The organism is Sporosarcina sp. Y838 (assembly GCF_056786515.1).
Window position 1 is genome coordinate 115,343 of the sequence record NZ_JBXCJD010000003.1, and the last position, 115,343, is coordinate 230,685.

Genomic DNA, 115,343 nt, shown 5'->3' on the forward strand with positions numbered 1-115,343 from the left:
TCAGTGCGGGAATAAGTGGTGTAATTTCCCTCGGAAACATACTTGCATACCCGATGATAATAATCGCGATTGGCAGTGCAAACAAGCCGAGTGATGGCGTTCTATAAATGTAATACAGAAGAATAAATGCCCCTACGAGCATCATTCCAAATGCTGTTGTAAATTCGAACATATTACTTACTGGGGCATGTCCTGATGCTATCCAGCGAGCAATGAAATAGCCTACATGGGTAATGAATCCGATAATCGTAATCGTAATCGCAATTTTGCCCCATCTGTTGTTTTTATAAGAAGTTTCCGATTTAGCACCTTTTACCGCACCGCCGAAAAAGAGCGTTGCGACAAGATAGGCGATAAATGAAACTAAAAGTAGATTAGCACTTAACTCTGCAAGTCCCATTATATTTTGTCCACTTCCTTATCTTCCAAGGTAGATTCTTTGTCTTGTCTGTCTTCATAATATGGTAATCCTGCAACGTCTTTCACTTGATCTAGGTCTTTCTTCAATGAAAACCAGTTTTTATTTGTATGACCGGCAACTAACAGCCCGCCGTCAGTCCCTTTTTGAATCCAAATTCTTCTATGATGCCAATAAGATCCTTGCGAGACACCAATCATGAAGATAATCCCCCCTACAAGAAGGAGATATAACGTTTTATCCTTGCGTACTGTAAGTCCAGATATATCTCGGGTTTCTGCACTAACGAAATTCACTTTATAATCATTGACTTCCGTTTCGAGTGTTTGTTTGATCGCAACAAAGCTCATTTCACCATCAGGCTTATCCGGAGTCACCATTTTAAAGATGAATGCAGGATTGTTCGGTATCGGAGATTTCGATATTGGTTCCCCGTTCTCAACCCCATCATAGTCAGGATAATAATCACTCAGTACAACGCTTGCGCCATTCTCAAGTTCGTAATCACGTTTCGGATTGTTAAGGTCGACCGTGAATTCCCCGAATGATGAACCCGTCGCTTTTTCAGTTAAATTGAACGTCATTGATTTTAATTCATCTAGACGAAAATCCATTTGAAACACGTTATAGCCATCAAATTTTAATGGTTTATTGACAATAATTGAGTAGTCCTTCACGAACTCTGTCTCATTGGAACCAGGAAGACTACCTTCCTCTTTTTGATACAAAGCGACATCGGTCTGATAGTTTTTCGCAATCATGCCGACACGTTCGAGCGCATCACCGAACACTTCGTCAGCTTCCTCTTTTGTATAGTTTTCTATGATGAATTCTTTACTTTCCAAAAAGTAACCTTCTGCACCTGGAATAGAACGTGTTTCCCCTTCGCGGATCCACATCGTTTCATCTACATAAAACCCAGGTATACCACGCAGTAGAATACCGAATAAGAAAATGATAAGTCCCAAGTGATTGACGTACGGACCCCATCTTGAAAAACGGTTTTTCTCTGCAAGTATTGCTCCGTCTTCCGTCTTCACGTTGTAACGAAGTTCCTTCAGTTTCTCCTCCGCTTTTAGTAGTGCGGCTTCTGGATCTTCCGAAGGTCCTTCGCCATAGAGACGTTGTTTTTTCATGAAGGAAGGATGGCGTTTCGTACGTTGCTTTTTCAATGATTTATAAAGCGGAATAACCCGATCGACACTAGCGATGATAATGGATGCTCCAAGCATCCCAACTAGCGTGATGAACCACCAGCTATTGTACATATCATGAAATCCTAGTTTGTAATAAATGGTTCCAGCAAATCCGTAAAGCCTTTCATAGTAAGCAGCTAATTCCACTTCTGTGGATGCAGGCACATATAATTTCTGCGGGAATATCGTCCCGATTGCAGCTGTCGCGAGAACGGCAACAATAATACTGATGCCAATTTTCACACTTGAAAAGAAATTCCATACTTTATCAACTATTGACCGTTTATATGTCTGCGATCTTCTTGCCGAACCTTCGTAGCGCATGTCAACAAGTTTACTTTCTTTCGCTTCTTCTGTTTGCGGTCTACCACATCGCTCACAAAGCACTGTGCCGAATGGATTGTCATGACCGCACTGGCATTTGATTTTGCTCATTCTGGATTTACTCCTTAAGAGGGTTGAATGCTTTCCATGAGTGTAATGATCTCATCTTCAGACATTTCCCTTGTTATGATTTGTTCAATTTCGCCGTCTTTATTGATAAGAAAGGTCGTAGGAAGCGGCACTATATTATAGGCTTCCTTAACACTCTTATCCTTATCGATTGTGATTGGAAATGTCAGGCCATACTGGTCTCTAAACGTTTCAACCTTCAAATCAGATTCGGCGATATTGACTGCTAGAATATTGACGCCTTTTTCTTCAAATGCTAGATGTTGATTTTCCATATATGGCATTTCCTTTTTACAAGGACCACACCAAGTTCCCCAGAAGTTCAGGAAAACGCCCTCGCCTTTATAATCAGATAACTTATGCTTGTTGCCATCCAAATCGACAAGCTCGAAATCGGGGGCTTTATCTCCAACCGCTAATACTTTCACTTTATCTTTTGAAGCGATGGTATAGACAACTGCTGATACGAGAAGCAACAGCACAAACGTCCTAATAATTAGACGAGATTTCTTTTTACCCGCCTTAGCCATATGCACTACCTCCTAACAATAATTAAGCTCTGCCTTAAATTATAACAAATAGACCTTTGCAGTAACTTGCTATAATTGAAGGGTTTGTGAACAATTGCCTCACGGGGAGGAAAGTACTACAATTCCTTCCCCATTTGCCCAGGGCAAGGCGTCAATCACATTTTTTAGATAAGTTTTGGTAAGCAATCCAATTTCGCATAGGCGCAAATGATTCGAAATCAGCCTATTTTACCTGTCTCCGCGAGGACACGAAGCTGTTTCACTTCATGTTTGGTCAGTTCACGTGCTTCGCCTGCATTCAACCCGTGGGTTGTTATGTTCCCAAATGATTCCCTACGAAGTTTTTGAACCGGACATCCGATTGCATCGAACATTCGACGTACTTGGCGGTTTCTGCCCTCGTGAATCGTGATTTCAATGAGTGCAGTACCGGCTTTCTTATCTACCGTCTGCATTTTCACATGCGCTGGAGCAGTTTTACCATCTTCCAAATCGATACCTTTTTCTAGTTTACGAAGCGCTTCACGATCAGGAATTCCTTTTACTTTTGCAATATACTTTTTCTTAATACCAAATTTCGGGTGTGTCATTAGATAAGAGAAGTCTCCATCATTCGTCATAATGATTACACCAGATGTATCATAGTCAAGTCGTCCAACCGGGAAAATCCGTTGTTCAATTTGCGGAAACAGGTCTAAAACGGTTTTCCTACCTTTCTCATCGTCGACAGTGGAAATAACCCCTCTTGGTTTATATAGCAAATAGTATACGTAACTTTCTTTAACGAGCTCTACACCTTCAACTTCCACCCGGTCGGAATTGGATACTTTTGTCCCTAATTCCGTAACAACTACACCGTTCACTTTCACTTTACCAGCTACTATTAGTGTTTCGGATTTTCTCCGTGACGCAACTCCTGCTTGTGCTAGTACTTTCTGTAATCTTTCCATTAAGTCACCCCATCTTCATTCTGTAAAAAATTATGTCACACTTTGTCGTAAATGAAAAGAAGACTGACCTATATAGCATCAGTCTTCTCAAAAACGTCACAATTGAATTATTATTGGTGACGGGGTTTGTTTTCCACGATTCTCAGTAGCTTTCACTTAGATTCATTGTTTTAGTAGGACATTGCTCGCTACTAGCGGTTCTCCATTGAGTGAGACGGTCCATACGCCACTACTATTACCACTTTCCCCACGAGGGATTTGAATGACATTGGACAACTCTTCAGTTTCACCTTTTTTAAGCAGCAAACGAATGGATTTTTCCAATTCTGCTTCTACACCCGGTAGAATATCGTAAACTCCTTTTTTTGCGACGGTTACAATTTTATAGTTAGAAAAAACTTGATTTGCCAAGTTTTTATGTGTGTTCCAGTCATTACCGTCATTGAGTGTGACTACAATGATGTTTTTTCCATCCTTCTCAAAGTAGGTTGCAAGCGTTCGGCCAGCAGCTTTTGTAAAACCTGTCTTCCCTGCAATTACAGTCGGTTCAGAATGGATAAGTCGGTGTTTATTTCTCCAGCTATAGACTCGATCCTTGCCCTCATAACTATAGTTTTTAGTGGATGCAATTTCACGGAACTGGTCATTTTCCATCGCGTAGTGCAGCATAAGCGCTGTTTCAAATGCCGTAGACAAGTGAAGCTCATCGTGCAGGCCAGAAGGATTAGTAAAAACAGTTTCATTCAAGCCGTAGAGTAGTGCGTTTTCATTCATTAAATTCACGAATCCATCCATTGAACCACCAGCTGCTTCTGATAAAGCAAACGCTGCATCATTCCCTGATCGCAACATCAAGCCGTAGAGCAACGCATACGAGTCCATACTTGTACCTGTCTGCAAATACAAGGAAGACCCTTCCGCTGATGCTGCTCGTGGAGATATAATTACATCTCCGGGAGGTGTACCACTTTCAAGGAACGTTAACGCCGTCCAGATTTTTGTCAGACTGGCAATTGGCAACCTGACATTTTCATTATGGCCTTCCAGTAACCTGCCCGTATCTGCATCTATTACTGCCCATGCCTGACCGGACGCGGCCACTTCGTTTACCCCTGTGCCAAATAATATCGAGAAAAATAGGACAACAATCATTACCCGTTTCAAGAAATGTCTCCTCCTCAGTCATTTTCCATTGCAAATGCTTCCTGGAACTTTGTCATGAACAAGTCTGTTTCAATCTCCTCTCCCTCTTCGTCCTGAGAAAGCGGTGGCAAGCCGACAAGTGACTCCAAGCCGAAGCGGTCAAGAAATAAATCGGTCGTTCCATAAAGGATTGCTCGTCCACTTCCTTCAAAACGACCTTTTTCCATAATGAGCCCTTTAGCAATCAATGTGTTAATCGGGCCTTCGGATTTTACACCTCTTAGATCATCGATTTCAACGCGTGTTACAGGTTGTCTGTAGGCGATAATCGCCAATACTTCGAGAGAAGCCTGTGTCATGGTCTTTGGTGATGGATTTTCTAACAATCGTTTTAGATCCTCTGCAAATTCAGCTTTCGTCACTAAACGGTATGCACCACCAAAGATTTTCAGTTCAATACCACTTTCTCTACGTTCTTCATAGTTTGTCCGAAGCCAGTCGATTACCTCTGTAACTTCAGATTCATCATGCTCCGTCAAAGCCGTTAACTGTTGAATGGTTAACCCTTCATCACCTACGATGAATAAAAAACTTTCAATCATTCCCGGCAAGCTACTTTCAATTGCCATAACACTCATCCTCCCGTCGGAACGTCACAGTCATTTCGTCAAAATTACCATTCTGATCGACAGTGACGTCTCGCCGTTTCATTAATTCAAGCAATGATAGAAAGGTTACAACGAGATCGGTTGTCTCCCCGTCTTCAAATAGAGAGTAGAAATCACACTTTCCGCCTCCCCTTTCTAATATAGCCATAATTTCGTCCATTTTTTCATTTAGCGATACTTCTGTTTTTGTTATACTAGCCGTTAAGGGTGCTTTTAAACGCTTTCTATTTAACATCTTTTGGAATGCGCCGATTAGATCAAAAACATTTAAACTCACTTCCGATTCATTCGCGACGATTTCACCAAACTGCGTAAGATCTTCAGGTGTTTTTGTAAAATGGACAGCTCGATCATCCGCCGATTCTTTCAGACTGATAGCAGCTTCCTTATACTTCCTATATTCAATAAGTCGAGCAACGAGTTCATCTCGCGGATCGTCTTCCGCATCCAGATCAAAGTCATCATCGAACGCTTCACTTTCGTGGACGGGAAGAAGCATTTTGCTCTTTATTTCTAGCAAAGTGGCAGCTAAAACTAGATATTCACTCAGCTCATCCAGTTGCAATACCCGCATCGCTTGAAGGTGTTCTATGTATTGTCCAGTCAATTGCGACATAGGGATATCGTATATATCAATTTCAAGTCTATTGATTAAATGTAATAATAGATCTAGTGGACCTTCAAAAGCTTCCAATTTCACAAAATACGTCATACTTTCACACCTACCTATTTATCAAACTATGGAGAGGACTGTTAACATGCATCCGTACCATCATCCGTTATTCGTAAATTTCATTGTTTATTTTAACGTTAATCAAGACTATTTTGAATGTCATGAAGTACTGGAGGAATATTGGAAGTCTATTCCTAACAGAGATAAAAGCCACCCTTTAACCGCTTATATTCTCCTATCCACTGGAATGTATCATTGGCGTCGTGGTAATTTGAACGGCGCAATTCGAACGCTTGATAAAGCGATGGCAAAATTACCGACATCTGAGATAGACACTCCCGCCTTCACAGACGAAATTGATTTCCATCTACTTATCCATAATTTAAAAAATGCAATCAGTCGATTGAAACAGCAACTCCCATTTGAATCGTTCCCGATTGTCATCAAATCGCCTACACTAACTAAACTCGTGCATAAAGCGGAACAATCTATGGAACTACTTCCCTTCGGTGATGATGCTGTCATTCATAAACATATGCTAAGAGACCGTAGTGATATTCTTAGAGAACGCGAAGAAAAGAAGAAGGGCAGATATTAATTATCTGCTCCTTCTTCTTTCTGCGTACATTTTTGTATAAATTGTACAGTTTCTTCCGTACCAACGCATTTCTGTTCAGGAAATAATGCCTGTACCTTTTTCACCATTTCCTTGCCGATCCCTTCACCACGAAAAGAGGGGTTGACGGAAATATGTTGCAAAGTGTACATTCCATCACCTAATTCAAGCCCAATAACACCGATAAAGTCGTCATCTTTTTTATAAAGATACAACTGCCATTTATCATCTGTTTCGTATTGGTGAATCGTATCCTGCAGTTTTTTCACTGTTTTATCGCCGGGCATATAAGAAAGTAAGCCCATTGCAATTTTTTCATTTATTTTCTTATAGCGTAGTAGTATCACTTGAATCCCTTCTTTTCTGAAAGTCCTTTCTGTTTCTAAAGGACTGACTGCGTTTTCCAATGATAAGCCTTGTCTATTATCGAGGATCGAGGACTGGTGCGACGAACCTCCAGTATACCGCCCCCCACATAATAGCTGCAACTACAATAAAGGCAAGCAGGAGGATATTGCGTTTGTTCAAATCTTCTCCCCCTGTCTAATTTGCTGCAACGGAATGTCGAGTCTGACAATATCTTCATAGGTCTCTCTACGAACAACCAGCTGGTCGACTCCTTTTTCGCAGAATACAATGGCAGGTTTAGGAAGTCGGTTGTAATTACTAGCCATAGAATAGCCGTAAGCTCCTGTACAGAAAACAGCGATAATATCGCCTTCGACAGGTTGTGCCAAATAAGCTTCTTCAATCAGCTTGTCCCCCGACTCACAACATTTCCCTGCTATCGTTACTTTATCATCGTGAGGCTCATTCATACGGTTTGCTGAGACCGCAGTATATTTTGCACCGTAAAGTGCAGGTCGTATATTATCTGACATTCCCCCGTCAACCGCTATATAAGTACGGATCCCTGGTACTTCTTTGGCGCTTCCAGCAGTATAAAGAGTCGTACCTGCATCTCCAACTAGCGATCTGCCTGGCTCTATCCAAACTTCAGGCATAGGGTAATTATAGCTGCGTGTCATAGACAAAACCACTTTTGCCATTTCTTCGATATATACTGACGGTTCAAGCGGTTTGTCTACCTCTGTATACCGAATACCAAAACCGCCGCCCAAGTTCAGAACGGTACATATGAATTGATGATTTTCTTGCCAGTCAACCATTTTCAACATAAGAGCTTCTGCAGCTAATCGAAATGCATCCGTCTCGAAAATCTGAGAGCCAATATGACAATGCATGCCCAGTAAGTTGATATAAGGATGATTGTACAGTTCAAGAAAAGCCTTATCTGTCTGACCATTTTTTAAATCGAAACCAAACTTGGAATCTTCTTGCCCAGTTGTAATATAATCATGCGTCGAAGCTTCTACTCCCGGTGTTACCCTAATAAGCACGTTCATCTTTTCTTCACGCGATTCCGCGATTTCTTTTACTAATCCGATTTCAGAAAAGTTATCGATAACAATACAACCTATTTTTTCGTCGAACGCATACTGTAGCTCCGTAAAACTCTTATTGTTACCATGGAAGTGAATTCGATTGCTTGGGAAACCTGCAGCTACTGCTGTATACAGTTCTCCTCCAGAAACGACATCAAGAGAAAGACCTTGTTGTGCTGCTATTTCATATATAGCAATCGACGAAAATGCTTTACTCGCATAAGCGACTTGTGCACGGATGCCAACCTTTTCGAAAGTCTCTTTAAAAGCTTTTGCCCGTTCACGGAACAAGTCGATATCATAAACGATAAGTGGTGTTCCATAAGTATGTGCAAGATTAACCGTATCAACGTCACCTATTGTTAGGTGGCCTTGTTCGTTGATCGATTGAGTTCCGTATAAATGCATATTGCCTTCCCCCTCGACTTAGATAATTAAAACTTTATCATATATTGAAGGGTTGAAGCAACGTCTAGGACACACGGTTTCGATTAGGTGAGTTCGTTATGAATGGTCTAGGAGCATCTGCAGTCATCGGAAACCTTACTAGAACACGCAACATAGCTCTCGGGAAAAATGGGACAGCGGGCCATAAATATGGGATACCCATCGGCTTTAAAGAACATAAATAGTAAAATAGTACTGCAACAGCTATGAAAAATCCAGGTGCTCCAAGAAGTGCTGTCGATAACAAAATGCATAATCGGAAAATCTTTGTTGTCAAACTTAATTCGTAAGAGGGGATAGAGAAAGTGAAGATTGCGCTAACCGCTACATACAGTACGACTTCCGGAGTGAAAAGTCCAACATCGATTGCCACTTGTCCAATGACAATTGCGGCGACAAGTCCCATTGCGGTCGACATCGGCGTCGGCGTATGAATAGCTGCCATTCGGAGTATTTCGATACCTCCATCAGCAATGAGGAGCTGAACAAGAAGTGGGATGTCCCCAAGGTCTTTTGGCCCGATGTAACTGAGGAAATCTGGTAAGTATTGTTGTTTCGTCGCGAGCAAATACCAAAATGGCAAGAGAATGAGACTCATTACTGCTGCAAAGAAACGCATTAACCTGACCATTGTTCCGATAAGCGGTGCCTGGCGATATTCTTCGGCATGTTGAAGATGATGAAATAAAGGCGCAGGTACAAGTATGGCTGAAGGTGACGTATCAACAATAATTGCGACATGCCCTTCTAGCAAATGAGCCGCACATATATCTGGGCGCTCTGTAAAACGTACAAAAGGCATAGGGTGAAAACGCTGTTTCATGAGAAATTCTTCAAGTGATTTATCTGTCATCGTTAGACCATCATGACGAATTGCATCCAATCTTTCACGTACATACGTTAAATGCTCTTCACTAGCCGCTCCTTGCATATATGTAATGGCGACGTCTGTTTTTCCATTCATCGACACTTTATGCATTTCAAACCGTAAATCTTCTGTTCGAATTCGCCTTCTGACGAGCGCTGTATTTTGGATGATATTCTCCGTAAATCCGTCTCTAGATCCTCTGACAACTTTTTCGTTATCCGGTTCGTCAGGCTGCCTGCCCGGATAAGATCGTATATCAATCGTAAATGCATAACCATCAGGTGTTACAAAGCCTGCCATACCACTTAGAATCGAAGTGAGTAACTCGTCAGTATCTTTTACATTTGAAACAGCATGATATGGAAAAAAAGAGAGGAAGCGTTCCCCTCCATCTTCCACATCGTCGTTTCTCTCGTTATTCCTCTCGTTACTTCTTTCGTTATTCCTTTGCATCTCCGTCAATAACATTGTTATCGTGAGACCGTCAATAAGTCCATTAATATAAAACAGCATTGTTGGCATTTCCCAAAGGTGCAACGACCTGGCGGTGGCATCGAACGACTTGTCTTTGCCAAAACATCTATAAAACCATTCTTCGGCTTCATTCATTGACTGAAATAATTTTTCCATTAGTTCAATCCGTCCTCACTTTTATAATACTTTCTTCCGGGTCTGCACCCATCCATTGTTTTAATTGTGCCAGGATTTTCTTTTCAAGCCGTGACACTTGTACTTGTGATATTCCAATTCTTTCCGCAATATCACTTTGTGTACAATCCAAATAATAGCGCATATAGATAATCGTCTGATCTCGTTTATTCAACTTGGATATGACATCTCGAAGCGGGATGTGATCGAATACTCTCTCGGATCTGTCATCGCGAAGCTGATCCATAAGCGTTAGGCTATCTCCTTCACTTTCATAGAGCTGCTCATGAAGTGAGGCAGGATCGCGCAAGGCGTCAGATGCTAGAACGATTTCGTCGACTGTTACTTCAAGTACTGCCGCAACTTCTGAAATAGATGGTGATTTACCATGTAATTTGATGTAATCATCGGTTGCATGACGAATTTTAAAACTAAGCTCCCGGATTGACCGACTCACTTTAACCATTCCGTCATCCCTAAGAAAACGCTGAATTTCTCCAACAATCATCGGGACGGCATATGTCGAAAATTTAACTTCATACGACAAATCGAACTTATCAATGGATTTCATAAGACCGATACAACCAATCTGGAACAAATCTTCAGGATCCGCGCCGCGGGAAGAAAATCGCTGGACGATGGACCAGACGAGCCGCGTATTCCCTTCTACCATCATTCTTCTTGCTTCTTTATCACCTTCCTGTGAAACTTTGATGAGTTCCCTCATCTTTTCCTGGGTCAACAAAGCGGGTTTCACTTCAACAGATGCGTCCATGGGTCACCTCATTCTGCTTGCTTCCGGGACCGGAGAAAACATTTTTTCGAACTTGACGGATGTTCCATTCCCTAGTACAGATTCGACAGATACACTGTCGGCGAAACTTTCCATTATCGTAAATCCCATTCCCGATCGCTCCATGAACGGTCTTGTCGTAAACATCGGTTCCATTGCCTGCTCTACGTCAAAAATACCCATTCCTTCATCTCGGACCGTCATTGTCACTTTATTTCCTTCAATCAATGCATGCAGGGTGACTAGACTCTTCCCATCACATTCGTAACCATGAATAATCGCATTCGTTACAGCTTCTGAAACAATTGTCTTAAATTCAGAGATTTCTTCGATTGTCGGGTCCAACGGCGTGATAAAACACGTCATTGCCATCCTTGCAAGCGCTTCATTTTCTTCAATAGCGACGAATGATAACGTCATTTCATTGTTCATGTAATACCCCTCCAATTTCCCCGATCGCGATATCGACCGTGCAATGCCTTATATTCGGTCCAAGACCAGAAAATGTAAATATCTTCTCCATTGTTACGGATGGATTTAATATGAGTGTTTCCCCTTCAATAGGTGCTAAATCACGCATCCTGCCGAGAATAAGTCCTATTCCTGCACTATCCATGAAACCGAGATTTGCCAAATTCCAAATGACCGCCTTGACTTGTCCGCTAAAAATAGATGACGAAATGTGGGAACGGATTCGATTTGCCTCATGATTGTCCAATTCCCCTCGCAGTGTTGCAATTAAAATTCCATTGTCAATAATTTCGATGTCAGCCATGCTGAACCCCCTCCTTCCTGCAAATTATTCCACAACTGGAGGGTAAAAACCTTACACTTGACAGAACTAGTCAAAGTCATTGAAAGGTTCTTATATTTCGACATTGCCAACTACTAGTGAAAGTATGTACGTCTTCCAATCGATTTACACATGAGAGAAAAAAGAATTAGTTGACGCGGATTCTTGGGTGGGCGGCGGATATTCTCGAGCGGTTGGCGGGGGCTATTGGGCGGTCCACTACATAGCAAAAAAGCTCCCCCCACCAATAAGTATTTGGTGGGGGGAGCTATGATTTCAATTACTATCAGCCCGTTATCATTTCTCCGATGAGACGCGGACCTTCTACTGCTACTTTTCCTACAGTAATATGTTTTTGTATAAGTTTCATGGATTGTTCTACATTTTCTGTATTTGAATGAATGATGGCGAGCGCTTCACCTTCTTGCACAGCGTCACCAATTTTCTTAGTTAACACAATTCCTACTGCCAGATCAATTTCAGCATCTTTGGTGGCTCTTCCTGCACCGAGGAGCATTGCGGCAACACCGATGTCATCTGCTTCCATCTTCGTAACATAACCTGATGATAGCGCCGGTACGACTATTTGGTATTGTGCGGTTGGCAATAATGAAATATCATGTATGACCTTACCGTTACCACCTTGTGCTTCAATCAATTTACCGAATAATTCAAGCGCTGAACCATCAGCAATGACGGCTTTTAACATACTCCGAGCTTCATCGATTGAATCTGCTTTTGCTCCAGCTACAATCATTTTGCTACCAAGAACAAGACAAAGTTCTGTCAAATCTTCTGGACCATTCCCTTTGAGGGTTTCAATTGCCTCAATCACTTCAAGAGAGTTTCCGATTGCAAACCCTAATGGCTGACTCATATCAGAAATGACTGCCATCGTATTTCTACCGACCTGCTTTCCAATGGCAACCATTGAATGCGCCAGCACTTTTGCGTCTGCTTCCGTTTTCATGAATGCGCCGTCTCCCGTTTTCACATCCAAAACAATTGCATCTGCTCCTGCAGCAATTTTCTTACTCATAATGGAACTTGCAATTAGTGGAATACTATTAACCGTAGCCGTCACATCACGCAAGGAATACAGTTTTTTGTCGGCAGGCGTCAAGTTGCCACTTTGACCAATGACCGCCAATTTTATATCATTCACTTGCTTTACGAACTGTTCTTCAGTTAGTTCAATGTGAAACCCTTCTATCGACTCTAGCTTGTCGAGTGTCCCACCAGTATGACCAAGCCCCCTACCGCTCATCTTCGCGACGGGAACGCCGCATGCTGCAACCAGTGGGGCAAGTATTAGCGTTGTTGTGTCGCCAACTCCACCGGTAGAATGTTTATCGACTTTTATTCCTTCGATTGCAGACAAGTCGATTTGGTCACCAGATTCTACCATCGCCATAGTTAAGTATCCTTGTTCTTCCGAAGTCATCCCTTTGAAATAGACCGCCATAAGGAATGCACTCGCTTGATAGTCAGGAATCGATCCATCTGTATATCCATTCACGAAGAATGTAATCTCTTCTTTCGTCAGGGCGTAGCCATCTCGTTTTTTCTCAATTACATCAACCATTCTGAACAAAATCATCACACCTCTTCTAATAAATCTAAGAAACTCTTGCCGAATTCAGGCATTTTCACATTAAAGTTTTCTGCAATCGTCGCGCCAATGTCTGAGAAAGTTTCATTCTGCGGCATAGCTCCACCCTTGTTAAATGATGGTGAGTAAATAATAAGGGGAACATATTCCCTTGTATGATCTGTACCTTCATGGACGGGATCATTGCCGTGATCTGCAGTTAGGATTAGCAAATCATTCGGACGCATTGCACTCATGATTTCTGCGAGTCTCACGTCGAACTCTTGCAGAGCATTTCCGTAACCAAGCGGATCCCTGCGATGCCCAAATAATGCATCAAAATCAACCAGATTCGTGAAACTGAGCCCCGTGAAGTCTTTTTTCATAACATCCAACAACTTATCAACACCGTCCATATTGCTGACAGTACGTACAGAATCCGTTATTCCTTCTCCATTATAAATATCAGAGATTTTTCCAATTGCAATCACTTCATAACCCGCATCTACCATTTCATTCATGACAGTACGACCGAATGGCTTCAATGCATAATCATGGCGGTTCGTAGTACGTTCGAAATTACCCGGTTCGCCGATGAACGGACGTGCAATAACACGACCGACTAAAAACTCGGGCTTCATTGTTAATTCTCGTGCTATTTCACAGATCCGATATTGTTCCTCAATCGGGATAATCCCCTCGTGCGCAGCGATTTGCAATACTGGATCCGCCGAAGTATAGACAATTATTGCGCCGGTCTCCATATGTTCTTGACCTAACTCATCAATAATTCCAGTACCACTTGCCGGTTTATTGCCAATTACTTTCCGACCAATGCGTTGCTCTAATTCTGAAATCAGTTCTTGTGGGAAACCATTTGGATATACTTTAAATGGTTTGTCTATATTGAGGCCCATTATTTCCCAATGACCCGTCATAGTATCTTTCCCAACAGAAGATTCCTGCATTTTACCAAAATAGCCTCTGGGTTCATTCACAGGAGGGATGCCTTGTATTTCACTAATATTGGAAAGCCCAAGACTGCCCATAATTGGCATATTTAATCCCCCCATAGCTTCACCGATATGACCCAGTGTGTCTGCACCTACATCACCGAAAAGATGTGCGTCTGGCGATTCCCCTATCCCCACAGAATCGAGTACGATTAGATGGATGCGTTCAAATTGTTGTTTTTTCATTATATTTCCTCCATAAATTACGATTTCTTTAGACTTTTAAGCTCTAGGATGAAACTTCACATAGACGTCTTTCAACCTGGATCGGCTGACATGAGTATATATTTGTGTAGTTGAGATATCGGCGTGACCGAGCATTTCTTGAACTGCCCTTAAATCTGCGCCATTTTCGATAAGATGTGTAGCAAAAGTATGCCGCAGTATATGTGGTGTCAACTCTTTCTGTATACCCGCTTTTAAGGCATGTCCATTCAACAGTTTCCAACAACCCTGTCTAGTTAGTCTAGTTCCCCTCATATTAACGAATAATGCTTCAGTTCCTCTTTGTTTCTCGATAAAAATCGGTCGAGCCTCTTCTATATAGCGCTTACATGCCTCGATAGACTTGCCTCCAAGCGGGATAATTCTTTCCTTACCACCTTTACCAAATACACGGACGAATCCCATAGATAAGTGAATATCATCCATATTAAGTCCAATCAGTTCACTTACCCGCATTCCCGTCCCATATAAAATTTCAAGTAAGGCCGTATCTCTTACACCCTGAGGCTTAGAACGATCTGGTGACTCAATCAACTTGTCTACTTCTTCCATCGACAAAATACGCGGTAACTTTTGTTCAAGTTTCGGTAATTCCAAATGGACGGTTGGGTCTTGCGTTGTTACTTTTTCCCGAAGTAAAAATTGGTGAAACGAACGAATGGATGAAATATGCCTGGATATGGTTCGTGGTGATTTCCCGCCTTCTTTCATCTTTCGCAGATGACTTAGTATTGCTGGACGGTCAACGTCATCGATTGATTTATAACCTGCTAGTTCCATATTCCCCATATATTCATCAAGGTCCCTTTTATATGAAACAATTGTATTTACGGATAATTGGCGCTCCACTTTCAGGAAGTGCATATAATCCTCCAGTGCAAAACCGCTATCTTTCATAAACGGCGGGAAACATAAATAAAAATTCCTTCTGCTTTCAATTTAAGCAAACCCCTTCCCCCTTTTACCAGTTTCAGGAATACAGTACATAATGATGTGCGCCACTCAGCTCATAATATCGAGACATAAAGTTGGCGACCGTAACCTAGACGCAAAACCCTCATTCTTTTCAACCTTTAAGTAATACATGAACCATTTTTCACAATTTCAAATTCAATGAAAAAAGGACAGCTTTATGCTATCCTCTGTTTCAGTCTCCACTTTCATCAGTGTTTGATTTACATCTTTTACAAATGCCATGAAACGTTAACCAGTGGTCTTTAATTGCAAATTCAAAACGGTTTTCAACAATCTTTTCGACATCTCCGAGAAGATCCTCCTGAATTTCATCCACTGCTCCACATTCGATACATATAAGATGGTGATGAAAATGCGCAGCGCCTTCCTGCCGCAGATCATATCGCGATACACCGTCACCAAAATTGATTTTATCGACTACCTTTAGATCTGTTAGCAATTCTAGCGTTCGGTACACAGTAGCAAGCCCGATTTCCGGTGCTTTCTCTTTAACTAGCAAAAATACATCTTCAGCACTCAGATGATCTTCCTCATGCTCAAGGAGGACCAAAACCGTCGCTTCACGCTGAGGCGTCAGCTTGTAGCTGGCCCCGTGCAATTGTTGTTTTATCCGATCGATTCGGCTCTCCATACGACGCCCCCCTCAAACTGACTCCATTATAACAAACGGTCTTTCCTTATGACAACAGAAAGGGAGCGAGGAGTAAAATGGAGAAACTGATTTTCTATCTTAAAATGAATTGAAAAACGATAATTTCGATGGCTATTACAGCAGTTGAAACACCAATAATTGTCGGTAACGCACGCGTATTGGGTCTTTTCCCAATTGTTGAACGCATAAAGTAAGGCGGGCTGAGGACAGCACAATACACTAGAAACATGAAACAAATAAGAAACTGAAAAGGGAACCACCAAATCGAATACTCCATTATTTTCATTCCTGAAGCAAGCAAATACGCGGATGATAACCCAAACAGAACACATTTTACAGCACCGAGAAATAAGACTGTGAACCGTGTTTTTCTAAACGACGACAACCCGAATGCAACGACAAAGAATAATGCTGCCGTTCCTACAGGTCTAATATAGCCTGCATCATGACCTAGAACAACGCGAGCGTCATAGAAGGTAACCACTCTTTCCACTGCGGTCATAGACATCTCACGAAATAAAAGCGCCCCTCCAATATAACCAATCGCGAGAATAACGAATAAATGGATGAACGATAAAGAACGGACCATAGCTGCACCTCCGCATAGTTTGTACAACATATGCTTGTCCGTCCAAAATTAGTTCACTTTGTTAAAAGGTTTTTAGCGTAAAGAATAGCAAAGGCCGTTTTGGCATCAAAAATATCCCCGGCTGTAACCATTTCTTCCGCTTCCTCTAGGGTCACTTCCAGCAGTCCAATGAATTCATCTTCATCGCCAGAAGCAGGATTGTCGATTTTATATAAGTTCCTTGCCAAGTAGATGTGAATGATTTCATTCGCAAAACCGGGTGAAGTCGCAAATGATTGAATATATGTAAAATCTTTAGCGCCATACCCTGTTTCTTCTTCAAGTTCACGGACCGCTGTGATCTCAGGTTTTTCTCCAGGATCGATTTTGCCGGCAGGTATCTCAATTAATATACGATCCAATGCTTTTCGATATTGTTCAACGAGAACGATTTTCTTCTCTTCAGTAATCGCTAGGATTGCGACCGCACCCGGGTGTTTGATGAGCTCACGCATAGCGCTATTCCCGTCCGGCAGCTCTACCTTTTCAACGCGCAAAGTGATCACTTTTCCTTCATACAACGTTTCACCTGAAATTGTTTTTTCTTCGTAATTTTTCAATACAATCAATCCCTTCAAATGGTATTTCTAATGGAGTCATTGTACCATGGGAAAAACAGGGGGTGTTCTTATGAAGAAAAGAGAGTTGGGTAATAGCGGGCTTTTCGTCTCTGAAATTGGATTCGGCTGCATGTCGCTTCCTAATGATTTTGATGAATCAAAAAGGATTGTTGATGCTGCCCTACATGCGGGCATAAATTATTTTGATACTGCGGATTTATATGATGCCGGTAAAAATGAAGAACTTATTGGAAAAGCTTTGAAAGGTAAGCGTCAAGAAATTATCCTGGCTACAAAAGCGGGAAACAAAATGAACGCGAATGGTAATGGATGGACATGGGACTCTTCTAAAGAACATATTATGGCTGCCGTAAAAAAGAGCTTGTTGCGTCTAGGAACAGACTATATCGATGTCTACCAGCTTCACGGGGGAACGATGGAGGACAATGTTGAGGAAACGATTGATGCATTCCAGAGCTTGAAAAAAGAAGGTCTGATTCGTCAATATGGCATTTCTTCCATTCGTCCAAACGTCATTAAACGATTTTTGGAGAGTGGTTCCGCAGTCACAGTCATGATGCAATATAATTTACTTGACCGCAGACCTGAAGAATGGTTTCCAATGATACACAGCGCTGGTGCATCTGTCATTACTCGAGGAACGATAGCCAAAGGTTATTTAACTTCGGAAGGATTATCAAGAGCCAGTAAAACGGACGGATTTGTCGAATATGATACAAATGCGTTAAAACAGGTACTCGTATCGCTCGATAGCAAATCAGAAGATTTACATGCAGCTGCAATTGCATTCGTAATTGAAGATAAAACGGTTGGTTCTGCACTTATTGGTGCTCGTACAACTGAACAATTGCTCGATTCCATAATTGCTTACGAGAAAAAGGTTAGTGAATTTGAAATGGCTCAATTAAGAAACATCGCAAAAAAACATAAATATAAAGAACATCGCATTAAGTTGTAGATTGTTGGCATTTAAAAGCAGTTCACCTTGCTACAAGATCTTGGGTGTGTTATGTTGTCTAGACGTCAGAATGTAACGAGTGATATAAATGATAAAAATGAGTTCACCAAACACTATATTTTTAAAACAAAATCCCTTGACTGGAATCAGTCAAGGGATTTTGTTTCCTTAAGACAACTTGGTAATTATATGCTATTTACAGTGAGAAAGCACCTAGTTTAAGTTATGCAAGGAGGAGACTTTTTTGGATGAACAAAAATACAAAGATCTTAAATTAGGCGAACGTGGTGCAATAATAAGTATAATTGCATATATATTTCTTTCTGTATTGAAGATAACTATAGGAAATATTACTGATTCAGAAGCTTTAAAAGCAGATGGTTTAAATAACACCTCCGACATCATTGCTTCCATTGCCGTACTTGTTGGGTTAAAACTCTCTCAAAGACCACCAGACAAAAACCATAAATATGGACATTGGAAAAGCGAAACAATCGCTTCTTTGCTTGCCTCTTTCATCATGATGGCAGTAGGTATACAGGTATTAATCAGTGCAGCCATCACTTTTTTTCAAGGGGGTAATGAATCTCCAGATATACTCGCTGGATATGTCGGTATTTTTTCTTTCGGAGTAATGTATGTAGTATACCGATACAATAAAAAGCTGTCAGAAAGAATAAATAGCCAAGCTATCATGGCCGCTGCAAAGGATAATATATCAGATGCTTGGGTAAGTATTGGTGCAGCAATTGGGATATTTGGCTCCCAATTAGGCATGCCATGGCTTGATCCGCTTACTGCCTTAGTTGTAGGATATCTAATTTGTAAAACTGCATGGGATATTTTTAGTCAAGCCTCTCATGATTTAAGTGATGGATTTGATGAAATTGAAATGATTGTCTATAAGAACACAATTCAAGCGGTACCCGGCGTTCAGAAAGTAAAAGAAGTAAAAGCTAGAAAGTATGGTAACAACGCAGTTGTCGATGTGGTCATTCTTGTAGAATCATCCCTAAATATTAATGAAGCGCACAGTATTTCGACATCAGTTGAAAAAGTATTAGTAAATAAACATGATGTATACGACGTACACGTTCATGTGGAACCTAATTCGAATTCGGAGCAGGATTAGTTTATTGAGGAGTGTTAATTATGTGGAAGTACCTAATAATACTCGTATGTTGTACTATTATTCCGGGCTGTCAAGGAGACAATTGTGAGGCAATAAACCAGATAGAAATGCTTCATTATTGCTGATAGCATACTATTTTAACACTTGGTGATAATTGTTAAATATGTTTAAATTTAAGGATTCGCATATGCTATTGGACTATGCACAGTCGATTTTATTAGTTCTTTATATCACCCATGATACTATTCTTCTCTTTTATATCCTTAGAAACAAAAAGCTTCATCCCCGGAAATTGGAATGAAGCTTTTTGTCGTGGTTACGTATTTATTATCGAGCACCAATTAGTTCTTCATAAGTAATCTCGATCATTCCTGGAATCTCAGTCGGAGATACCCCCAATAAGTCGCAAGGACGTCCAACCTTTTCTATTTTTCCATCTTTAACTTTAACGATGCGGTCCGCAAGTGCGTGGGCATCATTTTGATTATGCGTTACAAAAATTGCAGTTATTTTTGCTGCCTTGAGAATCCTTCGAAGATCTTCACGAATTTTCACTTGCAAATCTGTATCCAGGTTACTGAATGGCTCATCAAGAAGAATCAGTTCAGGTTCCGGAGCTAGTGCCCGTGCAAGTGCAACCCGCTGCTGCTGGCCCCCACTCAACTGGTGAGGATACCGTTTTTCAAATCCTGTTAGTTCAACGAGTTCAAGCACTTCTTGTGCACGCTTTTTTTTGTCTTTCCTAGTCATTTTCGGGAGCCCAAATAGAATATTTTCCTCAACACTCATATGCGGGAAAAGTGCATAGTCCTGAAAAACCATACCGATTCCACGTTTTTCCGGTTGCTGGAACGTCTGGTCGCAAAACATCTTCTTACCATTCAGAATAAATGAGCCTCCTGCCGGCATTTCTAGCCCTGCAATTAAACGAAGAAGTGTACTTTTTCCACTTCCACTGCGGCCAAGTATTGAAATAATTTCTCCTTTTTCCACCGTGAAGGAGAAATTATCAATCGTTTTCAAGGGGGATTTGGGATAAGAGAACTGCAAACTTTTAATATCTATAAACATATTATTCTGGCTCCTCTCTTAGTAACTTATGGAAAACAAAGATCGCAATCGTGCTAACACCTACAATTAATAATGATGCTTGTGATGCTTCCATAATCTTTTCATCACTTGCATATTGGAACGCCTTTGTCGCTAATGTATCGTAATTAAATGGCCGTAAGATTAACGTTAACGGAATTTCTTTTAGTATATCTACAAACACAAGAATAAATCCACTAATAATAGCGCCCTTCATCATAGGTACATCTATCTTGAAAAATGTTCGAAGACTGTTTGCTCCTAGCATACGAGACGCATCACGGAAATCTGTTCCAATTTTATCAAAACCCGATTCAATTGAATTATAGCCGATTGCAAAAAAACGGATGACATACGCACTAATTAGCATAAACAAACTGACGCTCAATACAAGTTCTGAATCTGTACCAAAGAATCGATAGATAGGAGCGAGAAATCGGTCAAGCGCAATGAATGTTGTAATAACAGCCACAGCTACAACCACACCGGGTATCGAATAACCGAGGACCGTTAATTTCGGCAGTACTTTGGCAAACTTGTGATTGACAATTCGACTAAAGTTACCTACTACTAATGAAAATATAATTATTAAGAATGCACCCATTCCTGCAACAATAACAGAGTTTTTCGTATAGAGTAATACATCCTGCATTGTTACTTTACCAAACGTCAGTATAACCCAATCAATCAACTGAAGGATTGGTATAAAAAATGCCACACTAAAAATAATAACTGTGTACAACGTCGCAAATACCGCTTTCTTCCCCTTTAGTTTAACAAGTGGAAGTGGTCTTACTTTTGTCGTGGAGTAGCTAAATTGTTTGCCCCCTCGTAGTAAACGTTCAATAATCAGAATAACAATAACAATTCCCATAAGAGAGGCAGCTAGTTTGATGGATGACTCCAAATCACCAAGCCCGAACCATGTTTGAAAAATAGCCGTACTAAAGGTCTGAATTCCAAAATATTTCACTACCCCGTAATCGTTTAAAACTTCCAAAACTACTAGACTCACACCACCAATTATGGATACACGGGAAATTGGGATCACAACTTTAAAGAAGATTTCCAAAGGACCTTTCCCTAAAGTCCGCGCACTTTCAATTAGAGAAGCAGATTGATGAGAAAGAAAAATTCTCGTAATCATATATACATACGGATAAAGAAACAGTGTATAAATGAAAATCGCACCTGGGACATGCATAATGTCAAAATAGGCAGGATTCGGTGTGATATCGAAATGGTTACGTAGTGTCTTTTGAATGACGCCCGTGTAATTGATGATGCCGTGATACGTATAGGCACCAATGAAAGGCGGAATCGATAATGGAAGAATAAGCGCCCATTTCATAAAGTTCCTGAGCGGAAAATTATATTGGGCAATGAGCCAAGCGAGACTGAGCCCGATTGCAATCGTGAACAGCGCCGTAAAGAAAACGAGTGTGAGCGACGACTTTATATAGTTAAGAAGCATGAATTCCTTTATATGTGCCCAATTTTCACTTGCTGGTGAAAAAATGCCTACTACAATCGATATATTAGGTAAAAATAGCATGATGATAATGAGTATTGCACCAATCGTCCATCCGTTTACATTAGCTAAATGCTTGTTCATGTCAAAACCCATCCTTTACCTTTTCAGCAATAACCCCCTTGCCGGAAATACGGAAGGGGGCTCGACTTTTATTTCCAGCCGACTTCGTTAAAAATCATAATCGCTTTCGCGTTATTCTCTCCGAGAGTCGATAATGGTATATCTTGTTCTTTAAAATCTCCCCAAGATTTAAGGAGTTCTGAAGGTTCTACATTAGCATTCACAGGGTATTCATAATTCGCTGAGGCAAACTCGCCTTGCGCTTCTTCCCCAGTAAGATATTCAAGTAATTTAAGTGCGTTCTCCGCATTTTTCGAACCTTTGATAACTCCAGCTCCACTAATATTTACATGTGTTCCCGTCGTTTCTTGATTTGGATAGAAAACACCAAGGTTTTCTGCTACTTTCACTTCTTCCGGTTCTTCTGAATGAAGCATTTGACCGAAATAGTATGAGTTCATAATTGCGACGTCACCGATACCCGCAGCGATTGCTTTCGCCTGATCTCGATCTCCGCCTTCAGGATTTTGGGCAAAGTTATTGACGAGACCTTGTGCCCATTCTTTTGCTTCCTCTTCACCATTTATCTCTATGAATGAAGCGAGAAGTGACTGGTTATAAACACTTTCAGAAGATCGGACGAGAACACGCCCTTTCCACTTGTCTTCAGTAAGCGCTTCATACGTGGAAAGCTCTTCAGGTTTGATTTTATCTTTATTATACACGAGAATTCTCGCACGTTTCGTCAAACCCACCCACATATCGTCAACATCACGCAAGTTCTCAGGTATTTGTTTCGATAAGATGTCACTTGACACGGTTTGAAGTAGTCCTTCTTCTTTCGCACGATACAGTCTACCAACGTCAGCTGTTAGTAATACATCGGCTTTCGTTGCAGATCCTTCACGCTTGATGCGCTCGATTAGTACATCAGCTTCGTCTTTGATGACGTTAACTTTAATGCCGGTTTCTTGTTCAAACTTCTTATATAATTCATTATCAACGTCATAATGACGGCTTGTATACAAATTCACTTCCGACTTCTCGGATTTCTTTGCATTTGTATCAGCACCACTATCCTTTTTAGTTGTACTTCCACAAGCGGCAAGTACGAGCATCACGGCAATAACGACTAAGAATAAACTTCTTTTCATGACATTCCAACTCCCAACATTTATTTTGTAATTGAAAATGATTCTCAATCTCACTAATAATATATAATGAGATACATTGGAAGTCAATCTATATTTTATATTCAGTCAATTATAAGGCCAGTCTTCTATGATTTGCATGTCCCAACTAAAAATCCGCAGCCTCTCTATGTTAATAGAACAAGCAGGCGACATGAAAACATATTAAGCTTTTTGTTCAGATAACTGTATTGATTTCTTCTTTTTCGAAGGGACAATATATTTAATGCAATTGCTGTTAAACTACCCGAAACAATACCATTAGGCATATGTGCAAAAAGTTCATTTCAACAGCTGTTAAAGATTCATGATACTCAATGTACATACCGTGTACCACCAATGTGATATTGTTGAGAAAGCAACTAGATTTGGGAGGAAGAATTTTGACGAATCCACATTCCAACTATACAAGTAAGAAATTGAATTTTACTAAGAAAACGTGGATCCTCCTTATTGGTATTATTTTCATGGCATCCACGCTCCGTTCACCATTAACGACTGTTGGTCCATTAATTTCCTCTATAAAAGACAGCTTGACGATTTCCAATACACTAGCAGGGTTTTTAACAACCATTCCACTGCTTGCATTTGCACTAATTTCACCCTTCGCTCCGAAGATTGCACGACGCTTCGGGTTGGAATTGACATTATTCTTTTCTCTTCTATTATTGACTGCAGGCATTGTCATTCGTTCTCAGGGTTCAACGTCAAATTTACTTATCGGCACTTTCCTACTTGGACTTGCCATTGCGTTCGGCAATGTTTTATTGCCCAGTTTGATAAAACTCAATTTCCCGCTCCATATTGGCCTTATGACAGGCATTTATTCTGTAGCTATGAATATATCGGCGTCAATTGCAGTCGGTGTCAGTGTTCCGCTTGCGAGCGGAATGAATTTCGGATGGGAAGGTGCGCTTGGTGTATGGGGTGTTTTATCTTTCATTGCTGTGTTATTTTGGTTCCCTCAACTTAAAAATAAGAAAACATCAAAAGTGGATACACTCGCATCACTTAAAACAAAATCCGCTTCTCTATTGCGCTCCCCTATGGCTTGGAGCGTAACCTTTTTCATGGGTTTCCAATCTTTATTGTTTTATACAACTTCGGCATGGTTACCAGAAGTATTAAAATCTCAAGGATTGGATGCTGGCAGTGCTGGATGGATGGTTTCCCTCATGCAATTTTCACAATTACCCATGACATTCATCATTCCAATTCTAGCCGGGAAAGTGAAAGATCAGCGCTGGATTGTCGCAAGTACTGCGGTTTTATATCTATCGGGTTATATAGGTATTATGGTTGGTGAAACCACGCTTGTTCCGTTATTTATGATTTTAATAGGTATTGCAGGCGGCGTAGCTTTCGGACTGTCGATGATGTTCTTCAGCTTACGCACTCGAACACCACATGAAGCAGCAAATCTGTCAGGAATGGCACAGTCTTTCGGTTACGCACTAGCTGCAGCCGGTCCTGTTTTGTTTGGTATTTTGCACGACTTCACATCCAGTTGGACAATACCAATGCTGCTAATTATCATTTCAAGTATAGGTATTCTTATATCAGGTATGAAAGCAGGTAAAAATGGTTTCGTTGCTCCTGAATAACGAAGGTAAAGCCGAAACTAAAATAGTTTCGGCTTTTTTTATTTAAAAATCTATATGGGATTGCCATTTACACTAAAATATTGATCCTCCACAGCCTAAAATTAAATGAGAGCCATCATCCTTAAAAGTCGTAATTTGATTCTTTTGCTTCTCTAATCTTTGTATAGGTTTCGGTTAACACAACGGTATCCTCTACTAAACGGTCAATCCGGAAGTGCACATCATCATTTACAATTTCTTTGCGAAGAAAGTCCTTCTCCTCAATAAATACGTAGGTTTGAACAATCTGTGCTTTCATATAGGCTAAAATGGGTTTTAACTGCTGTTCTGCAATCAAGTAATGCTTTGGTGAACCGGCAGTTACAAGCATGCTCACTACTTTATCCCGAAATGCATTGACCGGTAGCAAGTCAAAAACGTTCTTTAATGTCGCTGGAATAGAGGCCTGAAAAATGGGTGTCCCAAGGATAATTGCATCAGCTTCCATAATCGTTTTTGATACAAACCCTGTATCTCCTTCATAGTCCAAATAATTGCGTCCATCACTAAATTGGACGGTATAATCAGCTAAGTCTATTAATGTCACTTCTGCATTTGGATATTTTTCAGCAAATGATTCTACTACGTAGTTCATGGCAGTGCGTGTTTTTGAGCCCACAATTGAACCCGATATTCCAACGATTTTCATGGTAGGAACCTCCTATTTTTTAGCTGTATACTTTTTAATTGCCGGTAAAATTTCTGTTCCAATCAGCTCAATGTTTTTCATTAATTTTTCATATGGCACTCCACCAAAATCTATTTGTGCGATATATCGTTGATGACCAAATACCTCATGCTGATAGAGAATTTTTTCAATGATTTGTTGTGGACTACCGATATTCATGACATCACGCGTATCTGCACCCTGAGCAAAGTGTTGTTTTGGATAACCTCGTCCGTTGATTAACTGCATCCCTTGATTAACATGAGGATACGAATCTCTCTGTGCCTGTTGAGTTGTTTCGGCAGCATAGAAAAATCCAGCTGTTGAAATCGGAAGCTCAGATGCTTCAAAACCGCTTCGCTCAGCAGCCTCACGGTAAGCATCGATAGAGCGTTTAAAACTTGTAGCAGGTCCACCTAAAGTCGCTAGAAACATCGGAACCCCCGCGTGTCCAGCCTTGATTGCGCTAGCAGGTGGTCCACCTACAGCACGCCAAATCGGCATGGAGCCATTTTGCGGACGTGGAATTACTAAAGCATTTTTTAATGGAGCACGGAATTGCCCACTCCAATTAACAACTTCCTCTTCATTTATCTTCAATAACAGTTCAAGTTTCTCTTCGTACAACTCTTCATAATCACGAAGATCATAACCTAGTAAATCAAATAGCCCTACACGTGAAGCACGGCCAGCAATAATCTCCGTGCGCCCATTTGAGATCAAATCAATCGTAGCGAAATCTTCGTACACTCGAACAGGGTCCGATGTACTGATAATTGTAGAAGAACTTGCAATTTTAATTTTACTAGTTGCTTGAGCAATTGCTGCTAATACAACTGAATGTGCCTGTGTTGCAAAATACTCCTGATGACTCTCCCCCACACTAAAAAAATCAATACCCGCTTGCTCAGCTAGCTTCGCTAAATCAATGATTTCATGAATACGTTGTTGTGCAGAAATACGTTCTCCAGTATGTGGATTCGGTATATGATCTCCTAGTGTATAAATTCCAAACTCCATTCCTTTACTTTGATCAATACGATATTTCTTCATTTTCCTGACCCCTCTCTAATTTTATTATTAACGTTAGTATAATCTTATAACGTACATAGTGTAAGTACACACTAAAAGGTGCCATAGTATCAAAAAGGATACTAATGAGTGTGTTAAGATGGAAACACAACGATACGGTAAATCAAAAAAAATAAAAAAAGGCGATATTTCGTTCAAATCCGAACGGAATATCGCCCTCTATTTATCATGACTTCAGTTCAGTTCACTTTCCAGAACCCGTTACGGGGGCGTTACATTTTATCAATTAGACCAATTCCTTAATAGCTATTTCATATTTACTATGTGCCTTTTCCCAATCTTTTTCTCTGGAGTCTATTGGCTCACCATCAAGCAATAACTTTATGACGTCCAGACAAACATGCCATCCTGCAAGGTCTTTTGTTGTTTGCGGGGTTATCGTTTTGAACTTTTCCGTAAATATCATTAAACACCCTTTTTGTTGCGGATGTAGTTCAAAGCGGACAACATCGCCGAACCAATCAAATTCAAGTACAGAATGTATTGCGTGCTCAAAAATTTCAAGTTCCTCAAACTTCCCGTCCTGCATGTCGAACGTCATGAATCCACCTTTTCGAGGTTCTCCAACACGTAGCTCCTTAAACCACTTTTCCAGTTCCCGGTTATCCATCAACATTAACCATACGTTTTCCACGGAATGTTCAAGAAGACGTTCATAGCGGGCGATGTATCCATTTTCAACTCGCTTAATGTCAGCTATTATCATAATTTCACTCCTTCATCTAGATCGATTTGTTGTTTGATAACTAATTTCCACACGGTTTTCCGCCTTATATATTATTTAAAATCAATTTCTAATCCGATTGGGCAATGGTCACTACCGAGAATATGCGAATGGATAGTTGCATCTATCAGTAAACTTTCAAGCTGTTTTGACACAATGAAATAATCGATTCGCCATCCGATATTGCGTTCCCTCACTTTACTCATATAGGACCACCACGTGTAAGATCCTTCTAAATCCGGATTGAAATACCGATATGTATCAATAAAACCTGCTGCTAACAATGCCGTCATTTTGCCGCGTTCTTCAGTAGTAAATCCTGAATTACCTACGTTCGATTTTACATTTCGCACATCAATTTCCTCATGCGCAACATTCAAATCGCCGCACAAAATCACTGGTTTTATACCATTCAGCTCTACCAAGTATACCCGCATTTTATCTTCCCACTCTAAACGGTAAGGCAGTCGAGTCAAATCTCGTTTGGAGTTTGGCGTGTATACATTCACCAAGTAAAAGTCAGGGAATTCCAACGTAAGAATCCGTCCTTCTTCTTCCGAATCCATTTCCCCCACACCATACTTCACTGTTATCGGTTTTTCTTTCGTGAACACCGCTGTTCCAGAATACCCTTTTTTCAGCGCATAATTCCAGTATTGAAAATAACCATCCAACTGCATGTCGATTTGGCCTTCTTGTAATTTGATTTCCTGTACGCAGAAAATATCAGCATCTACCGATTCAAAGAATGCCAAGAAACCTTTTCCTACGCATGCCCTTAATCCATTGACGTTCCATGATACTAATCTCATTCTAATAATCTCCTTAAGATACATACTTCTAAGCCGTTTCACAGTTATTAAATTACCATTTTATGTGTATAGTCAATTCAAGTAGAAAACAGTCACTCGATAGCCATTGCCGAAGCTACTTGATATAAGTCCAAGTCAATATCGAGCTGTTTTCCCATTGCCAAATAGGCTAGTTGCTTCCCTAGAAACGGTCCTACTGTTAATCCGGAAGCACCTAAACCATTCGCTAGCAATAGCCCTTGCACACCAGGAACTGCTCCAATAATTGGAAGGAATCCAGGTGTGAAAGGCCGGTATCCGATTCGCGCTTCCGTAAAGGTACTATCCGATAATCCTGGTGCGACTTGTAGCGCTTTTCCTAAAACCTCGTTTAAACCGCCTGCAGTCACACGCATATCGAATTGCATTTCATCTTCGTGCGTTGCCCCGATAACCACTTTCCCATCGTCAAATGCTAATATATATTGATCGGTAGGTGGTATTACAACTGGCCACTCATTCGTTTGTGTATCTTCAAGCTGTAAATGAACGATTTGGGCTTTTTGAGAAGTCACTTGTAAATGTATGCCCATTGGCTCCATCAATTCAGCTGCCCAAGCACCTGCAGTAACAATCACAGTATCGGCAGTAAATTGAGTCCCATTAACCTGAACACCCGTTACCAATTTGTTGGTAAACGTCAGTTTTGCTGAGCCATTCACAAAAACCGCACCATGTTTTTTTGCAGCATTGACCAAAGCAGTTCGCAAAGCTCGCCCATTTACACGTGCCGCCCCGCTTACATAGACCGATCCATATTCCTCTGAGAGAGGCAGGAATAATGCATTTGTTTCACTTTTAGTCATTTGACGAATTTCACCCATTTCTGGTGCATCATCCAGTCTTTTCTTCGCTCGTTCTTCCATCTTTTGAAGTTTAAGCGGATCTGTATGCAAGCTGACTGCCCCAACCCTTTGGTACCCTGTTTCAGTTTCCCCGTCCTCTTCTAATTGCTGAATTAGTGACACATAATAAGCTGCGCCACCTTTTGCAAGTGCATACCAAGCTTTATTTCTTCTCTGAGAAAGCCATGGACAAATAATTCCTGCGGCGGCGTCTGTGGCCTGCCCTGCATCCTGCCGATCCACAACCGTCACATGTGCGCCCGCTTTCGCCAGGTGATAAGCTGTCGAAGCGCCTAAGATTCCACCACCGATAATGATAAATGATTTCAATATATACACCTTTTTTCTCTATAATCTGTTTTAATCATACCAGTTTAGATAATCAATGTATCCAAGTTACATTGTCCAAACTAAAAAGACATAACTTGTTGGATAGCCAACAAGTTATGCCTTCTTTCATCACACGGATAGTAGCGCCGCATCACTATTCAATTTTTCTCCCCGAATTCGTTGGAATTCTGCCATTAGCTTTTCAATCGTCAACTGCTTCTTTTCTTCAGCTTCGACTTCCAAGATGATTTGTCCCTTATCCATCATTATCAATCTGTTACCAAGATCCATCGCTTGCTGCATATTATGCGTAACCATAAGCGTTGTCAATTGATCCTTTTCAACAAGTTCTTTTGTTATATTTGTAATTAATGCTGCTCTTGACGGATCCAGTGCTGCCGTATGCTCATCAAGAAGCAATATGGCCGGTTGTGTAAAAGTAGCCATTAACAGAGAAAGCGCTTGACGCTCTCCTCCAGAAAGCATGCCTACTTTTGCATTTAGCCTGTCTTCGAGATTTAAATGAAGCGTTTCGAGTGATTCCCTGAACAACTCACGACGTTTCTTATGAACACCTTTCCGTAAACCGCGTTTTTTGTCTCTGGAAAAAGCCATTGCAAGGTTTTCCTCGATTGTCATGGAAGGAGCGGTACCAGACATAGGATCCTGGAATACCCTACCAATCATAGCAGATCGTTTATATTCAGGCAGTTTCACCACGTTTTTACCTTCAATTTCAATCGTGCCAAAATCAGGTGTTAGTGCTCCTGAAATCATATTCATCATGGTTGATTTCCCTGCACCATTACTACCGATAACAGTAACAAAATCGCCTTTTTTTAAATGCAAATTGATTTGATCAAGTGCAATTTTTTCATCGGGAGTTGCTTCATTGAATACTTTATTAATCTGTTGGAGTTTCAACAATTGCTTTTCCCTCCTTTTTCTGCGCTTGATCATTACCTGATAATCGTTCTGCATAACGTTTTGCTTTTCTAGTATTCTCCCGCCTTTTTTCAAGAAACTGCGGTAAAATGAGTGCGGCTATTACGATAACAGCAGTGATTAATTTCATATCTCCCGTATCAAGAAACTCTACGCGCAGGGCCAGGCCTAATACTATTCTATAAATAATAGCCCCTGCAATAACCGCGAGTGTTGTTCGTATAATTGTTTTTGTACCAAAGATTGCTTCACCGATAATTACTGAAGCCAACCCGATAACAATCATACCGATACCCATACCGATATCTGAGAACTTTGAGTACTGCGCAATTAAGGCACCCGAGAATGCTACAAGCCCATTTGATAAGCCTAATCCTAAGATAACGAGTGTATCTGTATTAGCTGAAAAACTACGAATCATTTTTTTATTATCGCCGGTTGCCCGAATGGCAAGTCCAATTTCTGTTTGAAGAAACCAATCCACTACGAATTTAATTATTAGTGTAATAATAATAACTAAAAACAGCGTTCCCCATGTAGATGGCAAGTAATTAACACCTAGCATGGAGAAAAACTGATTTATCGCATTATCGATTGGAAGCGTACTCCAAAATGTGTAAAAACCACTAAACAACGTCTCAGCATTTAATAAAGGAATATTAGGACGTCCAATTGATGTTTCTGACGTCATTCCCATAATCCTTAAATTGATTGAGTATAGTGCGATCATCATTAAAATTCCTGCTAGCAATGGGTTTATTTTTCCTTTTGTATGTAAGAGCCCCGTAATACAACCAGCTATAAATCCAAATACAATAGCTACTCCAGTTGCCAATAGTGGATGATAGCCAAAGAAAATCATTGTTGCTGCAACTGCCGCTCCTGTTACAAAACTTCCATCTACCGTAAGATCGGGGAAATCAAGCACCCGAAATGTGATATACACTCCGAGTGCCATGATTGCATAGATGATTCCTTGCTCAACAGAGCCGAAAATAGCACTAAACATACAGAATCATCTCCTAATTTATTCGCTGAATTCAGCTTTCCATTCATCTTTAATAGTAAGCCCAATTGAATCAGCCGTATCTTTGTTCATAATAAGTTTCAAGTTTTGTGGAATTTGAACCGGTAAAGTAGCTGGTTCACTTTCACCTTTTAATACCTTCACTGCCATTTGACCTGCTTCATAACCGATATCATAATATTCGAATCCATATGCCGCTAAGCCACCACGTTTTACTGAATCGAATTCACCAACCATTACCGGAAGTTTATTGTCATTTGCTACGGATACTACAGATTCAAGTGCAGAAACAACAGTATTATCTGTAATGATATAGAATGCATCCACTTTTCCAATCAAGGATTCTGTAGCCTGTTTAACATCAGCTGAAGTGGCAACCGATGCTTCTTTTACGCTCATATCCATATCTTTTAGCAATTCTTTTACTGCATCTACTTGCGCACGGGAGTTCTGTTCGCCGGAGTTAAATACCATCCCAACATTTTTTACCCCAGCTTCTTTAAGGAATTTCATTGTATTCGGAATAGCTTCAGGGTGATTATCGATCGTACCCGTGACATTTCCACCTGGACTCTCATTTGAAGCAACAAGTTCAGCACTTACTGCATCTGTAACTGAAGTGAAAATAATCGGAATTTCTTGCGTAACACTAGCTGCTGCTTGTGCACTTGGTGTAGAGTTTGCAAAAATCAAGTCAACGCCTGAACTAGCTAGATTATTTGCAATTGTTGTATTTGCACTGTTGTCGTTCTGTGCATTTTGAATATCATATTCTACTTCAAGACCTGCATCTTCGATAGCCTTTTGAAAACCATCGAACGCTGCGTTTAATGATGGGTGTTCTACAATTTGCGTCACACCAATTTTATATTTTTCAGTTTCTTCATTAGCTTCTGTCGCTTTATCGTCGTTTGACGTTGTAGAGGTTTTTTCAGCTCCACCACATGCTGCGAGAACGAACATAACACTCAAAAGTCCCACTGTATACGCTATCCAATTCTTCTTCATTCAATCTCCCCCTTTTACATTTATCGCTTTCTTTTAGTCTTTTTTTATAGCGATAATTATTCGTAATAGTACACTGTTCACTAGTGTTAGTCAATAGGATTTAAATTCCCCAGTGCAGGAGAACGCTTTATATTTTACTTGAAATCTATTTCTTCAGTAAAAATTAAAAATGCATTTCTTCGTATAAAAATAAATAAGTTTTACTTAATCTCATTATCATGAATTGTACAAAAAAGAGATCAGTTCTCCATTTGGAGTGCTGATCTCTTTATATTTCAACTATCGGAAAAAGTGACTTAAGAAAAAATAGTACTTCATGCAACCTTTTCATGGTATTTATTTATCAACACGTCCAATTCTTGACTGCATTCAACAACCAAAGGATGAGTAAACCCGAACGTTTTTGCTTTCCTATACATGATCTTTCTTTTAATCCCAATTTGAACCAACAATGCTTTTTCATTAAATAGACTTTTCACAATTTTTCCTCCATATGATATATTGGGCTTCATATCTTGAAGTTATTTTCTTGTAGGTTAAGAAGCAACGAGTTCATCGTACAACACTCTTCATGAAAAGAATGTCGTATTGTAGTGTTTTTTTAAATGTTCACCAAACCATCACAATTAAGACGCATATTTTAGAATAGCAATTGATTTCTTTGACTTCCTTACAGCATTTAACAACATTTTCACTGTCACCTATTCGAAATTCTGCATAAAATTTTACAGTACTTAATTTTGACCAATTGTACCTTACTATAGAACTCAACTCATTTTACACATTAACGATTATAAGTTTTAAAAACGGATTGAATTCGTTTACTGAGCCATATTAATAAAGAACAATACTTGGAGAGGAGGTTTGACCATGAAACGAAATAATACTGAAGATACCACTAAAAATTCTACTGGTGCGCAACTTCAAAAAATGAAAAAAGGTAAAACAGGCGTTATGAAAGAAGAAATTTCTCTTGAGTTAGCTGAACTGGGAAATTTAAATCCTACTCATGAGCCAATGACTCCAAATCAACGCGAAAAAAGCGAATCTGAAAAAACGTATAAATAACTGAGAGAAGTAACTACTTAGGTAGTTACTTCTCTTTTACATACTTTGGAATAAGTACAATAATATTGATGAAAGTCATGGTTACCTATACCTGACGTCAAGATTGATAGGCAATATCCCTTTCCCAGGTGTCCATTCTCAGAAGCATTCTTACACCTTGCCTATACCTATATTATTCAATGAGTACTGAGTGTGTTAACAAACGTAACAAAACCAACCGTCTTTAAAATAAAAAACGGTTGGTCTTTGACTTAAATCGTTACTTTTCAAATACTTGATGAAGCACATCATTGGGTTTACTATTATTCAGGTTTTTGTAGATACAACTTGCGGGTTTTTCCCGTAGCGTTTCAGAGAATGCATTTGCCAGGTCTGCTTCACCTGACACATGAATTTCTTTCCAACCTTTTTCTTTCTTTAATTTCTCAACGATTTCCACCATTCCTTTATAAAATCTCTGCAAGTTTTCTCTTAGACGAGGTTCAAGCGCGTCGACTTTCGAACTTCCCAAACCCTGATTATGCGCAGCGGATGCTTTATTCCGCTCTCCCCATCCTTCCAAGTTCGGATCAAATTCGAAAGTAAGTTCATTCTTAATAGCTCCCATTGCCGTGTCTAAAATACGTACTTCCCCAAAACTAGGCAAGATAATTCCTGCCTCCGGATAGGCTTTGTACATATATTCCATTTCTTCAGTCACAGCATGATTTTCCCAGTGAAAACTCGTTTTCACGGGAACCTGAACATAGTAAACTGACCATAACTCCGGATCTAATGAGGCAAAGATTACAACACCTTTGCTCAAATCATTTTTATTATCCTCAACTTCTTTTTCGATTTTTTTCTTCAATGCATTAAATGCTTTTATTTCATTTTCATCTTTAGAGGCTGTTAAATATTCATCAATGCGCTTTAAACCACTCTTCAAATGAATTCTCCAAGCACCGTTTAATTGCTCCGGATCACCCGGATTGGTGTTTAAATACACACTCAAGACACAACGATTTTCACAGTTAAATTCTTTCAAGGTTTGGAGTTCTTTGCTAATAGACATCATTTAACCTCCTTAAATTTCGTTCCACTCTAAGGATACCCTTGCTCGACCAGTCTAAACGATTTCTGTGGGGTATCTTCTTAAAATGACAGCCAACCATGCCTTTTCAAAGTAACCGATGCTTGAATTACTTTTCCACCAAAGAATAAACACCTACAAAAAGGCAATTTTTGCAGGTGTTTAAAAATTATACTAATTAGGTCAAGATCTTTGGTTTCCTTTGTTTCAATAACGGTTCTCGGTATTCTATCTCTTTACCCGTTTCAATATCAATGAACGTACTTGTTTCATTAAACCATCGATCGGGTGCTTGATGTCCCCAAAATGTTTGACGAAGTGGGTCATTTAAATCCCAGCGTTTAGGCTTTAAGTCAGGATCGGTGGTTAAATAATCTCCCGTGTATAGTTCTATACGATGCCCATCCGGATCTCTCAAATAGAGAAAAAAAGCATTTGACAAGCCATGGCGACCAGGACCGCGCTCTATTGAATCCGCATACCCCATACTAGCCAAAGTATCACAGCAATCGAGCACGCTAAGGCGATCTGTTAATGAGTATGCAAAATGATGCAATTTTGGACCAGGACCACTCATAAATGCTTGGTCATGTACAGTTGGTTTGCGATAAAGCCATGCTGCCCACAAGTCTCCCTCTTCAGTATCTGTATACTCTGAACACGAGAATCCTAAGTGATTGACGTAGAAATCATAAGCTTTCTGAACATCTGGAACAGCACAGTTTACGTGGTCAATTCGCTGAATCTTGGCTCCGCGATAGAGGTCATATCGCTGAAGCATCCGGTCAACAGTGGTCATTTCCGCAAAAAACTCTAAAGGAATACCTGAGACATCATGCACTCGAAGTGTTCTTCCAATTGCATGTTGTTCCCCTTTATCCATCCATTTTGTTTGTAAACCTAGCGATAGGAATAATTTTTCGATTTCCTCAAGATCCTGTTCTTTTTCGACCTTATAGCTTAGTACTTCAACAACGGCTTTATCTGCTTTTTTCAAAAGTAAACTATGATGCGAATGTTCCTCTAAACCTCTTAAGTAAATATGGTTTTCATCACTTTCTGTTTCAATCATGCCTAACCCATCAACATAGAACTGACGAGACACTTGCAAATCCACTACATGAAGAACGGTTCTCGCAATTCGAATGATTGAAAAGTCCAACTTACTCACCATGCCTTCCTTTATTTTTTTCCGAACTGCTGTATACGATGTTCGTCAATGGATACATGAATTATTTTTTGTTCAGTATAAAAATCAAAGCCATAGTGTCCACCTTCACGACCGATTCCAGAAGATTTCATCCCTCCAAAAGGTGTTCTTAGATCGCGGACGTTTTGAGCGTTCACCCAAAGCATTCCCGCTTCAATCTTGTGTGCAACTCGATGGCCACGTTTAATATCGTTAGTCCACACATAACCCGCAAGTCCGTAATCAGTATGATTCGCTAATGTAATGACTTCTTCTTCGTCTTTGAATGTCATCACAGTTAATACGGGCCCAAAGATTTCTTCTTGTGCAACGCGCATGTTATTTTCAGCATTTAGGATCAATGTTGGTGCAACGAAATTGCCACTGTCGAATTTCTCAGGAATATCGCCGGTAACTACGTCGGTGCCTTCCGCTTTTGCAATCTCCAAATAGTTTTTCACTTTATTAAAATGACCTTTATCAATCAATGGCCCCACTTCCGTATCTTTGTCTAGTGGGTCACCAATTATAATATTCGACACACGCAACTTTAAAGCATCTATAAATTGATCTTTAATCCCTTCTTGTAGAAACAAGCGGGAGTTCGCAGTGCATCGTTCACCGTTAAATGAATAAATTCCCCAGACGCAAGCATCTAAAGCTCGTTCAAAGTCTGCGTCCTCAAAGACGATAATAGGAGATTTTCCACCGAGTTCCATAGAGCACTTTTTCAATGTATCTGCACTATTTTTTATAATCATAGTGCCCGTCGTTGTTTCACCTGTGAAAGATATTAGTTGGACGTCTGGATGCCTAACGAGCGCATCTCCTGCTGTTTCACCGTAACCGTGAACAACGTTGAAAACACCTTTAGGAAGATCTGCCCTATGAATTATTTCGGCTAATAGGTTAGCTGATAGCGGAGAGAGTTCAGCCGGTTTTAATACAACTGTATTTCCAGTCGCAAGTGCTGGCGCGACTTTCCATGTCTCTAACATAAAGGGAGCATTCCATGGTGTGATTAATCCTGCAACTCCTACAGGTGAATTAATCGTGTAGTTGATAAATTCTTCATCCACTTGATAGGATTCACCAACAAGACGATTTTCTACCATACGGGCATAAAATCTGAAATTTTCAGAGGCACGACTTACCATATTTCTAGTTTGACTAATGGGAAGTCCTGTATCAAGTGATTCTAGGTACGCTATTTTTTCTACTTCTTCGTCTATCAAATCTGCAATACGGTAAATGTATGCCAATCTCTTTTTAAGTTTCATTGTTTTCCAAGGTCCGTGATCAAAAGCATATCGAGCCGCTGCCACTGCTTTTTGAATATCATCAGATTGTCCTTCAGCAACTTCATTAATTTGTTCATTTGTAAACGGATTTATGTTTTTAATCGTCATCCCATTTATAGCCGGTGTAAATTCCCCATTTATATAGAGTAATATATTCTTTTGCGTTTCATGTTTATATGAAACTGACTTATGAATTGATACCATACTCTTCACCTAGTTTCTTATCATTATTTTATGGAAGCCCCTTGTGGTAATATTGCAAGGTCAATAAGTGATTGGCGAACCTCTGCTTGTATTTCAACTGAAGGTAATCCTAAAGGCAAGCGAAGTTTAGGTGTGATTTTCCCCATCATACCTAGTGCTACTTTAACCGGTGATGGATTTGTATCTTTGAAGAGTACATCATTTAGTGGCATTAATTCGAAGTGAAGATTTTGCGATTTTACAATGTCTCCTGCAACCCATGCGTTGTAAAGTTCGGCTACTTTCGTTGGTTCAACATTTGCTGTGGCACTTATAAATCCAGCACCGCCAATTGCGAGCATTGGATAGCAAAGCAATTCAATTCCCGAAAACAATAGAAAATCCCTTCCGCAGGTTAACAGCACGCGATTCACGTGTTCGAAGTCTTTATTTGCTTCTTTTACACCGATAATGTTCGGACAATCATCAACTAAGCGTTTCATCGTACTTACTTCCATATTAACGGCGGACCGACCCGGAATATTGTAAATTATAATTGGTGTTTTAACTGAATCTGCTACTGTTTTAAAGTGCTGATAAAGTGCTTCTTGGTTCGGCTTATTATAGTAAGGTACGATAACCATTGCAGCATCCGCACCTATTTCTTCGGCATATTTCGTTAATTCCATTGTTTCATCATGATTTGTAGAACCTGTACCAGGTGCAAAAAACACGCGTCTATCAATTGTCTTTGTTGCCAGATCCATAACCCTTTTCCTTTCGGAGATAGTTAATGAACTCGGTTCACCACTCGTACCTGTTACAGAAATCCCATGACTTCCACTTTCAATTTGCCAATTGATCAACTCAATGAATGCTTTTTCGTCGATTTCACCACTATCAGTAAACGGAGTAATGACAGGGCAAATTGAACCTCTTAATTTCTTTTTAGCTTCATCGTATCCCATAGTACCCACTCCTTCCAAATAGATATCTACCTGTCAATAATGTGAAGCTTCAATTGACTATGCCGGCTTCTCTCTTAGTTTTGTTCAAAAAACTTGCAACCATGTCTTTATAAGGTTGCTTATCAAAACCATCATAATAGGCATTCGACATTCTCACAGGATCTCCAAAGAAATAATATTCATAGAGTGCTTGTCGGTTACCAAATGCACTAATGGTAATATCCCAAGCTAAGCGGAATAGCTGTACTTTTTCCTCACCGTTAATGGTTGCCCCCTGTGTATAACGGTGAACCAATGGGCCAACGTCCGTACTGGAGAAGTCTGCTTCAGTTGGAAGTGCCATTAATCCTGAAGCGCCTAGTATTTTAATAATTTCATTCATCCGCTGGTACATTTTAGGGTACCAGTTGCGTGCAGCATTTAACGGTTCAAAGTCGGGTGTCATATTGCCGTATTGATCGATTTTTGCATTGTGTTCAGACTTGAACAAATGAGAACGCATGACTTCTAAAATAACCATGATTTCACTTGCTTTTTCTTTAACATGCATGAATTTATCAATTCCAATTGCTTCCATCATACTAATGACAACACCTAGAATAAATTCGGTTTTTACGATGTTTTTTGAAATAACTTGATGCGTCATATGGATAACCGCGTTTGTCTCAGTGTAGGTACGATTGCATATATCTGTACTTTCACTTACGAAAACCCTTTCCCAAGGAACCAAAACATTTTCAAATGAAATGATTGCGTCCCCCTCATCAAACCTAGCGCCTAATGGGTGATCCCATTTACTTTTCCCATAGTCGAATGATTCGCGAGATAGAAATTTTAAACCTGCCGTATTATTTGGTATTGCAAATGCAAATGCGAATGGATCATCCGTCGTTCCCGGTGTCCTGTTGATAGTCGACGGGAAAACGACTAGCTCATCAGTAATGCCGCCTAGCGTTGCCAAGAGCCGGCAACCATTTACAACAATCCCATCAGGCGTTTTTTTCGTAATACGTGCAGAGAGAAATGGATCTTTTTGTTCTGCTTGCGTAAGCATTGACCTATTCACTTGTGGGTGAATTAATGTATGAGTTAAACTGATATCATTTTCCCGTGCATATTCATAGTAGTTTGCTGCATTTTTTGCGAATTGATCACTTCCCCCGCCTTCTTGCGCAAAAAATTGACTAGCGGTACCGAAAGCCATAATGCTCGTGTTCAAATAATCCGGAGTTCGTCCCATCATACCGCCAGAGAATGTGGCCCACTCCATATGCATTTCACGTCTTTTAAACAAATCATCTTTCGTTTTAGGAGCAATAAAAGAAAGCCCCACCTTGTTCCCTGATGACGGTGATGTATATAACATTTTTTCCGGTTTCTCATGTTGTAAATCATATAGACCTGCAACACTTTCCACTACATTTTTAAATGCTGGATGTATGGTTACATCTTCTACTTTTTCGCCATGAATCCATACTTCTGCATTTCGTTCTTTAATACCGTCCACATATTCTTTACCCGTTCGTGCACCCATTCGATTCCCTCCTCATTTCGGATAACAGTTTGGTCGTCTACTTGGCATTAGATGTCTACTTTTTATTAAACCTTGAGTGAATATTATTTTGTTTGTACGTACCAGCATCACTAAATTCAACCAATTCCATAGATAACGCTAAATAACGTGTCGACATTAAAAGCGCGAAATGTTCTTTCATCACTTCAAATAGAGCTTCACAAATTTCTTTCTTTAATTCCTCCGAACGTCCAGCACCAATTTTCAACACTGCATGGATGAATGCGTCATCTTCTAAACCATCTGCAACTCGATAGTCATTAAGTTCAATCGCTCTTGAACGAAGACCACCTATCGGGAAAATAGAGTCCCGTGCAATTAGTACATTGTGAATATCTTCAAATAACTTTGCCAAATTCGATTCTTCTTTGATATTATCTGTGTACTCAACAATAAAATGTGGCATTCAAGTCCCCCTGTTCCACACTATCGATTTGTAAAGAATTCATCTCCGATAATGGTATTTATCAAACGTCCAATCCCTTCCACTTCTGTGACCACAATATCTCCAACGGCCGTATCAACTGAACCTTTTGGAGTACCTGTAAGGATTATGTCATTTTCACTCAATGTCATAAAGCTACTTAAATACTCAATCAGTGTTGGAATATCAAAAATCATATTCGATGTACTTCCTTCCTGAACGAGCACATCATTAACATGTGTTGTTAGCTTTAAATTCATTGGATCTGCAACATCGACTGCATCGACAATCCACGGTCCAAATGGGGTACATCCATCACGGTTTTTCACTCGTAAGTTAGGACGATAATAGTTTTCCAAGTAATCTCTGATTGCATAATCGTTCACGACGCTATACCCTTTAATATAGCTATATGCATCTTCTTTTTTCACATTTCGTGCCGTTTCACCGATGATTACAGCCAATTCGCATTCATAATGCATATACGCGACATCTGCGGGACGATGAGTAAATGCTTGGTGCCCAATCAACGTATTCGGACCCTTTAAAAAGACTAGCGGTTCGGATGGTGCAACAAATGAAAGTTCTGCTGCATGATCAGCATAGTTAAGCCCCAAAGCAAATACCGTACGAGGTTCTATGGGTGTTAGCCAAGTTACTAAACTCTCATCTACTATTCGGCCATCCTCTAATTTGAGTTGCCCTTCCCATTCAACCGCATCAAAAATGGCACCTCCATATGCTAATCGAGCTCTTTTCATATCGGCTCCCTCCAGGTGGATTTACTTTCTTCTACAATTACGTTCTCTAAACTTCCTATACCTGCTATTTCGATTCGAACTATATCGCCAACTTCGGCTAGTGGCGCATCTTCAGGGACACCTACCAGTAATACATCTCCCGGACTTAATGTCATAAACTCAGTAACATCTGCAATTAAACGGGAAACTGAACGGATCAAATTCGATGTTGAATTTTCTTGTTGAAGCTGATTATTGATGAAAACACGGATATCTAAATCATCGGGATTATCCATTTCACGCCTATCGATAATCCATGGTCCGATGGGACAAAATCCATCACGTCCATTATATTGAACCGCCGGGCGGTATACGCTTTCATGCGGCACACTGATATCGTTTACAATCGTATAGCCTGCAACATAGGTCAATGCATTTTCTTCATCAACAGCGACGGCTTTCGTTCCTATTACTATTCCAAGTGCCGCACCCATTTCTAATTTTGATATCCCAATTGGCATCGGGATATCTGCACCATGTCGACTTAATGTATTCATCGGTTTTATATAAAGAACAGGTGAAATTGGAGGCGAATTATATGGTTCTTCATGAACTGCATCGCCGAGTTTTTCAAGCACCCCCTTGTAGTTCAGCAACGTACCAAAAACCGTACCTGTAACGGGGGTGTCGAATTGTATTTCATTTGCACTTTTTACAATCCCCCCTTTCACAACGGAATTTGTTCCAGTAATCACATTCACTGATATTAGTTCACGTGCTCCTAACACTTTAACTCTTGCTCTTCGCAACCATTTCACCCCATAAGTTTGTAGACTTTTTTTCATAGTGCAAAAACGGCAATTCAAAATTGACCCTAAAATTGATGCACAAAAGGGCACCCTTTTTGTAGATTGGAGTATTCAAACCACAAACTAGCTAAAGAAGCGCCCACACATTTCTGAACTCGTATTTTCAATGTCTTCATCGTTAATATTCTGTCGCTATTTACAATTGGAAATAAATCATACTGATAATAAAGCTTTATCACTGGTTAATTTTTCACCACGTATGCGTTGGAATTCATCCATCAGTTTTTGAATCGTTAAATCCTTCTTTTCTTCGGCATCTATTTCTAAGATAATTTGTCCTTTATCCATCATTATAAGTCTGTTACCTAGGTCTAATGCTTGTTGCATATTATGTGTGATCATCAGCGTCGTTAGTTGATCCTTTTCTACAAGTTGTTTGGTTAAATTCGTAATTAACTCTGCCCGCGATGGGTCTAGCGCCGCAGTATGTTCATCAAGAAGCAATATTGATGGTTGAGTAAATGTTGCCATCAATAAAGAAAGAGCTTGCCTCTCTCCACCAGAAAGCATTCCTACTTTTGCATTCAATCGGTTTTCAAGGTTTAAATGAAGCGTTGCAAGTGATTCACGAAACAGTTCACGACGTTTCTTATCAACAGCTCGTTTTAACACTCGTTTTTTATTTCTTGAAAAGGCCATAGCAAGATTTTCTTCAATTGTCATCGTTGGAGCTGTTCCCGCCATTGGATCTTGAAAAACCCTTCCGATCATTTGTGAACGCTTATATTCCGGTAATTTTGTTACATCTTTATCGGCAATTTCAATTGTTCCAAAGTCAGGAGATAGTGCACCAGAAATCATATTCAGCATCGTCGATTTTCCTGCGCCATTGCTCCCGATTACAGTCATGAAATCACCGATTTGTAACTTAAGATTAATTTGGTCCAATGCGATTTTTTCATCAGGTGTTGCTTCATTAAATAGTTTGTTAATCTGACTGAGTTTTAGCATCGGCATTTCCTTCTTTCATCAGCAAATGTGTATGCTCTACTAAGCGTTCAGCATGGCGTTTTGCTTTTCTGCTCTTTTCTCGTTTCTTTTCAAAGTATTGTGGCAAGATCAATGCGCCAATTACAATGACGGCGGTAATTAGTTTCATATCACCCGTATCGAGAAAGTCGACTCTAAGCGCAAGACCGAGCACTATTCTATAAATAATTGCACCTGCAATTACGGCAAATGTGGTTCGCATAATCGTTTTTGTTCCAAATATTGCTTCACCTATAATTACGGAAGCCAGTCCGATAATAATCATTCCAATTCCCATTCCAATGTCAGCAAACTTCGAGTATTGAGCGATTAGCGCCCCAGAAAAAGCTACGAGTGCATTGGAAAAGCCTAAACCTATAATAACGAGTGTGTCTGTATTAGCAGATAAACTTCTAATCATTTTTTTATTATCACCGGTAGCTCTTATTGCAAGACCGACTTCCGTTTTCAGAAACCAATCGACGACAAATTTAATTAACAAAACAATGATTATCATGATGAACAATGTTCCCCAGGTGGAAGGCAAGAATTGAATCCCAAGCTTGCTGAAGAAATTATTAATAGCGTTGTCAATACCTAAAGAACCCCAAAATGTCTGGAATTGAATAAATAGTGTTTCGGCATTTAATAATGGTATGTTTGGACGACCAATTGAATTCTCAGATGTTAAACCCATTATGCGTAAATTTATGGAATACAAAGCAATCATCATTAATATTCCAGCCAGGAGTGCATTAATCTTGCCTTTTGTATGTAGGAGGCCTGTTACACATCCAGCAAGAAAACCAATAACAATGGCTACTGCAGTAGCCGCCACTGGATGATATCCAAAGATAATCATAGTGGCAGCTACTCCAGCTCCTGTTACAAAACTTCCGTCAACTGTTAAATCTGGAAAGTCCAAAACTCGGAATGAAATATAAACACCAAGTGCCATAATCGCATAAATAATTCCTTGCTCTACTGATCCAAACACAGCTGAAAACATATTGATTTACCTCCAATCTATTCACTAAACTCAACTTTCCATTCGTCTTTAATCTCGAGACCGAGAGTAGAAGCAGTATCTTTATTCATGATTAACTTTAAGTTTTGTGGGATTTGAACAGGTAAGTCAGCCGGTTTCTTTTCGCCATTCAAGATTTTGACTGCCATTTGCCCTGCTTCATAGCCAATGTCAAAGTACTCGAAGCCATATGCTGCTAAGCCACCTCTTTTCACAGAGTCAAATTCACCTACCATCATTGGAATTTCATTGGCATTGGCAACTGAAATGACAGATTCAAGTGCAGAGACAACTGTATTGTCTGTAATAATGTACATAGAGTCTACTTTACCTAGCAATGACTCAGTTGCTTGTTTCACATCAGCAGATGTAGCGACCGATGCCTCCACTACAGTCATGTCCATCTCTTTCAGCATTTCTTTTACTGCATCTACCTGGGCACGAGAGTTTTGTTCTCCAGAGTTAAACACCATTCCCACGTTTTTTGCACTTAATTCTTCTTTTAGAAACTTCATTGTGTTTGAAATGGCGTCAGGATGAGCGTCAATTGTACCCGTTACATTTCCTCCTGGGCTCTCCATTGAGTCAACAAGCTCTGCTCCAACTGCATCTGTTACTGAAGTGAAAATGATAGGTATTTCTGATGTCGCGCTGGCTGCCGCCTGCGCACTAGGTGTTGAGTTTGCGAATATTAGATCTACATCTGCACTGACCAGATTCGTCGCAATGGTCGTGTTGGCGCTGTTATCACCTTGAGCAATTTGAACATCATATTCCGCATCGATTCCTGCGTCTTCTAACGCTTTCTTAAAGCCGTCATAAGCTGCATTTAGTGACGGGTGCTCTACAATTTGGCTGACACCTATTTTATATGTCTTCGAGGATGATTCACTTTCCTTCACTTCTTCATCGCCACATGCCGAAAGTATTAATGCAGTGCCAAGAATAATAGCCACCACTTTTTTCCACCCATTATTCATTCCATTTCCCCCTTATTAAACTACTTTAGGTAGTATTTCTTGAAGATTCCGTCTATTTAAATGTTTATTTTATACTAGATGCAATTTCAAAATTATTAATATTAATTAAAAACCCTGACATTAACTATATTTTATTATTGATTTTTCGTTTGCATGGATGAGTTCCGTCGATTGTAACGGAAGTCGGAGACTCCACGTTTAGGGTCATAAGATTTTTAATAGGTTCTTCTTTTAGCAGACGAAGCGTGAATTGCTTGTCCGATTAACCCCTCAACCGCTTCAAGGAGTCCTTCATTGAAACCTGGATGTGCATAGTGTGGGAACTTTATATCTTCTTCTTTTGCCGCCATTTCAAGCAACTGCACGAAGGAGCCTGCCATTTCAACAGCTCCTTCTCCAATCATATGAATGCCTTGAATGATTTCTGTTGTTGAATCAGCTATAACCTTGATAAACCCATCTTTTTTACCGGTAATCGTTGCATAACCATTGCCGCCAAGTGCAAATTGACTGACTCGAATCTGAAGACCCAAATCCTGTGCATTTTGTTCTGTTATCCCTACAGAAACAACGGGTGGAATTGTATGGGCAACTATTGGCATAAAAGTAAGATCTACTTCCGTTTTTTCTCCTACAATTGATGCAACAGCAGCTTTTCCTTGTTTAATGGCTTTCACAGCAAGCATTGGACCTTCCGTTACATCACCAATTGCATATATAGAAGGTATCGATGACTGCATATTCTTATCTACTTTTATAAAGCCCTCAGCTGTTTGTTCAATTCCAAAACGACATATTCCTAAAGTCTTCAAATTGGGTTGCCTAGTTCCGGACATGAATAGATGTGAACCTTGAACTGTCTCTTCTATATTTTTATCAGTTAAAAACCTTATTGTAATTCCGTCTTCCGTCTCATTTGATGAAATGAATTCATGTTCTTTATACACTTTAATTTTACGCTTTTTAAATAGACGAGTTAACTCTTTATTGATGGACTCATCGAAAGGAAAGCCAACTTTGTCATCAATGATTATACTGACTTGTGCCCCTAGTGCTGCAAAACTAGAGGCAACTTCCAGTGCAATGTAATCTTGACCTCTTACTACAAGATGCTTTGGTATTTTTTCCAGATTAAACAGCTCATGTGGCAATAGAATTCTTTCCCCTTTCTTAGTCAAAATAGCTGGCCACGTTGGGGAACTTCCTGTCGCAATAATTAGTTGTTCAAATTCAAAAATATCGAATTGATGTCCATTTTCCACACCGATTTTGTCTATTGAGAGAAATGTAACTTTTCCACGGATTATTTCAATTTTATTTTCATTACATAGACTTTCAATACCAGACCTTAGCTGATTAATAATTTGAGCTTTATAACCAAGTAGCTTTTTTAAATCGAAAAAGTTATCCGAGCTAACAATCCCAAGTTGTTGCAAATGAGCTGTTTCAGATCGTTTCATTGCTGCGTGTGTAAAAACTTTAGATGGGATACATCCTTCAGTCAAACAAACACCACCCATATCAGCCTGTTCGATTAAAGTGACCGAAAGTCCAAGCTGCGCGCCTCGTATGGCAGCCGAATAGCCACCAGGTCCGCCTCCAATAATAATTAGACTTCTTTCCTGAGTGATTTCGCCAACAACCATTTCATATCATCTCCATCAGCAGTTTGTGAGGTTGTTCAATTAGACTAGCAAAGCGATTCGTAAAAGCAACGGCTGTCGCTCCATCAGCAACCCGATGGTCAAAAGCCATGGAGAGTGTCATGATATGCCCAATAACGATTTCATTATGCTCATTGACGATTGGCAGTTTTTTTGTTTTATGGAATGCAATTAATGCCGTTTCTGGATAGTTGATAATTGGTGTTGCACCCGTACTTCCGAGTGGTCCAACATTACTCACCGTAAATGTACTATTTTGCATTTCAAACGATTGTAATTTACCTGCGATTGCTCTTTCTGTTAATCCTTTAATGCATTTGTTAATCTCCTTGATAGATTTCTTATCGGCATCATGGATTACGGGAACAATTAGTCCACTTTCAGTATTTGTTGCAATTCCAATATGATAGTTTTTCTTAAGGAGTATTCGATTATTTGCTTCATCTAGTTCGGCATTGAATATTGGGAAGTCCTTTAATGATATGACTAATGCTTTAATAAGAAATGCTGCTACACTAACCGATTCTCCAGCTGCTTTCATTTGTTCCCTTATCATAAATAAATTCGTCATACGGACTTCATCAAAATGTGTGACATGCGGAATGGTGAAAAGTGATTTTGATACTTTTTCTGCAATCTTTTTTCGAATCCCATTGAAAGGGATTTCATCTGGAATCAAATGATTAACTGCTTCTTGCCTAACGTCTTCCACTGTTTCTACTTTAGATTGCGCCCCTTTCAAAAACCGAACAACATCTTCTTCAGTGACTCTTCCAGAGGGATCAGTAGCATGGACATCTTCAAGATAAATATTATTGTCGCGGGCCAATTTACGTGTGTACGGGGTTGCAAGTACTCGTTTAAATGGAAACGGTGAAGACTTTTCATCGTTTTTAGTAGAACGTATCACTTTTTCCTCGGTAACTCTTTCCGTTTCCACTTGTGAACTTTGTACTGTCCCCTTGGCTCCATCAGCTTCAATATAGAGTAAACTCGTTCCCACTTGAACAGTTTCGCCTACTTCAATTCTAATCTCTTTCACAATACCTAAGCAGGGTGAAGTTAATTCAGCTATCATTTTATCAGTTTGAACTACAACCAGCGGCTGATCTGTAATAACCTGCTCTCCAACTCTGACTAAGTATTGGAGCACTTCCCCTTCTGTCATGCCTTCCCCGATATCATGCAACTTTACTTCGTGCATTTCATTTCCTCCTTAAAAATGAACCACTTTTTCAATTCCTTCAACGACTCGAGCGGGTGTTGGCAGATAGTGTTCTTCCAATGTGAAGAATGGAACGGGTACGTCAAATCCTGTTACACGTTCAATTGGGGCACGTAGATAAAGGAATGCTGTATCATTTATAATCGACACAATATCATTTCCGAGTCCACCCGTATTATGCGCTTCATGAATAATGACCGCTCGCGTTGTCTTTTGTACGGACTCAGCAATCATGTCACGATCAATTGGATACAATGTTCTTAAATCGATAATTTCACAACTGATCCCTTTCTTCTCGGCCAGTTCAGCTGCTTTCTCAGCAATTGTAATCATAGCTCCCCAGGCAATAAGTGTGACATCCGTGCCATCACGTACGATTTTCCCCTTTCCGATTTCAACACTATATTTCCCAATCGGTACTTCTTCTCTTTTTGAACGATAGATTTTCATCGGTTCGAGAACAAGGACCGGGTCAGGACCTTCCATTGCCGCTATCAACAATCCTTTTGCATCATATGGATTAGAAGGACACACTACCTTGATGCCTGGCATGTGAGTAAATAAGATCTCTGTACTATCAGAATGTATTTCAGGCGCACGAACACCTGCTCCGTATGGGGCTCTAATGACCATAGGCACAGTAAAACGAGACATCGATCGCATTCGAATTCGGGAGACATGTGTCATTATTTGTTCATAAGCAGGATAAATAAAACCGAGAAACTGGATTTCCGCAACTGGTTTAAAACCATTCACAGCAAGACCAATTGAAGTTCCAATAATCCCTGCTTCTGATAACGGTGTATCGATTACCCGATCATCACCAAACAAATCCTGGAGTCCTTCTGTCGCACGGAATACGCCTCCATTTTTACCGATATCTTCTCCGAGTAATATAGTTCGTTCATCCTCTTCTAACATTAAACGCATGCCATCATTAATCGCTTGAATTAGCGTCATTTTTTTTGTCGTTTCATTTTTGTATTCAGACCCTTTCAATGTTGTATTCATTTACAGCCTCCCTAAATGTGCCAGGTATGCTTCTTTTTGTTCAACTAGGTGTGCAGGCATTTCAGCATATACATGATCAAAAACGTCTTCTACGTTCGGCGGTGGAAACTGCTCCATCTCTTCCACAGCTAATTCGATTTCACGAGTCGTTTCTTCTATAGTCGTTTGAATCCATTCATCTTTCCAATAGCCATAATTTTTCATAAACAATTCCAACCGGGTAAGAGGGTCAACAAAGTTCTCTCCTCGTTTTTCAGAACGGTATTTAGAGGGATCATCTGCAGTTGTATGGGCTCCTTTTCGCCATGTAACTGCCTCTATCAAAGTCGGGCCATTTCCACCCCTAGCATGGTCAAAAGCCTTTTTAGTTTCAAAATACACTGCGAAACAATCATTACCATCAATCCGAATCCCCGGCATTCCATAGGCAACTGATTTTTGTGCGATTGTTGCAGAATTCATCTGTTTTTCAATTGGAACTGAGATTGCATACCCATTATTTTGGTTAAAAAAAACGACTGGTACTTTGAACACGCTTGCAAAATTCAATCCTTCATGAAAATCGCCTTCCGAAGTAGCACCATCCCCGAAATATGCAATTGCTGCATTTTGTGTACCTTTCCTTTTTTCAGCCCATGCAGCCCCCACAGCATGAGGTATCTGAGTCGCAATGGGGACAGCTGGTGGAAAGATATTTCTATCCGCGGGAGCTACACAACCTTCTGCTCTACCATTCCAGTACAAAAACGTTGTTGTCATATTTTTTCCGAACGTTAACGTTGCGCCATGATCACGGTACGTAGGGAAAACCCAGTCGTCAGGGTTTAATGCAAGTGCACTACCAACTTGAGCCGCTTCCTGCCCTTCAAAAGGTGCATAAGTTCCTAGACGCCCTTGTCTCTGCAAATTAACAGCTTTTCTATCAAATGTACGAATTCGTAGCATATGATAGTACAAATCTTTAACTAATTGCTCATCTATTTGTTTTTCAATACTCGAGTCTACAAGAAAGCCCAAATCATCTATTATTCTTTTTATAGGGTAATTTTCCACTTAACTTGCTCCCGTCATGATAGATTTCGAATCGACCACTTTGGTTTTGCTGGTGCAGTGTAAAAGCTATTTCGTTTTCCTCTATATGCTATTCTTTTCTCACACATTGCATTTGCCGATTCCTCTGTTGTTTCCCCAGTGTTAGCAGCTTCCTTGTATACTTCCAAAATCGCATCGTAGATCTGTCTTGTTTTGGCAAGCACCCGTTCATGATTAATACCATACAATTCATCTGCCACCTGGATGAGTCCACCCGAATTGACGATATAATCCGGTGCATATAAAATGCCTTTATCTCGCAACATTTTTCCATGACTATTATCTAGCAACTGATTATTAGCCGATCCGACGATTGCTTTCACTTTGAACTGAGGAATTGTAGCGTCGTTAATAATTCCTCCAAATGCACACGGAACAAATATATCAGCTTCCTGTGAATAAATATCTTCGTTAGCAACGAATTGTACTTTACCTGTTGTTTGTACGGCCACTTTTTCAATTGCCCTTACATTCTCTTTATTAATATCGGTTACATAAATGTGAGCACCTGCTTCGAGTAATCCACTTGCAACCTTGAAACCAACCTTTCCTAGACCTTGAACTGCATATATATGTTGACCTAATTCATCATGACCATTGAGCATCTGATTGGTAGCTTTTATTCCGTACAAAACACCCTCCGCCGTGGGTATAGATGAATCGCCACCGCCTCCATATTCCTTAGGGAGACCGTTAACGAAATTCGTTTCTTTCTTGGCATGAATGAAATCATCCATCGTCGTTCCCATATCCGTTCCCGTATAAAAACGTCCACCTAGAGAATTCACAAACTGGCCGAATGCGCGGAATAATTCCGGTGATTTGTCCGTTGTGGGATCGCCAATAATAACGGCTTTCCCACCCCCGAAATCGACATCTGCAGCTGCGCATTTATACGTCATACCTTTAGATAGGCGAAGAACATCCTCCAAAGCTTCTTCCATGCTGCTATAAGGTTGCATGCGACATCCACCAAGTGCGGGTCCTAGAGTTGTATCATGGATCGCAATAATTGCACGTAAACCTGTTGAAGGATCATTGCAAAAAACGACTTGTTCATGCTCACTCATTCGATCGAAAAGTTCAAATTCCTTAGTAATTGAAGTTCTATCAGCTAGCATCACTCAAATTTCCCCCTTAGGATTGGACATACAGTATCTCTATTAGGATGACGCCTCTTTCAGTTTCTCAGCAATCTTTTCCTTAGGCAAAATGACTTGCATTACTTCACCTTTTCCAATTACACCTAAATTGTTTTCTACTGTTACGCTGGTTACAACCCTATTGGCATGAAGATTGACTAAAACTGCAGTTATTGTAATGACAGATCCAAGCGGAGATGCAGCAAGATGTTTTAACTGAATAGATGCACCCATTCCCTCTTCATTGTCTTCCAAAAATGGAAGAATTATTTTCCGCGAAACCCACTCCATATGATATGTCATCGCTACCGTTGAATAGACAGGATGTACAACTTGACCTTCAAATGAAGCAAACATATCTTCCGTTACAATAATCTCAATCGATTCTTCTCTACCTACTTCCAAACCTTGCTTCATCTTCTATCCCCTACTAACGTTATAGTCTGAACAACTCAAATTAATACCGAAAACCAGTAAAAAGTAGATACATTCTTTATCCTATCCGAAACCAAGTTGAAAGCGCTTACAAAAGATAAATTTGAAATAATGTAGTCAGTTATATGGAGTCTACGGAAATAGAAAATACAATACCCGAATTTCCTTATTCATAATTCAAGATTTTAGTAGAGCTACTTCTATTGGTTAGCGATTCATAAGATTTTTAGTTAGAAAAGTTACAGAGACAAAACTGGAAACCGCTCGGGTCATAAGCATTCAAGCTATGTGGCAAAGTGCGCCACGCCGTGCCTGCAAGGAGGCAGGTATGCAGTCGTTGCGACAGGACGTCGCGATCTTAGGCTGCCTTCCTTTTGACTTATGCCCGTCGTGGCTAAACTGCGCCTTACGCTTTTCAATTATAGTCCGAATGGATTTACTGGACGGCTGCCGAAGTACGACATGATGCTTTTTGTTTCAGTGTAAAGATCAAGCGATCCGACTGATAGTTCACGGCCAAATCCGGATTGTTTATAGCCACCGAATGGTGTACCTGGGAATGCAGAGAATGGTGTATTAATCATAACGATTCCTGCTTGAATTTGGTTCGCGACACGTGTTGTTGTTGCATTATTTGTTGACCAGATTGAAGAAGCTAGACCAAATTCCGAGTCATTCGCTAATGCAATTGCCTCTTTTTCGGTTTTAAACTTCGATACTACAACAACTGGTCCGAAGATTTCTTCACGCACAACCTTCATTTCTTGTGTTACGTTTCCAATAATTGTCGGCGCATACCAATACCCGTTTTCAAAGCCTTCTGGTTTCAATTCTTTCCCACCAGTAAGGATTTCCGCACCTTCATCAATCGCAGATTGAACATACATTTTCACTGTGTCCAACTGTCCTTGATCGATAACCGCGCCCATATGTGTTCCTTTATCAAATGGATCTCCAATTGCTAGTTTTTCTGTTTTAGCAATAAACTTCTCAACGAACTCATCGTACACATTTTCATGAATATAGATACGCGTACGTGCATCACAAGATTGGCCTGTGTTATTGAACGCACCGTAGAGTGAACCATCAACAGCCGCCTCAATGTCTGCATCTTCAAAAACAAGGCTTGGAGATTTCCCACCAAGTTCTAGTGTTACGCGTTTTACAGTTCCTGCTGCTCTTGCCATAATGTCTTTTCCGATTGGTGTAGAACCCGTGAACGCAACTTTATTCACTAAATCATGTTCTACCAAGTAGTTACCAATTTCAGAACCAGATCCTGGTAAAATGTTAACAACGCCGGCTGGAACGCCTGCTTCGAAACAAATTTCCCCAAGAATAATAGCTGTAAGCGGCGTTAGTGACGCCGGTTTAATAACAACCGAGCAACCTGCTGCAATCGCCGGAGCAATTTTCCAAGCGGCCATCATAAGTGGGTAGTTCCACGGAATTATCTGCGCACATACACCAAGTGGTTCTTTTTCTGTGTAGTTATGGAATTGACCAGGTACGTTGTTTACAGATCCACCGAGGCCAACAATTGCGCCCGCGTAAAATTCAAAGTCTTCAATTGCTTGTGAAATCTGGCCTTTAGCAGCTGCAAGTGATTTACCTGTATTTAAAATTTCAAGTTCTACCAGCTCATTAAAGCGTGAGCCCATAATTGCTGCAATTTTGTTGAGTACACGTGCACGACGTCCTGAAGGCGTTATTTTCCATTTTCCATTATCAAATGAATCTCTGGCAGCTTGAACAGCTCTTTCAGCATCTTCTTGTGTTGCTTTTGCTACTTCCGCAAGAAGTTCACCCGTCGCAGGATTGTAAATTTTTGTGCGTTCGCCATTGCTACTTTCGACTTGTTCACCGTTAATGAAAAGTTTGTAAAAGTCACGTTTCATTGATTGTTGGTCTAATGTTCCTTCTGAAATTGTCGTCAATGGTTTTTCCTCCTATAGCCCTGTGAAAACAGGTTTATGTTTTCCCATAAATGCCGCAACACCTTCACGGTGATTGTTCGTTAATCCACCTAACCGCTGCCCTTGTGCTTCATGCATTAGTTCCAGACTGATTGGATTGTCATTAGTCATTTCATCAATGTAAGCTCCTGCCGAAAATGCGCGTCCTTTTCCAGTCAACACGATGACGCGGACATTATCATTTCGGTCAAACTTTCCCATAGCAATGACTAGCTCATTAACCATTTTTCGATTCATTGAATTTAACTGGCGCGGGCGATTTAATTCAACCTCCACAATACTTCCCCTTAATGTAGATTCAATGAATTCAAAACTGTTCATTACTCACCTTCACCAATCATTAATGTTACTAGATCTCCCGCAAATTCCATAAAGTCTTTTCCAGATGCTTTCCTTTCTGGAGAGCGTAATCCTTGTTGTAATGCTTCAAAATCGTCATACATTATTTCACAAGTGAGGTAGTATTTATATTCTCCTCCCATTGGTAATCCCGTTATTTTTGTAACTTTCATTTCACGTAGTCCAGGAATTTTTCCGTTAGCGGTGAGTGCATTGAAATAATGTTCATCAAAAGCCTCTTTGTTTTCAGGGTGATTGTATAATGGGAATAGCTTAGTCATTTTTCTTCTCATCATTTTACATTAATGTCGATACCGGTTTCATTGCCTCAAATACGTTTTTACAGCTTTTGCAGTACAATATACTTCTGCAAGCTGTCGGTCCAAAAATGTTTTCCATCGTTACATATTCAGAACCACAATATGCGCAATTCACATGCCATGAACCATCTTCCTCGAAATAGAGGGGCGGAGGGGCGATTCCAAACTTCCGCAAATTCACATGTCCTTGTTCCGTTATGCGGTCTGAAGTCCACGGTGGATGAAAAACGAATTCGACTTCAACACTCTCCGCTCCCGGCAGTTTCTTTACAGCATTTACCGTATTTGTCTTAATAAATTCTAACGCTGGACATCCTAAAAAAGTCGGTAATAGAGAGATTCTAACGTTTCCCCCTTCGATAGTAACTTCACTTACCATACCAAGATCAATAATACTCACTGAATCAATTTCCGGGTCTTTAACATTCATTAGTACCTCAAAAATTTGTTTGGTTGAAAGATTAATAGAAGCAGTCATGCTATACACCTCTCTCTATTTGGAGCCAGTAAACTAAATGGATACTGAAATGCTGAGTTCGGTTTCTCTAGTTATTAACTTCATATTCTTGATAAAACGTTTTTTCATCATTCATTTTACTGACTCCTTCCATTATTCAACGACTGCACTTAATGCATCACGCACCCATGCATTATTTTCATAAGAAGTACGGCGTAAATTCAGACGTTCCTTTGACCGAGGGCCTTCATTTCGAATGATTTTCTTGAATTCATTCCAGTCCGGTTGTTTATACTTCCATATTTTAGTATTTGCATCGTAGTGTATTGACTCATCCGGAATTATCAAACCGAGGGATAAAATTCGAGGGATATATTTATCAAAAAAGTTTTGCCTAAACTCCTCATTTGTTTTCGTCCGAATTTTGTATTTTATAGTCAAATCTTGTTTAGATGAACCCGTTGTTTCTTTGCTCGCGGGTCCAAAGAACATTAACAGCGATTCCCACCAATAATTGAGTGAATCCTGAATTATAGCTTTCTGATAATCTGTACCTTCCGCAAGTGCCATAATAATCGATTCACCATGCTGTGCGTGAAACACTTCCTCTGCGCAAATACGCTGTAATGCTCTGCCATAAGGTCCATAAGAAGCCCTAAGCATATTTGTTTGAGTAATGATTGCTGCTCCGTCAACAAGCCAACCGATAATTCCGGCATCTGCCCAGGTAGTTGTTTTCATGTGAAATACATTATGGAATTTCAAATCTCCATTGAATAAATCCTGCATTAAATCTCCACGATTCTTGTCATATGGCTTGAGTAAGTCTTCCGTAACTCGGAGAAGCAACTGACCGTGTCCCATTTCGTCCTGCACCTTTGCCATAATGCCTAATTTTCGTGATAGGGACGGAGCTTTTGGTACCCATTCTTTTTCAGGGAGAGCCCCCATAATTTCGCTCATTCCATGCATTGATATCAATTTAATCAATGTTTTACGATATTCTTCGGGCATCCAATCATCCGCTTCGATTTTATCCCCTGCTTCAATTCTTCGCATGAAATGGGCATGTTTTTCTTCCAAACTATACATTTCCATCATCTCTAACCCCCTCCTGTAAGGTATGTGTTTTAGTAACTTTATATAACAATACAGTAACGTATATATCCGTGCCCGTTATGTCTAATCACATAAAGGCCCTTTATATCCGCATACATTTCCTACATTGAATTTCCACAAAATCACTATCTACCGCTTAAATTTTTATCAATTCTATAATGAAACTGATTTCAAACGACACTCTGCCTAAGAGTAATAAATATAGATTAATAGCCTTCAGTTCATAAGTCAATATTAATTACTGAACGTTGTAAACATTCAGATATCGATTTAGTCACAGTGGCTATGTATACATTTAGTCAGGACAATAAAAAGAGCTGTCTTTAAGTCTTCTTTCGACTAAAGACAACTCTTCTTATTGTGAATTTAAGATATCGTGCATATAATCCTAAAAATAGAATCTAGTTATTTTCTGCGTAGTGCAGATTGCCAAAGGATGAAATTACAGCTACCATTAACTAGACTTGAGGTGCTCCTGTTCATACAGACAATTTAACAGGTCACTCACAGCTACTTCGCCTGCATGAATCCATCTGTTTTTATTTATGATTTTTCCGTCTTTATCAATCGGTTCCTGAAATTGACTAAACCCAGTAGCATCTAGTAATGAACTTCCATCACTATCTAGACCGACATGGACGACATGTTTGATTACGTAAGGTGTTTCGAACTTGATAGAAGCATCGAATTGATCAAGTTCTCCTTGCGTGACAACAAATGGAATTCGGATATAGATGGTTTCACCGCCTTCGCTACATAAAATGTAGTCAAAACTGCCTTTATGGTAATCCCAGTTCCCGCCCAAATGGTAACCAAGCTCCCGTACACATTCGTTTACAAGCCCAAAAGAGGCACTTTTCCCCTCAAGCTCAGTTTGTAATTTCAACATATTTTTTCCTCCTTCTACTTCGTTCTTGTAATAGCATTCACATGATATGAAGGAAAAATACGTTAATGGCTACAATGTAAACATTTGGATGCCTTTCATTTCTTTCTTCTGTTTATTTCGATCTATGACCAAACAAGTACATAATACCCCAGTAAATAAATAGTGATTATAATCAGTGATTTCATTTAAAAAGCAATGTCCCTCCCCTTTTCTGAATGGGGAAAGACATTGCTCGCGTAGGAAAAATGAATACAATTTCTATGTTAAATGTTCTACATGCACTCTACTCTAATTATTTCTTATCGGTCCTGTGATACTCAGCTAGCTGAGTAACTCTAACACCTTTCGTATTTAGCTCATGATATATTCCTCTGCTATCCCGGAATGTAATATATTGATCCCGTTCACTTTGAATTAACTTTTCTGCTTCCTCTTGGGATTCCATATGGATAAACCTTCTAATGTAATGCTCTTCACAAAAAAAGTAAGTCACTTTAAATTCTTTCATGTTAGTCATCTCCTGTAACCCCATCTCCTTGAACATGTACTGGAACCTTTCATTCATATTTGATATTCATTCTCCCACTTTCAATACCCACATATACCTATTCGAATGTATAGGAAAAAATATTATTATACTTTCAAAGGATTTTTTCAAAAATCGACTGTAAAGATATTTGCCAATCGTTCAAACGTGCACGCATTTTCTATATTAAACACTATTCTTCGAATTCCCGTACCAGTATGCGGCTCCTATGAACAAAGCTCCACCGATTATATTTCCTATTGACACGGGTACTAAGTTTGCTGCCAACCCTGCTAATGAAACAGTTTCAGGATGAGGTATCATCAACGAAATAGATAGCAAGGTCATGTTTGCTACACTATGTTCGAAACCTGAAGTGATAAAAGCGAATAAGCACCAAAAAATGACTATCAATTTTGCGGTTTCTTCTTTTAATTTAAATGCGCACCACACGGCTAAACAGACAAGTATATTACAAAGAATGCCGCGAACGAGTAACTCCATGAAAGGTAGACTCATTTTGTCACTTGCTGCCATATTAATAAAGTCGGCTGTACTACCGGTGGCCAAGCCCGAAAAGAAAAAAAGTGCTGCAATGAGAATCGATCCTGCGAAGTTGCCTACATAACTAAATGTCCAAACTTGTATTGTTTCAGTCCAAGTCGTTTTTTTGGTCAAAGTGCCAATTGTCATAATCATGTTATTACTTGTAAACAGGTCGGCTCCCGCCATTAAAACCAAGCTTAATGCGATTCCAAATGAAACTCCCATAATAATTTTCGTTCCTGGAAAATCTACTGGCGCTAGTAACCCACCGATTGTAAAAATCAAAATGATTCCAAATCCAACAAATACTCCAGCCAACATTGTCATAGTTAAATATCTACTTTTGCTCGTATGTAATTGACTTACTTTTGAAACGGCTGTATCACCTAAAACAGCGATTGTTGATTTCATTTCTATTCCCTCCCGTATATCCTAACCCCAAACGATGGATATCTAACAATCCCCTAGGACTTGATTTTGTAACTCACATTGCCTGTCGTGAATAAATTGCTATCTACTAGTCCCCTAATCAACTACGATTGTATTCACATTCCTCAATTTCCCACCTCTCGAATACTTAATATCACTCGCTACAACTGTGAAAGCCTTTTCTTTCATCATTGACTCTTCCACAAGGAATTGTGCTCCCTGTACGCTCCTTTATTGTTCAATGAAATGAATTGATTTGCCTAAGCTGACTGACAAGCCGTTGGAATTATGACTAGCTGGATTCCTTTATGATTAAGCCAAGAACACCCGTGACTTCAGTCGTGGGATGAATTGGCTTTCTTTTTATTGTTCTAAAGTAACATCACTATGCAAACCTATGTTCTATTTGGTAGAATATTCTTAAATAAGGTAGGTGACAGACTATGGAGCCGAATAAAGAATATCGTACTTTTCAAATCAATATTAAAAATGGCCATAAAATGTATTCTTATTTTGATGAACTTTGTCTAAATAGTAATAACCTATACAACACGACAAACTTCTTTATCAGGCAAGTATATACTGCTTTAAACAATGAAGGTGTGTTACAACCTTTACAAATAGAAGTAATGGACACAATTCGTGACAATATTGATAAAATGAATGCAAATCAACAAAGAAAATATAGCAAAAAATTAGAAAAAGAACAAATGAAACCAAGAGACGAACAAAAAGAAATAAAGGTAAATCTATTTGAGCTGCCTTCAAAAGAAAAGTCCTTCTTAGCTTACAATTTTCTGGATTGTTTATTTAAAACAATTAAACAAAAAGACTATTATTCATTACCAGGTCAGATAAATCAACAGGTTGTTAGAAATGTCGTGCAAAATTGGACTAGTTTTTTCGCAAGTTTGAAAGACTTCAAAAAGAATCCAGGAAAATATACAGGAAGACCTTCTATTCCTGGTTACCTACCAAAAGGAAGCAGGAAAGAATCAACTCTTTCAAATCAAATTTGCAAAATTAAAGACGGTAAATTCCTGAGCTTTCCAAAAACCAAAAGAAAAATAAATATCGGTAAGTTAGCAAATTTCAACGGTAAGTTTCAACAAGTGAGAATCGTACCCAATCACAATTGTTTTACTGTTGAATTAGTGTTTTTAATCGAGTTGAAAAAACAAATATCCGACAAAACGGAACAATGCATGAGTATCGATTTAGGTCTTGATAACATTGCAGCGCTAGTTTTTAATACAGAGCACGTTCCAGTCCTTTTTAAAGGCGGTAAAGTTAAATCGATCAATCAGTGGTACAACAAAATGCGTGCTTATTACTACGCGGCTCTTCGTAACGGTCAAAAACCAAAAGAAGGTCATTTCTATTCAAAAAAAATAGTGAAATTAGATTCCGCAAGACATAGACAAATCAAAGACTTTTTCCATAAAGTTAGTTTCAATATCGTGCGAATAGCGGTGGGAAATAACATTGATACGATTGTCATCGGTAAAAATGCGGGTTGGAAACAAAAAATAGAATTAGGGAAAAGAAACAATCAAAACTTTGTCCAAGTACCACACTCATTGCTAATAGAATTAATCTCTTACAAAGCGAATGCCGAGGGTATTTCAGTAATTGTAACTGAAGAAAGCTACACATCTCAGGCAAGTTTTGTAGATGAAGACATTATTCCGACCTACAAATCGGGGAATAATACAAATCATATTTTCAGTGGAAAACGATTAAAACGCGGACTTTACCGTACAAAAAGTAAAATATTAATAAATGCAGATGTGAATGGTGCAGCAAACATCCTAAGAAAAGTAGTGCCGAAAGCATTCGCTAACGGTATAGCGGCTGTGTGTTCCCAGCCTCAAGTGGTCAATGTGCAATAGCACCAACCCTGAAACCCGTGACTTCAGTCGTGGGAGGTTCATTAATAACATAATGAATACAGTTCCCACTCTTATTGTATACCAGTGTCTTTCATTCGTATAATAAGGACAAATGGATTATGTCTATCTTTTAAGGAGTATTTCATGCCATGTGTTAGGATAAATGTCAAATACAACTCTTTTGTAATCCCATTAAATTGTTGGCTCAATAGTTACGATTAGATTCGTAATAAAACCCATAAATATCACCTGCATGGGGTAGACTTTTATTGTATTTAAGAAATACATATATAGACTGACTGAGACAGGAGGAATGACCATGAATATTTTAATCGAATGGATTTACAGAACACCTAAAGGCGTGGAAAAAATTTTTCGTTCTGAAGAAATGCCGGCAGCACAAGCAATGCTATTTGCAGAAGACATTGAGCGAATTGGGCGAGCCAAAAGCGTAGTATTCATTGACCGGTTTGACAGCATGTGGACGGTGAAAGAGATGAAGGGCTATTTGAAAGGAATCGAAACTGAACCCCATAACGTTAAGGTCTATTTCGATGGAGGCTTCGATCGGACAACGAGCAGTTCAGGTATGGGCTGTGTCATTTATTATGAACAAAGTGGAAAATCATACAGGCTCCGTCGTAATGCTCCTTCCGCCGAACTTATGTCGAATAACGAAGCAGAATATGCCGCACTCCACTTATGCCTGCAAGAGCTTGAACTGTTAAATGTCCATCATCTACCGGTTCGGTTCATCGGAGATTCACAAGTAGTCATCAACCAACTGACTGGAGAATGGCCGGCACTCGAAAAAGTTCTGTCAGGCTGGGCGGACCGAATTGAACAGAAGATGAAAGACCTCGGTATCCAGCCAGAGTACGAACTGGTGCAACGAAAACTGAATTCAGAAGCCGATCGACTGGCGACACAGGCGCTAAATGGAGTCTCTATTACAGCGACAAGTGAGGTTACAGGATAGGTCTATTTTCGGTAATTGACTTAACAAAAATCTTAGATTAGCAATCGGTTTTTCATAAATTCAGTACACTAATCCCTAACACAGATTCATTCATTTGAAGTCAAAAAAACACTCTATTTCCACATTTCCTGGAAATAGAGTGTTTAGTTAATGTTCATGCTTGCCGATGCATCGCTCACATTCATAAAGTACCGATTCATGCTTCTCAACGATTTCATTTCCACATTCTGTACACTGCTTTTCAGTATTATTTTTGATTTTCTCCATAATAGATCTCCTCCATTTTTTATTGTTGTACTAACCTTGTTGTGAAACAGTTAGTATTCTTAATAACTACTATATAACAGAGGTTTATTTTTGTCTTCACTTTCCGACAAAACGTCATATTAGTGGATGAAGAGCAATATACGGCGACGAACAGAGATTGTTTTTAGGACTTAATAAATAACTCTTCCGTTAACTATCTAGTTTGTTTCTCCTTTCAATCGTTTTACTTCTATTCGCCATGAAAAAAATCACCTCTCCTCCCTTTCACACACATTTTCAAAATAAAGAGACAACTAAATTCTACAAATAGTTTTTGTCGATTTGGGAACGCTATCTTATGAAGGTTTCTATAAAGAAGGAGGAAGTCGATTGTCCAAAGTCAATCCCAAACCGAACGATTCAGCCGACAATGAAGACAGGTTAAAGAAAACAATCAGTAACCTAGAAGCTGCAGAAGCTGCTATGGAATTCGCCGAGGGGAAAGAACTCGCTACAATCCAGGAAAAAAATGCACGACGCAAAGAAAGCATTGTAGATTTACAAAATGAAGTAATTGAAGAAGACAAATCACGAATTAACGGTTATCTATAACAGCACAGGTGATTGCTTTTCAAATGAGATTAGAGGTATTGAAAATCAGAAAAAAACGAGTCCATTCAATTATTTCATTATTGAATGGACTCGTTTTTTCAATATATACCCGACGTCATTTCGATTTTCAATCAGTCATCTGTAATTCATTTGTTTAAACGCTTTTGTCTTCAAACAAGTACAAGAAAGTAGAAGCAATAGTGCAGAACAATACCCAAGACGTTGCTGCTTCAGCTACAAATATGATCATTTTATGTACTGTTATTTATTAAGTTCTTTCTTAAAACTCTTCCTTCGTATTCCGTAAACGATAGGCAACAATAGAGGAAATATAATTCCAACGACCAACGGCAGAGTTTTCCCCGTCGTGTTATCCCATTTTTGTTTTAACAGGGTGAGTTTTATTTGAAGTAGTCCATTCACATTCTAGTAAGCTTAAAATACCAGCTTGTGACTATTCTTTCAGTCAATATTCGCCCCATTTCCAAAAAATACACCACTTTCAGAATGGAAATCTGAAAGTGGTGTATTTTTATTTCTGATTAATTAACTACAAAATATCTAGCATCTGGATGAGCGAATACCATTGCTGAAACCGAAGCTTCCGGTTCCATCATGAATTCTTCTGTTAGTTCTACGCCAATATCTTCGGGTTTTATCAAACCAAATAACTTAGCTTGATCATCTAGATTTGGACAGGCTGGATAACCGAAGGAGAATCGTTGCCCTTGGTATTTGGCAGCGAAACGATCTCTCATTGTAAAGTCCGTTGGATCTGAGAAACCCCACTGATCTCTAATTTCTTGGTGAATCCGTTCAGCATACCCTTCAGCTAGTTCAAGGGCAGTCGCCTGGAATGCATGGCTTTCTAAGAACTTTCCTTGTTCTTTTAATCTAGTTGCTTCCGCACGCACGCCATGACCTGCGGTAACTTGCATGAACGCAACATAGTCCATTTCTCCACTTTCCACTGTTCTTAAGTAATCAGCTAGACATAGAAAAGGTTCTACAGATTGGCGCGGGAAAGTAAAACGTTCGATCTCTGTTTTAGCGTCTGCAGGATCATAAATAATTACATCATCTCCATCTGATTGCGCAGGGAAGAATTGATATATGCCCCGGGGTTTTAATAGATCCGATCGTAAGTAACCAGTTACTAGTTCATGGAGCCCACTTGCACGCTCATCTCCCCGTTCGATTAATTTATCATTATATCCTTTTAGACCCAAATGATGGCCAATCAATGTGCGCATATTTACATAAGGATGAAGGTGAGCAACTGAATAATCTTTCATCACATGACGACGAAGATCTTTCGGTATGTAAACTTGTACATCTTCTCGAACCGTTTTCACAGGCCTCTCCAAAACAGCAACTGCCTGTTTAGATGCACGAGTTGCCTCTGATATAATACGCTTCTCTGCTGAAATAACAAGTTCCTCTAACAAAAGCTCTTTATCTTCCTTATTTTGTAATCGATTGGCTAGGTCAAGTCCTTGCATCGCATCTTTTGCATATAACACTGGCCCATCATATTCAGCTGAAATCTTCGTTTCCGTGAAACGACGAGACAGCGCTGCTCCACCTACTAGTATCGGTACATCGATACCCGCCTCTTTGAAATCTTGCGCTGTAATAACCATTTGATGAGCGGATTTAACGAGTAGCCCAGACAAACCTATCATATCGGGCTTTTCTTTACGAATGACTTCAATCAGTGTAGCGGGTGTCACCTTAATACCGACATCGATCACTTTGTAGCCGTTGTTACTCAGTATGATTTCAACCAAGTTTTTCCCAATATCATGAACGTCGCCTTTAACAGTGGCAAGAACGATTTTCCCCTTACCAGAATCATCTTCTTTTTTCTCCATGAAACCTTCTAAGTAGCCTACTGATGCTTTCATAACGCCTGCACTTTGGAGTACTTCAGCAACAATGAGCTTATTTTCATTGAACAACCGACCTACCTCGGCCATCCCTTTCATCAGTGGTCCGTTGATAATATCAAGCGGGGTATCATACATTTGAAGCGCTGCTTCCAAGTCAGGAATAAGCCCTTCTTTTGTTCCTTCAATAATATAATAAGCAAGACGATCAGGAACCGTTTTAGGAATATCATCTTCTGTTTTTTCTTTTTTCTTACCACGGTAAAAATCTGTGAAATCAGCGAGAGTTTGATCCGTTGTTGTGAATAAAAGCTCGTTCGCCATAGCAATTTCCTGTTCAGGAATAGAAGCAAAACGTTCTAGTTTCTCAGTATTCACAATGGCATAATCAAGACCTGCTTGTGTACAGTGGTATAAATAAACGGCATTCAATACTTCACGTCCAACCGGCGGAAGTCCAAATGATACATTACTTACACCTAGTGTCGTTAAACATCTCGGCATTTTTTCTTTTATCAAACGAATACCTTCTATTGACTCTACTGCAGCACCAATATATTGTTGATCGCCTGTTCCTACTGGGAATACGAGCGGATCAAAAATAATATCTTCCGGCGCTAACCCCCATTTATTCACAAGTAAATCATATGAACGCTCTGCGATTGCAAGCTTTCGTTCGCGTGTAACACCCATACCAATTTCATCGATCGTCCCTACTACTACAGCTGCACCATACTTTTTCACAAGAGGCATCACGGCATCAAATCGTTCTTCCCCATCTTCTAGGTTGATAGAATTAATAATTGTTTTACCTTGTGAATACTTTAACGCTTCTTCAATCACCTTTTCGTCAGTTGAGTCAATAACGAGAGGGACTTTCACTTTTTTCACAACTTCCTTCATGAATTGTGCCATGTCCTCCAACTCATCGCGATCCGGGTTCGCAAGACAAATGTCAATGACATGTGCCCCACTTTTCACTTGAGCGCGTGCAATTTCAGATGCTTCTTCAAACTTTCCTTCTATAATAAGCCGTTTAAATTTCCGGGAACCAATGACATTTGTACGTTCTCCGATTAATAAAGGACGCATCGATTCATCATATTGTAGCGGCTCAATTCCAGCTATAACGTGACCATGACTTTCAACCACCGGTTTACGTGGAGCCAAATCTTTTACAGCTTCTCGCAAAGCTTTAATGTGAGCTGGAGTCGTTCCACAACATCCGCCTACCAAGTTTAACCAACCCTTTTCTGCAAAGCCTCTTAGCTTTTGAGAAAGTGATTCTGGTGACTCATGGTAATGTCCTTCTTCATCGGGTAATCCTGCATTGGGATAACAACTGACATAGCCGTCAGATATCTCTGATAGTGAACGGATATGATCTCGCATGAATTCAGGACCCGTTGCACAGTTTAAGCCTACAGAAAGTGGTTTCACATGCTCAATGGAAATATAGAAAGCTTCTATGCTTTGTCCGGCTAGCGTCGTACCCATTGGTTCAATTGTCCCTGAAATCATGATGGGAAGTTCTATTCCAGTCACTTCAAACGCCTCTTTAATACCAAGTGTAGCAGCCTTTACGTTCAGCATATCTTGACTTGTTTCTAGCAATATCAAGTCACTTCCACCGTCAATCAATGCCTTCGCTTGGATATAAAAGTCATGTTTCAGCTCATCAAATGTAATGCCACCTGTTACAGAAAGTGTTTTTGTCGTCGGCCCAATTGCTCCTGCTACAAATCGAGGCCATTCATTTGTCGAGAATTCTGCAGTACATTTTTTTGCAAATTGGGCTGCACGATAGTTAATCTCATGCGCTTGGTCTCCTAAATTATAATCATTCAATACAACTGGCGTGCCACCAAACGTATTCGTAGAAATAATATCAGCACCTGCTTCTAAATATCCACGGTGTATGTTTTCAATAACTTCTGGATTTACGATATTTAAATATTCATTACATCCATCATATTCTTCCCCGCCGAATTCTTCCGGAGAAAGGTCCGCATTTTGAATCATCGTTCCCATTGCACCATCAATAATTAATATCCTTTTTTGAAGTTCTTTCTCAAGTAAACTCTTAGACATAACTGTGATCTCTCTCTTTCTGTGCATCTATTTCTTTAATATAATGAATCAATTCAAGTGACGTATCATATCTGAGGAAAGGCGTGATAATGTAAATTCCATTAAATAATTCTGCCGCTGTATCTATGAGTTCCTTCGCTATTTGAATACCTTCTGCAGTCGCTCTGTTTTTGTCATCTCCACACGCACGCATTCTTTCAAGTGCATCTTCTGAGAGCTTAATTCCAGGTACCTCGTTATGCAGAAATTCCGAACTTCTGATGCTAGTGAGTGGCATAATACCGATGAAAATGGGTGTAGGTAAATGCTTTGTCTGCTCGTAAATTTCTATGATTTTTTCTTTTGTAAATACAGGTTGTGAGATAAAATAATCTGCGCCTGATTCAATCTTCTTCTCCAAGCGTTTTACTGCGCGATCCAGTACACGGACATTCGGATTAAACGCTGCAGCAACAGAGAAATTCGCTTTCTTGCGAAGAGGTTTACCTGAGAATGAAATGCCCTCATTCAACTGTTTAATCAATTGAATGAATTCCATACTAGACACATCATATACACTTGAAGCTCCTGGGAAATCGCCTATTTTCGTAGGATCACCGGTAATCGCCAATACTTCATGCAATCCAAGTGCGTCTAGTCCCATTAAGTGAGATTGGAGCCCGATTAGATTGCGGTCCCGACATGTAATATGAACAAGTGGGCTAATTTGATGCTCCAGTTTCAACATCGATCCCATCGCCAAATTGCTAATGCGCGGGGAGGCTAATGAATTATCTGCCATTGTGAGAGAGTCTATGCCTGCCGCGTTTAACGCCTTAGCACCTTCAATGAATCCAGTAATATCTAAATGACGTGGTGTATCCAACTCTACAATTATTGTTCTTTCTGTCTTCACTTTTACATGAAGCGGCTTTGTTTTTTGCGGTTCTGCCTCTCGAATTACAATCGGCTTTCTTGGAGTCACTATTTTTTCCGAGATGGGTGCTAGATTTCCAATGTATTTTTTCGCAGCCTCAATGTGCTTTGTCGTCGTTCCACAGCATCCACCAATTAAGCGCACGCCCTCTTCCCGGAGACGCAATGCAGCTCTCCCGAAATAATCAGCTTCTGATTCGTAGACAATCCGTCCATCCTCAACATCCATTAAACTTGCGTTTGGAGAAGCGGAAAGAAATGCTTTTTCAGGAAGTGTTACTTGTTCGAAAGCTTGAATCGTATGATGTGGTCCCAGTCGGCAATTGACTCCTACTATGTCCGCACCCAGTGCTTCAAGCTGATCAAACGCTTCGTTAAGCAGCATTCCATTTTGCAAAATGCCTGGATCATGCATTGATACTTGGGCAATAATTGGCGTATTTGTTAGTTTGCGTAAATGCTTTACAGTAGCAACAAGTTCTTCAAAATCATAATAGGTTTCTAGGAGTAACCCGTCCGGATCCCCTGCCAATAAGTGATTGGCTTGCTGATCAATCATTTTTATTATTTCTTCAACCGTCGCATCACTTTTACGAATCCCACGGATACCACCTATCGTACCAAGTACAAACTGTCCGCCTGGTGCAGCAGCTCTTTTTGCAATTTGAATTGCTGCTTCATTAATTTCTTTTACTTGATTTTCTAAACCATAACGCTCCAGCTTAAGAAGATTGGCTCCGTATGTGTTGGTCTGAATAATATCTGACCCAGCCGTAATATAATCTAAGTGAATTTTCTCCACAATCTCCGGTTTCTGTAGATTCAGCTCTTCGTTACAGTACTCAATCCCATATGAATAGAGCAGCGTCCCCATAGCCCCATCCGCAATTAATATCTTTGTCTGTAGTTCTTCCAGTAAGCCCATTCCACCCAATCCCCCTTTAATACAAAAAAAGCCTTCCATGAAAAGAAGACTTAACGATTTAAAATTCGTTCTTCTTCATCTCTCAGGACATTTCTCTCCTGCTGGAATTAGCACCTGACCATATTATGGCTGGTTGCTGAAGCGTCATTGGGCCAGTCCCTCGACTTCTCTCGATAAGAATTTAATATTCAGTTTTACTAACTATGATTATCCTATCGTTATAACTCGTATCAGTCAAGGACTTTTTCGTAAAATGCGAATATTCTTTTCCTTATTATTTTTATTTTTCTGATTTCAAAAAAATAAAAGCTGCTAACACAATTATATAATCATGTTAGCAGCTTTCACTCGTATTATATTATTGTATAGAGTGTTTTGTTAACCATTCTTCAATCAACGGAAACGTATTGTTAATGGCTCTTCTACCAGCAACAACTGAGACATGACCTGTATCCGTCAGATGGAAAGTCTTATCTCTACTTGAGATTTTAGCGTTTAATGGTTCTACTTGGTTAGGAGAAGCGATGACATCATGCTTTCCGGCAATATTTAATACATTTGCCGTAATCTTGCTTAACTCCACTTTCTGTCCTCTAATATAGAGTTCATCATTAATTAATTTATTCTCTTGATAAAACTCACCAATCCATTGCCTATAGGCTTCACCTGGAAACGGAATTCCGTCATTCAGCCATTTCTGCATCAACTTCCAATTGTTAACGAATTCCTCATTATCCGCGCGATCCGCCAGACTGATATAAGGACCATAAAAATTGGCTATCGGATTTAACAGCTTGTTGCCAAAATCAATCATATCATGAGGAATCAAACCAAGTGTGTCAACTAGTTTATTCAAGTTAAAATGACGTTTGTCTAACCAGCTCGTATATAAACCTGCATCCGAAAAATCAAAAGGGCTCGTCATGAAGATTAAATTACGAATTGGCAGTGTAGGATGGAGTGCCGTAAAAATAGAAGTCATCGTCCCACCCATACAATAACCGAGCAAACTGATTTCCTTGGCATCCGACGTTTTCAATACTTTCTTAACAGCGCGCGGAATATAATCTAAGATATAATCATCTAATTTCATATATCGATCTTCATAACCCGCAGTACCCCAATCCAGTAAATAAACATCGTGGCCTTTGTTTGTAAGATGTTCGATTAGACTATTGCCAGGCGTTAAATCCAATATATAAGGTTTATTGATCAATGCATAAACCATTAAAATAGGAACGCTATTTGTTTTCTTGACTGTTGATTGATAGCGATATAGTTTCGCTTTATTCTTTGTCCAGATAACTTCTTTAGGTGTTTGACCGACTTTTGGTTCCGGCTCATTTGTCAATACCGACGTCATCCGTTGAATTCGTTCAAAACCTACCTTCAAATCATCAGGCATTGTATCCATCCATTTGTCAGCATCTTTTATACTAGAATAACCCATTTTTTTCCTCCTATCAAAATTCAATCATTTATAAGGGCTTCCTTGCAGAAGACCCTTTCCATAAGTAAAAAATGGTAGGTTATTACATGTATAATCCGCCATTCACATTGATTGTTTGCCCCGTAATATACTTAGCTTGTGTAAGGAACAATACAGCTTCTGCAATCTCTTCCGTTTGGCCCAAACGTTGCATTGGAATTTTTGCAATAATACCCTCTTTTACATTTTCAGGCATTTCTCCAACCATTTCCGTTTCGATAAATCCAGGACAAACAGCATTGACAGTAATTCCACTTCTAGCTGTTTCTAATGCCAGTGATTTCGTTAAACCAATCAATCCCGCTTTTGATGCCGCATAGTTTGATTGACCGAATCCGCCAGCCTGTCCGATGATTGAGCTTATGTTAATGATTCGTCCAGACTTTTGCTCCAGCATATGATTAATTACTTCCGATGTTGTATAGAAAACACTGTTTAGATTGACATTGATTACCTCATTCCATTCCTCATTAGAAAGTTTACGGAATGTACGGTCTCTTGTAATACCTGCATTATTCACGAGAATGTCAATCTTCCCAAAACGATTGATAACTTCAGCCATGAAATTCTTTACATCGTCCGCTTTAGACACGTCAGACTGAATTGCACAAGAAATTCCACCTTGTTCTTCAATTTCCTTTACAACTGCTTCTGCACTATCAATTCTAGATTGGTAATTAATCGCAACAGATGCACCATTTTCAGCTAATACTTTAGCGATTGTAGCACCAATTCCGCGTGAACCCCCAGTTACTACTACCACTTTCCCCGCAAGTGGTTTGCCAATCGTACTTTTTTCAGTTACTTCGTTTATTTGTATAGTCATATTCCCACACACTTCCCATCACTCTATTTTTTACCCCTTAAATTGAACAAATCTACTATTACTTTTTCAACTCTTTCGGTGCGACCACCGTTTTTTCTTTCTCTATACCTTCAAGCACCTCAAGAACTTTATCCAGTTTTCTCTCCAAGTTTAGGACAGACCTTCTTAACTGACTAATTTCTTTTGTCGCATCTAATTTACCTAATTCTTCTTCGAATTTATCTTCAAGATTGTCAACTTTGCCTTCTAAATTAATGACGAGAGATGCAACATCCGCAAGTTCTGCTCGCGTAGGCATATTCATTTGTTTCAAATAAGACTCAGTCGCCTCATTTGAATACTCCTGAAATTGCAGGTAGTAGTTTAGGGTCTCTCCCATTCCTTCAGAGAAAGATTCCTTCTTCAACGATTCTTGGATTGCTTCGTTCCAGTTCGCCTCTGTTTGTTCGTAAATGTTTTTCCACATTTTAAACGGATCTAGTGGCAATGTTTGTGACAATAAACTTCATCTCCTTTTAAGTAATAAGCTCAGCAAGTACCAACTGACCCCCTGTACATAATTATACTGATTGACGATTTTTAAATGAATAATCAGAAAGGGCTATCTATTCTCACTTCTACTCGGTTATTCAACACAATTCGACATATAACGCGATAAGATAGGGTTTTATCACGTTCTTACAAAATGAAAGTTAAGCTCCGTTTCACTTCTTGACGACTTTACCAATGTATGAGTGTTGGCTCATACATATGCGTAAGACAATAATTTAGTTGAGATTTTTTTACTTCTATACAATAAACCAGAAATAACCAGTGAATATCTTAATCATACACTGGGCACTACGTGTATAAGCTTTTTTGGATCACTTTGGACTTAACGACTTCTAAATTATTTTCGAGCACTTCCGCTCTGTATAGAAGCTAATCTACTTGTTTCTTTCAGAGCAACTGTATTTTCACTAGAATATTGGAGGAATGCGACAGACGATTAATTACAACAGACTTACCCCTCCGTTAAAGTGTCATGATTAATTCGCCGAAAGCGGGCCGGAATTAGTACAGTGGAAATTGCATTCTTCAATCCCTACTTACCAAAGTTTTATATTAGTAAATTGTTAATTCAACTTTGTAATAACATTCTTTACGTACCCGATTTTATATTTTTCCAATATTCATGTTTGACAAAATAAACATATAGGTGTAAATTACATCTATAGACATTTACTGTGATTGGAGGTGATAAACGGTGGATTCAAATCAGGGGACATCCAAGAATGACAAAACTACCAATTTAGGAACTCCAAAAAACTTCCTAATTCCAATCATGCTATTACATCTACGCGATTGGAATTCACATGGCTATGAATTGATGCAAAAGATTACGCAATTCGGGTTCGATTCAGTTGATCAAGGGAACCTTTATCGGATTCTACGACAACTTGAAAAAGATGAGATGGTCACATCAGTTTGGGATACGACATCCGGTGGACCAGCAAAACGTATTTATTCGATTACAGCAGCCGGTGAGCAATATTTAGAGGTTTGGGCAGGTTCGCTTGGGCATTACCAAAAAATGCTAGATCAGTTTTTCACTTTATACAATCCATTTTTCACTCCTTTCATGTCGCCTTCGAAAGACACAGATAAGGAGAATTAAAAGAGGGTCCAATGCACATTCGTTGCATGCAACCATATAGGGTTCTATGTTTCACGTTTATACTAAAAAGGGGGAATTATTTATGACGAAGAAATTAACAGAAGCTCAAAATTCACTTGTTGCGGTAAATTCACTTAACGAGGTACAATCACCTAATGCTATCGATTCTATCTGGAATGGCTGGTTGAATAGTTTTAAAACACTTCAAGGATTCCAAACTGAAATTGATGAAAAGTCATTACAGGCAATCGATAGTCAAAAAGAAGTGTTAAATTCTACACGCGGAACACTGAGCAAGCTAGAAGAAGAGGCTAATAAGATAACTGCAGAAGTAAAAGAAAGTTTGCAAAATACTTTAAAAACGATTGAGATAAATCAAGTCGGATCACCTGTTTCCACTTGGATAAACCAAATTGAGGAGATTAACAATTCGGTTCAAGCTCTTTCTTGGAACCCTAGCAAGATCATGTTGGACTTTGTTTCGAAATCTCAAGACCAGTTGGAATCTAATGTGAAAGAAGCATTGAAGCAACAACAACAAGTGCGTTCTGAAGCATTGAAAACAGTTGAGAAATTAACTGAGCAAATAAAAGAATCGCAAAAAGGACTCCTACCATCTATTTAATATCCAAAAATTTGAACTACCTGCAACTGAAATTCAGGTTTACTAGGAGGAGTTAGGTAATGCCAACCTATGATGAATTAAAAATCGGTGATAAGGCAAACTTCTCCAAAACCATTTCTGAATCTGATATTTACCAATTTGCCGGAATTACAGGAGACTTCAATCCTTTGCATATTGACGATGAATATGCGAAAAAGACAGTCTTCAAAGAACGCATCGCACACGGCATTTTAACGGCTGGATTTATTTCATCAGTGCTAGCGATGAAATTACCGGGTCCAGACACCATTTACTTATCACAAAATCTTCAATTCAAAGCTCCCGTTAAAATTGGTGATACTGTCAATGCGGAAGTTGAAGTGTTAGAGAAGAGAGATTCAAAAAATATTATCAGACTTCGTACAATTGTAAAAAACCAACATGATGAAATTGTCATTGATGGTGAAGCCATCGTTATGAAGTGATATGCTATTTTGTCGAACAAAAGGACGCCATTCAAGGAACATGGCGTCCTGGCAGTTCAATCTCCCTCACTTTTTCGACTTGAAGCTATTGGTTCGAAGCAATACTAAGAGATAGTAGAACGTAAAACATACTGCCTAAGTATGTTTTACGTTCTATTTTTATTAGGTAAGCGCGTTTTGCTGCATGTATTTGGAAGATTGTTAAGTGTCCACTAGTTAACTACATTTTGATTAGCCCTATAATTTCCATACTTTTCCCCATGACCTTCAAGTATTCTTCGCCTTACTCACTTTAAGCTTCTTCCCTTTGATAGTTAACTCTTCCATTGCCAACAAGACAATTGAGCCTTTTCCATTATGAATATCGACATACGTCAAACTATCCTGAATGCTGATAATACCAATATCATCCGCTGTTACTCCAGGTATTTTCGCAATCGTTCCTACGAAATCCACAGCGCGAAGTTTCTTCTTTTTTCCACCGCTAAAATGAAGTTTCGTGATGCTTTTGTTTTTTGGTACTGTTTTTTGATTTGCGTGATTTGACGATAAAGCATTTTTTCTTGGTGCTACTTCACGTTGTTTCGGAACTATCATTCGTGGTATCTCAAAGCCAATATATTGTTCAATTACTGTTAGGAGTTTACCTTCATTAGGAGTTGCAAAGGTAATCGCTTTACCTTTCTTACCCGCACGACCGGTTCTGCCTGTTCGGTGAACATAGCTCTCTTTTTCCAAAGGGACATCGTAGTTGATCACAAGTGTTATATTATCTACATCGATTCCCCTTGCAGCTACGTCAGTCGCCACAAGATAACGGAAATTCCCCATTTTGAAGCCTTCCATCACCGAAAATCGATTTTCTTGTACGACTCCACCATGTATTTTTTCACAAGAATAGTTGGATTTCTCTAGTTCTGCAAACACCGTATCGACATGTTTTTTAGTTTTGCAAAAGATTATACAGCTAGCAGGATTTTCAACAAGTGTAACGTTTTTAAGCAATGCTATTTTCCCCGCTTCTTTCACTTCTATAACATGATGTTCAATCGTGCTAGTTGTAGTTCCTGCAGAAGCAATTTGAATGGTTTTAGGATTTTCCATATATTTATGGCAAAGATTTTCAACACCCTTAGGCAATGTAGCGGAAAATACCATCGTTACTCTATTTGAGGGGAGCCTATTCAATATTGTTTCTACCAAGTTGATAAAACCCATGGAAAGCATCTCATCGGCTTCGTCTATAATGAGATAGTTTATATCATTTAAGATTAATGTTTCTCTATTAATATGATCCAACACACGCCCAGGTGTACCGACGACGATATGTGTTTTTTGTTCTAGCTCTTCAGCCTGTATTGTAAATGATTCTTTGCCGTAAACTGCCAAAGATTTAATTCTTTTAAATCGTCCGATATCTGCTAAATCCTCGCGAACTTGAACAGCAAGTTCGCGAGTAGGTGTCAGAACTAATGCCTGCGGGTTTTCTCCTTCCCATTCAATCATTTCACAAAGTGGAATTCCAAAAGAAGCTGTCTTGCCACTACCCGTTTGAGACTTCACAACGAGATCCTGACTTTTCAATGCTTTTGGTATCACTTCACTTTGAACCTCTGTGGGGGCTTCGTATTTTAATAGAATCAGTGCTCTTTTTATTTCATCACTTAAGTTAAAATCTTCAAAACTAATTTCATTCATGTTAATAACCTCTTTTTATGATTTGACTTAACCTAATTATTCGTTTGTCCTTATCCATTGATTTCCACGGACCACTTCACGAAATGATGTAGCTAAATTCGAATTCCCTAGATAAAGGATTCGATTTCCTCTTCAATGGGTATTTTACAAGATGTGGTTTGTTTAATAGGAGGGAAATAGAAATATGTTTGGACTTGCAGATTTAGTCTCCTTAATTATATCAGGATTTATAATCTTACCGGTTGTTATATTTTTAAGGGAACTCGGTTACCTTATCGTTAGCGCTATTTTCAGGGTTAAGAACCCAAGACTGACGATTGGATCTGGCCCTCGGATTTTCAAGATAGGCGTTTTCGACGTACGCAAATATTATCATGTGTATAGTTGGTTTTCCTACGACTCGTTAAAAAAGAATAGTAAATTTGCATATATATGTATTTACGCAAGTCCGATTATATTCAATCTCGTACTTGCTGTCACTATCAATGCTCTTCTAGCTAACGGAATGCTTCAAGAATACAAAACTTTTTGGGATCGGTTTGTTTTCTATGCCTTCTATTATTTACTTTTTGACATTATTCCTATGATAACCGTAAATGGGAAGCCCAATAACGGAATGATCATTTATGAAATGCTGCGATATGGTAAACGTACCGACTACAATGATGAACCTTTTATTCCCGCGACAAGTGATGTAGAAGAGCAATATCAAATAGAAATGAAAAATAGACAGGAAACCGTTGAAAGAGGAAATTCAAGATTTAAAGAAGAAGGAAATGGATGAATGAATATAGCTGCTATTTATTATTAAGTTAAGGTACCATTCAACTTCAAACATAGGTTAGACAAACGAAACCTTCTCCATTCACTATTATTCTTGTCTATCTTTAAACCGTTTCCAAACAATAAGTGGGATTAACAACAATGCGAGATACATACCAAGCAAGCCTAAAACGGCATAGCTTGAGTTGGCTACAATAATACCTGACACTATACTTCCTGCTGTTCCAGCTAAAGCAACCCATACATCAACAGAACCTTGTGTTTTTGCACGTGTGTTCATATCCGTAGAATCGATGATGATCGCTGTTCCACTGATTAAGCCAAAATTCCAACCAAGGCCAAGCACTATCAATGCAATCGTCAACCAGACGAGGGAATCGCCAGGAGCAAAGGCTGCTATTAAGCCTGCAATTGATAACGTGACACCCGAAGCAATGACCATAACCGTACGGCCAACTTTATCGACTAATAGACCTGTACCAAGCGACGGCAAATACATCGCGGCAATATGTAGACTAATCACCATTCCAACGACTGTCAGTCCAGACCCATGATTTTGCATATGAATGGGTGTCATTGTCATAATCGCAACCATAACGAGATGAGACAAGACGAGAACCATTGTGCCGACAAAAATACCGATTCTGTTTATTTCACTTTGTCGTGTTTTATTTACTTCTGCGCTGTTTGATTTAATTTGTATTTCCTGCATTACAGCAATTGCTCTTGCAACCAAAAATGGATCAGGACGCAAATAGAGAAACAATGTTATTCCAGCTACCCAGTACGCAGCCGCTGCTAATATAAACGGCCCTGCTAAAGCTGGTATACCTAGCGTCATTGCAAAGTTCCCCATCGGTGTCACTAAATTCGGACCTGCCACTGCACCAATAGTCGTTGAAACCATTGCGATACTAATGGCGGTCCCACGTTGCTTATCACTTGCCAAGTCTGTTCCTGCATAACGCGCCTGTAAATTCGTTGATGTTCCTGCTCCATAGATGAACAACGAAATGAACAATAATAACACATTGTCATTTGTTGTAGCGAGTATGACACCCATTGCCCCGATCCCACCTGTGATGAACCCAAGTGACAATCCATATCGACGACCGAATCGCTGTGAAATTCTGCCCACTAAGAATGCAGCAAGCGCTGAACCTAGCGTAAACAAGGCAGCCGGCAATCCCGCAAAGCTTGCGGTGCCTAACATATCCCTGGCAATGAGTGCGCCCACAGTAATACCAGCTGCAAGTCCCGCCCCACCAAATATTTTTGAGACATCACGACAACGATTAATGACCGCTTATAGAGCTTTTGTTGTGCTTCAATTGATTTTACATAGTTTGCTAGCTTTAACGAGTCTTTTTTTCTCATTTGGAAATGCCTCCTCTTCCAACTCAAAGAAATCATTACGACCAAACTTAAGGCTTGTCAACTAACATACTATCCGTGCCTATATTTTAACACTCCCAACACCCGTTAGGAACTTGTCTAACAAATTACCTATTTACAGTTCAGGCATATATTCTTCAAAACTGAATCTAACACTTGATTTCCCCTACAAATAAACCTCTGCACTTCTTGCAAAATTGATACTTTTAAATAGTTCAAACCCTTGCTAATAAAGATAAAAGTACAACATTAAAACTCTATTCTAATTTGTAATAGAATAGAGTTTTCACCACTTCTTATTAAACTGATAAATCTTCTTACAACAACGTTTGTTCTTGCAGCTTTGAGGAAAGATATTTACGCGCTTCGGCGGTAAGAATCTGCAAACAGACTTCTTCTTCCTGTCTTTCAAACTCGACAAACATCCCGCTTAAATTTTCATACACATAATGGACTTTAAAGCCCCTGTCTAAATAGTCATCTACTTGTTTCATTTCATCCATGCTTAGTAAATGATCCGACATACACATACCTCGCTTTTCTATTTAGCACTTTTTTCTTCGATTTTTTGCACGGCGATATCGTCCCAATCGTGACCAACTGTAATACCTAAATACTTGGCGTCACTAGGATCGTCTAGTTCGGCTTGCGGGTACTTTTTGAACCACCAATATTTCGCCAAGACATAATACACAAGTGCCCCCACGATAAAGCCCACTAAAGAAGAATACGTTAGGAACATATTCGCTACGACACCACCAATCACCCAAGCGATTAACCCCGCTAAGTTAAAGCCATTCATATATTTATATTGACCGTCTAACTCGTACAGATCTTTTACGTTCACACGACGTTTACGGATTAAATAATAATCGGCGAATAATATCCCCACTATTGCTGTTAAAATACCGCCAATGATTAATAGCGCATTCACTAAGACGTCAAATAAGCTCCAAGGTTGTGCCAAAGTCCCAATAACCCCTGTGACAATAACCCCGACCCAGAACGGCACTTTTGGTCCACCAATGTTCGAGAAAATCGTTGCCGCAGGAATAACGTTTGCAGATGTATTTGTCGACCATTGCGCTAACACAATCATCAGCAATAAAATTCCTAACACAAATCCACTTGCACTTTGCTGCAAGGCATTTATCGGATCAGCAGATGCCACGGCCATATAACACACTGCACCTATGGCTACGATAAATGTATTCGTAATCGGCATTACGATTAAAGAGCCTACTAACTGTGTTTTATTGCGCTTGAACCAATTGCGTTCATTTTTTGGCGCTTTAAAGAAACGTGATAGTGATGGCATATCAGCTGCTAACGTTGCCCAGAATCCCATGTTCGCCATAATCAAGACCATGAATGCTGTAAAAGCTGCCATCCCTGTCGTCGGCGATTCCACCCAAGTCCACACGTCTTTCCCTGAAGCCGTTGCGTGATCGGCAAGCGTAATGTACATCCAGCACGATATTAAAATAATAATCGGCGCCGCAAAATCCGCAAAGCGCTCAATGGATTTAATGCCGAGCGATGTGTTAAATAACTGTAATGCCGCAAAAACAAGGAAACATAAAAACCAATTATTAAAGCCGAATAATAAATTCAAAATCCCATTGATGGCCATTGCGCCAAAATAGGTGTTAATACCGAACCAACAAGCAGCCGTCACCCCACGAACGAGCGATGGTAAATGCGTGCCAATTGTACCGAATGGGGCACGCATATAAACCGGGAAGGACAAGCCATGTTCAATACCAATATCACCAATTAACGTCATAAATACGCCGATTAATACGGAACCTATCATTGTCGCTAAAATTACCATCGGCAATGACAAACTCATTATACCTGTTCCGCCAATTGCAAAGGCGGCTAAAACGATGGCCATTCCTACCCAAATCACTGAAAAACCAAACGTCCCGATATTTCTTTTTTGATGTGTCACTGGAAGTAAATCTGGTGATTTTAAATAATTCCCACCATTCGCCATTCATGCCTCTCCCTTATATTAGATTTCCAGTTAACAAAGAAAAGCGGAAGGCGCTGTTTAAGACGCGACAGGCATAAGTCGATTCAGCGACGTGGCGGTCTTTGCCACATAGCTGGATTGCTTATGACCCGAGCGGCTTGCGCCTGGAGTCTAGACACTGCCCCAAGTCTAAAAGTGTTTACTTTCTTATCTTTAAACAAACTATTGACCTCTTTTTATACTCCTGGGATTAGTATCCTAGATGAGACCCTCGGTAATCCACCCTACTTTCTTCATCTTGCAAAATTGCTAATAAGTGATTGACGTTCGTTCCAAGTCATTGGCGTAATAGAGGACTTTCTTTCGACCATCGAAATTGCACCGTCTACTGGGCACACAATCGCACATAAATTACAGCCTACACAATCTTGTTCACGTACCTTGAGCATCGGACGACCACTCTCTGTGTACAGGTCAATACATTGATGTGACGTATCTTCACACGCAATATGGCATTTATTGCAATTAATACAAACATCATTATTAATTTCTGCAACAACTTTGTAGTTTAAATCTAAGTCACCCCAGTCAGAATAACGTTGGACCGACTGACCGACTATACCCATGACCGAGGCAATTCCTTTGTCATCCAGATAATTATTAAGTCCGTCAATCATATCTTCGACAATGCTAAATCCGTGGTGCATTGCTGCTGTACAAACTTGTACGCCTGTTGCACCCATCAGCATAAATTCCGCAGCATCCTGCCAGTTTGAAATCCCACCAATGCCTGAAATTGGTACATTAACGAAAGGATTTCGTGCACATTCTGCGACCATATTTAGTGCAATTGGCTTGACAGCAGGCCCACAATATCCGCCATGTGCCCCTTTCCCACCAACATGCGGCACCGTATTCCATGAATCTAAATCGACACCTGCTAAGCTGTTAATTGTATTAATCATACTAACGGCATCTGCTCCGCCACGCACTGCCGCTTCTGCCGTCATCGTAATATCCGTAATATTTGGCGTTAGCTTGACGATAACTGGTGTACGTGCAACTTCCTTCACCCAGTGCGTTTGCTTTTCAACCAATTCAGGGACTTGACCAGAGGCAGACCCCATTCCTCGTTCTGCCATTCCATGTGGACAACCAAAATTAAGCTCAAGACCATCAACCCCCACAGCTTCTACTTTTTTGACAATCTCATGCCATTTTTCCTGCTGCGGCTCTACCATTAATGAAGCGATAATGGCATGATTAGGAAACCTCTTTTTCGTTTCAAGAATTTCCTGTAGATTAACCTCTAACGGACGATCCGTAATGAGCTCAATATTATTAAAGCCCGCTACTCTCTGTCCGTTAAAGCTGACAGCCGCAAAGCGCGATGAAACATTTAAAATTGGTTCGCCCAATGTTTTCCAAACTGCGCCACCCCAGCCCGCTTCAAATGCACGTTGCACTTGATAGCCCGAATTAGTTGGTGGTGCCGATGCTAACCAAAATGGATTCGGTGATTTAATCCCCGCAAAGTCAATTCGTAAGTCTGCCATGCTACATTCCCCCTATGCGATCTCGCTCGGTTTTCTTAAACGCTCATGAATGATGTAAGCAGCATCTTTACCTTGCTGCGCAGCTGTTACCACCATTGCTTCCCCTTGACCATTGCCGAACACGACATCTCCACAGGCAAACACTTTGTCATTCGATGTTTGCATAGTTGTTTCGTCAATATCTACTACTCCGTTCGTATGCTGCAATCCAAAAGTTTCAATGAGCGAGACAAAGCGCGTTTGTCCAATTGCTTTAATGACCGCGTCCACCTCTATAACAAACTCAGATCCTTTAATGACTTCAGGTCGTTGTCTGCCGTCTGCATCCGCCACTCCAAGCTTCATCTTGACACATTCAAGTCCAACTACTTTCCCTGCCTTATCACCGATAATTTGTTGCGGCGCTGTCAGCCATTTAAATCCAATGCCATCTTGCTTGGCAAATTCATATTCAAATTGGTAGGCAGTCATCTCTTTTTCTGTTCTTCTATAAAGAATGTCCACTTGCTCCGCACCTAGTCGCACAGCACATGTTGCACCATCGATAGCTGTATTACCAGCACCAATAACCGCAACACGTTTACCGACTAAGTCTTCTGTCAGTGCGCCCATTTTAGTGTGCTTTACAAAGTCAATGGCATCATGAACGCCATCTAGTTCCTCACCTTTAATGCCGAGATTAGGCACGGCCCCCATACCAACCGCTAAAATAACGCTGTCAAATTGCGCTAAAATTTCCTCAGCAGCAATATCCACGCCTACTGTTGTGTTTGTTTTAATGTCCACACCAAGCTTTACAACTTGCGCCACTTCCCAATCCACGACATCATTCGGTAACCGAAATGACACGATGCCGTAGCTGCCCAAACCGCCCGCCTTTGCTTCTGCTTCAAATATTGTGACACTGTAGCCGAAGCGACTAAGCTCACGCGCTGCCGATAAGCCAGCTGGACCAGCTCCAACAATTGCTACCTTTTGTCCATTTTTTTGACCTTTCTCAAATAGCTCGACGTCTGATTCCATCGCCCAATCTGTTGCATAACGTTGCAAGTGCCCGATTTTAATAGGCTTTGTTGAGGAATTTAACACACATGCCCCTTCACATAATTCCTCGGTCGGACATACTCGCGCACAACTTGCACCAACCGGATTGGCCTCCATAATCGTCATAGCTGAACCTTTCATATTATTAGAAGCAATTTTTTTAATGAAATTCGGAATTTGAATACTTGTCGGACAAGCTGTAATGCAAGGTGCGTCATAGCAGTACAGACAGCGATTAGCTTCTTCTAGTGCTTCATTTTTAGTCATCCTGCTATTCATTTCCACAAAATTTCGTTCGAGTTGCGAACTCACTGAAATATTCCCCCTCATGGATTGATGTTACTTGTTGATTGTTTGTGCAGTCGTCGGCTGAAGTGCACGCTTAATATATTGGCCACTGCCGAATGCTCCTACAAATCGTTTGTTTTTAATGACGTATTCACCACGCACAAGTACACTGATAGGCTCTCCTGTCACTTCCCAGCCCTCATATGGGTTGTAGTCGACATTCATATGGTGAGTGTTCGCCGAAATTTCACGTTTTACTGTCGGATCAAAAATGACGATATCCGCGTCAGAACCAATAGCAATCGTTCCTTTTCGTGGATATAAGCCGAAAATTTTTGCGGCACTTGTCGAAATCATATCGACAAAGTCATTGATGGAAATTCGTCCTTTCGCCACACCTTCAGAAAACAAAATGCTGAAACGATCTTCGATAAACGGTCCACCATTTGGAATTTTAGAAAAGTCGTTTAACCCTAATTGCTTCTTCCCGTTAAAGCTAAATGAACATTGGTCCGAGCCAATTGTTTGCAGTTGTTTGGCTTTTAGCGCATTCCACAAATGCTCTTGATGAAATTTCGGACGAAGTGGTGGTGACCAAACATATTTAGCCCCCTCAAAGCCTGGCTGTGCTAACGCTGACTGATCGAGCGTTAAATATGGTGGACATGTTTCCCCGTAGACGTCATAGCCCTTTTCACGCGCTGCTATAATTTCATCTAGTGCCTCTTTACACGTCACATGTACAACATAAAGCTTAGCTCCTGCTATATGCGCTAGTTCAATGGCCCGTTTCGTCGCCTCACCCTCTAATTCTGCGGGACGCGTCAGTGCGTGATAAATTGGCGCAGTCTGACCAGCTTTCTTCGCCTCCTCTACTAATTCGTCGATGACCGAGCCATTTTCACAGTGCACCATGACAACTGCGCCCATGTCTCTTGCGATTTTAAAGGCTTTGAACAGCGTACGGTCTGAAGCCTGGAATTCTTTCGCGTATGCCATGAACACCTTGACAGACGTTATCCCTTCCTGCTCTAGTATCAACGGTAATTCGGCCTCTGTTTCGGGCGTTAATTCACCAATCATTAAATGGAAACCGTAATCAATGGCTGAATTGCCATTTGCTTTTACATGCCACTTTTCCACAGCCGTCGCAAGTTTTTCTTCACCCGCAGATAAGCAAAAATCCAAAATAGTCGTCGTCCCACCGAATGCAGCCGCGATTGTACCTGACTTCCAATCATCGTCTGTCACCGTATTGTTGAACGGCATGTCCAAATGCGTATGCGGATCAATTCCCCCAGGCATCACGTATTTTCCCGTTGCATCTACAACTTCCGCTTCATCAGATGATAAATTTTTTCCGATTTGAACAATTTCCCCATTCTCTATTAATATATCTGCCTCATACATATCTGTTGCTGTCACAATGAGTCCACCTGTAATCACTTTTTTCACACTACCCTCACCTTTCAATTAATGAATGTAAAATTTATCACCATCTGTTAATATTCTGGGCCATCACCATGCCGGATAGGCTGATTTTCCCCCATGCTAAACTTCTTTTGTAGTGTCAACACGGTTTCCAGTAACACGTCTGCCCCTTTTGCACAGTCTTCAATTGTCGTTTCTTCCTCCTCACAATGACTTTTCCCCTTGATACTTGGAACAAAGATTATTGCCGAAGGGATAAAGCTCGCGATATATTGTGCATCGTGTCCCGCACCGCTGAACATTCGATGGGAGGAATAACCAAAGTCATGAGATGAGTTTTCCACTTCATTGCAAATAGCTGCATCAAAAAATACCGTCTCTCGCCCCCATAGCTTGACCGAGCGAATATGGCAACCGTTTTCCTCTGAAACTAATCCTGTCAATAGCTTCTCCACTTGGCGCATCACTGCTGGATTTTGATGACGCGAATCTAGGGTAAACACTACTTCGTTCGGAATGACTGTATGGATATTAGGTGCTACGTGCATACGTCCAAATGTGAACACAAGCTCTTCATCGATTTTGCCCAGCTGCTCATGCAAAGACGAAATTATACGAGACGCCACAATCATCGGATCTTTACGCATAGACATCGGAGTTGTTCCAGCGTGATTTGATTCACCTGTTACGGTAATTTCATAGCACACCATGCCTAAAACGCCTTCGACCACACCAATTTCACATTGCTTTGCTGCCAATACCGGTCCTTGTTCAATATGCAGTTCAATATAAGCAAGGGCTTCTGTTAAGCGATTTCCTGTCTCCCCCGCGTAACCACTTGCCTGTAATGCTTCTTGAAAAGTAATGCCATTTTTATCGAAAGACTGCAACATTTTTTCTCTATCGAATTTTGAAGCAATGACACCGGAACTCATCATAGCCGGATCGAAGCGCGCACCTTCTTCATTCGTAAAATTCACAAGCATTAATGGAACCTCGAGCACAATGTCGTTTTCCTTTAACGTTCGTATCGCCTCTATTGCTGTTAAAATACCTAAGACACCATCAAACTTGCCACCTTTTTCAACCGAATCTAAATGTGATCCCATTACGATTGGCGGGCAATCTTTTTTTCCTGGTAGAATCGCATAGATATTTGCCATATCATCTACTTGAATATCCATGCCTAACTCAATGCAAATTTCACAAAAATAGTCTCTCGCTAATACATCCTCTTTTGAAAGGGACAAACGAGTTACGCCCCCATTGGCAGTTGCGCCAAATTGACTGAACTGTTCTATTAACCCCTGCAATCGATTACTATTACATTTATACATATGCAAGTCCTCTCTTTCATAGTTATTAAAAAGTGGTTGTTTATGAAAATGATAAAATAGAAGGCATTTGGTAGATTAAAGAAATTGCTATTAGATATGGACGCCACCAACCAGGCAATATGTATATGGCCTTTTTAATAGCAAATGTGTTAACACATCAATAAATATGCGTAATAGAAGGAAGTTATGATTGGGTTTCCACTCCCTTTAGTAGATGTATGAGGTTTCTTACCAACAGGTGTGCCTATGGGTAAAGAAGTTTGTAGTAGTCCATTATGTAAGTAATACTATGATAAATAATCGTGGACTTTCAGAAATGAAAAAACGGCTTAAGCCCTTAAGAATACAGGGCTCAAGCCGTTAAATTCACTTTTATTATTTACCCTATCAACTTGACAGGGAACGTTCACTCCGTGAGAAGTAAGCGAATCATTAAAACATTTTGGTCGTCCAATTTTCACCGTTCCAAACGTCCGTCACAACGCCCTCATAAAATTCAGGTTCGTGGGAAATAAGAAGGATGCTTCCTTTGTATTCCTTCAGGGCGCGTCTCAATTCCTCTTTCGCTTCATGGTCAAGGTGATTCGTCGGTTCATCGAGGACTAGCAAATTCGTCTCCCGATTAATTAATTTACATAGTCGTACTTTCGCACGCTCTCCGCCGCTTAACACTTTCACCTTGCTTTCAATGTGTTTCGTTGTCAATCCGCATCGAGCCAACGCCGACCGAACTTCATATTGTGTGAAATGTGGGAATTCCGCCCATACCTCTTCCAAACATGTATTGTTGTTTTCTGTTTTTGCTTCCTGTTCAAAATACCCAATTTCCAAATGCTCTCCACGTTCAACAAAACCTGAAAGTGCAGGGATTTCTCCAAGAATACTTTTTAATAACGTTGTTTTCCCAATCCCATTTGCACCAGACAAAGCAATTTTCTGCCCACGTTCCATCGTTAGATTCAGTTCCTGTGACAACGGTTCCTCATATCCAATGACGAGTTCCTTTGTTTCAAACAGGAACCTTCCAGGCGTCCGTGCTAGTTTGAAGCTAAATTGCGGCTTCGGCTTTTCCGCGTCCAATTCGATGACATCCATTTTGTCCAATTTCTTCTGGCGCGACATGGCCATTCTACTTGTCGCCGCATTCGCCTTGTTACGGGCCACGAAGTCCTTGAGATGCGCAATTTCTTTCTGTTGTTTCTTAAAGGCGGATTCCACTTGCTGTTTCTTCATCTCATGCACACGTAAAAACTCATCATAATCGCCCGAATACCGGGTGATCTGTTGGTTTTCCATATGGTAAATCAGCTGAATAACACTATTCAAAAACGGAAGATCATGGGATATCAAAATGAACGCATTCGCGTAGTTCTGTAAATAACTGCGAAGCCAATCGATATGCTCTATGTCTAAATAGTTTGTCGGCTCATCTAAAAGAAGGATGTCCGGTTTTTCCAGCAACAACTTGCCGAGAAGAACCTTCGTCCGCTGCCCCCCGCTCAAATCATGAACGTCCGTATCCAGACCGAATTCATCAAGTCCGAGTCCATTCGCCACTTCTTCCACTTTAGAATCAATTATGTAGAAATCATTGTGTGACAGCTCTTCCTGTATTTCACCTGTCGTTTCCAGAAGCGCTTCCAGTTCATCCGCATCAACCTCGCCCATTTTGGCAAAGAGCGCGTTCATTTCCGTTTCTTGATCATAAAGATATTGAAAGGCGGTTCGCAGTACATCGCGGATGCTCAAACCCTGTTTCAACGCGACGTGCTGATCCAAATAACCGACACGCACCCGTTTCGCCCAACTCACCGTTCCCGCATCAGGCTCCAGCTTGCGCGTGATGATATTCATGAATGTGGACTTCCCTTCACCATTTGCACCAATCAACCCAATATGTTCTCCTTGCAATAGACGAAAAGAGACGTCTTCAAAAATGGCACGATCCCCGAAGCCATGGCTTAAATTTGTTACAGTCAATAAACTCATATGTATTACACCTTTTCTTTCACTAAGTATGGTTCTACCTTTCCAACACTTTCTTCAACTAAGAAATGCCGAATTCTCTCCATTATATAGGGATTTCGCCGATGAGGAAAGGGTTTATAGGAATAACGGCACAATAAATAACCATGAAAGAGAAACAATTTCACGATTGATTTTTACACTGTACTTGGAAATCCGAAACATATATTTTTCCAGATATTACTTTTGTAAAAATATAACGGATTGGACAAATCATTCTCTTGAAGCATCCATGTCAATATCATCTACTCTATAGGGAGTCTAGCTTCGTTTCCTTACAAATGCGCTGGTGTTCCACATTATCCTGAGATACGGTTCAATACTTCCAACGACGTCAAAACATGTTTTAAAAAATCTGCAATATCGCCCATATGGTCCTCATTCATTTTAGACTTGAATTTCACTTCAATACTGTCCAGGTAACTTGCCGTTTCTTGTTCAAACACGAAACTCAATGTTTGAGTTACCTGGATTTCAGTTTCCCAAATAGTCGTTAGCGCATGCTCAATCTGTTTACACTCTAAGGATACATGTTGTACGCGTTTGTTAAATCGTAGAGACAAGGAACAACCAAGTTTTTCCCCGGGGAGTTCTAATATCTCACCTGCTAAATCTTTTACTGATGCTTTTAATACAATCTCCACTGTTACGGCCGGTTGATTGACTAGTGTGAATTGAATAGCGAAATCTCTTGCAAGCACGGAAAAATCCATTCGATCTATCCGGTTTGTGATTGTTATTTTTTGATCTATATTATCTAAATCATACACATGATTTTCAAATGCCACTTTCAAGTTTTCAAAAATTGTTGGATCATACACATGAAGTCCTCCAAAAAACATTATCTATCAGGTCAGGAACCACCTTTATTTCCTTCATCATTTTACTACAAATTCATTTCAAATAAAATAATCCACCATTGATAATTTCAACTTTTATTCTCGCTTCGTATTGTTGATCCATAGCTTCTTTCTCTGTCTCGTAACAATCCGGTTTGTTTTCTATCCCTTCATAGAAGTATTCCAAGACTTCTCTATCCTTTTGCCATCTCATTTTTGCTTCTTCAGCCCATGTGTGATCATCTGTTTGGATGGCATTTTCAATTACCGCGTCCAACCGTTCCAGGGCACGAATCGGCTTTATAATGTACGGTAAATTAAATGTATTTCCTGACATGCTTGAATCCAATTCCACTTCACTTAACGATTCCTGAAAACCTTCTTTAAGGATACCTGTCATTAAGTTAATGCCTAACGAATAAAGAATCTCTTTCGTTTGATCACTGTAATACGATACTTTATAATTAACCCCTAACCATGGTGTTAATACGGTTTGCGCTTCATCATTCTCTGATACCTTTTCATACATCTGCACAAACGAGCCAAGCTCTTTCGTTGCTTGGAACAATTGATTGAGTCGAGGGGAGCCGAAGTGGATGACTTCCCCATTTACATCTTCAACAACTTTATTTCTATCAGTAATAAATGTTAGTCGTGCTGGATCTGGTACGCCATCCGTACTTTCTAGGTATTTCCAGTAAAATGGACGGTTCATAATTTTTTTATCCATTTCAATTGTTAATTGTACGCTGATGTAGTGATCATGGTCGCTTACTATTTGACAATTGTTTTCTCTAAAAAATTGTCGCAAATACCCGTGAATTTGTTGTGGATACATGTCCTTCCTCCCTCTCTGCCTTCATTTCAAATGGTCTTTTTGAAAGGAGTTAAAATATCATCTAACTCACCCACCACTTTTTCAAAGACCCCAATTTTAACGTAGAGCAGGTCCAATATATGGTCTTCAATTGTATTTTGAATGGCTAAATTGTAAATATGCACGTCATGCTCTTGCCCCAACCGATGGACACGTCCAATTCGTTGCTCCAACTTCATGGGGTTCCAAGGTAAATCATAGTTTATGACATGGTGACAAAACTGCAGATTTATCCCTTCACTACCCGATTCCGTCGCAATCAGTACTTGCGCTTTTTCCTTAAAGAGTTGTTTCATCCATTCTCGTTTACTCTTGCTGAACTTTCCGTTAAATGGGACGCTAGTGATTCCTTTTGATTGTAAATACCACTGCAAATAGGTTTGACTACCGCGATATTCGGTAAAGAGTATAACCTTACCATCTGCCTCTGAAATAATTTCATAAGCCTTTTCCGCTTTTGAGTTCATTTCCAGTGCCATTAATTTTTGAATAATGCTTTCCAGATAAGAAATATCTTCCGGTCGAGTGCATTTTTCAAGCATTTTAGTTAAGGTTAAAGCTGTAGCTTCCTTACTGCTGCACATTTCTCTTTGTAGAGTAAGCATGGAGAAAGCATCCGAAAAATCAGGGGAAACATTTTTCAGTTCTGAAATCAGGTTGTAGACTTCTTTTTCTTCTGTCGTAAAATCGATGGGTATGATTTGAACATGACGGTTTGTCCATTCGATTCCCGTATCCTGTCTCCTATTTCTCACCATCACTTGATTGACCAGTTTTTTTAAATATTCATCGTGTTCTACATTGTGTTTGCTTGCGGAAAACGCTGATTGAAACGTCTCATAATTACCTAGATGCCCTGGTTTTAATAATGATATGAGGTAAAACAGTTCAAAAACATCATTCTGAATTGGTGTGGCAGTTAATAACAAACAAAACTTTTTCTTTAAATTCTGCGCGAACTCGTAGTTTTTCGTTTTATGGTTTTTTAATTTATGCGCTTCATCAATTATAATCAAATCAAAATCTTGATCATAGATGGTTTCTTTGTGCGGACTTCTTTTTGCCATATCCATACTCATGACGACAATTGTCAGATGGGTCATGTCGTAATTTTTTTTATACTGCATGGCGGGAATATGAAATTTTTGATTCAATTCTTCAATCCACTGACCGACAAGTGATGCTGGAACCAAAATTAGCGCTTTCTTCACGAGACCTCTTATTAAATATTCTTTCAGGATCAAACCCGCTTCAATGGTTTTACCGAGCCCCACTTCATCCGCAAGAATCGCTTTTCCATTCATCCTTTCAATGACCGTTTCCGCCGCTTCCAATTGATGCGTAAGTGGCGTGAGATTGGGCAAATAGTTAGGGGATTGAAGTCCATGAAAATCAGTGATCAAATTCGTTTTTGCGATCTCATAACTCATTTTATACAATTTCCAGTTGTCCCACGTTTCCCGATTTTCCAAACGTTCAATAAATCCTTCTTTCCACGCAGATGACTTTTCCAAAATCATTTCCATCACCTCAATCCTTATTTTCTTTGTTCGTAGGTTGTCCAAAATTGAAGTTCCTATGATAATGGAATTGCAAGTGAAATGGATGCCACTTATTTTTATAAAAACAAAAAAGACATGAAACACTTAACCTTGAAGGTCAAGCATTTCATGTCTCACACGTAATTCTTTTACAATTTTAATTCAATATCGGCAGCTGCTTTTAGTTCTTCAACATGAGCAACAAGCAGTTTTTGCTGTTGTTCTTGATTAATCATTCCTTCGATTTCCTGACTCACTTCTTCAAGCGGTGGCATCTCTTGTCCAGCTTCTTTTGAAGTGGCTGCAGCTTGATCATAGTATTCTTTAATTTCCTTTTCTGACACTTTTCCAGCTGGAGCTACTTTTTCCAGGTACTTGTCAAATATAATGGATTCAGCGATTTGAGCTTTCAATGTTTCTACATCCATGCTTTGTGCTTTGAGGGCTTTCTCCATTTCTTTTTTACCACCAAATTGCTTTTCAAATACTGAATACTCTTTGTCAATTTCGGATGTAGATGCTTTTAATTTTGCTTCTTGCGCTTTTTGAAGAATCAATGTCTGGTTCACAAGTGACTCAAGAACTTGCGCTTTTACTTGTTCAGCGGCTTCTTTGCTTGACGGGTCTTGTCCCATTTGTTGCATTTGCCCTTGGATTGCCGTCAATGCTGTATTATAGTCCTCACCTGTCAGTTCTTCTTCATTTACAACAGCCACAATCGTTTTCTTATCAACTTGCTGTTCAGCTAGTTTCGCTTGCATCTCTTCCGCAGCTTCTTCTTGTTCTTTAGTTGCTTCTTGTTGTTCTTTAGTTGCTTCTTCTTCTTTAGGTGCTTCTTGTTTTGTTTCTTCTTTAGGCGTTTCTTCTTTTGCTGCTTTATCTTCTTCACCGCAGGCAGCTAAACTAATTGCAAGAGCACCTGCTATAAATGGAAGTAGGACTTTTTTGTACTTCATATCGTTGAACCCCTTTCAAATCTTTCGCTTCTTAATTATTAAAGCTTAAATAGCATCTTACACGAGAAGTGGTCGAAAGATAAACCGATATCCCTCCATGACACTAAATTGTCACCTAGATGTATAGTAACTAACTGATGGATTACTACATTTGGTAAATGTTGTTTATTTTAATGTTATCAATTATACTGAGTTTGTTCGAATTATTAATTATCCACAATTACTAGGTAGGGGGAAGGAAAATGAAACTAGGTGCATTCTCTGTAAGTCTAAGTGTAAAAGACATTCATAAATCAAAATCATTTTACGAAAACCTAGGATTCCAAGTCTCAGGCGGGGATATTACCCAAAATTGGCTTATTTTGAAGAATGATAGTAGCGTAATTGGACTGTTCCAAGGAATGTTTGATCAAAATATTCTGACCTTTAATCCAGGCTGGAACCAAGATGCCAACAATCTCGATTCGTTTACGGACATTCGGGATCTTCAAAAACAACTTAAAGCAAAAGGAATTGAAATGCTGACCGAAGCAGATGAATCAAGTTCAGGGCCTGCGAGTTTTACAATTGAAGATCCAGATGGTAATCCCATTCTTGTAGACCAACACAGATAGATAGCAGTACCCACCACGCCTCTTTACAATGCGGACCACGGTGGGTCGTTTTGTTTTAGGGGGATTCGCAGAAAAAGCAAAAACACCAGTAACTACCACTTTTCTTATGTAGTTTACAAACCCCCATTGTCGGCAATGATTAACGTGCATAGATTAATCATTTATACGAAGGAGCATGAACAATGGCCAATCAAAAACAAGATATCGTCACATATTTCAAAAAACTGGACCGTGGCTTTTTCATGGATGCGCTCAAAGAATTCGCCTATATGGATGAGGCTATTCCAATCGGCCATGAACAAACGATTTCCCAGCCTTCCCTCGTACTCGAAATGACATTGGCTCTCGATTTGCAGTCTCATTCAAAAGTGCTTGAAATTGGAACGGGATCCGGCTACCAGACCGCCCTACTCGCTGCGTTCTCAAACTCCGTTTATACAATTGAACGGATTGCTGCCTTGCATGGACAAGCTAAAGAAAGATTGAAGAAAGCTGATTTCACCAACGTCCATTTTAAGCTAGATGACGGTAGCACTGGGTGGGACGAGCACGCTCCTTATGATCGAATTATGGTGACCGCCGCTGCTGCCCAAGTGCCACGCGAGTTAATAGATCAACTTGCTGTCGAAGGAAAAATGATCATCCCCGTAGGAACACCCCTCCTACAGGAACTCTTGCTTTTGGAAAAAGACAAAGGTGGAGGAATCCATACGACAATTTTGGATGAAGTGAGGTTTGTTCCACTGAAAGGGAAATATGAATAAGTTACAGCATTTATGCAATTACCTCTCTATCCAAAACCGTCGAACTACCGTTCCGTCATCTTCAATAAAGCTTTTGTCCTCAACTCCACCATTCTTTACAATTGTCTTAGCAGATCCAATATTATCATAATTACAAGTTACCAGTACTCGACGGATTCCCAACTCATCACATTTCTTTAATGCCTCAGCAAGAATCCTTGTCGCATGTCCTTTTCTTCGTGCTGCAGGCCGCACTCCATACCCGATATGTCCACCGACATTCTGCAGATAACCTGTCAGCTCGTGCCGTATATCAACCATTGCAAGGACTCTGTTATTTTCATTCACTAAGAAATAATTCGTGCTAGGCACCCATTTCCCGTCCCCAGTCTCCCGGATCTGCAGAGCTTCCAAATAAGCTTCATAGCTCTCGTAGCCTGTGAGATTGAAACTACTAGGAGTCATCCGAGGTTCATCCCATTCATTCATATAAGCTTCATGCTCGTTTTCCCATTCAATGGAAGGTCTAACCAATCGCATATCCATTCCTCATTTCCACTTGAGTAACTTACGAAGTAAGGATGACTCCTGCAAATCCCCCTGTCAAAACTACCTTATTCTCTTGATTCTTGCAGCTGAAGGAAGCCGTGATGGCGATTCGGTTGTTTTCCTGTTTTTCGTATTGTTCAATTTCCACGTCACAGATGATGGTATCTTCCGTAAACACCGGTCTCAGAAACTCGAAATTCATCTTGCGGGCTAAAACATTATGGTCCCCACCCACTTTTGTCGGCAAAGTTGCTGTCAATAAACCCTGAACAACGAGTCTTCCTTGTTCTTCCGGAGTTAGATGGTGATCTCCTTCATCACGGGAAACCTTCGTAAATAATTCCACGTCCTCTTTTGTGAACGTCCGTTCAAATGAAATGATATCCCCTACTTGTAAAAGCAACTCCATTCCTCCCTTTTGTCCTTTTATATAGTTCCAAAGCATGACTTCGTTCCAATTCACTATCAGTTACATAAGAAGTTTTGATAATCCCCAATTCTTCAACTTGATGTTCTGGTTCATCCATTCCTTATCGGGTGCCTGATATGGAGCGGAAGCCATCAATCTTCCATCCTGCCATTCAGCCGCGCCGGAACGAAGCATCTCATCCAGCAGAATTCCCACGAACTCTTTTGGTTGGGCACGGAAAGCGTGACGTGCAAAATCCTGAAACCAACCGCATTGCAGCAGGTAGTTTTCGAGCTCCTCTTCAGCCAATCCGTCTTTTATAATTAAAGTGAACGAGAAAATCCGTTTGCAGGCATGCCATGAAACTTTTTCAGGCGCGCCGAGCCACTTATCAAACCGTTTTCTTGCTGCATCAATGGCAGCTTGAGGATCGTCTATTTGAGATCCATGTCCAGAATATGCCTGTCGAACCGGGATCTTAGACAACCGTTCCAAACTCTCCATAGACCGGTGGATCGATGCAACACCCTCCCGAAAGATATTTAACCAGCCAATATCTTTTTGATGAAAAAGATCTCCTGCTATCAATATCTCCTCTTCAGGGTCATATAAAGAAATATGTCCCAAAGTATGCCCAGGTGTGTGGAGGACCTTTAAGATTCTGCTCCCTGTATCAATTTCATCGTTATCTGACAGCTTTCGATCTACCTGATAAGGTTCCACAGGCTGGTCTAACCATTCCGCACTGCAAGCTTCAGGGTCAGCAACATTAATTAAATCGGCTTCCCATTTATGCGCGGCAATCGTTACGCCATATTTTTTTTGAAAATGAAAATTGCCACCCACATGGTCACTATGATAGTGCGTGTTTACAATAAGTTGCAATTCTTCCGGTGATACACCTGTTTTTTTAATCAATCGCTCAGTTTCATTCACATCACTTCCAAAACCACTATCAATAAGGATTGGTAGTTTATCCTTGATAAGGATCATATTTGCACTTGGAAATCTTCTTTCAATAAAGATAATGTCGGATTGTTTCACAGCTGCTCCTCCTTACATTCATCGATTGGAAAAGTGTTAGAATAGTCAATCATACACATCATACCAAATTGAAAGAATAGTTGATATATAGTTCCGGATTTCTTAATTTAAAATAAGGAACTATTGAGCTATTTTAATGTGGCATGAAGGGCTTCCATTGAATTCTTCAATGATTTTTGTAGACTAACTCCTCACTACTAATTATTTGATACGCAGGATACTTTTTCTGAAATAACGCTCGGACCGTTTCATCATAAAATCGAGCTATTTCTCTTTCTTCATTAAAAGCCTTTGCAAGTACAGCTGGTGTTTCTACATTATCCGGAAAATAGGTCGGCATTATTTTTGAAACTCGTTTGTAAAATAATTTCCCTATTCTCTGCGTTTCTTCTACGTCTAATCGATACAATCCTTTAAACACGTACTCGAAACCACCCAACTCACTTTTCACATGTGCAAATAAAGCTAATTCATGACGCAGTTTGTGAAGTCGTTTTTCTAAATATTCTTGGTTTTTCACCGGGTCAAAGTTAAACTCTGTAAAATGCTCGTCATCCGCTTCCAACTGATTATTCCAGTCCCCATTCGGATAAAACTTTAACCCTTTTATGTCAATCTCACTTTGAAACTTATGGCGTGCTCCACTATGTTGAAGCCCATTATAACCAGCACCAAAACAATTACAGCAATCACTTACCGTTTTAAATACAGGATGATCATTGGCATCTATAAAGCCTTTTCGTATATAAGTAATTGGATTATATTCCGCTTGAAGATCCCAAGGTGAAAATCCGTCTTCCGCAATCAACCTATGAATCTTTGATACAATAGAATCTACTTGCATATTAACTTCTACTATATTATTCGATACAGTAACTCGGAACACTTCACAATCCAAAGCTTGTACAATATCATTCTGACGTATCTTATCCCTTATCAACATTTCCCCCGTCTGATGATAAGGCTCATCGACTTCTACAATAATACCAAATTGGGGAAAGTAGATATCCGCGAGTGCATAACTCTTAGTAGCCAAATCCCGAAGAATATACTGCTGCGTAATCATTTTTACATCTACATTATTTATTAAATGCCAAATACGTGAAACAACATAATTCTCATCATTCTTTTTATTTGTTTTAGATAGTTGTTTTTTTATGAATTGATACTTATCCAAGATAACTTCCTACTTTCGACTATTTATAGTAATGACTTACACTAGAAGTTAGATAAGTTTAACACCATATATAAGAACAATGGTAAATACTTTAATGCAGTAAAATTTATAAATGGGCGCGATTCGTCTATACTAAATTTATCCCCAACAATTAAAAGGAGGTTTCACAATGGCGTATGTATTACAAGTTGATTTCTATCAAGAAGGACCTTTTGGTGCAGAAATGGTTGGTGCGTTTAAAGATTTGGCAAATAGCATTAACGAAGAAAAAGGTTTCATTTGGAAGATTTGGACGGAGAATGAACAAACGAAGGAAGCCGGCGGTATTTATTTATTCGAAAGCAAAGCAGATGCTGAAAATTATTTAACCAAACATACAAAACGATTGAATGGTTTTGGCATTACGAATGTCAACGGAAAGATTTTCGAAACAAATGATGCATTGACAACAATCAATCACGGCCCATTGGAATAAGGGATGAGTATCTAATAACATTTTTAAAGTAAACTGTAAAAACAAAAAAATGCACAGTTTTGTGCGTTTCAGACTGTAGACAAACTCCAGAAATTTTGGTGTTTGCCTACAGTCTTTTTTCTTTTACAATGGAATACAGCCTGAAAAGTTGATTTCCGCTGCGAGCGGACGCTTTCCGTGGGCACGGCTTCAGCCGCTTCCCTCGCTGCGCTCAGTGCAGGGTCTTCAGCTCGCGCTGTTCCCGCAGGAGTCGCCGCTCTCGCTCCAATCAACAGTGTTTCCTAAGTATCAAATGAGGTGATGGATATGATGACGAAGAATCAAATTCATGAACGGGAAGCGCAAGATGCACACTGATTAATCACCGTCGAAAACGCCAGCTACGGGGTAATAGAAATATAAATAGTAATGGAAAATGGCTATTTTTCGTAAACAAAACATTAGAAAAACAAAAGGGCTGGAAATCAATTTGATTTCCAGCCCTTTTGTCTACAGTAAGAAACGCACAGTTTTGGGCGTTTTTTTGTTTTTGATAAAACAGTTTCTCTTAATATACTTGTGAGTTCAAGAGATTTAATTCGTTTTATAATAGTTGAAAACTTATGCTAAAAAGTTCCTATTGCTCTAACCCACTCTACCTTAATAGATTGACCCGATCGATTGAAGTCATGTGTAAACTTTGCTTCTTTTTCATTTAACACTTGAGCATTACATGAAACGATTTCGTTGTTATAATGTAAATTCACTTCATATTGGCCAGGTGCTGGTAATGAGTAAAATGGGTATAGTCCATTTTCGGGGCACCAATTCACTGAATAGAATTTGCCTAGCAACTTCCGGAGTATGGGAATATTCCCTTTTTCCAAAGCTTGACGAATACGTGTTGAACTAATCTTTTCCCCATCATATTCCATCAACTCTAGTGCTGACACTTTAAAATGTCCAGCTCCTTGTTTTTCAAGTGACTGAGTACACCCACTGCCACGGGATCCATAATGAAAATCAACCCCACACACAACATGCATCGCATTCAATCCTATCAAAAAGCTTTGTACGAAATCGGCAGATGAAAGACTAGCGAGGTCTTGGTCAAAATGAACTAAAAACAATTTATCAATACCAAGCTCCTCAAGTACTGCTTGTTTATCTTCAAGCGGCATTAAATACTGAAACGAATTTGGTGAATTGGTTACGATTGTTTTCGGATGTGGAAAAAAGCTCATTACTGCTACTGGAACTCTATTAATCTCTGCCAATCGTTTAGCCTCTTGAATGACGGATAAGTGGCCTTTATGCAAACCGTCAAAAAAGCCAATTGCAAGTACTTGCTGTTGAAATTGATTTTGCCATTGTTTAATCGTTTGACTTGTTAGATGAATTGTTTGCATAAAAAGCCCTCCCGCATTAAATTTGAACCGCTAACCTCTGGGCAACATCATAGATTAAATCCTCTTGACCACCAACCGCCTTCATGCGACCTAATTCAACCAAAATATCCCGTTCGTCAACACCAAAACGTTTGGAGGCAACCTGTGTATGCAAGAGGAAACTTGAATACACACCAGAATAGCCCATGATTAAGCTTGAACCTGTTATTTCTTGTGGTCTTGGCATATATTTTGCAACAACATCATTTGCGACATCCATGATTTTATAAAAATCAATGCCTGTTTGGTACCCAAGACGATCTAGAACGGCAACCATCACCTCTGTTTGTGTGTTCCCACTTCCAGCGCCTAAAGCACGTAAACTGCCATCGATATATGTAGCACCCGCTTCAACTGCTGCAACTGTATTCGCCATAGCCATTCCTAAATTATTGTGCCCGTGGAAACCGACTTCGCAGCCAACCGATTGCTTTACTGCGGAAATACGATCAGTAACATCCTGTGGTAACATATACCCTGCAGAATCAGTTATATAAATGATCTCCGCACCATAGCTTTCGAAGAGTTTTGCTTGTTCTACAATCTTCTCTACTGACGCCATATGAGACATCATCAGAAAACCAACTGTTTTTAGTCCTAACTCACGCCCTAATGCAATATGCTGAGCGGCAACGTCTGCCTCTGTAACATGCGTTGCGACACGGACCATTTTCGCACCTGCTTTTACGGCATCTTGCAAATCGCCCTTGACACCTATTCCAGGAATTAACAGCACTGAGACTTCCGCTTGCTTACACGCATCTGCTGCAACTTCGATTAACTTTAACTCGTCATGTGCAGACAAACCGTACTGCAAAGATGATCCGCCAAGGCCGTCTCCATGGGATACTTCAAAATAACGAATGCCTGCTTCATCTAACCCTTTTGCTGTTTCAAGCACTTGTTGCGGAGTAAAAGAATGAGACATCGAATGGCTTCCATCACGAAGTGTTACATCTAATATTTCAAATGATCTTTTTTCCATTTGTCCCTCTCCTTACGCATTAGTCGCCGCTAGTTCTTTTGCCATTTCATTGGCTACTTTAGCTGCTGCAGCAGTCATAATATCCAAGTTACCTGAATAGGCAGGGAAGAAATCGCCCGCACCTTCAACTTCTATAAAGACCGTTACACGCTGCCCATCAAATTGTGGAGCCCCTCGTAAACGATAGCCTGGTACATACTCTTGAACTTCTATTACCATTTTCTTAATAGAAGCAATAACTTTTGCTTCATCGAAATTCGCATCTTTGATCAATGCATTTACTGTGTCACGCATAATAACTGGTGGCTCTGCAGGATTCAAAATAATAATCGCTTTTCCTTTTTCAGCTCCACCCACTTCTTCAATTGCACGTGCTGTTGTATGTGTAAACTCGTCAATATTGGCACGTGTACCTGGACCGGCGCTTTTACTAGCAACCGTTGCCACAATTTCCGCATACGCTACAGGTGCAATTCGACTAATTGCATAGACAATTGGAATCGTTGCTTGTCCACCACACGTAACCATGTTGACATTTGACGATGCGAAATTCGCTTTCAGATTAACAGGTGGTACAGTGAAAGGACCGATTGCTGCAGGCGTTAAATCAATTACTTTCTTTCCAGCAGACGTTAGTAAATCGCTATGCGCTTTATGTGCATATGCACTCGTCGCATCAAACACGATATCGACTAAATCTAAACGCTCCATTAACCCATCAATACCAGTAGAAATAACTGTATAACCTGCATCTTTCGCGCGTTTTAGCCCTTCAGAATCTGGATCAATCCCTACCATGACACTCATTTCGAGTGAATCGCTGCGTTCGATTTTATACATCAAATCCGTGCCAATGTTCCCTGAACCTATGATTCCTACTTTTAATTTCGTCATACTTTCACCTCTGCCGCTTGAAATGAAATGCTTACTTCGCCTAACTCACCGAAATCTGCTTTAAAGTGGTCACCATTAGTAAATGGTAGCGCTTTAGATAATGCACCTGACAGGACAAACATGCCTGGTTGAATGCTAATGTCATAACGACTCACTTCATTTGCTAACCAGACTACCGCATTTAAAGGGTTTCCTAGTACCGCATCACTGGTCGCTTTGTCGATGCATTCATCATTTTTATATACCGTCATGCCTATTTTAGCGATATCAACATTCGGTAATAGCGTCTTTCGTGCACCTAATACCGCGCCAGCTGATGATCCATTATCTGCAACTGTGTCTTCAAACTTAATGCGCCAATCTTCTATTCGACTATCAATGATTTCAATTGACGGTACGACATAGTCCGTAGCTTCAATCACATCTTGTATCGTCACATTCGGCCCTTTTAGAGCTTCCTTAAAGACAAAGGCAATTTCAAATTCTACTTTTGGCTGTATGAATTGTTCTGTATCAACAGCCAAATGTTCATCAAAAACCATCGTATCTAAAATGAATCCGTAATCTGGTGTATGCACATTTAACATTTCTTGCATTACTTTGCTCGTTAAACCAATTTTTAAGCCTTTTACGACGGCTCCTTCGCTAACTTTTCGCCCTATTTGATGCAGTTGAATGCTGTAGGCATCATCAGCAGTAATATTTAGTTCTATTTCAGTTAAAGGGGCAATGGGCTGTTTAGACAACTCTGCATTTAGTAGCTTTTGTGCTATCGCCTGAATTTCCATGAACTCACCTACTTATAATTTATTTGTTTCTAGTGCTTTTACTTCGCTGTATTGCCCACCAAAGAAGAGGAGAGGATTTTTTTCTTCTAGCTTAAGATCAGTTACTCTCCCGATAAATAGTGTATGGTCCCCTTCTTCATATACAGATGCGACTTCACACGTTATTTGTGCAATTGCACCATCTAATACAGGTAGACCATCTAAAGTTGCAAACTGCACTTCTCCTTGAGGCTTTCCAGCAAAATGCTGTGAAACCTGTTGCTGATCTTCAGCTAAAATATTGACTGCAAATCGTTTTGACTGTGTTACTTTATCTAAAAATCGCGCATTCTTTCCAACGGAAATCACAACTAATTTCGGATCTAGCGAAACAGACATAAAGGCATTCGCTGTCATTCCATGTATGTCCCCTTCATGAATTGTGGTTAATACCGTTACACCCGTTGCAAATTTACCCATCGCTTTTCTGAATAATAAATCGTCCATTTTAAATTCTCCTTTAAATTGTAATATTAAGCTAAAGTAAGCACGAGAACCGTCTCTGTGCTTACTCTAGTTTCAGTTTTTAAGAAAAGCCAGGATGTGTTCAATAAACGGTTCTGTTTTTTCAATTTGTGTCCAGTGACCACACTCATTAAATAAATGTAGTTCTGCATGTGGTAGTAGCTGGATAAATTTATAACTCGTTTCTTCAAATGGGATAACTCGGTCATTTAAGCCATGGAATAATAAAGTTTCTGTCTGAATATTTTCAATTTCTTCGTCCGACAATGCAATTTCATCCAATCTTTCTTGTCGTGAATCAAAGAACATCGCTGCAAAAGCTTCTTTGGTCTCAGGTTTAATACTGGCTTCGTAACGTAAACGGACAAGTTCCTCATTTTTTGCTGCGTTTTCATCATAGGAGAACAGTTGAATTAATTCTTGCATCGATTCAAAGCTAGGCTCATACCCCCAAACGCGATCTAAACCGTAGGATACTTTATGCTTTACCCCACCGCTACCCATTAAAATTAACTTTTTGACTAAATCGGGTCTTCTATGTGCTACATGAAGGGACAGTGCTCCTCCGAATGAATTTCCTACTAAATATACAGGCTCATCTGATACTGCTTCTATAAAACCAATCAGATGGTCTACCCACAGATCAAGTTTGTAGTCATCTTTAGAAACTTTATCTGTGTCGCCAAACCCAACGATGTCCGGTGCAAATACATGTAGTGATTCACTTAAACGTGGAATAACGAGTCTCCAGTTTGCAAATGCTGACACACCGGGACCAGATCCATGTATTAATATCATTGTTTCTTTGTTTTCCGAACCTTCTTCATGGTAATGCGTGTTAATGCCATTGACATTCATATGTTTTGAACTAATTTCCAAGTAAAACCCTCCTATTACCTTTTACAAGGCTTTATACACAACGTTTGAGCTGATAACTACTAAAAAAAAGTAGGAAAGAGGAACGCAACTCGTCCCTCCTCTTTCTTGTTGGCAAAATGTATTGATTTCCATCAACTAATTCGATAGGTTCAATTTATACTGCTAATTGCTGTAAAATCGTTAATTTTTCACAGTCTCTTTGCTTTTTACCGGTGTTCCATATATGAGAAACTCCTGAGGTAATTTAGTGCCATGCCATAGAATAGCCTTATCAATATCTTTAACATTCCATTCGATTGTTTTCCAATCCGGGTCAAGGATTAGATAGCCCGAATCACCAAATAGTTCGATACGGTTTCCACCTGGTTCGATAACATACATACACATTGCCTGAGTCACACCATGTTTAATTGGACTGACTTCAATTTCGTATCCGTTATCCAATAGTAGGTCTGAAACATCGGATAAATGTTGTGGATAGCCATACCAGTAGCAAAGGTGGTGTAGACGCCCCCGTTCTCCTGATTGATCTCCCGTAATAGCAATATCATGAACCAAGTTACTAACGCTTAACCAAGCAGCAACATCCGTATTATCATCAGCTAAAACACGTTCGCGAACTTTGAATCCAAGTGCTTCCTCTAAAAACTCCACATTTTTATTTGTTTCACTTGCAAATAAATTAATGTGGTCGATACGACGGACAGGAACACCGCGGTTCGGACGTTTTTGCGGACGATTTAATAATGGCGTTTTCTGATCATCAGCTGCTTGATAATATTCAACATCCCAGAAAACTTCCATCAAATGACCATCTGGTGAGTTGAACTGATAGGCACGACCATGACCGACATCTCCATCAATCCAACCAATGCCGTAGCCCATTTTTTCAATCTGTGCTACACGGCGCTCAAGTGCTTGAGGAGATGTAGCTCTTAGAGAAAGGTGACCTAAACCAGCCTCATGATTTTCCGTGAGAATTAATGTATTATGGTAATGATCCTCATAGGCACGCATATAAACGGATTTACCTTGACGAGCTATCTCACTCATCCCCAACATTTCTCTAAAAAATTCAACAGACTCCTCTAATTTAGGGCTATAAAGCTCAACATGTGCAAGATGTGCAATATCAAAAATATTTTCTTTTGTCATTTTATTTTCCTCCCATAAGTTTATTTTTTATATTTTTTATTTAATATGATAACTAATTCACCAGAAGGGATGTCCGTTTAATCCTAGAATCGATTTCCCATACCCTACCATTGCGTCTTCATACAGATGTGATGGATGTGCAGCAACTGCAAGTATGTCACGAACAAATCTTTCTGAATGCTGATCTTTGTAGATTGAATTGCCACCAAGTATTGTTAAAATTCGGGTTGCCGCTTCAGTTGATCCTTTTGCAACATACGCACGCATCGCGAACAGCTGTGCACGATCTTCTTCTTCTAACGTCCGAATACCATTTTCTTGATAATAAGTTAATTGATCCATGTATTGCTTAGCTACAGCTTTTAAGGCCGTTAACTGTATGGTAATTTCTCCAAGCGTACGCTGGGCGCTGCCTCCGTCTTTTTCGCTTGCATTATTGTTATAAATACGAACGCGTCCCTCTGTCTTTTCTTTAAAGTCGCGGACGAGGCGTTCCAAACCACCAATTGCAATTTGTGAAAATCCAGATAAGAAGTATGTGAGATAAGGAACATTGAAAAGTTGGTAGTCCTCTTCGTAGTTTCCATCCGGTGCAGTGGCACCTTCAACTACTCTCTTTACTAGGAAAATTTTATCTGCAGGGACATATAAATCATCTACTTTAACTGCATTACTGCCTGTCCCACGTAATCCGATCGGATCCCAGTTTTTAATGATTTCTGTATCTTTTTTATGGACGATATACAAGCCAAGCTCCGGCTCCTCGCCATCTCTCATTTTATGAACAGCACCTAGGCCAATCCAATCACTCCACAATACGCCACTACAGAAATTCCATTGACCACTGATTCGATAGCCTTCTCCATCAGGGTCATCTGTAACTTTTCCAACTGGTGCAAAAACATCAGCTAGTAAAGCTTTACTTTCGTATAATTCGTCTCGGCTTTCTTTTGGTAAAAATGCTGGCCAAGTATCATGAATAATGGAGAAATAAGTTATCCATGCAGCCGAAACATTATAGTTGGCTACTGTTCGAATGATATCGCCAAAGGTATGAAAGTCTAATTCTTGACCACCATATTCTTTTGGTCTATGAAGATTTTGAAATCCAACTTCTTTTATTTTTTCAATGACGACATCTGGCAATTGTGCATCATTATCTGCTTGTAATGCATGCTTTTCAGCTAACTCTCCAACCTCTTTGGCTTTTTGAAGCAACTCTTCTCTGTTAGCTGTTTTTCGCTGAACCTCTAAAGTACTAATTGACAATTTAATTCCTCCTTTTGTTTGTTGTAAGCGCAATCATTTTCGTAAATGACTCTGTCTATCTAGTTATTATTATATTCTCTGTATATTCTTTAATATAGCTATCAAAAGTACGGTAGTTTATTGTCTATTCGAACTTTATGTACTAATCAATTCTTGTTAATATTCAAATAGACCGTATTGAATGGGTTTTCTGATGAATCTATTTTACATTTTTCTTTATATTGTGATATGTTGGTGAAGTCACAAATGATGCAACCGCTTACTTTCTAAATATTGCGACTAGAAATAGAGTGATATCTAAATTAGTTTTATATAGAAGCGGAAAGAAGCTATATTTATTAATTTTAGTGTAAAACGTTTAAATACTCTTTCGAGAAATACTAGTTATTTAAGAAACTATGGCTATTTTATTAGTATTAAAACTGAGATTCCATCCTCTTATTGATCCGCCATCTATCAGCATTAAATATTATAAAAAAGTAATTAGCAGTTCACTAACTTCTAATAAAGCATATTGAAATAGAAGGTCAAAAATCTGAGCAAGGAGTGAATGACCATGATTCCTAATCCGTTGCACTTGAAGGATGCGTTTGACTTCCCAAGAGAGACTGTTGTAAAAGAATTGTATGAACGCGTGATTTCGATACCTATTGAAGCTAGAACTGCATTAAAAAAAGAGCTTGTTTCAGTAATTGGCGAGGAGCGAACAAAAGGACTATTAACACGATATGGCTGGCATTGCGGTGTGAGTGATGCGGGAAAAGCAAAGCTATTTGAGTCAGATAGTGTTTGGGATTTAGTAAAAGCCGGTCCTGATTTTCACAGGTTACATGGTTATCTAGATAAAGTAGAAATTTTAGAAATGCGTACCGATGAGGAACAGCTCGAATTTGCTGAAGTACTATGGATTAATACATTTGAAGCAGAGCAACATTTAAAAACACACGATTTGGGCACCGAACCGGTTTGTCATACATTATGCGGCTATGTTAGTGGATACTTATCAACAGTCTTACAACAACCTATCCTGGTGAAAGAAATAGAATGTCGTGCTATGGGGCACGAACATTGTAAAAGCATTTCTATGCCTATTGATAAGTGGGGAGACGAAATTACGAGTGAGTTAGGGTATTATCAAGGGACTAGTATCATTAAAGAACTGGATGAAATTACAGAGCAGCTAAAAGCCGAACGCGACCATTTAAATAAAGCCAATGATATCCACCAGCGTTTAATTGAGGAATTACTATCAAAACAAGGGATTCAAAAGGTTGTCGACATTTTATATGAAACAACGGGTTTAACAACCTTTATCGAAGATGAAAACCATCAAATTCTTGTTCAAGCAGGTCATCTTGATAAACCGCTTGATTTACGGAAGTTCATATCAAAACAAACTACTTTTAAGCGCTATTCAGATGAACTCTCATTATTACGCACGCCCATTTTCTATGAACAGCAAATAAAAGGCTATTGCTCATTTCTATATACCGGACAAGATGAACCTAACGACCTTGACTATATGATCATAGAAAAAGCAGGATTGACATCATCAATTATCTTACTGAATGAAAATATTAAAATAAATACAGAGCAGAATATTAAACGGAGTTTTTTAAATGATATTTTAGAGCGTCGTTTAACAGAAGATGAAATGTATAAAATCTCTTATTATTTGGGTTTCAACTCCTCTACTACCTACTGGATGCTCACATTCGACCGTAATGTGAAGGAAACCGAAAACGAAATTGTATTTAATGAAGAGTTAATTCGACATATCAACTTGTATTTAAATGAGCGCAATATTAATTCAATCGTTTCACATAAGCTTGATAAAGTTATTGTTCTAATTGAATACCCTTCTTTTGAAGATTTGAATATAGCTCAATCAAAATTCATCAATCAATTATTAAAACATTGCTCGCGGCGATTTTCTAAATATAGATTCTCCGTAGGCGTAAGTACAGTGATTTCAAAGTTTATGGATATCTCAGTGCTATATAATGAAACGTTAGCTGCCCTACGTGCCATAAACGAACAGTCAAATATCTCTTATTTTAAAGAACTCGGTATTGAAAGTGTATTGTTCCAAATACAAGATGAAGTGCTAATTGAGCGCTTTGTAAATCAGCATATTGGCAAACTGCTAGCGATAGATACAGACTCCGATCTAATCAAGACACTTTACACTTATATAGATAATGGCAGTAGCATTAACAATACAGCAAAGAAAATGTCGATGTCGATTAGTGGTTTACGCTATCGGCTCACTAAAATTAGCGAAATCTTAAATCATGATTTGACGGATACACAGGCTTTATTTTCTATTTACTTAGCCATTAATATTTTAAAGTCAAAAGGTACAATTACTATATAATGTAAGCAGTCTTGTCATTTAGTAACGTGGCAATGCTTTTTACTTGGAAATTAGCAAATTAATACCTTCTGAACTAGTGTGAGTTTAAGTGTATTGTGACATTAATACTCCCCAATATGTGGGTTTCTTCTCTGGTAATTTATTAAAGGCTGAGTTGCAACAGCACTTACTTTTTGAAGATCCACTCACTTTCCGGTCGATCATGCGGCGTTATATTCATAATGAAGTATCCGATAATTAGCACTAAGATAACAAGCGAATACAGCAAAGTATCTAGTGCTTGATTGTGGTCAACAATTATGAGTCTTACCATGGCAGTAATCCCGATGTAAATAAAATACCTCATTGGAAAATGATAATCTTCTTTAAAGTATTTTACGATCATCGTGATAAACTCAAAATATAAAAAGAATATAAGTATGTTGGCTAGGAATACCTTATAATCATTCGTTTCTTTATGAAACAACAAATGGCAGAAAATGATTAATTCCTTAATTAATAAAAATGACAAGATTATCGCCAGGAAAACGAGGGAAATATTCAATACGACTTGGAGTGTTTTGGGGATAATTTGAAAAACAAAGTTGAGCACTTTTTTCCACTTAACTATATAAATCATCCTCCGACTTGTTTGAAGTATTATACAAATTAACGTGAATAAATTCAGCGAACAATTTATATAACCCACCCTCTAATACTACCAAAGGATAACGATATAAATTCTAAAGTTTCTGTAAATTTCACTAATTTCGGCACAATGGAAAAATCTTTGTATATCCGTAATGTCCAACAGCGTAGATCACTTCCCTCTCATTGCACTTTCGCAAACAATTAGGGAAGATGCTTTCACCATACATTTTTATATGCGTGAACCCCTACTCCCCTAACACCAAATTGGCACGACCACTTGATGCCCGTATTTTTGATGCTCAATATCAACACACAAAAAATCACCTTCAGCAAGAAAGATGAGGTGATTTTTTGTATTATATATATATTAGCAATTCAATTAGACTTGGTCGATATTAGAAAGTAATAACTCCAAAGACAATTGCTGCAATAATCATGACAAAACATGAACCTAATGCCCACTTAATAATAAACTTTTGGTGGTCTCCAAAATCTACTCCGGCCATACCAACAAGTAAGTAAGCGGAAGCAATTAAAGGGCTCATCGCATGAACTGGTTGACCTAGTATAGACGCACGCGCAATCTCTACTGGATCCACACCATAAGTTGCCGCAGTTTCAGCCAAGATTGGCAATACTCCAAAATAGTAGGGGTCATTTGCCATAAAATAAGTAAACGGAATACTTGTTACAGCTGTAATGACCGCAAAATACGAACCTAAAGATTCTGGAATTACAGCAACTAAGCTGTTGGCCATCGCATCAACCATTTCTGTTCCAGATAAAATCCCTGTAAAAACACCTGAAGCAAAAACTAACCCAACAACTGCAAGTACATTTCCTGCATGATTAGATATTCTTTCTTTCTGATCATCTAAATTCGGATAGTTAACCATAAGCGCAATGACAAAGGCAATCATGAATAACGTAGATAACGGTAATACAGAGGTTACTAAACAAACAATCAGAGTAATTGTTAAAGCAAGATTAAACCATAACAATTTCGGACGCTTAATGTCTTCTACTGTTGTAGTTGCAGCTAGTTGACTTATAGCAAGCATCTCATCCTTTGAGTATTGAATCTCGACAACTCCCAATCTATTGCGCTCTCTTTTCCCAAGAATAAACGCCGTAAATAAAACCCACATAATTCCCGCAATCATAACAGGGATAAGAGGTATAAACACATCTGACACATCAAGCTGTAGTGCAGCTACCGCTCTTGCCGTCGGTCCACCCCAAGGTGTCATATTCATGATACCAAATGAAAGCATCGCAATACATGTTAATATGAGCGGATTCATTCCAATACGCTTATAAAGCGGAAGCATTGCTGATACCGTAATCATATAAGTAGTCGTTCCATCACCATCAAGTGCTACTGCCATCGAAAGGATAGCCGTACCTAAAACAATTTTTAGTGGATCTCCCTTAACAATCGATAAAATTTTTGAAACAAGCGGATCAAATAAGCCCGCATCAATCATCACTCCAAAATAAAGTATAGCGAACATTAACATTACACCAGTCGGTGCAACTTGCTTGATTCCCTCTAACATCATTTCACCGATGCCAGGTCCAAATCCCCCTAGTAATGCGAACAAAATAGGTATCGCAACTAACGCAACCAACGCGGACATTCGCTTTGTAATGATTAAAAATATAAATACGACGATCATTGAAAAACCTAAAAATGCTAACATACTATTCCTCCTATATTGCATTTCCACAAAAGTCGTCTATCAAATATGACAAACAATTTAAGATTTTGGATATTATCTATTAATATAGAATAGTAATATGCCTATGTAAACGTTTACAAAGTATTGTTATTTAAATTCTTAATAGCTATTTTGTTCATTTAGTCCATAATCTGATAATGAATTAGTCCGCATAGAAAAACGCTTGGTTAAATCCAAGCGTTTTTCTACTAATTTATGTTGTGGATAAGGGCCACTAAATAAATTGAAATAAAGAACCCATTGAACCCGCTACGGTGGATATTAATCCTGATAACGCCAATTTGACAAGCGACAAAATGATTTATAATGATTTTACCGATTTCCCGAGAATGTCCTGTCTTCCAAATAGATATCTCAAAAAAATAGGCACGATGAACAATATGAAAAAAACACGAAACAACTGATAAGCGGCGACCATAGATACATCTGCATGAACCGCATGAGCTGTAACACCCATTTCCGGTAAGCCGCCTGGAGCTATACATAAAAATGCAGTTGTCATTGTAATCGGATATATCATATGTAAGCCATAAGCTAAAACGAGAGCAAAACCGACAATTAATAATCCGCAAATAAACGAGAACAGCAGTAGCTTTCTCGAGTTTTTCAACATATTTAATTTTATTCCAAGGCCAAAGTGTATCCCTAAGCAAAGTTGTGCAAGTACGATAAGAATTGGAGGAAGTTGAGGTGTTTCAAAGCCACTTACCATTAAAATAGCCGATGAGAGTAAGGGCCCTATAATCCACGGAGTTGGAAATTTGAAGTTGACTGCACATGCAGTGACGACTAGAACAATCGCAAGAACCGTAATAACCTGAAAAATACTCCCGTATTCGATTTGCGCAACTGTATCGATTGTAGGTTTACCCTTTTGTGTTCCAGCACTTGAGAATGCATGAATCGATAATGTCGGTACAATGAAAATAACGGTTAACATCCTTATCGTTTGCATCAATGTAACTATTGTCGAATCCGCTCCCTTAATCTCTTCGCTCAATACGACCATTTGGGATAAACCACCTGGTGTCGTCCCCATTACAGCACTCTGTATGTTAATGCCGGTTAGCCTTGAAACAAAAAAAGCAATTCCTAGTCCGAAAACCACCATTAACACAGTAATAATCGTCATTGATGGCAATTGATATACAATCTGTCTAGCACTTTCAATCGTAAACGATAAGCCCATACTATAGCCTAATAACATCTGCCCTCCATTTCTAAAACTGACTGGCCAATATAAATCTCGTTTTGAGAGGAGCTTCCACATCAAAACTGCAGTTAATGGTCCTAACATCCATGACAATGGTAAATTTAGTAGCGTGAATAAACCCCCACCTGCTATTCCGCATAATAAAGCTTCTATAAATTGAAGTTGTCTTGGTTTTTTTCTAGTAAGTAACTTTGTGATTGATGTAAAAGTCATGATGTCCTCCATTTACACTACTCATTTACAAATGAACAAAACGAGGCTGATCCCGGTCGTGTCATCACTCTTAATCCTTCGTATGAAACGGGGGAGGTGTTAACACTTAAATCTCCGAGTCAACCTCGTCATTATAGAGTCCCTATTAACTAGCAGCGTCGAAGAAATGATCGTTAAAATAGACAACATTGGAAAGAATTTTTCTACCTTTTATTTTTCGAGTTAATTCTCTTGCCTCTTGCTCATCTTCGAATTCATACATTTTAATACTACCTTCATCCGTATAAACAGTTATAATCCACATATATCCGTTCCCCCATCAGTGTATTAAAAAGTAACGATGTAGACTAGCAGTGAGATTTGATCCACAGTTGTTGTCGTATACTTTTTCCATAATCATAAAGCTATTAAAGCAGGAAGTATATATTACGAAAAATTAATTCATTGAAACCTTTTAAACTATTTTGTTTATAGTGTTCAAGCGCTACTTTTCATCTCCATGAACCTTCATTAATGTTTCATACATTTTCACTTGTTCTTCAAGAAATTTAGAGGTTTCATTACTATTCTTATAAAAACCTTTCCACATATACTTCTTTAGTATTTGTTCCCATTCTTCTGTTCTCACCATTTTTTCAAGCATCGTATCCCAGTATTGAATTTCATCCTTCGTCATATTCGGCGGTCCCATAATACCGCGCCAATGCTGGAAAACCAAATCAATTCCTTCTTCTGACCACGTAGGAATTTCAGGTAGCTCTTTTAACCTTTCATCGGAGGAGATAACGAGTAGTTTCACTTGATTTAAATCATAATATTTTTTAGCCTCCGCTAAAGTCATTGTTGCAACATCTATTTGTTTTTTTAATAATGCCTCCACTACTTGAGCACTGTTTTCGTAAACAAAAAAGCCAAGTTCTTCAGGATGTAGCCCAACTTTTTTGCCTGCTAATACAAAAGAGAGCTGATCGTCATTCCCCAGTCTTGGAGAGACACCAATCTTATAAGCATGAGGTGTTTCTTTCAGTTTATACATCAGGCTTTTTGCACTACTTATAGGTGAATCCTTCGAAACAATCACAACTTCCCATTCCGTAGCCAAAGTAGCAATTGGTGTGAAATCTTTATAGGTTATTTGACTTTGACCTAATAAATGATTGGTAATAAGCAGGCTGGAATTGATAGCTAAAACATGATCTTTTTCCTCTTTGGTAAATTTCCAACCTAGCTCTCCACCTGCTCCTATTTTATTAAGCACACGAATATCCCCGTCAAATAAGTTCTCACTCTTTAAAACATCTTGTACCGCCCGCGCTGTTATGTCCCAGCCTCCACCAATAGAGCTTGGAGCAATAATCGTTACTTCATCTATAATTGCTTCCTGATCCTTTTCTTGAGAACATCCGCTGATAAGTATGGTGAAAAATACAAAAACAACAATTATTTTTTTCCTCATTGTTCATACCTCGTTCATTTAATCTAATACGCATTGGCGTATTTACTTCCCGTTTTTCATCAATTTTGTTCGAGAAACTCTCCAATTGAACCTACAACAGGCGCCGGGAGACTTTTACTGAATGAAGTTCAGTCTTTTTGTTAATCTACAAAATAATATTTTCGCTGAGGTCTTCCTACAATTCCATATTCATGTTTAGCCGTGCAGTCACCTATCAAAACAAGATACTCTAAGTACCTTCTTGCAGTTGTTCGAGAAACCCCCAACTTTTCACCCATTTCTTCAATGGAAACACCCCTAAGTTCTTCCACCACTTCTTTCACTTTCTTTAAAGTATGACGATCAACACCTGTAGGGAGATCTTTTTGGCTGATAGTTGTCTGAGTAGAGGTTCCAAAGAATCGATCAATCAGTGTTTGATCCACTTCTTCTCGATTACCAAGTAATTCTTTCTTCTTTTTATAGTTTTCAATCGCTTCAACAAATTTCTCCATTGTTACTGGCTTTAATAAATAGTTACACACACCATATTGGATAGCCCTATCAAGCATCGCTCTTTCAGTTGCGGCAGTCACCATGATAATATCGATTGCCGGATAACACTCTCTAATTTTCGGTAATAAATCTGTACCAAGTTCATCAGGCATATAGACATCTAGTAGAAGTAAATCCACTTCATTTTCACCTAGAATTTCCATTGTTTCTTTTGCATTTAGCGCCTTCCCAACCAGTGTTACACCCGTTACCTTTTGTAAAAACTGTTCTTGTACTTGTGCAATTCTAAAATCGTCCTCCGCTATTACAACTTTTATCATTTTGTTCTACTCCTTACTCTATTCCGAAACCTTTTTTGGAAGATAAACTGTGAAAATAGACCTTTCATTTCGTTCAATACTCACTTCAATTGTTCCACCTAACGAATCTACAATGCGTTTCACATTGAATAGGCCATACCCTCTGTCTTCACCCTTAGAGGAGTATCCTGAAGAAAACAATGTATCTAACAAATCCTCCGGAATCCCTATTCCGTTATCTGTTACCTCTATAATAATATCGTTTCCAAGTCCAGTAATTGAAAAAGTCACTTTTCTCTCTTTCAGATGTGCGACTGCATCAAATGCATTATCGATAAGATTTCCGATAATAATAACAACATCTGTTACCCCTATGTGACTTGGCAAGGAATCCACATAACTATCAGCATCAATTTCAAGGATAATCTTCTTCTCTGATGCCTTTCCAAGTTTGCCTAAAAGAATAGCTTGGACATTTGCATCATGAATTTGGTTAAATAATATCCGATTTCGATGCTGATGAATGGTAGATTCTTTTTGGATAAATTCAAATGCATCCTGATATCGTTCTAATTGTAATAATCCTGATAACAAATATAATTTATTGGCATACTCATGCGTTTGCGAACGAAGTCCCTCTGAATAATCACGAACCTCTGATATAGTATTCATAAGCTTTTTTAATTCTGTTTTATCCCGGAAACTAGTAACAACACTTACAACATATTCATTTTCAATGATAGGGATTAAATTGAATATGAAAACTTTTTCGTTAATCAAGACCTCAACATTATGAATCGCTTTTCCTGTCTGTAAAACTTCATTTATTCTAATATTTTGGAGGACATGATGGATATGCTGACCTATAATATCTTCTTCCTGAAGATTCAACATGGACTTTGCGGAATGATTAATTAAAGTTACTAATCCATTTTCATCAATAGCCATAATGCCTTCCTTGACGGATAAAAGAATTGCACTCCTTTCCCTGAACAATGAAGAAATTTCATGCGGTTCCAGTCCCAAAGTATCTTTTCTAATGCTTCTTGTTAGAAAAATGCCGCCAATGATTCCTAAAAGTAAAACAATCAATGATGCAATGATAATGGTTTTAATTCGATTATATATACTTTGATAAATATCCCATTCCAAAAACTCGACAGATACTGTTCCAATCACCCGAGTATATGCCCCGTAGTCCGCAATAATAGGAGCCTTCCCAACTAAAACCGAACCTTGCTCTCGTTCCACCTCAAAAGTGTTAGAACCTCCAAAAATTAACGCATGATAATTTGTATGGTCTAAACTCTCCTGACCAACTTGGCTTGGATTTACGTGCGAATATATGATTCCCTCACGATTTTCAATGATAATATTTGCCGCATGCACCTGATCTTTTACTTGCTCAGCAACTGGTCGAAAATGGGCTTCTACTTCCTCTTTTTCAATAGCATCCCTTAACTCCGGCATGAGAGAAATCGTCTTAGCCGATTGCAAAGCTAATTGTTTTACTTGATTCCTTGTATCAACGGATTGCAAGTAAGCAAATATGCTTGCGAGAAGAATGATGAGTAAAAGGATTAACGTACTAATTAGCCCTAATATTTTTGTTTGTAGCGAGATTTTTTTCAGTTTTTTCATTGTCTTAACTCTTTTCTTAAATTACTGTCATTTTAATCATAGCATTTTCTCATACTAATTTATAGCGTACACCGTCCTCTCATAATGAGGTGCCTATGTGATCAACAGACAATACAATCATTCACGATTATCCCTTACACTAGCATTTCACATTAACACTGGGAACAGTAAAAAGACAAAACATCTCAATGATATTCTGCCTTCATTTGTAACCCTATGATTTTTATACTACAGATTTACGGAATTCTTTTTGAGAGAAATCCATACTCTTTTTAAATTTATTATTGAAATAGTCTAGGTCAGAATAGCCAACTCTTCCGGCAATCTCTGGAATTCATATCGTATCCCTCATGTAAGCTAAAAAATACGCTTCACGTCGAGGTGAGTCCATCCATTCTTGTGTATAATTTGTGTAAAATGATTTCATAGTGTTAAGAGCCGCACAAAGCGACTCCACACTTTTTCACAAATCAAACGCGCAAGTTTTCAACGATTGTAGCAATTCCCATTCCGCCTGCGATACAGAGAGTGACAACTCCATATTTCTTGCCTGTTCTTTCAAGTTCATGTACCAATTTAGTCAGTAAAATCGCACCCGTCGCGCCAATTGGATGACCCATCGCAATGGCTCCGCCGTTTGGATTCACTTTGCTGTAATCCAGTCCCAACTCATTCACACATGCAATAGCTTGGGCAGCAAAAGCTTCGTTTAACTCCACTATATCTAAATCTGCCATCGACAAGTTGGTTTGTTTCAATGCTTTCAACGTTGCATTAACAGGTCCCATGCCCATCAGTTCAGGCGCACATCCAGCAGAAGCTTGCGCAATAATTCGCGCTTTCGGTTGGTATCCCCGCTTCAATGCTTCGTCTTCGGACATGACTAACAACGCAGCTGCGCCATCATTACGTCCACTCGCATTACCAGCAGTGACTGTTCCGCCTTCTTTGAATACGGGTTTAAGAAGGGCTAGCTTTTCCAAAGTTGTTTCTCTTGGATGCTCGTCGACTTTAAACTCGATAATGCCTTTGCGCGTTTTCACCGGATAAGGGGTAATTTCCTTTTCAAAATGGCCTTTTTCGATTGCATTTTTTGTTTTTTCTTGACTGCTTAACGCAAATTCATCTTGTGCTTCTCTTGAAATGTTATATTTCTCTGCGATATTTTCTGCTGTAATCCCCATATTTAGATCGCCATAGGTTTCTTTAGGCTGAGACCCTGGTTGACTAGCGGTATTCGGGTCTTTTAACGTTACATCTCCTGATTTCGTTCCAAATCGCACACTATTTACATAGTAAGGAGCAGTACTCATCGATTCCGCTCCGCCGGCAATAATCATGTCACTTAACCCTGTTTGAATTTGTTGCGCAGCAGAGTTGACGGCTTGTACACCAGAACCACATTGTCGGTGAAGTGTATAGCCAGGTACTTCAACAGGTATGCCAGCACGTAACATCGCGACTCTTGCTAAGTTCGATGCATCCGAACTTTGTTTTGCTTGCCCTAAAATGACTTCTCCAACAGCGCTTTTATCTAACTCTGTTCGACGAATTAGCTCTTCAATCGCATGGGAAGCGAGGAAGTCCACTGTTTCATTGCCGATACTACCTCCAAGTTTACCGATAGCTGTACGCACTGCATCCACGATTACTACATTTTTCATGTCATCATCTCCCGAATTTACTTAAAGGCTTCTCGCATAATGTTTCACTTTTTCTTTATCGATTTCCATACCAAATCCTGGGCCTGTAGGAATAATGACTTCAAAGTTTTCATATTGAATGTCATTCACTGTAATATTGTCTTTGAACAATAAAGGACCAAATATCTCCGTACCGAATTTCATTTCTGGAATAGTAGCGTATAATTGGGCGCAAATTGCTGTACCAAGGCTCGACTCAATCATCGTTCCACCATACAAGCCAATTCCCGCTGCTTCCGCAATTCCCGCAACTTTCTTCGTTTGCGTTAATCCACCTGCTTTACAAGGTTTCAATGCAATACAATTACCTGCGCGGTGCTTCGATATTTGGAACACATCTTGAATGCTATTTGCTGCTTCATCTGCCATA

At 39.5% G+C, this 115,343-nt stretch carries 111 protein-coding genes, 1 pseudogene and 1 riboswitch (2 of these 113 running past the window's edge); of the genes and pseudogenes, 16 read left to right on the plus strand and 96 right to left on the minus strand.

Going from position 1 to position 115,343, the window contains the following annotated elements:
- The 7 genes from ccsB to AC1TO4_RS05330 form a co-directional block, all read right to left on the minus strand.
- Positions 1-400, minus strand: the 5' end (the start) of a protein-coding gene (gene ccsB, locus AC1TO4_RS05300) for a c-type cytochrome biogenesis protein CcsB (RefSeq protein WP_482104464.1). Its footprint begins 785 nt before the window's first position; only the first 400 of its 1,185 coding nucleotides appear in the window; the start codon lies at positions 398-400; its stop codon lies off the left edge, out of view.
- Positions 400-2,049 (minus strand): cytochrome c biogenesis protein ResB, encoded by a 1,650-nt coding sequence (gene resB / locus AC1TO4_RS05305; protein WP_482104465.1) that lies wholly within the window; start codon positions 2,047-2,049, stop codon positions 400-402. The genes ccsB and resB overlap by 1 nt, the downstream gene beginning before the upstream one ends.
- Before the next feature lie 14 nt (positions 2,050-2,063).
- Positions 2,064-2,597, minus strand: coding sequence for a thiol-disulfide oxidoreductase ResA (resA, locus tag AC1TO4_RS05310; protein WP_482104466.1), 534 nt, complete (start codon positions 2,595-2,597; stop codon positions 2,064-2,066).
- Positions 2,598-2,815: 218 nt separating this feature from the next.
- On the minus strand, positions 2,816-3,547 hold the full coding sequence (locus AC1TO4_RS05315) for a pseudouridine synthase (RefSeq protein WP_482101911.1): 732 nt from the start codon (positions 3,545-3,547) through the stop codon (positions 2,816-2,818).
- A gap of 162 nt (positions 3,548-3,709) precedes the next feature.
- Positions 3,710-4,711 carry a D-alanyl-D-alanine carboxypeptidase family protein gene (locus AC1TO4_RS05320; RefSeq protein ID WP_482104467.1) on the minus strand — a complete coding sequence of 334 codons (1,002 nt, stop codon included), beginning with the start codon at positions 4,709-4,711 and terminating at the stop codon, positions 3,710-3,712.
- A 14-nt stretch (positions 4,712-4,725) separates the two neighbouring features.
- The gene (gene scpB / locus AC1TO4_RS05325; RefSeq protein ID WP_482104468.1) at positions 4,726-5,319 is read right to left on the minus strand and encodes an SMC-Scp complex subunit ScpB; all 594 of its coding nucleotides are present in this window, start codon (positions 5,317-5,319) and stop codon (positions 4,726-4,728) included.
- Complete coding sequence (locus AC1TO4_RS05330) at positions 5,309-6,070, minus strand: segregation/condensation protein A (RefSeq protein ID WP_482104469.1); 762 nt, start codon at positions 6,068-6,070, stop codon at positions 5,309-5,311. Before AC1TO4_RS05330 ends, scpB begins: the two co-directional genes overlap by 11 nt.
- 46 nt (positions 6,071-6,116) lie before the next feature.
- On the opposite strand from AC1TO4_RS05330, the gene AC1TO4_RS05335 reads away from it, so the two are divergent.
- Positions 6,117-6,629 carry a DUF309 domain-containing protein gene (locus AC1TO4_RS05335; RefSeq protein WP_482104470.1) on the plus strand — a complete coding sequence of 171 codons (513 nt, stop codon included), beginning with the start codon at positions 6,117-6,119 and terminating at the stop codon, positions 6,627-6,629.
- Here AC1TO4_RS05335 and AC1TO4_RS05340 read toward each other — a convergent pair.
- The 12 genes from AC1TO4_RS05340 to AC1TO4_RS05395 form a co-directional block, all read right to left on the minus strand.
- Positions 6,626-6,994 carry a GNAT family N-acetyltransferase gene (locus tag AC1TO4_RS05340; RefSeq protein WP_482101916.1) on the minus strand — a complete coding sequence of 123 codons (369 nt, stop codon included), beginning with the start codon at positions 6,992-6,994 and terminating at the stop codon, positions 6,626-6,628. The two genes, AC1TO4_RS05335 and AC1TO4_RS05340, sit on opposite strands and share 4 nt — an antisense overlap.
- Before the next feature lie 177 nt (positions 6,995-7,171).
- A complete protein-coding gene (gene lysA / locus AC1TO4_RS05345) occupies positions 7,172-8,500 on the minus strand; it encodes a diaminopimelate decarboxylase (RefSeq protein WP_482101917.1) in 1,329 nt (442 codons plus the stop codon).
- A 64-nt stretch (positions 8,501-8,564) separates the two neighbouring features.
- Positions 8,565-10,037, minus strand: a complete 1,473-nt coding sequence (locus tag AC1TO4_RS05350; RefSeq protein ID WP_482101918.1) for a spore germination protein — start codon at positions 10,035-10,037, stop codon at positions 8,565-8,567.
- Between the two features lie 4 nt (positions 10,038-10,041).
- Positions 10,042-10,830: a SigF/SigG family RNA polymerase sporulation sigma factor gene (locus AC1TO4_RS05355; RefSeq protein WP_482101919.1), complete on the minus strand. Its 789-nt coding sequence runs from the start codon at positions 10,828-10,830 to the stop codon at positions 10,042-10,044.
- A gap of 3 nt (positions 10,831-10,833) precedes the next feature.
- Positions 10,834-11,280: an anti-sigma F factor gene (gene spoIIAB / locus AC1TO4_RS05360; protein WP_482104471.1), complete on the minus strand. Its 447-nt coding sequence runs from the start codon at positions 11,278-11,280 to the stop codon at positions 10,834-10,836.
- On the minus strand, positions 11,270-11,623 hold the full coding sequence (locus AC1TO4_RS05365; protein WP_482101921.1) for an anti-sigma factor antagonist: 354 nt from the start codon (positions 11,621-11,623) through the stop codon (positions 11,270-11,272). The genes spoIIAB and AC1TO4_RS05365 overlap by 11 nt, the downstream gene beginning before the upstream one ends.
- A gap of 304 nt (positions 11,624-11,927) precedes the next feature.
- Positions 11,928-13,241, minus strand: a complete 1,314-nt coding sequence (locus tag AC1TO4_RS05370) for a pyrimidine-nucleoside phosphorylase (RefSeq protein WP_482104472.1) — start codon at positions 13,239-13,241, stop codon at positions 11,928-11,930.
- Positions 13,241-14,431, minus strand: a complete 1,191-nt coding sequence (gene deoB, locus AC1TO4_RS05375) for a phosphopentomutase (RefSeq protein WP_482101922.1) — start codon at positions 14,429-14,431, stop codon at positions 13,241-13,243. The genes AC1TO4_RS05370 and deoB overlap by 1 nt, the downstream gene beginning before the upstream one ends.
- Before the next feature lie 36 nt (positions 14,432-14,467).
- The gene (xerD, locus tag AC1TO4_RS05380; RefSeq protein ID WP_482101923.1) at positions 14,468-15,367 is read right to left on the minus strand and encodes a site-specific tyrosine recombinase XerD; all 900 of its coding nucleotides are present in this window, start codon (positions 15,365-15,367) and stop codon (positions 14,468-14,470) included.
- A gap of 250 nt (positions 15,368-15,617) precedes the next feature.
- Positions 15,618-16,076: a ferric iron uptake transcriptional regulator gene (gene fur, locus AC1TO4_RS05385; protein WP_482101924.1), complete on the minus strand. Its 459-nt coding sequence runs from the start codon at positions 16,074-16,076 to the stop codon at positions 15,618-15,620.
- Between the two features lie 94 nt (positions 16,077-16,170).
- Positions 16,171-16,686 carry a hypothetical protein gene (locus AC1TO4_RS05390; RefSeq protein WP_482101925.1) on the minus strand — a complete coding sequence of 172 codons (516 nt, stop codon included), beginning with the start codon at positions 16,684-16,686 and terminating at the stop codon, positions 16,171-16,173.
- Between the two features lie 53 nt (positions 16,687-16,739).
- Positions 16,740-17,285 (minus strand): NUDIX hydrolase, encoded by a 546-nt coding sequence (locus tag AC1TO4_RS05395; protein WP_482104473.1) that lies wholly within the window; start codon positions 17,283-17,285, stop codon positions 16,740-16,742.
- A 70-nt stretch (positions 17,286-17,355) separates the two neighbouring features.
- Between AC1TO4_RS05395 and AC1TO4_RS05400 the strand changes: the two genes are divergently transcribed.
- The gene (locus AC1TO4_RS05400; RefSeq protein WP_482104474.1) at positions 17,356-18,264 is read left to right on the plus strand and encodes an aldo/keto reductase; all 909 of its coding nucleotides are present in this window, start codon (positions 17,356-17,358) and stop codon (positions 18,262-18,264) included.
- 244 nt (positions 18,265-18,508) lie between these two features.
- A complete protein-coding gene (locus tag AC1TO4_RS05405) occupies positions 18,509-19,396 on the plus strand; it encodes a cation diffusion facilitator family transporter (protein WP_482101928.1) in 888 nt (295 codons plus the stop codon).
- A 327-nt stretch (positions 19,397-19,723) separates the two neighbouring features.
- On the opposite strand, the gene AC1TO4_RS05410 is transcribed toward AC1TO4_RS05405, so the two are convergent.
- From AC1TO4_RS05410 to AC1TO4_RS05420, 3 genes are all read right to left on the minus strand, one after another.
- Entirely contained in the window at positions 19,724-20,467 is a 744-nt protein-coding gene (locus AC1TO4_RS05410) for an ABC transporter ATP-binding protein (RefSeq protein WP_482104475.1), read from the minus strand.
- A 1-nt stretch (position 20,468) separates the two neighbouring features.
- Positions 20,469-22,100: an ABC transporter permease gene (locus AC1TO4_RS05415; RefSeq protein WP_482104476.1), complete on the minus strand. Its 1,632-nt coding sequence runs from the start codon at positions 22,098-22,100 to the stop codon at positions 20,469-20,471.
- A gap of 68 nt (positions 22,101-22,168) precedes the next feature.
- Positions 22,169-23,233: a Fe(3+) ABC transporter substrate-binding protein gene (locus AC1TO4_RS05420; RefSeq protein ID WP_482104477.1), complete on the minus strand. Its 1,065-nt coding sequence runs from the start codon at positions 23,231-23,233 to the stop codon at positions 22,169-22,171.
- Between the two features lie 419 nt (positions 23,234-23,652).
- Between AC1TO4_RS05420 and AC1TO4_RS05425 the strand changes: the two genes are divergently transcribed.
- Entirely contained in the window at positions 23,653-24,873 is a 1,221-nt protein-coding gene (locus AC1TO4_RS05425; protein ID WP_482104478.1) for a CynX/NimT family MFS transporter, read from the plus strand.
- A 121-nt stretch (positions 24,874-24,994) separates the two neighbouring features.
- Here the strand turns inward: AC1TO4_RS05425 and AC1TO4_RS05430 are convergent, their stop codons facing one another.
- From AC1TO4_RS05430 to AC1TO4_RS05470, 9 genes are all read right to left on the minus strand, one after another.
- Positions 24,995-25,561 (minus strand): NADPH-dependent FMN reductase, encoded by a 567-nt coding sequence (locus tag AC1TO4_RS05430; protein ID WP_482104479.1) that lies wholly within the window; start codon positions 25,559-25,561, stop codon positions 24,995-24,997.
- A 12-nt stretch (positions 25,562-25,573) separates the two neighbouring features.
- A complete protein-coding gene (locus AC1TO4_RS05435; protein ID WP_482104480.1) occupies positions 25,574-26,632 on the minus strand; it encodes an LLM class flavin-dependent oxidoreductase in 1,059 nt (352 codons plus the stop codon).
- Positions 26,633-26,897: 265 nt separating this feature from the next.
- The gene (locus AC1TO4_RS05440) at positions 26,898-27,377 is read right to left on the minus strand and encodes an SRPBCC domain-containing protein (protein WP_482104481.1); all 480 of its coding nucleotides are present in this window, start codon (positions 27,375-27,377) and stop codon (positions 26,898-26,900) included.
- A gap of 71 nt (positions 27,378-27,448) precedes the next feature.
- The gene (locus AC1TO4_RS05445) at positions 27,449-28,207 is read right to left on the minus strand and encodes an exodeoxyribonuclease III (RefSeq protein WP_482104482.1); all 759 of its coding nucleotides are present in this window, start codon (positions 28,205-28,207) and stop codon (positions 27,449-27,451) included.
- Between the two features lie 92 nt (positions 28,208-28,299).
- Positions 28,300-29,421, minus strand: a complete 1,122-nt coding sequence (locus AC1TO4_RS05450) for an NAD(P)/FAD-dependent oxidoreductase (protein ID WP_482104483.1) — start codon at positions 29,419-29,421, stop codon at positions 28,300-28,302.
- A gap of 129 nt (positions 29,422-29,550) precedes the next feature.
- Positions 29,551-30,348, minus strand: coding sequence for an ABC transporter ATP-binding protein (locus AC1TO4_RS05455; RefSeq protein WP_482101938.1), 798 nt, complete (start codon positions 30,346-30,348; stop codon positions 29,551-29,553).
- A complete protein-coding gene (locus AC1TO4_RS05460) occupies positions 30,326-31,375 on the minus strand; it encodes an ABC transporter permease (RefSeq protein ID WP_482104484.1) in 1,050 nt (349 codons plus the stop codon). Before AC1TO4_RS05460 ends, AC1TO4_RS05455 begins: the two co-directional genes overlap by 23 nt.
- 18 nt (positions 31,376-31,393) lie before the next feature.
- Positions 31,394-32,401, minus strand: coding sequence for an ABC transporter substrate-binding protein (locus AC1TO4_RS05465; protein WP_482104485.1), 1,008 nt, complete (start codon positions 32,399-32,401; stop codon positions 31,394-31,396).
- A gap of 314 nt (positions 32,402-32,715) precedes the next feature.
- Positions 32,716-32,880, minus strand: coding sequence for a Spo0E family sporulation regulatory protein-aspartic acid phosphatase (locus tag AC1TO4_RS05470; RefSeq protein WP_482101941.1), 165 nt, complete (start codon positions 32,878-32,880; stop codon positions 32,716-32,718).
- Between the two features lie 391 nt (positions 32,881-33,271).
- On the opposite strand from AC1TO4_RS05470, the gene AC1TO4_RS05475 reads away from it, so the two are divergent.
- Positions 33,272-33,469 carry a hypothetical protein gene (locus AC1TO4_RS05475; protein WP_482104486.1) on the plus strand — a complete coding sequence of 66 codons (198 nt, stop codon included), beginning with the start codon at positions 33,272-33,274 and terminating at the stop codon, positions 33,467-33,469.
- Between the two features lie 259 nt (positions 33,470-33,728).
- Here AC1TO4_RS05475 and AC1TO4_RS05480 read toward each other — a convergent pair whose 3' ends face one another.
- The 25 genes from AC1TO4_RS05480 to AC1TO4_RS05600 all read right to left on the minus strand — a co-directional run bounded on the left by AC1TO4_RS05480 (position 33,729) and on the right by AC1TO4_RS05600 (position 57,916).
- Positions 33,729-34,523, minus strand: a complete 795-nt coding sequence (locus tag AC1TO4_RS05480; protein ID WP_482104487.1) for a VLRF1 family aeRF1-type release factor — start codon at positions 34,521-34,523, stop codon at positions 33,729-33,731.
- A gap of 196 nt (positions 34,524-34,719) precedes the next feature.
- Positions 34,720-35,703: a 3,4-dihydroxyphenylacetate 2,3-dioxygenase gene (hpaD, locus tag AC1TO4_RS05485; RefSeq protein WP_482102022.1), complete on the minus strand. Its 984-nt coding sequence runs from the start codon at positions 35,701-35,703 to the stop codon at positions 34,720-34,722.
- A 20-nt stretch (positions 35,704-35,723) separates the two neighbouring features.
- Positions 35,724-37,235, minus strand: a complete 1,512-nt coding sequence (hpaE, locus tag AC1TO4_RS05490; protein WP_482104488.1) for a 5-carboxymethyl-2-hydroxymuconate semialdehyde dehydrogenase — start codon at positions 37,233-37,235, stop codon at positions 35,724-35,726.
- 23 nt (positions 37,236-37,258) lie between these two features.
- Positions 37,259-38,182 (minus strand): 2,4-dihydroxyhept-2-ene-1,7-dioic acid aldolase, encoded by a 924-nt coding sequence (gene hpaI / locus AC1TO4_RS05495; RefSeq protein WP_482104489.1) that lies wholly within the window; start codon positions 38,180-38,182, stop codon positions 37,259-37,261.
- A 49-nt stretch (positions 38,183-38,231) separates the two neighbouring features.
- The gene (gene hpaB, locus AC1TO4_RS05500) at positions 38,232-39,716 is read right to left on the minus strand and encodes a 4-hydroxyphenylacetate 3-monooxygenase, oxygenase component (RefSeq protein ID WP_482104490.1); all 1,485 of its coding nucleotides are present in this window, start codon (positions 39,714-39,716) and stop codon (positions 38,232-38,234) included.
- Positions 39,717-39,771: 55 nt separating this feature from the next.
- Positions 39,772-40,161 carry a 5-carboxymethyl-2-hydroxymuconate Delta-isomerase gene (locus AC1TO4_RS05505; RefSeq protein ID WP_482104491.1) on the minus strand — a complete coding sequence of 130 codons (390 nt, stop codon included), beginning with the start codon at positions 40,159-40,161 and terminating at the stop codon, positions 39,772-39,774.
- 20 nt (positions 40,162-40,181) lie between these two features.
- The gene (locus AC1TO4_RS05510) at positions 40,182-40,940 is read right to left on the minus strand and encodes a fumarylacetoacetate hydrolase family protein (RefSeq protein WP_482104492.1); all 759 of its coding nucleotides are present in this window, start codon (positions 40,938-40,940) and stop codon (positions 40,182-40,184) included.
- Positions 40,937-41,728 carry a fumarylacetoacetate hydrolase family protein gene (locus AC1TO4_RS05515; RefSeq protein ID WP_482104493.1) on the minus strand — a complete coding sequence of 264 codons (792 nt, stop codon included), beginning with the start codon at positions 41,726-41,728 and terminating at the stop codon, positions 40,937-40,939. Before AC1TO4_RS05515 ends, AC1TO4_RS05510 begins: the two co-directional genes overlap by 4 nt.
- A gap of 213 nt (positions 41,729-41,941) precedes the next feature.
- Positions 41,942-42,739 carry an ABC transporter ATP-binding protein gene (locus AC1TO4_RS05520; protein WP_482104494.1) on the minus strand — a complete coding sequence of 266 codons (798 nt, stop codon included), beginning with the start codon at positions 42,737-42,739 and terminating at the stop codon, positions 41,942-41,944.
- Positions 42,717-43,766 (minus strand): ABC transporter permease, encoded by a 1,050-nt coding sequence (locus AC1TO4_RS05525; RefSeq protein ID WP_482104495.1) that lies wholly within the window; start codon positions 43,764-43,766, stop codon positions 42,717-42,719. The genes AC1TO4_RS05520 and AC1TO4_RS05525 overlap by 23 nt, the downstream gene beginning before the upstream one ends.
- 17 nt (positions 43,767-43,783) lie before the next feature.
- The gene (locus AC1TO4_RS05530) at positions 43,784-44,764 is read right to left on the minus strand and encodes an ABC transporter substrate-binding protein (RefSeq protein ID WP_482101952.1); all 981 of its coding nucleotides are present in this window, start codon (positions 44,762-44,764) and stop codon (positions 43,784-43,786) included.
- A 215-nt stretch (positions 44,765-44,979) separates the two neighbouring features.
- A complete protein-coding gene (locus AC1TO4_RS05535; RefSeq protein ID WP_482104496.1) occupies positions 44,980-46,410 on the minus strand; it encodes a dihydrolipoyl dehydrogenase family protein in 1,431 nt (476 codons plus the stop codon).
- A gap of 1 nt (position 46,411) precedes the next feature.
- Positions 46,412-47,632 carry a dihydrolipoamide acetyltransferase family protein gene (locus AC1TO4_RS05540; RefSeq protein ID WP_482104497.1) on the minus strand — a complete coding sequence of 407 codons (1,221 nt, stop codon included), beginning with the start codon at positions 47,630-47,632 and terminating at the stop codon, positions 46,412-46,414.
- A gap of 12 nt (positions 47,633-47,644) precedes the next feature.
- Positions 47,645-48,664, minus strand: coding sequence for an alpha-ketoacid dehydrogenase subunit beta (locus AC1TO4_RS05545; protein WP_482104498.1), 1,020 nt, complete (start codon positions 48,662-48,664; stop codon positions 47,645-47,647).
- Positions 48,665-49,717, minus strand: a complete 1,053-nt coding sequence (pdhA, locus tag AC1TO4_RS05550; protein ID WP_482104499.1) for a pyruvate dehydrogenase (acetyl-transferring) E1 component subunit alpha — start codon at positions 49,715-49,717, stop codon at positions 48,665-48,667. It abuts the gene before it with no gap.
- A gap of 14 nt (positions 49,718-49,731) precedes the next feature.
- Positions 49,732-50,877: a Leu/Phe/Val dehydrogenase gene (locus AC1TO4_RS05555; protein WP_482104500.1), complete on the minus strand. Its 1,146-nt coding sequence runs from the start codon at positions 50,875-50,877 to the stop codon at positions 49,732-49,734.
- Positions 50,878-50,919: 42 nt separating this feature from the next.
- Positions 50,920-51,315 carry a thioesterase family protein gene (locus AC1TO4_RS05560; RefSeq protein ID WP_482104501.1) on the minus strand — a complete coding sequence of 132 codons (396 nt, stop codon included), beginning with the start codon at positions 51,313-51,315 and terminating at the stop codon, positions 50,920-50,922.
- Positions 51,316-51,752: 437 nt separating this feature from the next.
- Positions 51,753-53,231 carry an aldehyde dehydrogenase family protein gene (locus tag AC1TO4_RS05565; protein ID WP_482104654.1) on the minus strand — a complete coding sequence of 493 codons (1,479 nt, stop codon included), beginning with the start codon at positions 53,229-53,231 and terminating at the stop codon, positions 51,753-51,755.
- 51 nt (positions 53,232-53,282) lie between these two features.
- Positions 53,283-53,630, minus strand: coding sequence for an enoyl-CoA hydratase/isomerase family protein (locus tag AC1TO4_RS05570; protein ID WP_482104502.1), 348 nt, complete (start codon positions 53,628-53,630; stop codon positions 53,283-53,285).
- Positions 53,630-53,929 carry an EthD family reductase gene (locus AC1TO4_RS05575; protein WP_482104503.1) on the minus strand — a complete coding sequence of 100 codons (300 nt, stop codon included), beginning with the start codon at positions 53,927-53,929 and terminating at the stop codon, positions 53,630-53,632. The genes AC1TO4_RS05570 and AC1TO4_RS05575 overlap by 1 nt, the downstream gene beginning before the upstream one ends.
- Positions 53,930-53,945: 16 nt before the next feature.
- Positions 53,946-54,446 (minus strand): 1,2-phenylacetyl-CoA epoxidase subunit PaaD, encoded by a 501-nt coding sequence (paaD, locus tag AC1TO4_RS05580; RefSeq protein WP_482104504.1) that lies wholly within the window; start codon positions 54,444-54,446, stop codon positions 53,946-53,948.
- A 132-nt stretch (positions 54,447-54,578) separates the two neighbouring features.
- Positions 54,579-55,526 carry a 1,2-phenylacetyl-CoA epoxidase subunit PaaA gene (paaA, locus tag AC1TO4_RS05585; protein WP_482104505.1) on the minus strand — a complete coding sequence of 316 codons (948 nt, stop codon included), beginning with the start codon at positions 55,524-55,526 and terminating at the stop codon, positions 54,579-54,581.
- 472 nt (positions 55,527-55,998) lie between these two features.
- Positions 55,999-56,433, minus strand: coding sequence for a YugN family protein (locus AC1TO4_RS05590; protein WP_482104506.1), 435 nt, complete (start codon positions 56,431-56,433; stop codon positions 55,999-56,001).
- Positions 56,434-56,725: 292 nt separating this feature from the next.
- Positions 56,726-56,950, minus strand: coding sequence for a hypothetical protein (locus AC1TO4_RS05595; protein WP_482104507.1), 225 nt, complete (start codon positions 56,948-56,950; stop codon positions 56,726-56,728).
- A gap of 195 nt (positions 56,951-57,145) precedes the next feature.
- The gene (locus AC1TO4_RS05600) at positions 57,146-57,916 is read right to left on the minus strand and encodes a formate/nitrite transporter family protein (RefSeq protein ID WP_482104508.1); all 771 of its coding nucleotides are present in this window, start codon (positions 57,914-57,916) and stop codon (positions 57,146-57,148) included.
- 461 nt (positions 57,917-58,377) lie between these two features.
- Between AC1TO4_RS05600 and AC1TO4_RS05605 the strand changes: the two genes are divergently transcribed.
- Both AC1TO4_RS05605 and AC1TO4_RS05610 read left to right on the plus strand, forming a co-directional pair.
- Entirely contained in the window at positions 58,378-59,826 is a 1,449-nt protein-coding gene (locus tag AC1TO4_RS05605) for an RNA-guided endonuclease InsQ/TnpB family protein (RefSeq protein WP_482104509.1), read from the plus strand.
- A 319-nt stretch (positions 59,827-60,145) separates the two neighbouring features.
- Positions 60,146-60,805 (plus strand): ribonuclease H family protein, encoded by a 660-nt coding sequence (locus tag AC1TO4_RS05610; protein ID WP_482104510.1) that lies wholly within the window; start codon positions 60,146-60,148, stop codon positions 60,803-60,805.
- Between the two features lie 147 nt (positions 60,806-60,952).
- Here AC1TO4_RS05610 and yhfH read toward each other — a convergent pair whose 3' ends face one another.
- Positions 60,953-61,072, minus strand: coding sequence for a protein YhfH (yhfH, locus tag AC1TO4_RS05615; protein WP_482101965.1), 120 nt, complete (start codon positions 61,070-61,072; stop codon positions 60,953-60,955).
- A 369-nt stretch (positions 61,073-61,441) separates the two neighbouring features.
- On the opposite strand from yhfH, the gene AC1TO4_RS05620 reads away from it, so the two are divergent.
- Positions 61,442-61,663 carry a small, acid-soluble spore protein tlp gene (locus AC1TO4_RS05620; RefSeq protein WP_482101966.1) on the plus strand — a complete coding sequence of 74 codons (222 nt, stop codon included), beginning with the start codon at positions 61,442-61,444 and terminating at the stop codon, positions 61,661-61,663.
- 542 nt (positions 61,664-62,205) lie between these two features.
- On the opposite strand, the gene metH is transcribed toward AC1TO4_RS05620, so the two are convergent.
- The 5 genes from metH to AC1TO4_RS05645 all read right to left on the minus strand — a co-directional run bounded on the left by metH (position 62,206) and on the right by AC1TO4_RS05645 (position 70,297).
- The gene (metH, locus tag AC1TO4_RS05625) at positions 62,206-65,643 is read right to left on the minus strand and encodes a methionine synthase (protein WP_482104511.1); all 3,438 of its coding nucleotides are present in this window, start codon (positions 65,641-65,643) and stop codon (positions 62,206-62,208) included.
- Entirely contained in the window at positions 65,636-67,483 is a 1,848-nt protein-coding gene (locus tag AC1TO4_RS05630) for a bifunctional homocysteine S-methyltransferase/methylenetetrahydrofolate reductase (RefSeq protein ID WP_482104512.1), read from the minus strand. The genes metH and AC1TO4_RS05630 overlap by 8 nt, the downstream gene beginning before the upstream one ends.
- Positions 67,484-67,555: 72 nt before the next feature.
- A riboswitch (SAM riboswitch) is annotated at positions 67,556-67,663 on the minus strand.
- A gap of 178 nt (positions 67,664-67,841) precedes the next feature.
- Positions 67,842-68,933 (minus strand): class III poly(R)-hydroxyalkanoic acid synthase subunit PhaC, encoded by a 1,092-nt coding sequence (gene phaC, locus AC1TO4_RS05635; RefSeq protein ID WP_482101969.1) that lies wholly within the window; start codon positions 68,931-68,933, stop codon positions 67,842-67,844.
- Positions 68,934-69,015: 82 nt separating this feature from the next.
- The gene (fabG, locus tag AC1TO4_RS05640; RefSeq protein ID WP_482101970.1) at positions 69,016-69,798 is read right to left on the minus strand and encodes a 3-oxoacyl-[acyl-carrier-protein] reductase; all 783 of its coding nucleotides are present in this window, start codon (positions 69,796-69,798) and stop codon (positions 69,016-69,018) included.
- A gap of 58 nt (positions 69,799-69,856) precedes the next feature.
- Positions 69,857-70,297: a polyhydroxyalkanoate biosynthesis repressor PhaR gene (locus AC1TO4_RS05645; RefSeq protein WP_482101971.1), complete on the minus strand. Its 441-nt coding sequence runs from the start codon at positions 70,295-70,297 to the stop codon at positions 69,857-69,859.
- 747 nt (positions 70,298-71,044) lie between these two features.
- On the opposite strand from AC1TO4_RS05645, the gene phaQ reads away from it, so the two are divergent.
- From phaQ to AC1TO4_RS05660, 3 genes are all read left to right on the plus strand, one after another.
- Positions 71,045-71,455 carry a poly-beta-hydroxybutyrate-responsive repressor gene (phaQ, locus tag AC1TO4_RS05650; protein ID WP_482101972.1) on the plus strand — a complete coding sequence of 137 codons (411 nt, stop codon included), beginning with the start codon at positions 71,045-71,047 and terminating at the stop codon, positions 71,453-71,455.
- Positions 71,456-71,537: 82 nt separating this feature from the next.
- The gene (locus AC1TO4_RS05655) at positions 71,538-72,080 is read left to right on the plus strand and encodes a hypothetical protein (RefSeq protein WP_482104513.1); all 543 of its coding nucleotides are present in this window, start codon (positions 71,538-71,540) and stop codon (positions 72,078-72,080) included.
- Between the two features lie 59 nt (positions 72,081-72,139).
- Positions 72,140-72,544 carry a MaoC family dehydratase gene (locus AC1TO4_RS05660; protein WP_482101974.1) on the plus strand — a complete coding sequence of 135 codons (405 nt, stop codon included), beginning with the start codon at positions 72,140-72,142 and terminating at the stop codon, positions 72,542-72,544.
- A 267-nt stretch (positions 72,545-72,811) separates the two neighbouring features.
- Here AC1TO4_RS05660 and AC1TO4_RS05665 read toward each other — a convergent pair whose 3' ends face one another.
- Positions 72,812-74,242 (minus strand): DEAD/DEAH box helicase, encoded by a 1,431-nt coding sequence (locus tag AC1TO4_RS05665; RefSeq protein ID WP_482104514.1) that lies wholly within the window; start codon positions 74,240-74,242, stop codon positions 72,812-72,814.
- 184 nt (positions 74,243-74,426) lie between these two features.
- Here AC1TO4_RS05665 and AC1TO4_RS05670 point away from each other — a divergent pair, with 184 nt between their 5' ends.
- The gene (locus AC1TO4_RS05670) at positions 74,427-75,026 is read left to right on the plus strand and encodes a hypothetical protein (protein WP_482104515.1); all 600 of its coding nucleotides are present in this window, start codon (positions 74,427-74,429) and stop codon (positions 75,024-75,026) included.
- Positions 75,027-75,113: 87 nt separating this feature from the next.
- Here the strand turns inward: AC1TO4_RS05670 and AC1TO4_RS05675 are convergent.
- The 12 genes and pseudogenes from AC1TO4_RS05675 to AC1TO4_RS05730 form a co-directional block, all read right to left on the minus strand.
- Positions 75,114-76,402: pseudogene (locus AC1TO4_RS05675) on the minus strand (MFS transporter).
- A 335-nt stretch (positions 76,403-76,737) separates the two neighbouring features.
- Positions 76,738-76,944, minus strand: coding sequence for a hypothetical protein (locus AC1TO4_RS05680; protein ID WP_482104516.1), 207 nt, complete (start codon positions 76,942-76,944; stop codon positions 76,738-76,740).
- Between the two features lie 17 nt (positions 76,945-76,961).
- Positions 76,962-78,419 (minus strand): NCS1 family transporter, encoded by a 1,458-nt coding sequence (locus AC1TO4_RS05685; RefSeq protein WP_482104517.1) that lies wholly within the window; start codon positions 78,417-78,419, stop codon positions 76,962-76,964.
- A gap of 272 nt (positions 78,420-78,691) precedes the next feature.
- The gene (gene preA / locus AC1TO4_RS05690) at positions 78,692-79,954 is read right to left on the minus strand and encodes an NAD-dependent dihydropyrimidine dehydrogenase subunit PreA (RefSeq protein ID WP_482104518.1); all 1,263 of its coding nucleotides are present in this window, start codon (positions 79,952-79,954) and stop codon (positions 78,692-78,694) included.
- Between the two features lie 12 nt (positions 79,955-79,966).
- The gene (locus AC1TO4_RS05695) at positions 79,967-81,328 is read right to left on the minus strand and encodes an NAD(P)-dependent oxidoreductase (RefSeq protein WP_482104519.1); all 1,362 of its coding nucleotides are present in this window, start codon (positions 81,326-81,328) and stop codon (positions 79,967-79,969) included.
- A gap of 9 nt (positions 81,329-81,337) precedes the next feature.
- Complete coding sequence (gene hydA / locus AC1TO4_RS05700; protein WP_482104520.1) at positions 81,338-82,741, minus strand: dihydropyrimidinase; 1,404 nt, start codon at positions 82,739-82,741, stop codon at positions 81,338-81,340.
- 47 nt (positions 82,742-82,788) lie between these two features.
- On the minus strand, positions 82,789-84,054 hold the full coding sequence (locus tag AC1TO4_RS05705) for an allantoate amidohydrolase (RefSeq protein ID WP_482104521.1): 1,266 nt from the start codon (positions 84,052-84,054) through the stop codon (positions 82,789-82,791).
- A gap of 432 nt (positions 84,055-84,486) precedes the next feature.
- A complete protein-coding gene (locus AC1TO4_RS05710; protein ID WP_482104522.1) occupies positions 84,487-86,043 on the minus strand; it encodes an ABC-F family ATP-binding cassette domain-containing protein in 1,557 nt (518 codons plus the stop codon).
- 335 nt (positions 86,044-86,378) lie between these two features.
- Positions 86,379-86,900 (minus strand): hypothetical protein, encoded by a 522-nt coding sequence (locus AC1TO4_RS05715; RefSeq protein ID WP_482104523.1) that lies wholly within the window; start codon positions 86,898-86,900, stop codon positions 86,379-86,381.
- Between the two features lie 73 nt (positions 86,901-86,973).
- Positions 86,974-87,756, minus strand: a complete 783-nt coding sequence (locus AC1TO4_RS05720) for a YqhG family protein (protein ID WP_482104524.1) — start codon at positions 87,754-87,756, stop codon at positions 86,974-86,976.
- A 26-nt stretch (positions 87,757-87,782) separates the two neighbouring features.
- On the minus strand, positions 87,783-89,321 hold the full coding sequence (locus AC1TO4_RS05725; protein WP_482104525.1) for a DEAD/DEAH box helicase: 1,539 nt from the start codon (positions 89,319-89,321) through the stop codon (positions 87,783-87,785).
- A gap of 164 nt (positions 89,322-89,485) precedes the next feature.
- Entirely contained in the window at positions 89,486-90,292 is an 807-nt protein-coding gene (locus AC1TO4_RS05730; protein WP_482104526.1) for a SurA N-terminal domain-containing protein, read from the minus strand.
- 242 nt (positions 90,293-90,534) lie between these two features.
- On the opposite strand from AC1TO4_RS05730, the gene AC1TO4_RS05735 reads away from it, so the two are divergent.
- Positions 90,535-90,906: a VOC family protein gene (locus AC1TO4_RS05735; protein WP_482104527.1), complete on the plus strand. Its 372-nt coding sequence runs from the start codon at positions 90,535-90,537 to the stop codon at positions 90,904-90,906.
- A 182-nt stretch (positions 90,907-91,088) separates the two neighbouring features.
- A complete protein-coding gene (locus AC1TO4_RS05740; RefSeq protein ID WP_482104528.1) occupies positions 91,089-91,670 on the plus strand; it encodes a protein-L-isoaspartate(D-aspartate) O-methyltransferase in 582 nt (193 codons plus the stop codon).
- A gap of 18 nt (positions 91,671-91,688) precedes the next feature.
- Here the strand turns inward: AC1TO4_RS05740 and AC1TO4_RS05745 are convergent, their stop codons facing one another.
- From AC1TO4_RS05745 to AC1TO4_RS05760, 4 genes are all read right to left on the minus strand, one after another.
- Positions 91,689-92,195, minus strand: a complete 507-nt coding sequence (locus AC1TO4_RS05745) for a GNAT family N-acetyltransferase (RefSeq protein WP_482104529.1) — start codon at positions 92,193-92,195, stop codon at positions 91,689-91,691.
- Between the two features lie 22 nt (positions 92,196-92,217).
- Entirely contained in the window at positions 92,218-92,601 is a 384-nt protein-coding gene (locus AC1TO4_RS05750; RefSeq protein ID WP_482104530.1) for a hotdog family protein, read from the minus strand.
- A 66-nt stretch (positions 92,602-92,667) separates the two neighbouring features.
- A complete protein-coding gene (locus tag AC1TO4_RS05755; RefSeq protein WP_482104531.1) occupies positions 92,668-93,651 on the minus strand; it encodes an MBL fold metallo-hydrolase in 984 nt (327 codons plus the stop codon).
- Positions 93,652-93,817: 166 nt separating this feature from the next.
- Positions 93,818-94,828, minus strand: a complete 1,011-nt coding sequence (locus tag AC1TO4_RS05760) for an AbaSI family restriction endonuclease (RefSeq protein ID WP_482104532.1) — start codon at positions 94,826-94,828, stop codon at positions 93,818-93,820.
- 169 nt (positions 94,829-94,997) lie between these two features.
- Between AC1TO4_RS05760 and AC1TO4_RS05765 the strand changes: the two genes are divergently transcribed.
- Positions 94,998-95,303, plus strand: a complete 306-nt coding sequence (locus tag AC1TO4_RS05765; RefSeq protein WP_482104533.1) for a monooxygenase — start codon at positions 94,998-95,000, stop codon at positions 95,301-95,303.
- A 605-nt stretch (positions 95,304-95,908) separates the two neighbouring features.
- On the opposite strand, the gene AC1TO4_RS05770 is transcribed toward AC1TO4_RS05765, so the two are convergent.
- The 8 genes from AC1TO4_RS05770 to AC1TO4_RS05805 form a co-directional block, all read right to left on the minus strand.
- A complete protein-coding gene (locus AC1TO4_RS05770) occupies positions 95,909-96,691 on the minus strand; it encodes an adenylyltransferase/cytidyltransferase family protein (RefSeq protein WP_482104534.1) in 783 nt (260 codons plus the stop codon).
- A gap of 16 nt (positions 96,692-96,707) precedes the next feature.
- On the minus strand, positions 96,708-97,715 hold the full coding sequence (gene dmpG, locus AC1TO4_RS05775) for a 4-hydroxy-2-oxovalerate aldolase (protein WP_482104535.1): 1,008 nt from the start codon (positions 97,713-97,715) through the stop codon (positions 96,708-96,710).
- A 12-nt stretch (positions 97,716-97,727) separates the two neighbouring features.
- Complete coding sequence (locus tag AC1TO4_RS05780; protein WP_482104536.1) at positions 97,728-98,609, minus strand: acetaldehyde dehydrogenase (acetylating); 882 nt, start codon at positions 98,607-98,609, stop codon at positions 97,728-97,730.
- Positions 98,606-99,397, minus strand: a complete 792-nt coding sequence (locus AC1TO4_RS05785) for a 2-keto-4-pentenoate hydratase (RefSeq protein WP_482104537.1) — start codon at positions 99,395-99,397, stop codon at positions 98,606-98,608. Before AC1TO4_RS05785 ends, AC1TO4_RS05780 begins: the two co-directional genes overlap by 4 nt.
- A 12-nt stretch (positions 99,398-99,409) precedes the next feature.
- Entirely contained in the window at positions 99,410-99,883 is a 474-nt protein-coding gene (locus AC1TO4_RS05790) for a flavin reductase family protein (RefSeq protein WP_482104538.1), read from the minus strand.
- A 72-nt stretch (positions 99,884-99,955) separates the two neighbouring features.
- A complete protein-coding gene (locus tag AC1TO4_RS05795; protein ID WP_482104539.1) occupies positions 99,956-100,780 on the minus strand; it encodes an alpha/beta fold hydrolase in 825 nt (274 codons plus the stop codon).
- A gap of 180 nt (positions 100,781-100,960) precedes the next feature.
- Complete coding sequence (locus AC1TO4_RS05800) at positions 100,961-101,935, minus strand: catechol 2,3-dioxygenase (RefSeq protein WP_482104540.1); 975 nt, start codon at positions 101,933-101,935, stop codon at positions 100,961-100,963.
- A gap of 57 nt (positions 101,936-101,992) precedes the next feature.
- Positions 101,993-103,204, minus strand: a complete 1,212-nt coding sequence (locus AC1TO4_RS05805; RefSeq protein ID WP_482104541.1) for an acyl-CoA dehydrogenase family protein — start codon at positions 103,202-103,204, stop codon at positions 101,993-101,995.
- A gap of 556 nt (positions 103,205-103,760) precedes the next feature.
- Here AC1TO4_RS05805 and AC1TO4_RS05810 point away from each other — a divergent pair.
- Positions 103,761-105,581 carry a helix-turn-helix domain-containing protein gene (locus tag AC1TO4_RS05810; protein WP_482104542.1) on the plus strand — a complete coding sequence of 607 codons (1,821 nt, stop codon included), beginning with the start codon at positions 103,761-103,763 and terminating at the stop codon, positions 105,579-105,581.
- 166 nt (positions 105,582-105,747) lie between these two features.
- On the opposite strand, the gene psiE is transcribed toward AC1TO4_RS05810, so the two are convergent.
- The 9 genes from psiE to AC1TO4_RS05855 form a co-directional block, all read right to left on the minus strand.
- The gene (gene psiE / locus AC1TO4_RS05815; RefSeq protein WP_482104543.1) at positions 105,748-106,200 is read right to left on the minus strand and encodes a phosphate-starvation-inducible protein PsiE; all 453 of its coding nucleotides are present in this window, start codon (positions 106,198-106,200) and stop codon (positions 105,748-105,750) included.
- A 406-nt stretch (positions 106,201-106,606) separates the two neighbouring features.
- Positions 106,607-107,914 (minus strand): CitMHS family transporter, encoded by a 1,308-nt coding sequence (locus AC1TO4_RS05820; protein ID WP_482104544.1) that lies wholly within the window; start codon positions 107,912-107,914, stop codon positions 106,607-106,609.
- A gap of 340 nt (positions 107,915-108,254) precedes the next feature.
- Positions 108,255-109,379, minus strand: coding sequence for an AbrB family transcriptional regulator (locus AC1TO4_RS05825; RefSeq protein WP_482104545.1), 1,125 nt, complete (start codon positions 109,377-109,379; stop codon positions 108,255-108,257).
- A 145-nt stretch (positions 109,380-109,524) separates the two neighbouring features.
- The gene (locus AC1TO4_RS05830; protein WP_482104546.1) at positions 109,525-109,683 is read right to left on the minus strand and encodes a hypothetical protein; all 159 of its coding nucleotides are present in this window, start codon (positions 109,681-109,683) and stop codon (positions 109,525-109,527) included.
- A gap of 180 nt (positions 109,684-109,863) precedes the next feature.
- On the minus strand, positions 109,864-110,835 hold the full coding sequence (locus AC1TO4_RS05835) for a tripartite tricarboxylate transporter substrate binding protein (RefSeq protein WP_482104547.1): 972 nt from the start codon (positions 110,833-110,835) through the stop codon (positions 109,864-109,866).
- A 140-nt stretch (positions 110,836-110,975) separates the two neighbouring features.
- A complete protein-coding gene (locus AC1TO4_RS05840; protein WP_482104548.1) occupies positions 110,976-111,650 on the minus strand; it encodes a response regulator in 675 nt (224 codons plus the stop codon).
- Between the two features lie 18 nt (positions 111,651-111,668).
- Positions 111,669-113,270, minus strand: a complete 1,602-nt coding sequence (locus tag AC1TO4_RS05845) for an ATP-binding protein (protein WP_482104549.1) — start codon at positions 113,268-113,270, stop codon at positions 111,669-111,671.
- A gap of 470 nt (positions 113,271-113,740) precedes the next feature.
- Positions 113,741-114,934 (minus strand): thiolase family protein, encoded by a 1,194-nt coding sequence (locus AC1TO4_RS05850; RefSeq protein WP_482102002.1) that lies wholly within the window; start codon positions 114,932-114,934, stop codon positions 113,741-113,743.
- Positions 114,935-114,955: 21 nt separating this feature from the next.
- Positions 114,956-115,343, minus strand: the final stretch of a protein-coding gene (locus AC1TO4_RS05855; protein ID WP_482104550.1) for a muconate cycloisomerase family protein. The gene runs 728 nt beyond the window's last position; only the last 388 of its 1,116 coding nucleotides appear in the window; its start codon lies beyond the right edge, outside the window; the stop codon is at positions 114,956-114,958.

What these genes read in the sequence shown, in the direction of transcription:
- resB (WP_482104465.1), bottom strand. Translation starts at nt 2,049, where the DNA reads ATGAGCAAAATCAAATGCCAGTGCGGTCATGACAATCCATTCGGCACA.
- resA (WP_482104466.1), bottom strand. Translation starts at nt 2,597, where the DNA reads ATGGCTAAGGCGGGTAAAAAGAAATCTCGTCTAATTATTAGGACGTTT.
- AC1TO4_RS05315 (WP_482101911.1), bottom strand. Translation starts at nt 3,547, where the DNA reads ATGGAAAGATTACAGAAAGTACTAGCACAAGCAGGAGTTGCGTCACGG.
- scpB (WP_482104468.1), bottom strand. Translation starts at nt 5,319, where the DNA reads ATGGCAATTGAAAGTAGCTTGCCGGGAATGATTGAAAGTTTTTTATTC.
- AC1TO4_RS05330 (WP_482104469.1), bottom strand. Translation starts at nt 6,070, where the DNA reads ATGACGTATTTTGTGAAATTGGAAGCTTTTGAAGGTCCACTAGATCTA.
- AC1TO4_RS05335 (WP_482104470.1), top strand. Translation starts at nt 6,117, where the DNA reads ATGCATCCGTACCATCATCCGTTATTCGTAAATTTCATTGTTTATTTT.
- lysA (WP_482101917.1), bottom strand. Translation starts at nt 8,500, where the DNA reads ATGCATTTATACGGAACTCAATCGATCAACGAACAAGGCCACCTAACA.
- AC1TO4_RS05350 (WP_482101918.1), bottom strand. Translation starts at nt 10,037, where the DNA reads ATGGAAAAATTATTTCAGTCAATGAATGAAGCCGAAGAATGGTTTTAT.
- AC1TO4_RS05355 (WP_482101919.1), bottom strand. Translation starts at nt 10,830, where the DNA reads ATGGACGCATCTGTTGAAGTGAAACCCGCTTTGTTGACCCAGGAAAAG.
- spoIIAB (WP_482104471.1), bottom strand. Translation starts at nt 11,280, where the DNA reads ATGAACAATGAAATGACGTTATCATTCGTCGCTATTGAAGAAAATGAA.
- AC1TO4_RS05365 (WP_482101921.1), bottom strand. Translation starts at nt 11,623, where the DNA reads ATGGCTGACATCGAAATTATTGACAATGGAATTTTAATTGCAACACTG.
- AC1TO4_RS05370 (WP_482104472.1), bottom strand. Translation starts at nt 13,241, where the DNA reads ATGATTTTGTTCAGAATGGTTGATGTAATTGAGAAAAAACGAGATGGC.
- deoB (WP_482101922.1), bottom strand. Translation starts at nt 14,431, where the DNA reads ATGAAAAAACAACAATTTGAACGCATCCATCTAATCGTACTCGATTCT.
- xerD (WP_482101923.1), bottom strand. Translation starts at nt 15,367, where the DNA reads ATGAAAGATAGCGGTTTTGCACTGGAGGATTATATGCACTTCCTGAAA.
- fur (WP_482101924.1), bottom strand. Translation starts at nt 16,076, where the DNA reads ATGGAGAGCCGAATCGATCGGATAAAACAACAATTGCACGGGGCCAGC.
- AC1TO4_RS05390 (WP_482101925.1), bottom strand. Translation starts at nt 16,686, where the DNA reads ATGGTCCGTTCTTTATCGTTCATCCATTTATTCGTTATTCTCGCGATT.
- AC1TO4_RS05400 (WP_482104474.1), top strand. Translation starts at nt 17,356, where the DNA reads ATGAAGAAAAGAGAGTTGGGTAATAGCGGGCTTTTCGTCTCTGAAATT.
- AC1TO4_RS05410 (WP_482104475.1), bottom strand. Translation starts at nt 20,467, where the DNA reads ATGTTTATAGATATTAAAAGTTTGCAGTTCTCTTATCCCAAATCCCCC.
- AC1TO4_RS05415 (WP_482104476.1), bottom strand. Translation starts at nt 22,100, where the DNA reads ATGAACAAGCATTTAGCTAATGTAAACGGATGGACGATTGGTGCAATA.
- AC1TO4_RS05420 (WP_482104477.1), bottom strand. Translation starts at nt 23,233, where the DNA reads ATGAAAAGAAGTTTATTCTTAGTCGTTATTGCCGTGATGCTCGTACTT.
- AC1TO4_RS05430 (WP_482104479.1), bottom strand. Translation starts at nt 25,561, where the DNA reads ATGAAAATCGTTGGAATATCGGGTTCAATTGTGGGCTCAAAAACACGC.
- AC1TO4_RS05435 (WP_482104480.1), bottom strand. Translation starts at nt 26,632, where the DNA reads ATGAAGAAATATCGTATTGATCAAAGTAAAGGAATGGAGTTTGGAATT.
- AC1TO4_RS05440 (WP_482104481.1), bottom strand. Translation starts at nt 27,377, where the DNA reads ATGATAATAGCTGACATTAAGCGAGTTGAAAATGGATACATCGCCCGC.
- AC1TO4_RS05445 (WP_482104482.1), bottom strand. Translation starts at nt 28,207, where the DNA reads ATGAGATTAGTATCATGGAACGTCAATGGATTAAGGGCATGCGTAGGA.
- AC1TO4_RS05460 (WP_482104484.1), bottom strand. Translation starts at nt 31,375, where the DNA reads ATGTTTAGTGCTATTTTCGGCTCTGTTGAGCAAGGAATCATCTATGCA.
- AC1TO4_RS05465 (WP_482104485.1), bottom strand. Translation starts at nt 32,401, where the DNA reads ATGAAGAAGAATTGGATAGCGTATACAGTGGGACTTTTGAGTGTTATG.
- AC1TO4_RS05475 (WP_482104486.1), top strand. Translation starts at nt 33,272, where the DNA reads ATGAAACGAAATAATACTGAAGATACCACTAAAAATTCTACTGGTGCG.
- AC1TO4_RS05480 (WP_482104487.1), bottom strand. Translation starts at nt 34,523, where the DNA reads ATGTCTATTAGCAAAGAACTCCAAACCTTGAAAGAATTTAACTGTGAA.
- hpaE (WP_482104488.1), bottom strand. Translation starts at nt 37,235, where the DNA reads ATGGTATCAATTCATAAGTCAGTTTCATATAAACATGAAACGCAAAAG.
- hpaI (WP_482104489.1), bottom strand. Translation starts at nt 38,182, where the DNA reads ATGGGATACGATGAAGCTAAAAAGAAATTAAGAGGTTCAATTTGCCCT.
- hpaB (WP_482104490.1), bottom strand. Translation starts at nt 39,716, where the DNA reads ATGGGTGCACGAACGGGTAAAGAATATGTGGACGGTATTAAAGAACGA.
- AC1TO4_RS05505 (WP_482104491.1), bottom strand. Translation starts at nt 40,161, where the DNA reads ATGCCACATTTTATTGTTGAGTACACAGATAATATCAAAGAAGAATCG.
- AC1TO4_RS05510 (WP_482104492.1), bottom strand. Translation starts at nt 40,940, where the DNA reads ATGAAAAGAGCTCGATTAGCATATGGAGGTGCCATTTTTGATGCGGTT.
- AC1TO4_RS05520 (WP_482104494.1), bottom strand. Translation starts at nt 42,739, where the DNA reads ATGCTAAAACTCAGTCAGATTAACAAACTATTTAATGAAGCAACACCT.
- AC1TO4_RS05525 (WP_482104495.1), bottom strand. Translation starts at nt 43,766, where the DNA reads ATGTTTTCAGCTGTGTTTGGATCAGTAGAGCAAGGAATTATTTATGCG.
- AC1TO4_RS05530 (WP_482101952.1), bottom strand. Translation starts at nt 44,764, where the DNA reads ATGAATAATGGGTGGAAAAAAGTGGTGGCTATTATTCTTGGCACTGCA.
- AC1TO4_RS05535 (WP_482104496.1), bottom strand. Translation starts at nt 46,410, where the DNA reads ATGGTTGTTGGCGAAATCACTCAGGAAAGAAGTCTAATTATTATTGGA.
- AC1TO4_RS05540 (WP_482104497.1), bottom strand. Translation starts at nt 47,632, where the DNA reads ATGCACGAAGTAAAGTTGCATGATATCGGGGAAGGCATGACAGAAGGG.
- AC1TO4_RS05545 (WP_482104498.1), bottom strand. Translation starts at nt 48,664, where the DNA reads ATGAATACAACATTGAAAGGGTCTGAATACAAAAATGAAACGACAAAA.
- AC1TO4_RS05555 (WP_482104500.1), bottom strand. Translation starts at nt 50,877, where the DNA reads ATGCTAGCTGATAGAACTTCAATTACTAAGGAATTTGAACTTTTCGAT.
- AC1TO4_RS05560 (WP_482104501.1), bottom strand. Translation starts at nt 51,315, where the DNA reads ATGAAGCAAGGTTTGGAAGTAGGTAGAGAAGAATCGATTGAGATTATT.
- AC1TO4_RS05565 (WP_482104654.1), bottom strand. Translation starts at nt 53,231, where the DNA reads ATGAAACGTGACTTTTACAAACTTTTCATTAACGGTGAACAAGTCGAA.
- AC1TO4_RS05570 (WP_482104502.1), bottom strand. Translation starts at nt 53,630, where the DNA reads ATGAACAGTTTTGAATTCATTGAATCTACATTAAGGGGAAGTATTGTG.
- AC1TO4_RS05575 (WP_482104503.1), bottom strand. Translation starts at nt 53,929, where the DNA reads ATGACTAAGCTATTCCCATTATACAATCACCCTGAAAACAAAGAGGCT.
- paaD (WP_482104504.1), bottom strand. Translation starts at nt 54,446, where the DNA reads ATGACTGCTTCTATTAATCTTTCAACCAAACAAATTTTTGAGGTACTA.
- paaA (WP_482104505.1), bottom strand. Translation starts at nt 55,526, where the DNA reads ATGATGGAAATGTATAGTTTGGAAGAAAAACATGCCCATTTCATGCGA.
- AC1TO4_RS05590 (WP_482104506.1), bottom strand. Translation starts at nt 56,433, where the DNA reads ATGTTGAAATTACAAACTGAGCTTGAGGGGAAAAGTGCCTCTTTTGGG.
- AC1TO4_RS05595 (WP_482104507.1), bottom strand. Translation starts at nt 56,950, where the DNA reads ATGACTAACATGAAAGAATTTAAAGTGACTTACTTTTTTTGTGAAGAG.
- AC1TO4_RS05600 (WP_482104508.1), bottom strand. Translation starts at nt 57,916, where the DNA reads ATGAAATCAACAATCGCTGTTTTAGGTGATACAGCCGTTTCAAAAGTA.
- AC1TO4_RS05605 (WP_482104509.1), top strand. Translation starts at nt 58,378, where the DNA reads ATGGAGCCGAATAAAGAATATCGTACTTTTCAAATCAATATTAAAAAT.
- AC1TO4_RS05610 (WP_482104510.1), top strand. Translation starts at nt 60,146, where the DNA reads ATGAATATTTTAATCGAATGGATTTACAGAACACCTAAAGGCGTGGAA.
- yhfH (WP_482101965.1), bottom strand. Translation starts at nt 61,072, where the DNA reads ATGGAGAAAATCAAAAATAATACTGAAAAGCAGTGTACAGAATGTGGA.
- metH (WP_482104511.1), bottom strand. Translation starts at nt 65,643, where the DNA reads ATGTCTAAGAGTTTACTTGAGAAAGAACTTCAAAAAAGGATATTAATT.
- AC1TO4_RS05630 (WP_482104512.1), bottom strand. Translation starts at nt 67,483, where the DNA reads ATGGGCTTACTGGAAGAACTACAGACAAAGATATTAATTGCGGATGGG.
- phaC (WP_482101969.1), bottom strand. Translation starts at nt 68,933, where the DNA reads ATGGGTTATTCTAGTATAAAAGATGCTGACAAATGGATGGATACAATG.
- fabG (WP_482101970.1), bottom strand. Translation starts at nt 69,798, where the DNA reads ATGACTATACAAATAAACGAAGTAACTGAAAAAAGTACGATTGGCAAA.
- AC1TO4_RS05655 (WP_482104513.1), top strand. Translation starts at nt 71,538, where the DNA reads ATGACGAAGAAATTAACAGAAGCTCAAAATTCACTTGTTGCGGTAAAT.
- AC1TO4_RS05660 (WP_482101974.1), top strand. Translation starts at nt 72,140, where the DNA reads ATGCCAACCTATGATGAATTAAAAATCGGTGATAAGGCAAACTTCTCC.
- AC1TO4_RS05665 (WP_482104514.1), bottom strand. Translation starts at nt 74,242, where the DNA reads ATGAATGAAATTAGTTTTGAAGATTTTAACTTAAGTGATGAAATAAAA.
- AC1TO4_RS05670 (WP_482104515.1), top strand. Translation starts at nt 74,427, where the DNA reads ATGTTTGGACTTGCAGATTTAGTCTCCTTAATTATATCAGGATTTATA.
- AC1TO4_RS05680 (WP_482104516.1), bottom strand. Translation starts at nt 76,944, where the DNA reads ATGTCGGATCATTTACTAAGCATGGATGAAATGAAACAAGTAGATGAC.
- AC1TO4_RS05685 (WP_482104517.1), bottom strand. Translation starts at nt 78,419, where the DNA reads ATGGCGAATGGTGGGAATTATTTAAAATCACCAGATTTACTTCCAGTG.
- preA (WP_482104518.1), bottom strand. Translation starts at nt 79,954, where the DNA reads ATGGCAGACTTACGAATTGACTTTGCGGGGATTAAATCACCGAATCCA.
- AC1TO4_RS05695 (WP_482104519.1), bottom strand. Translation starts at nt 81,328, where the DNA reads ATGAGGGGGAATATTTCAGTGAGTTCGCAACTCGAACGAAATTTTGTG.
- AC1TO4_RS05705 (WP_482104521.1), bottom strand. Translation starts at nt 84,054, where the DNA reads ATGTATAAATGTAATAGTAATCGATTGCAGGGGTTAATAGAACAGTTC.
- AC1TO4_RS05710 (WP_482104522.1), bottom strand. Translation starts at nt 86,043, where the DNA reads ATGAGTTTATTGACTGTAACAAATTTAAGCCATGGCTTCGGGGATCGT.
- AC1TO4_RS05720 (WP_482104524.1), bottom strand. Translation starts at nt 87,756, where the DNA reads ATGTATCCACAACAAATTCACGGGTATTTGCGACAATTTTTTAGAGAA.
- AC1TO4_RS05725 (WP_482104525.1), bottom strand. Translation starts at nt 89,321, where the DNA reads ATGGAAATGATTTTGGAAAAGTCATCTGCGTGGAAAGAAGGATTTATT.
- AC1TO4_RS05730 (WP_482104526.1), bottom strand. Translation starts at nt 90,292, where the DNA reads ATGAAGTACAAAAAAGTCCTACTTCCATTTATAGCAGGTGCTCTTGCA.
- AC1TO4_RS05735 (WP_482104527.1), top strand. Translation starts at nt 90,535, where the DNA reads ATGAAACTAGGTGCATTCTCTGTAAGTCTAAGTGTAAAAGACATTCAT.
- AC1TO4_RS05740 (WP_482104528.1), top strand. Translation starts at nt 91,089, where the DNA reads ATGGCCAATCAAAAACAAGATATCGTCACATATTTCAAAAAACTGGAC.
- AC1TO4_RS05745 (WP_482104529.1), bottom strand. Translation starts at nt 92,195, where the DNA reads ATGGATATGCGATTGGTTAGACCTTCCATTGAATGGGAAAACGAGCAT.
- AC1TO4_RS05765 (WP_482104533.1), top strand. Translation starts at nt 94,998, where the DNA reads ATGGCGTATGTATTACAAGTTGATTTCTATCAAGAAGGACCTTTTGGT.
- AC1TO4_RS05770 (WP_482104534.1), bottom strand. Translation starts at nt 96,691, where the DNA reads ATGCAAACAATTCATCTAACAAGTCAAACGATTAAACAATGGCAAAAT.
- dmpG (WP_482104535.1), bottom strand. Translation starts at nt 97,715, where the DNA reads ATGGAAAAAAGATCATTTGAAATATTAGATGTAACACTTCGTGATGGA.
- AC1TO4_RS05780 (WP_482104536.1), bottom strand. Translation starts at nt 98,609, where the DNA reads ATGACGAAATTAAAAGTAGGAATCATAGGTTCAGGGAACATTGGCACG.
- AC1TO4_RS05785 (WP_482104537.1), bottom strand. Translation starts at nt 99,397, where the DNA reads ATGGAAATTCAGGCGATAGCACAAAAGCTACTAAATGCAGAGTTGTCT.
- AC1TO4_RS05790 (WP_482104538.1), bottom strand. Translation starts at nt 99,883, where the DNA reads ATGGACGATTTATTATTCAGAAAAGCGATGGGTAAATTTGCAACGGGT.
- AC1TO4_RS05800 (WP_482104540.1), bottom strand. Translation starts at nt 101,935, where the DNA reads ATGACAAAAGAAAATATTTTTGATATTGCACATCTTGCACATGTTGAG.
- AC1TO4_RS05810 (WP_482104542.1), top strand. Translation starts at nt 103,761, where the DNA reads ATGATTCCTAATCCGTTGCACTTGAAGGATGCGTTTGACTTCCCAAGA.
- psiE (WP_482104543.1), bottom strand. Translation starts at nt 106,200, where the DNA reads ATGATTTATATAGTTAAGTGGAAAAAAGTGCTCAACTTTGTTTTTCAA.
- AC1TO4_RS05820 (WP_482104544.1), bottom strand. Translation starts at nt 107,914, where the DNA reads ATGTTAGCATTTTTAGGTTTTTCAATGATCGTCGTATTTATATTTTTA.
- AC1TO4_RS05825 (WP_482104545.1), bottom strand. Translation starts at nt 109,379, where the DNA reads ATGACTTTTACATCAATCACAAAGTTACTTACTAGAAAAAAACCAAGA.
- AC1TO4_RS05830 (WP_482104546.1), bottom strand. Translation starts at nt 109,683, where the DNA reads ATGTGGATTATAACTGTTTATACGGATGAAGGTAGTATTAAAATGTAT.
- AC1TO4_RS05835 (WP_482104547.1), bottom strand. Translation starts at nt 110,835, where the DNA reads ATGAGGAAAAAAATAATTGTTGTTTTTGTATTTTTCACCATACTTATC.
- AC1TO4_RS05840 (WP_482104548.1), bottom strand. Translation starts at nt 111,650, where the DNA reads ATGATAAAAGTTGTAATAGCGGAGGACGATTTTAGAATTGCACAAGTA.
- AC1TO4_RS05845 (WP_482104549.1), bottom strand. Translation starts at nt 113,270, where the DNA reads ATGAAAAAACTGAAAAAAATCTCGCTACAAACAAAAATATTAGGGCTA.
- AC1TO4_RS05850 (WP_482102002.1), bottom strand. Translation starts at nt 114,934, where the DNA reads ATGAAAAATGTAGTAATCGTGGATGCAGTGCGTACAGCTATCGGTAAA.